Annotated in this window: 92 protein-coding genes and 5 pseudogenes (1 of these 97 running past the window's edge); 49 read left to right on the forward strand and 48 right to left on the reverse strand. The window is 62.3% G+C overall.

From position 1 onward, the window contains the following. Window positions 1-199: 199 nt before the first annotated feature. Window positions 200-829: a hypothetical protein gene (locus AB3X98_RS37140; protein ID WP_368605367.1), complete on the forward strand. Its 630-nt coding sequence runs from the start codon at window positions 200-202 to the stop codon at window positions 827-829. 227 nt (window positions 830-1056) lie between these two features. Next, a complete protein-coding gene (locus tag AB3X98_RS37145; RefSeq protein ID WP_368605366.1) occupies window positions 1057-2421 on the forward strand; it encodes a hypothetical protein in 1365 nt (454 codons plus the stop codon). A 126-nt stretch (window positions 2422-2547) separates the two neighbouring features. Here AB3X98_RS37145 and AB3X98_RS37150 read toward each other — a convergent pair whose 3' ends face one another. Further along, window positions 2548-3588 carry a DUF3800 domain-containing protein gene (locus tag AB3X98_RS37150; RefSeq protein WP_368605365.1) on the reverse strand — a complete coding sequence of 347 codons (1041 nt, stop codon included), beginning with the start codon at window positions 3586-3588 and terminating at the stop codon, window positions 2548-2550. Continuing rightward, entirely contained in the window at window positions 3585-5417 is a 1833-nt protein-coding gene (locus tag AB3X98_RS37155; protein WP_368605364.1) for a hypothetical protein, read from the reverse strand. Before AB3X98_RS37155 ends, AB3X98_RS37150 begins: the two co-directional genes overlap by 4 nt. A gap of 323 nt (window positions 5418-5740) precedes the next feature. On the opposite strand from AB3X98_RS37155, the gene AB3X98_RS37160 reads away from it, so the two are divergent. Then, window positions 5741-10144, forward strand: a complete 4404-nt coding sequence (locus AB3X98_RS37160; protein WP_368610406.1) for a hypothetical protein — start codon at window positions 5741-5743, stop codon at window positions 10142-10144. Window positions 10145-10645: 501 nt separating this feature from the next. On the opposite strand, the gene AB3X98_RS37165 is transcribed toward AB3X98_RS37160, so the two are convergent. The 9 genes and pseudogenes from AB3X98_RS37165 to AB3X98_RS37205 all read right to left on the reverse strand — a co-directional run bounded on the left by AB3X98_RS37165 (window position 10646) and on the right by AB3X98_RS37205 (window position 18635). Continuing rightward, window positions 10646-11083, reverse strand: a complete 438-nt coding sequence (locus AB3X98_RS37165) for a hypothetical protein (RefSeq protein WP_368605362.1) — start codon at window positions 11081-11083, stop codon at window positions 10646-10648. Window positions 11084-11158: 75 nt separating this feature from the next. Continuing rightward, the gene (locus AB3X98_RS37170) at window positions 11159-11395 is read right to left on the reverse strand and encodes a hypothetical protein (protein ID WP_368605361.1); all 237 of its coding nucleotides are present in this window, start codon (window positions 11393-11395) and stop codon (window positions 11159-11161) included. A gap of 98 nt (window positions 11396-11493) precedes the next feature. Further along, window positions 11494-11691 (reverse strand): DUF3562 domain-containing protein, encoded by a 198-nt coding sequence (locus AB3X98_RS37175; RefSeq protein WP_254334989.1) that lies wholly within the window; start codon window positions 11689-11691, stop codon window positions 11494-11496. Between the two features lie 590 nt (window positions 11692-12281). Next, window positions 12282-12737 (reverse strand): annotated as a pseudogene (locus tag AB3X98_RS37180) (phosphate ABC transporter substrate-binding protein PstS); the annotation flags it as partial. A gap of 543 nt (window positions 12738-13280) precedes the next feature. After that, window positions 13281-14021 (reverse strand): 3-ketoacyl-ACP reductase, encoded by a 741-nt coding sequence (locus tag AB3X98_RS37185; protein ID WP_254334987.1) that lies wholly within the window; start codon window positions 14019-14021, stop codon window positions 13281-13283. An 895-nt stretch (window positions 14022-14916) separates the two neighbouring features. Next, window positions 14917-15711: a helix-turn-helix transcriptional regulator gene (locus AB3X98_RS37190; protein ID WP_254334985.1), complete on the reverse strand. Its 795-nt coding sequence runs from the start codon at window positions 15709-15711 to the stop codon at window positions 14917-14919. A 724-nt stretch (window positions 15712-16435) separates the two neighbouring features. After that, window positions 16436-17671, reverse strand: coding sequence for a diguanylate cyclase (locus AB3X98_RS37195; protein WP_368605360.1), 1236 nt, complete (start codon window positions 17669-17671; stop codon window positions 16436-16438). 317 nt (window positions 17672-17988) lie between these two features. After that, complete coding sequence (locus AB3X98_RS37200; RefSeq protein WP_368605359.1) at window positions 17989-18336, reverse strand: hypothetical protein; 348 nt, start codon at window positions 18334-18336, stop codon at window positions 17989-17991. Window positions 18337-18479: 143 nt separating this feature from the next. After that, window positions 18480-18635 carry a hypothetical protein gene (locus tag AB3X98_RS37205; RefSeq protein ID WP_368605358.1) on the reverse strand — a complete coding sequence of 52 codons (156 nt, stop codon included), beginning with the start codon at window positions 18633-18635 and terminating at the stop codon, window positions 18480-18482. Window positions 18636-18927: 292 nt separating this feature from the next. Here AB3X98_RS37205 and AB3X98_RS37210 point away from each other — a divergent pair. The 3 genes and pseudogenes from AB3X98_RS37210 to AB3X98_RS37220 all read left to right on the forward strand — a co-directional run. Then, a protein-coding gene (locus tag AB3X98_RS37210; RefSeq protein ID WP_368605357.1) for an IS3 family transposase occupies window positions 18928-20138 on the forward strand; the annotation gives its coding sequence in 2 pieces (ribosomal slippage) (window positions 18928-19243 and window positions 19243-20138; 1212 coding nt in all). Between the two features lie 104 nt (window positions 20139-20242). Next, a pseudogene (locus AB3X98_RS37215) lies at window positions 20243-20868 on the forward strand (IS6 family transposase). 56 nt (window positions 20869-20924) lie between these two features. After that, a pseudogene (locus AB3X98_RS37220) lies at window positions 20925-21446 on the forward strand (NmrA/HSCARG family protein); the annotation flags it as partial. A gap of 89 nt (window positions 21447-21535) precedes the next feature. Here the strand turns inward: AB3X98_RS37220 and AB3X98_RS37225 are convergent. Then, window positions 21536-22738 carry a PucR family transcriptional regulator gene (locus tag AB3X98_RS37225; RefSeq protein WP_368605356.1) on the reverse strand — a complete coding sequence of 401 codons (1203 nt, stop codon included), beginning with the start codon at window positions 22736-22738 and terminating at the stop codon, window positions 21536-21538. A 230-nt stretch (window positions 22739-22968) separates the two neighbouring features. Here AB3X98_RS37225 and AB3X98_RS37230 point away from each other — a divergent pair, with 230 nt between their 5' ends. From AB3X98_RS37230 to AB3X98_RS37250, 5 genes are all read left to right on the forward strand, one after another. Continuing rightward, window positions 22969-23343: a YtcA family lipoprotein gene (locus tag AB3X98_RS37230; RefSeq protein ID WP_368605355.1), complete on the forward strand. Its 375-nt coding sequence runs from the start codon at window positions 22969-22971 to the stop codon at window positions 23341-23343. 185 nt (window positions 23344-23528) lie between these two features. Beyond that, window positions 23529-24587 (forward strand): multidrug transporter subunit MdtN, encoded by a 1059-nt coding sequence (gene mdtN, locus AB3X98_RS37235; RefSeq protein WP_368605354.1) that lies wholly within the window; start codon window positions 23529-23531, stop codon window positions 24585-24587. Continuing rightward, window positions 24584-26686 carry an FUSC family protein gene (locus tag AB3X98_RS37240; protein WP_368605353.1) on the forward strand — a complete coding sequence of 701 codons (2103 nt, stop codon included), beginning with the start codon at window positions 24584-24586 and terminating at the stop codon, window positions 26684-26686. The genes mdtN and AB3X98_RS37240 overlap by 4 nt, the downstream gene beginning before the upstream one ends. Then, the gene (locus tag AB3X98_RS37245; RefSeq protein WP_368605352.1) at window positions 26683-28170 is read left to right on the forward strand and encodes an MdtP family multidrug efflux transporter outer membrane subunit; all 1488 of its coding nucleotides are present in this window, start codon (window positions 26683-26685) and stop codon (window positions 28168-28170) included. Before AB3X98_RS37240 ends, AB3X98_RS37245 begins: the two co-directional genes overlap by 4 nt. Before the next feature lie 44 nt (window positions 28171-28214). Beyond that, window positions 28215-28718: a MarR family winged helix-turn-helix transcriptional regulator gene (locus AB3X98_RS37250; protein WP_368605351.1), complete on the forward strand. Its 504-nt coding sequence runs from the start codon at window positions 28215-28217 to the stop codon at window positions 28716-28718. A gap of 39 nt (window positions 28719-28757) precedes the next feature. On the opposite strand, the gene AB3X98_RS37255 is transcribed toward AB3X98_RS37250, so the two are convergent. From AB3X98_RS37255 to AB3X98_RS37290, 8 genes are all read right to left on the reverse strand, one after another. Continuing rightward, window positions 28758-29930: an FUSC family protein gene (locus AB3X98_RS37255; RefSeq protein ID WP_368605350.1), complete on the reverse strand. Its 1173-nt coding sequence runs from the start codon at window positions 29928-29930 to the stop codon at window positions 28758-28760. Between the two features lie 458 nt (window positions 29931-30388). Next, entirely contained in the window at window positions 30389-31564 is a 1176-nt protein-coding gene (locus tag AB3X98_RS37260; protein WP_254317383.1) for a porin, read from the reverse strand. 283 nt (window positions 31565-31847) lie between these two features. Beyond that, the gene (locus AB3X98_RS37265) at window positions 31848-33458 is read right to left on the reverse strand and encodes an APC family permease (protein WP_368605349.1); all 1611 of its coding nucleotides are present in this window, start codon (window positions 33456-33458) and stop codon (window positions 31848-31850) included. A gap of 193 nt (window positions 33459-33651) precedes the next feature. Continuing rightward, window positions 33652-34575: a LysR family transcriptional regulator gene (locus AB3X98_RS37270; RefSeq protein ID WP_368605348.1), complete on the reverse strand. Its 924-nt coding sequence runs from the start codon at window positions 34573-34575 to the stop codon at window positions 33652-33654. A 354-nt stretch (window positions 34576-34929) separates the two neighbouring features. Continuing rightward, window positions 34930-35322, reverse strand: coding sequence for a hypothetical protein (locus AB3X98_RS37275; RefSeq protein ID WP_368605347.1), 393 nt, complete (start codon window positions 35320-35322; stop codon window positions 34930-34932). 139 nt (window positions 35323-35461) lie between these two features. Further along, window positions 35462-36148 (reverse strand): response regulator transcription factor, encoded by a 687-nt coding sequence (locus tag AB3X98_RS37280; protein ID WP_254317387.1) that lies wholly within the window; start codon window positions 36146-36148, stop codon window positions 35462-35464. Between the two features lie 39 nt (window positions 36149-36187). Next, window positions 36188-37591: a sensor histidine kinase gene (locus AB3X98_RS37285; protein WP_368605346.1), complete on the reverse strand. Its 1404-nt coding sequence runs from the start codon at window positions 37589-37591 to the stop codon at window positions 36188-36190. 10 nt (window positions 37592-37601) lie between these two features. Then, entirely contained in the window at window positions 37602-38282 is a 681-nt protein-coding gene (locus AB3X98_RS37290; RefSeq protein ID WP_368605372.1) for a response regulator transcription factor, read from the reverse strand. Between the two features lie 495 nt (window positions 38283-38777). Between AB3X98_RS37290 and AB3X98_RS37295 the strand changes: the two genes are divergently transcribed. After that, entirely contained in the window at window positions 38778-39047 is a 270-nt protein-coding gene (locus AB3X98_RS37295) for a DUF4148 domain-containing protein (protein ID WP_368605345.1), read from the forward strand. Window positions 39048-39329: 282 nt separating this feature from the next. Next, entirely contained in the window at window positions 39330-40532 is a 1203-nt protein-coding gene (locus AB3X98_RS37300; protein WP_368605344.1) for a porin, read from the forward strand. A 174-nt stretch (window positions 40533-40706) separates the two neighbouring features. On the opposite strand, the gene AB3X98_RS37305 is transcribed toward AB3X98_RS37300, so the two are convergent. Continuing rightward, the gene (locus AB3X98_RS37305) at window positions 40707-42131 is read right to left on the reverse strand and encodes a PLP-dependent aminotransferase family protein (RefSeq protein ID WP_368605343.1); all 1425 of its coding nucleotides are present in this window, start codon (window positions 42129-42131) and stop codon (window positions 40707-40709) included. Between the two features lie 196 nt (window positions 42132-42327). On the opposite strand from AB3X98_RS37305, the gene AB3X98_RS37310 reads away from it, so the two are divergent. The 6 genes from AB3X98_RS37310 to moaD are packed head-to-tail and all read left to right on the forward strand — an operon-like array spanning window position 42328 to window position 49153. Continuing rightward, entirely contained in the window at window positions 42328-44718 is a 2391-nt protein-coding gene (locus AB3X98_RS37310) for an FdhF/YdeP family oxidoreductase (RefSeq protein ID WP_368605342.1), read from the forward strand. Between the two features lie 5 nt (window positions 44719-44723). Beyond that, the gene (locus AB3X98_RS37315) at window positions 44724-46118 is read left to right on the forward strand and encodes a cytochrome ubiquinol oxidase subunit I (protein ID WP_368605341.1); all 1395 of its coding nucleotides are present in this window, start codon (window positions 44724-44726) and stop codon (window positions 46116-46118) included. Window positions 46119-46162: 44 nt separating this feature from the next. Continuing rightward, window positions 46163-47149 (forward strand): cytochrome d ubiquinol oxidase subunit II, encoded by a 987-nt coding sequence (cydB, locus tag AB3X98_RS37320; RefSeq protein WP_368605340.1) that lies wholly within the window; start codon window positions 46163-46165, stop codon window positions 47147-47149. 27 nt (window positions 47150-47176) lie between these two features. Next, window positions 47177-48277, forward strand: coding sequence for a GTP 3',8-cyclase MoaA (moaA, locus tag AB3X98_RS37325; RefSeq protein ID WP_368605339.1), 1101 nt, complete (start codon window positions 47177-47179; stop codon window positions 48275-48277). Between the two features lie 42 nt (window positions 48278-48319). Continuing rightward, window positions 48320-48859, forward strand: coding sequence for a molybdenum cofactor biosynthesis protein MoaE (locus AB3X98_RS37330; protein WP_368605338.1), 540 nt, complete (start codon window positions 48320-48322; stop codon window positions 48857-48859). Between the two features lie 36 nt (window positions 48860-48895). After that, window positions 48896-49153 (forward strand): molybdopterin converting factor subunit 1, encoded by a 258-nt coding sequence (gene moaD / locus AB3X98_RS37335; RefSeq protein WP_368605337.1) that lies wholly within the window; start codon window positions 48896-48898, stop codon window positions 49151-49153. Window positions 49154-49166: 13 nt separating this feature from the next. Here moaD and AB3X98_RS37340 read toward each other — a convergent pair whose 3' ends face one another. The 3 genes from AB3X98_RS37340 to AB3X98_RS37350 form a co-directional block, all read right to left on the reverse strand. Further along, complete coding sequence (locus AB3X98_RS37340; protein ID WP_368605336.1) at window positions 49167-49913, reverse strand: molybdate ABC transporter permease subunit; 747 nt, start codon at window positions 49911-49913, stop codon at window positions 49167-49169. 53 nt (window positions 49914-49966) lie between these two features. Further along, complete coding sequence (locus AB3X98_RS37345; protein WP_368605335.1) at window positions 49967-50887, reverse strand: extracellular solute-binding protein; 921 nt, start codon at window positions 50885-50887, stop codon at window positions 49967-49969. A gap of 198 nt (window positions 50888-51085) precedes the next feature. Next, on the reverse strand, window positions 51086-52243 hold the full coding sequence (locus AB3X98_RS37350) for a D-alanyl-D-alanine carboxypeptidase family protein (protein ID WP_368605371.1): 1158 nt from the start codon (window positions 52241-52243) through the stop codon (window positions 51086-51088). A 384-nt stretch (window positions 52244-52627) separates the two neighbouring features. Between AB3X98_RS37350 and AB3X98_RS37355 the strand changes: the two are divergent. Next, window positions 52628-52862: pseudogene (locus AB3X98_RS37355) on the forward strand (cyclopropane-fatty-acyl-phospholipid synthase family protein); the annotation flags it as partial. 105 nt (window positions 52863-52967) lie between these two features. On the opposite strand, the gene AB3X98_RS37360 reads toward AB3X98_RS37355, so the two are convergent. Further along, window positions 52968-53702 (reverse strand): YoaK family protein, encoded by a 735-nt coding sequence (locus AB3X98_RS37360; protein ID WP_368605334.1) that lies wholly within the window; start codon window positions 53700-53702, stop codon window positions 52968-52970. Between the two features lie 709 nt (window positions 53703-54411). Here AB3X98_RS37360 and AB3X98_RS37365 point away from each other — a divergent pair. The 5 genes from AB3X98_RS37365 (at window position 54412) to AB3X98_RS37385 (ending at window position 61335) form a co-directional block, all read left to right on the forward strand. Then, window positions 54412-55416 (forward strand): FUSC family protein, encoded by a 1005-nt coding sequence (locus AB3X98_RS37365; protein ID WP_368605333.1) that lies wholly within the window; start codon window positions 54412-54414, stop codon window positions 55414-55416. Between the two features lie 396 nt (window positions 55417-55812). Beyond that, window positions 55813-57048 carry an MFS transporter gene (locus AB3X98_RS37370; protein WP_368605332.1) on the forward strand — a complete coding sequence of 412 codons (1236 nt, stop codon included), beginning with the start codon at window positions 55813-55815 and terminating at the stop codon, window positions 57046-57048. A 61-nt stretch (window positions 57049-57109) separates the two neighbouring features. Then, a complete protein-coding gene (locus AB3X98_RS37375) occupies window positions 57110-58036 on the forward strand; it encodes a LysR family transcriptional regulator (protein ID WP_302057739.1) in 927 nt (308 codons plus the stop codon). An 89-nt stretch (window positions 58037-58125) separates the two neighbouring features. Continuing rightward, window positions 58126-59655, forward strand: coding sequence for an amidase (locus AB3X98_RS37380; RefSeq protein WP_368605331.1), 1530 nt, complete (start codon window positions 58126-58128; stop codon window positions 59653-59655). A gap of 39 nt (window positions 59656-59694) precedes the next feature. Continuing rightward, window positions 59695-61335: a carboxylesterase/lipase family protein gene (locus tag AB3X98_RS37385; protein WP_368605330.1), complete on the forward strand. Its 1641-nt coding sequence runs from the start codon at window positions 59695-59697 to the stop codon at window positions 61333-61335. Between the two features lie 49 nt (window positions 61336-61384). On the opposite strand, the gene AB3X98_RS37390 is transcribed toward AB3X98_RS37385, so the two are convergent. The 4 genes from AB3X98_RS37390 to AB3X98_RS37405 form a co-directional block, all read right to left on the reverse strand. Continuing rightward, window positions 61385-61726 (reverse strand): hypothetical protein, encoded by a 342-nt coding sequence (locus AB3X98_RS37390; RefSeq protein WP_368605329.1) that lies wholly within the window; start codon window positions 61724-61726, stop codon window positions 61385-61387. 78 nt (window positions 61727-61804) lie between these two features. Further along, window positions 61805-63322: an efflux transporter outer membrane subunit gene (locus AB3X98_RS37395; RefSeq protein WP_368605328.1), complete on the reverse strand. Its 1518-nt coding sequence runs from the start codon at window positions 63320-63322 to the stop codon at window positions 61805-61807. Next, window positions 63319-64599 carry an efflux RND transporter periplasmic adaptor subunit gene (locus AB3X98_RS37400; RefSeq protein ID WP_368605327.1) on the reverse strand — a complete coding sequence of 427 codons (1281 nt, stop codon included), beginning with the start codon at window positions 64597-64599 and terminating at the stop codon, window positions 63319-63321. The genes AB3X98_RS37395 and AB3X98_RS37400 overlap by 4 nt, the downstream gene beginning before the upstream one ends. Next, a complete protein-coding gene (locus tag AB3X98_RS37405) occupies window positions 64596-67754 on the reverse strand; it encodes an efflux RND transporter permease subunit (RefSeq protein WP_368605326.1) in 3159 nt (1052 codons plus the stop codon). The genes AB3X98_RS37400 and AB3X98_RS37405 overlap by 4 nt, the downstream gene beginning before the upstream one ends. A 508-nt stretch (window positions 67755-68262) precedes the next feature. Here AB3X98_RS37405 and AB3X98_RS37410 point away from each other — a divergent pair. The 5 genes from AB3X98_RS37410 to fumC all read left to right on the forward strand — a co-directional run bounded on the left by AB3X98_RS37410 (window position 68263) and on the right by fumC (window position 74308). Further along, a complete protein-coding gene (locus AB3X98_RS37410; RefSeq protein WP_368605325.1) occupies window positions 68263-69915 on the forward strand; it encodes an NAD-dependent malic enzyme in 1653 nt (550 codons plus the stop codon). A gap of 73 nt (window positions 69916-69988) precedes the next feature. After that, window positions 69989-71323 (forward strand): NAD(P)/FAD-dependent oxidoreductase, encoded by a 1335-nt coding sequence (locus AB3X98_RS37415; protein WP_368605324.1) that lies wholly within the window; start codon window positions 69989-69991, stop codon window positions 71321-71323. 74 nt (window positions 71324-71397) lie between these two features. Beyond that, entirely contained in the window at window positions 71398-72342 is a 945-nt protein-coding gene (locus AB3X98_RS37420) for an AEC family transporter (protein WP_368605370.1), read from the forward strand. Window positions 72343-72394: 52 nt separating this feature from the next. After that, entirely contained in the window at window positions 72395-72532 is a 138-nt protein-coding gene (locus AB3X98_RS37425; RefSeq protein ID WP_368605323.1) for a hypothetical protein, read from the forward strand. A gap of 270 nt (window positions 72533-72802) precedes the next feature. Beyond that, window positions 72803-74308, forward strand: a complete 1506-nt coding sequence (gene fumC, locus AB3X98_RS37430; protein ID WP_368605322.1) for a class II fumarate hydratase — start codon at window positions 72803-72805, stop codon at window positions 74306-74308. On the opposite strand, the gene AB3X98_RS37435 is transcribed toward fumC, so the two are convergent. Both AB3X98_RS37435 and AB3X98_RS37440 read right to left on the reverse strand, forming a co-directional pair. Further along, window positions 74309-74416 carry a helix-turn-helix domain-containing protein gene (locus AB3X98_RS37435; RefSeq protein ID WP_368605321.1) on the reverse strand — a complete coding sequence of 36 codons (108 nt, stop codon included), beginning with the start codon at window positions 74414-74416 and terminating at the stop codon, window positions 74309-74311. Window positions 74417-74899: 483 nt separating this feature from the next. Continuing rightward, complete coding sequence (locus AB3X98_RS37440; RefSeq protein ID WP_254317415.1) at window positions 74900-75214, reverse strand: DUF4148 domain-containing protein; 315 nt, start codon at window positions 75212-75214, stop codon at window positions 74900-74902. 539 nt (window positions 75215-75753) lie between these two features. On the opposite strand from AB3X98_RS37440, the gene AB3X98_RS37445 reads away from it, so the two are divergent. Together AB3X98_RS37445 and AB3X98_RS37450 are read left to right on the forward strand one after the other, a co-directional pair. Beyond that, on the forward strand, window positions 75754-76506 hold the full coding sequence (locus AB3X98_RS37445) for a response regulator (RefSeq protein ID WP_254317416.1): 753 nt from the start codon (window positions 75754-75756) through the stop codon (window positions 76504-76506). 217 nt (window positions 76507-76723) lie between these two features. After that, window positions 76724-79165: a PAS domain S-box protein gene (locus AB3X98_RS37450; RefSeq protein ID WP_368610407.1), complete on the forward strand. Its 2442-nt coding sequence runs from the start codon at window positions 76724-76726 to the stop codon at window positions 79163-79165. An 18-nt stretch (window positions 79166-79183) separates the two neighbouring features. On the opposite strand, the gene AB3X98_RS37455 is transcribed toward AB3X98_RS37450, so the two are convergent. Beyond that, complete coding sequence (locus tag AB3X98_RS37455) at window positions 79184-79543, reverse strand: response regulator (protein WP_254317475.1); 360 nt, start codon at window positions 79541-79543, stop codon at window positions 79184-79186. A gap of 382 nt (window positions 79544-79925) precedes the next feature. Here AB3X98_RS37455 and AB3X98_RS37460 point away from each other — a divergent pair, with 382 nt between their 5' ends. The 4 genes from AB3X98_RS37460 to AB3X98_RS37475 all read left to right on the forward strand — a co-directional run bounded on the left by AB3X98_RS37460 (window position 79926) and on the right by AB3X98_RS37475 (window position 83582). Beyond that, window positions 79926-80261, forward strand: a complete 336-nt coding sequence (locus AB3X98_RS37460; protein ID WP_368605369.1) for a DUF4148 domain-containing protein — start codon at window positions 79926-79928, stop codon at window positions 80259-80261. A 272-nt stretch (window positions 80262-80533) separates the two neighbouring features. After that, window positions 80534-80941, forward strand: coding sequence for a CidA/LrgA family protein (locus AB3X98_RS37465; RefSeq protein ID WP_368605319.1), 408 nt, complete (start codon window positions 80534-80536; stop codon window positions 80939-80941). Continuing rightward, entirely contained in the window at window positions 80941-81675 is a 735-nt protein-coding gene (locus tag AB3X98_RS37470; protein WP_368605318.1) for an LrgB family protein, read from the forward strand. The genes AB3X98_RS37465 and AB3X98_RS37470 overlap by 1 nt, the downstream gene beginning before the upstream one ends. A 248-nt stretch (window positions 81676-81923) precedes the next feature. Then, on the forward strand, window positions 81924-83582 hold the full coding sequence (locus tag AB3X98_RS37475; RefSeq protein WP_368605317.1) for a peptidoglycan D,D-transpeptidase FtsI family protein: 1659 nt from the start codon (window positions 81924-81926) through the stop codon (window positions 83580-83582). Window positions 83583-83603: 21 nt separating this feature from the next. On the opposite strand, the gene thiM is transcribed toward AB3X98_RS37475, so the two are convergent. The 7 genes from thiM to AB3X98_RS37510 all read right to left on the reverse strand — a co-directional run bounded on the left by thiM (window position 83604) and on the right by AB3X98_RS37510 (window position 90149). Further along, window positions 83604-84389 carry a hydroxyethylthiazole kinase gene (gene thiM, locus AB3X98_RS37480; RefSeq protein WP_368605316.1) on the reverse strand — a complete coding sequence of 262 codons (786 nt, stop codon included), beginning with the start codon at window positions 84387-84389 and terminating at the stop codon, window positions 83604-83606. A gap of 71 nt (window positions 84390-84460) precedes the next feature. Further along, window positions 84461-84658 (reverse strand): rubredoxin, encoded by a 198-nt coding sequence (locus AB3X98_RS37485; RefSeq protein WP_254317423.1) that lies wholly within the window; start codon window positions 84656-84658, stop codon window positions 84461-84463. A 173-nt stretch (window positions 84659-84831) separates the two neighbouring features. Then, window positions 84832-85761 (reverse strand): NAD(P)-dependent oxidoreductase, encoded by a 930-nt coding sequence (locus AB3X98_RS37490; protein WP_368605315.1) that lies wholly within the window; start codon window positions 85759-85761, stop codon window positions 84832-84834. A gap of 214 nt (window positions 85762-85975) precedes the next feature. Then, a complete protein-coding gene (locus AB3X98_RS37495; RefSeq protein ID WP_254317425.1) occupies window positions 85976-87319 on the reverse strand; it encodes a chloride channel protein in 1344 nt (447 codons plus the stop codon). A 122-nt stretch (window positions 87320-87441) separates the two neighbouring features. Then, window positions 87442-88389 (reverse strand): cupin, encoded by a 948-nt coding sequence (locus AB3X98_RS37500; protein ID WP_368605314.1) that lies wholly within the window; start codon window positions 88387-88389, stop codon window positions 87442-87444. A 362-nt stretch (window positions 88390-88751) separates the two neighbouring features. After that, window positions 88752-89678: a LysR family transcriptional regulator gene (locus AB3X98_RS37505; protein WP_254317427.1), complete on the reverse strand. Its 927-nt coding sequence runs from the start codon at window positions 89676-89678 to the stop codon at window positions 88752-88754. 204 nt (window positions 89679-89882) lie between these two features. Next, window positions 89883-90149: a LysR family transcriptional regulator gene (locus AB3X98_RS37510; protein ID WP_368605313.1), complete on the reverse strand. Its 267-nt coding sequence runs from the start codon at window positions 90147-90149 to the stop codon at window positions 89883-89885. Window positions 90150-90630: 481 nt separating this feature from the next. Here AB3X98_RS37510 and AB3X98_RS37515 point away from each other — a divergent pair, with 481 nt between their 5' ends. Continuing rightward, window positions 90631-92169, forward strand: a complete 1539-nt coding sequence (locus tag AB3X98_RS37515; protein ID WP_368605312.1) for a methyl-accepting chemotaxis protein — start codon at window positions 90631-90633, stop codon at window positions 92167-92169. An 82-nt stretch (window positions 92170-92251) separates the two neighbouring features. Here AB3X98_RS37515 and AB3X98_RS37520 read toward each other — a convergent pair. Next, window positions 92252-92614 (reverse strand): annotated as a pseudogene (locus AB3X98_RS37520) (manganese transporter); the annotation flags it as partial. 89 nt (window positions 92615-92703) lie between these two features. On the opposite strand from AB3X98_RS37520, the gene AB3X98_RS37525 reads away from it, so the two are divergent. Beyond that, window positions 92704-92916 (forward strand): hypothetical protein, encoded by a 213-nt coding sequence (locus AB3X98_RS37525; protein WP_368605311.1) that lies wholly within the window; start codon window positions 92704-92706, stop codon window positions 92914-92916. 63 nt (window positions 92917-92979) lie between these two features. Here the strand turns inward: AB3X98_RS37525 and AB3X98_RS37530 are convergent, their stop codons facing one another. After that, entirely contained in the window at window positions 92980-93135 is a 156-nt protein-coding gene (locus tag AB3X98_RS37530; protein ID WP_368605310.1) for a hypothetical protein, read from the reverse strand. 410 nt (window positions 93136-93545) lie between these two features. Between AB3X98_RS37530 and AB3X98_RS37535 the strand changes: the two genes are divergently transcribed. The 7 genes from AB3X98_RS37535 (at window position 93546) to AB3X98_RS37565 (ending at window position 102187) form a co-directional block, all read left to right on the forward strand. Beyond that, window positions 93546-94967 carry a cytochrome ubiquinol oxidase subunit I gene (locus AB3X98_RS37535; RefSeq protein ID WP_368605309.1) on the forward strand — a complete coding sequence of 474 codons (1422 nt, stop codon included), beginning with the start codon at window positions 93546-93548 and terminating at the stop codon, window positions 94965-94967. A 13-nt stretch (window positions 94968-94980) separates the two neighbouring features. Next, window positions 94981-95970 (forward strand): cytochrome d ubiquinol oxidase subunit II, encoded by a 990-nt coding sequence (gene cydB / locus AB3X98_RS37540; protein WP_254317431.1) that lies wholly within the window; start codon window positions 94981-94983, stop codon window positions 95968-95970. A gap of 31 nt (window positions 95971-96001) precedes the next feature. Continuing rightward, window positions 96002-96745 carry a (Fe-S)-binding protein gene (locus tag AB3X98_RS37545; RefSeq protein WP_368605308.1) on the forward strand — a complete coding sequence of 248 codons (744 nt, stop codon included), beginning with the start codon at window positions 96002-96004 and terminating at the stop codon, window positions 96743-96745. Then, window positions 96742-98115 carry a lactate utilization protein B gene (locus AB3X98_RS37550; protein ID WP_254317433.1) on the forward strand — a complete coding sequence of 458 codons (1374 nt, stop codon included), beginning with the start codon at window positions 96742-96744 and terminating at the stop codon, window positions 98113-98115. The genes AB3X98_RS37545 and AB3X98_RS37550 overlap by 4 nt, the downstream gene beginning before the upstream one ends. Then, window positions 98112-98711: a lactate utilization protein C gene (locus AB3X98_RS37555; RefSeq protein WP_368605307.1), complete on the forward strand. Its 600-nt coding sequence runs from the start codon at window positions 98112-98114 to the stop codon at window positions 98709-98711. The genes AB3X98_RS37550 and AB3X98_RS37555 overlap by 4 nt, the downstream gene beginning before the upstream one ends. 13 nt (window positions 98712-98724) lie before the next feature. Continuing rightward, the gene (locus AB3X98_RS37560; RefSeq protein ID WP_368605306.1) at window positions 98725-100821 is read left to right on the forward strand and encodes an FUSC family protein; all 2097 of its coding nucleotides are present in this window, start codon (window positions 98725-98727) and stop codon (window positions 100819-100821) included. Between the two features lie 364 nt (window positions 100822-101185). Next, window positions 101186-102187 carry a LysR family transcriptional regulator gene (locus AB3X98_RS37565; RefSeq protein WP_368605305.1) on the forward strand — a complete coding sequence of 334 codons (1002 nt, stop codon included), beginning with the start codon at window positions 101186-101188 and terminating at the stop codon, window positions 102185-102187. Window positions 102188-102275: 88 nt separating this feature from the next. Here AB3X98_RS37565 and AB3X98_RS37570 read toward each other — a convergent pair whose 3' ends face one another. The 5 genes from AB3X98_RS37570 to AB3X98_RS37590 form a co-directional block, all read right to left on the reverse strand. Beyond that, window positions 102276-103043 carry a response regulator gene (locus AB3X98_RS37570; RefSeq protein ID WP_254334856.1) on the reverse strand — a complete coding sequence of 256 codons (768 nt, stop codon included), beginning with the start codon at window positions 103041-103043 and terminating at the stop codon, window positions 102276-102278. A 232-nt stretch (window positions 103044-103275) separates the two neighbouring features. Beyond that, the gene (locus AB3X98_RS37575) at window positions 103276-105642 is read right to left on the reverse strand and encodes an ATP-binding protein (protein WP_368605304.1); all 2367 of its coding nucleotides are present in this window, start codon (window positions 105640-105642) and stop codon (window positions 103276-103278) included. Between the two features lie 68 nt (window positions 105643-105710). After that, window positions 105711-106079, reverse strand: a complete 369-nt coding sequence (locus AB3X98_RS37580) for a response regulator (RefSeq protein ID WP_368605303.1) — start codon at window positions 106077-106079, stop codon at window positions 105711-105713. A 220-nt stretch (window positions 106080-106299) separates the two neighbouring features. Then, a complete protein-coding gene (locus AB3X98_RS37585) occupies window positions 106300-106527 on the reverse strand; it encodes a hypothetical protein (protein ID WP_368605302.1) in 228 nt (75 codons plus the stop codon). 136 nt (window positions 106528-106663) lie between these two features. Further along, on the reverse strand, window positions 106664-108841 hold the full coding sequence (locus AB3X98_RS37590; protein WP_368605301.1) for an FUSC family protein: 2178 nt from the start codon (window positions 108839-108841) through the stop codon (window positions 106664-106666). A gap of 339 nt (window positions 108842-109180) precedes the next feature. Between AB3X98_RS37590 and AB3X98_RS37595 the strand changes: the two genes are divergently transcribed. After that, a complete protein-coding gene (locus tag AB3X98_RS37595; RefSeq protein WP_254317442.1) occupies window positions 109181-110143 on the forward strand; it encodes a LysR family transcriptional regulator in 963 nt (320 codons plus the stop codon). A 35-nt stretch (window positions 110144-110178) separates the two neighbouring features. Here AB3X98_RS37595 and AB3X98_RS37600 read toward each other — a convergent pair whose 3' ends face one another. Next, complete coding sequence (locus tag AB3X98_RS37600; RefSeq protein ID WP_254317443.1) at window positions 110179-111099, reverse strand: LysR family transcriptional regulator; 921 nt, start codon at window positions 111097-111099, stop codon at window positions 110179-110181. 96 nt (window positions 111100-111195) lie between these two features. Here AB3X98_RS37600 and budA point away from each other — a divergent pair, with 96 nt between their 5' ends. The 3 genes from budA (at window position 111196) to AB3X98_RS37615 (ending at window position 114443) form a co-directional block, all read left to right on the forward strand. Further along, window positions 111196-111978: an acetolactate decarboxylase gene (gene budA / locus AB3X98_RS37605; protein WP_254317444.1), complete on the forward strand. Its 783-nt coding sequence runs from the start codon at window positions 111196-111198 to the stop codon at window positions 111976-111978. A 71-nt stretch (window positions 111979-112049) separates the two neighbouring features. Continuing rightward, window positions 112050-113735: an acetolactate synthase AlsS gene (alsS, locus tag AB3X98_RS37610; RefSeq protein ID WP_368605300.1), complete on the forward strand. Its 1686-nt coding sequence runs from the start codon at window positions 112050-112052 to the stop codon at window positions 113733-113735. Between the two features lie 90 nt (window positions 113736-113825). After that, window positions 113826-114443: an NAD(P)-dependent oxidoreductase gene (locus AB3X98_RS37615; protein ID WP_368605299.1), complete on the forward strand. Its 618-nt coding sequence runs from the start codon at window positions 113826-113828 to the stop codon at window positions 114441-114443. Window positions 114444-115084: 641 nt separating this feature from the next. Here the strand turns inward: AB3X98_RS37615 and AB3X98_RS37620 are convergent. Beyond that, window positions 115085-115343, reverse strand: partial view of a porin gene (locus AB3X98_RS37620; RefSeq protein ID WP_368605298.1) — the final stretch only. The gene runs 887 nt beyond the window's last position; the window shows 259 of its 1146 coding nt (coding positions 888-1146); its start codon lies off the right edge, out of view; the stop codon is at window positions 115085-115087.

Raw genomic sequence — 115343 nt, forward strand, 5'->3', positions numbered from 1 at the left:
ACCAGCGTCGTGTCCGGCTTCATGGCAGGCCCCGCAGCGGTTGCAGCAGTCTGCCAGCTTGCCAGCGCTCAAAAACACGACATCTGTAAATAGCCAGAACACGACATTAGGACGTAGCCCTCACATCCAAAAGGTTCGATAAATTATATTATGTAAAATGACGCTAGCAGTTGCGTGAAAAAATAGACCGAGGACCAAAATGACACCACTTACCCTCATTATGGGGCCGATCGACGATCGCCCACCATTGAGCAACCGTCGAACCATGCAGATCCTTGACACCAGCGTGTGGCTGACGATCAGTCCTGCTGGTGGCGACAACCCGGCGCCTGCGTTGCTAAGGCCCGGCGCCTTGATAACCGCTGCGCAGCTTGGACGAATTATCCCGGGTTTGGCGAAGGTCCAGTGGAAGCCGCTGTCCGCTGGTTTCGGCACGAAGATCGCCAACGAGTACGCTGCAGAGGTCGATGGCCTTCGGATGAATCTTGTTTTCGGGTTGCGAGATCTCTCCATTGAGCAGGACGTCGTTGATCGTCATCTAGAACGAGCCGCGCGCATGCTTTCCGCTGCCCTGCAAGCCGCGCCTGGAGATGACGTGGCCGAGAGTTGGGATGTGACGATTGACGACAAACGCTACACCGTCTGCGTGCGCGGGGATCGCAGCTGGTGGGCTGCGGAAGAACCGGATGACCCAGCCGACCCCGCTACTGCGAAGGTTGTACACGCTGAAACACCGCCGGCGGACGTCGAGGCCGCAGTGCGTGTCTGGGCAAAGCAATTGGGACACGGCTCCGACATCGTGATCCGTCGCGCTGGCGACGCCATTTAAGTCAGGGGCCTTGGAGGCCCTTCCCCGTCTAGACCACCTCGGAAGCATCGCATTGGCACTGGAAAGGCTCACGGTTCTTAGGGAGCTCGAGACGCTCTATTCGGGCGACGCGGGCGCAGCTCGTTGAAGACTACCGTGCTCTGCGCGAGGCATACACCGAGGCCTTCGCGGACATAGAGCCGCGCGCGCAAGTGGCCAGTTGACCGGAGCGTTGGGGGTGAGAGCGTGTGAAAATACGAACTGCGCGACAACAGAACCTCTTCGTTCTTCAGAACGACGTATACTTCGCGCGGGACGAACTGCTTTCCTCCACAGATAAAATGACCGAAACCACTCTTCGCGCGCGCGATGTGTTCACGCCCAATCGCACGCCATCGCACACGTTCGTAACCGATCACTTGACAGAGCGACGGGAGAAATTTGAGGACGCGGTCGAACGCGGATCCACACTTATCTCCATTTCCGGCCCGTCGAAGTCAGGGAAGACCGCATTCGTTGAAAATCTTGTGGGCAAGCAAAACCTGTTGGCGATCACCGGTGCAAACGTGAACCATCCCGACGATCTGTGGCGTCGCGTTTTCGATCTTCTCGGGGAAGCGGATAACCAAACCGTCAGTTCAGAAACCAACAACCAGAGTACGGTGACGGGTGGTGTAAAAGCGACCGGAAATCTTATGGTTGCAAAGGTGGAGGGTAGCGGCCTTTATGCCGACGCCACCGGCGGTAAGGAAACGGTTTCGGCAACCCATAAGCTTGACGCTCTGCAGCAGCTGATTCGCTTGCTATCTGGAACGGAATACGTCGTGTTCATCGACGACTTCCACTATATCTCGCGAGAAATCCAAGAAGAAGTTGCTCGTCAGATCAAGGAAGCCATCGCGAAGGACGTGAGAATCGTGTGCGCTTCGGTTCCCTATCATGCGGATGACGTATTGCGCGCAAACAGCGATCTTCGTGGTCGAGTGGTTGCGATCGACTTCGATTACTGGACTCGCGAAAACCTAGCAAAGATCGCCGAGTTGGGGTTCAGAGTGCTAAATCTGGCTCTTGATCCGCAGTCAATTGCGCTCATTGCCGACGAGGCTGCAGGCTCGCCTCAACTCATGCAGACGATGTGTCTTGAGGCGTGCTTCGAATCAAAAAACAAAGCCCGAGCCAGCGAACCTGTGACATTGCCAAATACGCGCGCATTCATAAATGCAGTCTGCTTTCGCACGGTAGCCACAGCCGACTACACCTCCTTGGTGGAAAAGCTGAAGGAAGGACCCAAGACGCGCGGCACGGAAAGAACGCAGCACCCATTGAAATTGGGCGGGACGGGGGACGTTTATCGAATCGTGCTGCTCGCGCTCAGCTCAGACCCACCCAATCTTACTTTCCGTTATCAGCAACTGCAGGACCGGATTCGCGCGATCTGCTCCGATTCGGTGCCAAGTGGCTCAAGTGTGATCGGCGCATGCGATCAAATCGCGACCATTGCAAACTCGGCCGAGGCAAACAGTATCATCGAGTGGGACGCCGATAACGATGTATTGGATATCCGAGATCCCTATCTGCTTTTCTATCTGCGTTGGTCGGATTCGGTGAGCTAAGGCGGTCGCCGCTTGCTGGCACAGTCACGCGGCTTCGATCGCGCGTCGGGTTATCGGGACGTCCCCCGTTTCTGTGGTCCAGTATCAAACTTGGGCGTCGGCGGACAATCGCTGACCCTACGGATGTCAGCGACCAAACCCCGGCGCCAGCATCGGGCGAGTGTACGCACTCATCATTCTGAGCAACTGCGAGATCGGTTGATTAACGTAGCCCGTCCGATCTAACGAAACCAGCGCAATCGGCGGCGCGTTATGTTCACGCTGAAGCATGTTGCAGCCGAGCGCTCGCGCGATACGCCCTGGTTGCTCAAACCCTCCACGAAGCAGCCGCCTCACGCCACCGGCGACAAGGTCGGCGACCTGAATGCCTGCGGAACAGTCGGAATCGACGAACTGGAAGTCTTCGTGGAGAATTTTTCCGAGATTTGTTCCCGAGTTAATCGATAGTCCGTATTCGCGCTGCAGGTATTCGGGCGCTTGACCATCTTCATACTCGAACCGTCGAAAGTAGCTGTAATCGGCGCCTTCGAGCATGATCATCGGGTCCTGGAGTGAGCGTGACTGCAGAAGGCCGGCCAGAATTTCCTTAAACGCTCGCTCGTATTTCGTTGGAGACTGCGCTTTGCGATCTACACGCCAACGAAACGCAGCTAGGGTACAAGGGTCCCGCTGCACGTAGTAGACCAGCGCCCTTGTTAGGATGGTGTGAAACAACCCCACCTGGCAAACGAGCTGTGTATAAAGCTGTAAAGGCAGCTTCTCAATTCCGTCGGCAAGCGCGGTGACCGCGGCGCGGCCCTCCTCGTACAGCATCCGCGGAGCGTTTTGACGAATTTTCTGCGCCTGCATGTTCCGGTGATGCTCTATTTGCCGGCCGCGATGAAGACCGACGTCGACTGCAACCGCGAAGGCCAATCCATCCAGACCGCGAAGTTGGTCGAGAAACGCTGCATAACCTTCGTCCGGGAGGTCGCGAAGCTTGGTTTCGGCCCCCGCCCCTGACTTCGTTCTGAGCGCGGTGACGAGACCCGCCACCTCTTCCAGCTGCCGGCCTGGAACAACATAGGCAGCAACCACGCAGAACGCATTCTTTCGGTTCGAGAGGACGAACGTGCCAGATTCATCCACGAAGATGTTCAAACCGGTCGATGCTTCAGGAAGGTTCACTGAAAGCCTTCGTCGGATTGCGTCAGCCACACGAGAAGTCGATCCTCTTTGTTGGCCTCGAGTTCGCCAAGAATCCGATTGAGCGTGTGCGCGCGCCGATCAAAATATTCGTTCGCACTCTTGAGCGTTGGCTGAAATTGCAACTCCACAAGAAATCCATCGAGCGCATACTTCAAATAGACTTCAAGGTTTGCACACAGCAGTCGGGCACTGCCTATCCGCCTCGCGCTATGAACAACGTCATTTCGAGCCTGGTAAATTCGACGAATATGCCATTTCAAGCGGTCCGAGTGGCTACTCAGTTTGCCTTTAAGTCGTCCCAAATTCGATAGCGCGTCAAGCAACTCCTTTGCCGCTGACCAGATGTAGGGGTGATCGGCGCAGGTAGCCAGAACAGCAGTGACGACAGGCTGTTTTTTTAAGAGCGAATACAGATCAACGAGCGTCATGTTTCCCAGAGCGATCGCAGCTTGTGTGTCTGGATCAACCAGTTGCGCGCCCAGTTCAATGAGCACGAGACGCAACGCATGCAGATGCTTGGGAAGGTACTCCAGGGTGACCACAGGAGCCAGCGCGTTTTCGACAGTGACGCCAATGTTGGTGCTATCAACATCGTTGGTCATGAACTCTAGAGCAGTCCACCAGTTGACGAGCTTGTTTTCGAGATTTGTCGTTTCGCTCCCGAGTCGGTAAAGCCGGAACGCCGAATAGATCCGATCCTGCGCGCCGGGTTCGACGTTTTCGTGACCGGCGAGCCGTTGGATCTGCCCCATGAAGCGCTCAAACTGCGCCGTGCTGACGGACGCGCGCGGATTAGGGATCGACTCCCCGGCAAGGTCAACCAACCCGGGAGCGCGGCGCGACGAGGTGGATACGAGAAACTTCTCAGACAGCTGTATCTGCCGACGTTCGTAGCTGTATCGCATTACGTCGAGCACCCGAGCGATGCGGTCCCGCGCGATTGCACCGGCCATGCGCGCTTCCGACGCCAGAACTGTCGTGGACGCAAACACTTTGCCGCCGCCTTCGGTGGCAAACCGGCGAGCGCCGCTCTTGGTTCCTTCGGGAAGGGCCGGCGCGGCGCTTGAGAAATTGATATCTGCGATCGTCTCCGGAAACTCTTCGGGCCGGGATACGCTTGCCAGCGTGAAGATCACCGTATAGTCTTGCGGCGGACGCTCGATGCGTGCGACAGTCCGGCGAAGCGCGAGGTTGAAATCGTACGGATGACCATTGGTCGGCTGCCACTGGCCAAGGTGTTGTTTGTGAAGCCAGAAGAGCGTTTCCAGCGTCCACCCCGTGTCAACGAGAACGCTCAGGAGCGCTCCGACGACGCTGCCGAGGGTCCTCAGCGCACTCGCGTCGTCATCGATGCTCGCTCCGTCCGGCTGCGTGACCAGGTCCCGCAACAATGCAATCGACCGGGTGATATATAGCGACTGGAGGTCGACCTGCAGTTCGCGACAGAAGGTATCGATCAGACGCCACGACAACGTGACCTGTCCAGAGCTTTCCGTCAGTTTTCCGGAGGGCTTGTCGAGTAGGTCAACCAAGTCTTTGGCTCGGCGAGCGAACTCGGATGGATGATTGATAACCGCATCGAATTTAAGAATCGAGCGCGCCTCCGCCGCAACTTGGAGCCGATGCCCTTCGCTCACCCCGTCGATGCAAACGCGTCGTAGTTCACGGATCGCGTTGCACGGGTTCATCGTCCGCAAGCGGAACGCGTCGAGTGACGCCTCGTGAACCAAGTTGTACCAGCATTCTGCAACGTAGCGCTGACGCCGAGTAAGGGCCGGTGCCGCGGACATCCGGGGATCAATGCGCATGGATTGCGTCGAGATGGGAAAACGCTTATTCTATAGGCTCTGTCGCGAAGCATCTGACGACAACCGAAAAAAGGGGCAAGGGTTCTGTCCGGTCTGGGCGCGTTCCCGCGGCAGTTCCCTCCCCGCCTATACGACGGCCCGCAACCTTGCGGGCCGTTTTTTTTGCCCGTCGCAAACGGATATCCATGTCCACGGCTTTTATGGCGAAGTTGCGCGACATTGCACGAAGAACGCTGCAGTTGCATTGGTTTTTCGCGATCTGCTTTGATGCAGGCATTACGAGTGTGCTCCAAAAATAAAAGGGCGGTATCGATATGGACTTCGTGGATCTCGATCGACATTTTGTCCCGCTGGCAAACGACAAAGACGCGACGCTCGAATGGGGTCCACACTGGGGCCGTAAGTACGGGGGATGGCTCGGCTGGCCCGAGCTATTGACGCGGCGCCGTGTTGTCCTTCTTGCTGAAGCGTTGAGTGGGAAAACGAGAGAACTTGAACATCGCGTAAAGTGCCTGAAGGGCGACGGCCGGGCAGCGTTCTTTGTCAGAATCGAAGACTTGGCCGACCGCGGATTCCTCGTAGCACTCGACGATGAGGATGTCGGGTTGTTTCGAGCGTGGAAGGCGTCCAGTTCTGGTGACGCGTGGTTTTTTCTGGACTCGGTCGATGAGGCACGCCTTAACGGCAAACGCTTCTCGTCCGCACTCGAAACCTTCCGGAAGGAGCTCGGTCGTGACAACCTGAACCGTGCGTTCGTCGTCGTCAGCTGTCGGGCTAGCGATTGGAGGGGAAAGTCCGATCGCGATGCGCTCCAAACGGAGTTGCCGTTTGAGGACGTCGAACACGCGACAGCCCCGATGGCGGACGCTGAGGAAGTCTTGCTCTCGCCACTGTTTAACGCGGAGAAACACCAAAGCCGCAACTCGCGACAGAAGGAACCACGGGTCAAGCCACGCGAGCTATCAGTGGTTCAACTCGCACCATTGAGTGGCGACCAGATGGCGCAAATGGCTGACGCCGCGGGCCTGGACGGCCAAGCATTCAGACGCGCCATTGAACTCGCGGGGCTTGAAACTATGGCCGAACGCCCCGGTGATCTCATCGACCTTATCGGCTACTGGGCTGCACACAAGGCGTTCGGATCCCTTCTCACCATGACCGAGGAGAGTATCCGCCGCAAGTTGCGGGAAGAGGACGTCTACCGGCCCGAGGCCGCGATCCTGAGCCCGGAAAAGGCAAGGCAAGGTGCAGAGCGCGTGGCGGCTGCGTTGGTCTTGGGTAAAACCTTTTCACTGAAAGCGCCGGGACAGGATGCCGATCCCGCTCTGTCGCCTGGAGCTATCGACGCGTCCAGCGTCCTAGTCGACTGGGATCAGAAATCCGTGAACGCCCTGCTGCGCACTGGATTGTTTGCGCCGAGCACCTACGGAAGGGTGAAATTCCACCACCGTTCGACGCAGGAATACCTCGCGGCTTGCTGGCTTCGGTCGTTGCTTGAGGAAAATTGCCCGCAGCACGAGATCCATCGACTTCTATTTGTAGAACCCTACGGTGTCAAGACCGTGGTGCCCACGCTGCTTGCCGTATGCGCATGGTTGTCCCACTGGATACCTTCGTTTCGCGACGAGCTGATCAACCGGGAACCGGTTGCGCTTATGGTGCATGGCGATCCGAAATCCTTGCCCATCGAAGTTCGGGGAGCGTTGCTGGACTCATACGCCAGCCTCGATGCGACCGGGCAACTTGACGCCGAGAACGTCGATTACCGGGCAGCGTGGATGTTCTCGGATCCACAACTCGCCGCTGATATCACACGAGCCTGGAACAAGAACGAGAGATCGAACTTTCGCTTGCATCTTCTGCAGATCATAGAAGAAGGGAGAGTCAAGCGCTGCGTTCCATTGGCAAGGAGAGTCGCGCTCGATCACGCACAGGATCAGTATCTCCGGCTGGTCGGTGCGCGTGCACTTGTAGCGTGCGAAGATGTTTCCGGGCTGCAGGCGCTGGCAAAGCAGGTCCGGTCTGAACCGGACCGCCTGAGCGCACGGCTCGCCCCCGAATTTGCACTTGCGCTGTATCCGCGCTACCTAAGTACTGCAGACCTGCTGCAGCTTATCGATCGCTCACGAGTTGCAAAACCGTTCTCGAGCGAAGGATTCGCATCGCACCTAGCCGAACTACACAATCGTGCTCCTACGCGCACCGCGCAGCTACAGCTGGTACAGGGGATAGCTGAACTTGTACTTCCGTCACTGAAGATTGACGAAGTCGACGATTCGAACAACCGGCACGCAGAGCTTTGCAGTGGAATCGCGAAACTCGCTTTGACGGAACTCGCTCAGTGCGAATCAGGCGAAATTCCGCACGGCGTATTGCGCCTTCTGATGGCTGTCGAACGTGCGCCGCGAGCCAGTGGAGACAGCGATGACATTGATGCACTCGCAAAATGGGTCCGCGCCGACAAGGCGCTCAATCGGCAGCTCATGTGGGCGGATGCCGGGACAACTCGCACAGGAAACATCAAGCAGACGTTGCCTGTGCGTGTGTTCCAGATCGGTCCTCACATGGGTCGAACACTGTGGGCAACCAATGTCACCGATGTCGAATGGTTAATCAAGGATGCGAGCCGGAAGGCGAACGAGCACGAACGGCGGATTGCATTCAGTGCCGTTTACTTGGCCCTGCTCGCCAACAACCAAGTCGAGAATTGCCCACTCGCCTTCGACGAGCTGCTGTCAAACGATCCTGCGCTGCAGAATGATTTCACCGAGTACACAACGCCGCGCAAGCCTGAAGAATGGGAGCTCACACACGCGGAGTTTGAAAGAAAGAGGGAGTTCGAAAACAGTGCAGCAAAGCAATCGTGGAGAAATTTACGCACAAGCTTGATTGCCTGCCCGGAGTTACTGGACAAGGAAGAGGCGCTATCGTCATGGAAGTCAGGCTTACACCGGCTCCACCACCTCACAAAGTGGGTACGGCTCACGGCGGCTCAAAGAGAAATGGAAGGGATGTCCTCGTGGCGTCTTCTGCGGACAGCTTTCAGCAACGAGGTTGCGGAGCACTACGCAAATGGAATGCGCCTGGTATGGAGGCGCATTAAACCGGAGCGCCCGCTAGTTAAGGTGGACGGAACGTACACGACCAAGCATGTAAGTGTTTTAGCGATTGATGCCTTGGAGCTTGAGAGCGCTGAGCCAGGCTGGCCCAGCAAGCTCACCGATGCAGAAGCGCGAATGGCAATCAGGCACGCGATCATGGCTGGATCGATCAAGGCAACGTGGGTCGACCAACTTCTCCACTCAAAAGGCACCGTAGTCCTACCGGAAATCGTTTCGGGGGCTCGACTTGAGTTTCGATCTGGGGGGCGTTATAGCGACATCCTGATGAACACTGCATACAGCGAAACCGCTGCTCGAAGCGCGGTCGCACGTGAGGTCTTTGTCCTTCTAAAAGCCAAAGATCCGGTGGATATGACCACACTGCAATATAGCCTACGGACTATCGGTCGATGTATTGGCGAACTCCCGCGCGAAGAACTACTCGCGTTGGTCAAAACGCGCGTTTCCCGACAGCTCGCTGCAGGCAACACAGACCGTGTCCTCGAGTATCTCAGCATCCAGTCGTTGCTCGACGGCGAGGGAGTCGCGAGATTCGCCCTCGCCCTGCTCATGCGTGGTCGATCTGAAACCGATGACGACTTCAGTGCCAGGGTGAAGTACTGGCTGGGCGCATTGTTCGATGGCTTCGGTCGCTCTGGATGTGCAATCGCCGCTCTGGACACCATGCCGATTGAAGCGTTGGCTCAATTTCTAAGACTCGCATACCGCCATGCACCCATTGCTGACCATCGCCCTACGAATGGCGGCACGCGGTCGAATCACGACCCCGCGGAAATGGCGCGCAGCACGTTGCTACAACACCTCATGAACAGACGTGGCGTTGATGCCTTTTCCGCCATCACGACGTTGGCGTGCGAGCCAGACTTCGTCGATTCGCGGCTCAGGTTTATGGAACTCGCGCACAGCAAAGCACAAACCGACGGTGACATCGTGCCATGGAGTGCGGATGAAATTGTTCGATTCACCCGGGGATATTCAGCTCCAGCCAAAAATGGCATGCAGCTCCTGAGGCTGACGATCGACCTGGTTGACGATATCACGGCATCGTTCAACAACGCGGATGCGTCGACTCGCGCCCTCCTCGCTCGTGCGGGTGACGAAGAGGAAGTCCAGCTTTGGCTTGCCGAGCGCTTACACGAACGAAGCCGTGGCCGCTATCATACGCACCGCGAAACCGAGGTCGCCGATCGAAATGAGCCCGACATCGTTGTTTCCTCCAGTTCCATCGACGTCCAAGTTGCTATCGAAATAAAGAACGGTAATATGGGCTGGACAGTCCCACAACTTGAGCGAGCGATCGCTCATCAGCTTGCTGAGGACTATCTTCGAACGAGAAACCGCCGCCACGGAATTCTTGTGATCAGCCTACACAAGCGCAGAACGTGGAGAGTGGGCGGAGAGGTCTGGGATTTTGCGCAGCTCATTGCACATCTTCAGTCCTTCGCAAAATCCATACGGTCAAACCGGACGGGAGCAGTCGAAGTACGGGTGAGAGGCGTGGACGCCTCCGAACCCCTCCTCGCCGAAACTCTCAAACTTCGATCCGTAAATAAGAGAACGCGTTCGGTTAGCAAGCGCAAGCGTTCGACGGTGCTAGCCGCTTAGATAGCAGCCGATCGTTGAAGGTGACGGCAACCTATTGACGTTTACCGCAGTCCGAGGTCAGGGAAAGGCTTCGACACGGCGGTGTCGTGAGCTGTTCGCGGCCCTGTGTCTAGTCAGAGAAATCCTCGATGTGAAAGTTATTAATATTAGGATCGCATATCAATCAAATATAATGAAAAGTTCGATCATTGTTTTTATGTAAAATTCGCTCGTGCGCGGAAGGAGGCGCGCACGCCCGGTGGTTCTGATCGACATGCTGACATCTCGGGCCGGTCGCGGGAGATCGCGTCACCTGCGGGAGTACCACCCGATCGGCGCTCACAAAACCCCCGCAGCCCGCCTAATCGGTGTGACCGTGACATCCCGCCGGGTGCTTCGCTTGCAGGCTCAGTTCGCGTGTCGCTGTGCACCGCATCGCAATCCGCCGCTCACATACCGAATACGGCCGCCGCATCGTCCAACAATAGAAGTAGCGCTGCGCTGCTCCCTCGCGCGGGCGCTTCAAACCACGGGACTTGTACCCTTGCGTCGATTCCACAACGTTTTATCGAAATCTTGCTCGCCGATCAGGGCACTCCATGCGATAGCCCAGCGCGCGGCTTGGACTGCGTTCGTCTCGTCGCATGCTGCGAGGCGCGCCATCGCACAACGTACGCGCTCGCGCATGTATCGTCTGCGTTCCTCGGCGACTGACGGAAAGGGAGTTCCGATGGTGTCGCCCGATTCCGCTGCAGGCATGGTGGCAATACGCTTCAGAGCCAGACTGCCGTCCGCCATAGCTGCACTCTCGGTCGCGAAATCTCTTTCGTTGTAAGCAATTACCTGGAATCCCCCGCCGCGCTCGCGAAGGACACTGATACCCCAGTGCCAGGCACCTTCTTGGGCGAAGACGTGAAGTGTGGCGGGTTTCCCTTCCATCACGCACTGCAGCCTGGACATGGCTACCCTCATGAAGTGCCAGTTCGGACGTTCGAGTTTACCGACTAAAATGCTGCGACGCAACATTAACGACACCTAGTCACCACGCGCACCGCTCTTTTTTGCCCGCGCGTCAGCTTTCCGGCAAAGGTCGCTCAGCAACCATCGTGCAACGGTTTCCGGGCGATCCATGCCATATGGCGAAAACTTGATTTCGCTATCGTAATAGACGACGCTGCCGCCCAAGACGCGAAAGCGGCCCTCGCGAACTATGCCGTCGATCGCGACTTGTACGTCTTTCGTCGCTTCATAGTCTGCGTTTGTACTTGTCATTTTTTGTGCACCGCAAGCAAAACCAGACGGTTGCCCGCAATCAACGGACAACTGCGAACACAGCAGAGATGACCGTACTTTACGTATCGTGCCATTAGTTAATGATTGGCCTTCGATGCGGCTCGCAAAGTGTCACGCACGCGCTTCGCAGCGAGTAGTGGCACATAATCGAGAATCTGCGCGTCCTTACGGAAGACCTGCAACGTCTCGGCGTACATCTGCGATACGACATCTTCTGAGGTCGCGGTCAGCACAGCGATTTCGTGAATCACTTCCTGCGAATCCTGGGTCTTCATGGGCACCCCACGCTGTACTCGGCGAGAATCCTCATTAGAGGGGAGTCGCAGACCTCTGACCAATTGATACGGTCAATCGCGAATCACCTGTTAGTTGACAGATTCGTGTCACCGACAAAGGCACCATAGAAGCGAGACTTGATCAAGGTCCGGAGAGAGTTCGAAAGTTGCGATTGGCGCCACGCCGCGTCGGATAACCGCCCAGGGTCGGATTTTGCCTTTTGCACGAGACACGCTCCCGAGGCGATCGTCGCCCCGAGTCGTGCAATGCGCTGTGGTTACCTGCTCCTGGACGCGTTTTTTTCGATATCGAAACTGCAAGCGCAACGATGCGTGGTCAGACAAACGCCTTTACGTACTCGCGAAGTTCGCTGGCCGCTCGATAGTCCGTCCGTGCGACGCCCCTCGGTCGCGCTGTCTCCCGCAGCCTTTTTCGAGCGGCAATAAAAAACCCGCCTTCCGGCGGGTAAGGTTGACTAGCGGATGCAGCGCGATTCTTGCACGGCGTCAGGAACTGTATGGCAGCGTATCGTGACTGGATTCTCCAACCAGACACAAGCGAAGACTGCGCATACAAGTCGCGCAATTTCTCAAGGCGCCACTGATTTACCGCTGGCATCTGTCACCTTGACTTTCCATTGAGCCTCGATTTCGCTCACGACCGACTGCGGCAGGGAGATGTAATCGAGGCTGTCAGCAGCCGGCGTGCCATTCTTGAAGGCCCAGTCGAAGAACTTGAGCGTTTCCTTGCCCTGGTCCGGCTTGTCCTGCGCCGTGTGCAGCAGCACGAATGTCGCGCCGACCACCGGCCATGCGTCCTTGCCCGGCTCGTTCGTGAGGATCTGGTAGAACGACTTCTTCCAGTCCGCGCCAGCGGCCGCTGCCTTGAACGTTTCGGTGTCCGGCTGAACAACGGCGCCCGACTCGTTCTTCATGGCAGTGTAGACCATGTGATTTTGCTTGGCGTACGCCCACTCGACGTAGCCGATCGCGCCCGGCAGACGCTGCACGAAGGCGGCGACGCCGTCGTTGCCCTTGCCGCCCGTAGCCGCCAATAAAGCAAGCTGGCCTGTGAAGACAAGGAGGTCCGACATTGATGTACGGCCTCCTCCTTGGGTCCCGTTCACCCCGACAAACGAGGTCCTGGGCTCACGTCGTCGTCGATGCCGTCAGCCAGAACCGAACCGAGGACGGGCTGTCGGCCTGAAAATAGCGGGCTGAAGCGCATGCGAAACCCTGTTGCCTGAAATGCCTAACGTCGCGTCCGGGGCCGTTGCCACCAGTCATCGTGATCAAGGTTGCGCAGGAGATCGGCTCGGCGCCGTTCACGACGGTAGTGCGCCATGACCGCAAACGTAGCGACGACAAGTACGATCGTGCCAACAGCCATTCCCAGCCAAGATTGATCCACGTCGGCCTCCACAGGTATGTCCGACCCCACCTCCTGCTACGGGTGGTACGCACCACGCAAAGCCTTGCCATAGGTGGGTGGGCGCTCAACTGCCAATTTCCGCGCCAAAAGGACGAATTCGCCCGATGGCCCTGACGCCAATTGCGAGTGCAAAGACCAATTGCTCATAGGGACATTGTTATCCCATGTGAAGGCCGCCGTTCAGCGAGAAGTCTGCTCCAGTTGCAAAGGCCGATTCGTCGCTCGCGAGCCACGAGACAATCGATGCAATCTCATTGGCTTCTCCAAGGCGCCCTACTGGAATGCTCCGGATAATGACATCCAGCACTTCTTGAGGTACGGCCCGAACCATCTCCGTCCCAATGTACCCTGGGGAAACCGTATTCACTGTGACACCCTTCGACGCGACTTCCTGAGCAAGCGCCATCGTGAAACCATGAATGCCAGCTTTCGCGGTTGAGTAGTTGGTCTGGCCGAACTGTCCTTTTTGTCCATTCACCGACGAGATGTTGACGATGCGCCCCCACCCTTTGCCGACCATCCCATCGATGACCTGCTTGGTCACATTGAAAAGGCTGGTGAGATTTGTGGCAATGACTTCGTTCCAATTCTCACGTGACATCTTGCGAAACACGCCGTCCCGCGTAATTCCCGCATTGTTCACCAGCACATCAATCTCACCAAGCTCCTTCTTTACCTTCGCGAAGGCGACCTCGGTCGATTCCCAGTCCGCGACGTTGCCCTCCGACGCGGTGAAGTTAAAACCGAGCGCTGCCTGCTCGGCCAGCCACCGCTCGCGCCGCGGCGAGTTCGGCCCACAGCCGGCCACAACGGTAAGCCCGTCGCTATGGAGCCGCTGGCATATTGCGGTTCCAATTCCACCCATTCCCCCGGTTACATAAGCAATTCGCTTTGCCATGCTGACGTTCCCCTGTGCGCAACGTTGATTAACTGAAAATGCCTTCGGGTATGATGACGATGAGTAAATTGTTGCTGCCTTCGTAAATCTCAGCTAGAGCTGTCGAACAATTTGCGAATTCCGTTGCGGTCCTAAGCGTACGACGGCGAGGCGAACAAAAAATCGCATGCGTAAAAGCTGCGAGTTTTACTTCGGCAAGTGCACATGTATCCGATTTTGCGAGACAGGACAAGGAGCGATGGCTTACCTAGTTGTACCAGGCGAATGACCGCGCTTTACAAATGCCCGAAGCACTTCAACTGCTCTGAGATTTCCCCGTTCCTCCAGCTTCCTGACGAGTGCACGCATGAATATTTTAGATTCTGCGCTTCCGTATGCGGATTCAAACTGGAGAAGGGTTTCCTTGACGGCCGCTTGCATGCTTTCTTCATGTTGCATGCTAGCAATGTGAGAAGCGCTTCGCGCCAGGTCCATTTCATGATCGGCAAGCCACTTCGCATCACCTGCCCTCCCGTTGCGGCGACCTGTTGCCATATCGATACCTCTCGCCTGATGCGAATTGACCGGCGGTTCTTCCGCGATACCCGAACAGGCGCGTCCGTGCTTCTAGTGATGACGGAGATACCCGTGCCCAGATAATCGAGAGCTAATTGATACGTAAAAGCTAGTGCATAGCCTTCGCCGTCATAGTGCGTAAGCAATGGCGTTGTCGGTTAATTCAGATTGTGCCGCAAGCCGCACGCAGCGCCTTGAATGAAACTGCTGTTCTAGTTTTGCACGCTGTTCGGGGAACAGGAAGAGGGAGCCACCGAAGCACTGTAACCTGCGATGCGCCGAGGGCCGAGTTACGCTATCCTGTTCACATGCGGGTCTCACGCGGAATCTTCATACCAGTTTAATTCCGGCCGACCGGTTCCTTGCTTATCTGCAGGCGAACGGCTTCGGGATTGGAGAGAAACGAAGGCGTGAGATCGAAGTACCGCCTAAAGGTCCGGCTCAAATGCGCCAGATCTGAGAATCCCGACGAATGTGCGATTTCGGTGAGCGTCACATCTGCGACAAACATTTCCGCAGCTTTGCACATCTTGACCCAAAGCAGATATTCGCGAATCGCAACACCCGTCTCTCGCGAAAAGAGATGTGCGAGGCGGCTCTCCGAAAGGCCGCAGATACCTGCCAATCGCCGCGGATCCGTGCGTACCGGCACGTGAGTGCGAAGCCAGGAGGCAACCGCGTCAACGCGGGCATCGGCTGATTGCGATCTTGCTGCCTCCGGAAACAGCGCGCTGAGCAGTCCCTGCGAGCCGGCACGCACCATTTCGCAGTCTTGTCGTTCATTGAGAGCCGCTGCGGCGGTTCGCATTACAAAATCATCCACCCTGTTCGATAGATCGACAACCCGCTTTTCTTTCAGCACTTGTTTGAGCAGGTACTGGCAAAGCTCGCTCGCCGAGTCCAGTTGGACGCTATACAGCCCGGCATCACGCGCCGTGATTGAGCGCCAGACATTGGGGGCGACCAGCAAGACGCGCCCGGTGTGGCTCTCATCCGTCGTATCGAGCCGCAGCGTGTTCCAGGTACCAACCACCACCACCATCGCGGGGCGGGACGTCGCCTTTGCCGTGATACCTGGTGCTGTGTAAATGATCCGATCCGCGAAGATCGAAAGGGAAACCATTGGATCAACCATAGACTGAATTCCTTTCGAAAGGATCAACCTCGCACCGGGACCGCACGGTGAGCGACCGTGATGGCCGCCAACCTATGTCATTGTCCCGCGATGGGGTAGGTCGATTTGAGCGCAGTACCGCAACCGTACCCTGAGTCAGTTATCGTCGAGCGAAGGCTTCAACTACATAACCAACTGTGCAAATGTAATTTGCCCAAAGCGGCTTACCAAAGCTTCGATTTGAATGATATGAGCGCCCATTTCAAAAAAAACGCGGCCCGAAAGCCGCGTAAAAACAGATGAAAAAAGACCGCTCCTTAGTCAAAAGGGGCGAGGCAAATTTTATCGCTGCGCCGAGCGGAATTTCAGGTCACAATCTGGAAAATTGCCTTTCACAAAATGACGGAAACTATGCGTTTGCGGTCGACCGGGACAACCGATTCGACTATCCAAGAGCATTGACGTATTCCTGTAGTGCAATCTACCGTTCGCCTGGGACTGTGTACCGCATTCGAGGCACTTACACGCTTCGACTCGGCGGCTGGCAAGTGTATGACGGCGGCGTTCTTATCAGGCGTCAGTGCTATGCCTGGAATGGAGTGGACCGGCACCCTTCTGATTATTTTAATGCCCCCGTCTGGTGCATCGTGCCGGACATGAATGACGTTACCCCAGCGAAGCTCAGCTCTGACAACCCATACCGCATTGTGCCCGCTTGCATAAAGCCGCCGCTCGTATCAACGTTTCATTCGTTCAGTTCGATCCCGTCGCTTGAACGGCACAAAATTTCCGCACGTCGCGGTTCCGGTGACGAACCGAAAGCATAGGTTGAGCGGCCAATGCGCTTTGCTATATACATCGCTGCATCAGCGACATCGAGCAGTTCCTCGACACTCTGCACGCGATCGGGGAATGTCGCTATTCCAACACTGACGCCCACGGGAAAACGGCCGCTGTACTCGCGCTCTCCTGCGGAACGCACGCAGCAGATCAGACGCCCCGCCAGCTCGCGAAGCTGGCTGTCATCGCCGCAATCCTCAACAAGCAATACAAATTCGTCGCCGCCGACCCTTGCAAGTACATCGGCCTCTCGCGTCGCACCGCGGAGCGCCTCAGCCAGCCGGCACAGCAATGAGTCGCCAGCACTGTGCCCCAATGCATCATTGACGTGCTTGAATCCGTCGATGTCCATGTACAGCAATGCAACCCGCGCCGGATCTGCGTGCTCCGTCAAGGCCGCGATGGCCGCAAGCAGCCGGCGACGGTTGGGAAGGCCTGTCAGGGGATCCTGTGCCGCCTGTCTGTCAAGTACATCTGACCACGCGCGAATCCTGGCGAAGGCTCGACGTTGCACGAACAGCGCATACAGCATCAGGGCGCAGACGAGCACAGCCGTGACGGCTAGCGCGGCCGTTTCCAGCTGGATTCTCTCGTGTGCGTCGCGCGTGGCCGAACGCCGCTTCTGGCGCCACACGTCGAGTAGCTGACCGAGATCCAGACGAAGCGAGTCCATGTAACGCCGGCCTTCGTCTGTCTGCACGAGCGCAATGGCGGCACCGCGTTGCCCCGTGCGCGCGAGTTCTACGGTTCGGGTGAGTTCCGCGACCTTTTCCGTCTTCACCTGCTCGATACGGCGAACGACCTCTACCGAGTCCGGATCAACGCCGGCGATCTGCTCAAGCCGCAGCAGCGCGCCATCGAGGTCGTTCATGCCTTGACGGTACGGATTCAGATAGCTTTCATTCCCTGTAAGCAGAAAGCCGCGTTGTCCAGTTTCAGCGCTCTCCAGATCGTGGAGGACCAGTGTCGCGGCTCCGAGAACCGCGAACGCTTCCTCGTCACGGAGATTGTCCTGAACAATGACGCGTGCTTCGTACAAAAACATTGCGGCGGCCAGCAGGAGACTGAAGACGATGCCGTAATAAAGCGCCACGAAACGGTTACGGTCGCCATTCGCCGAGCGGAACAGACGCACAGGCACAGAGGAATCCCGGTACGCAGGAGTGAACAATTGCGGAATGTTACATCAAGTCAGTGCTCGCTAAATTGTTCATATGCTGGACCGCGAACGTCGAATGTTCCCGTTACATTTGCGATGGATCGAGACGGTCATCGAAGGGGTGCCCAAGATCCTTAGTCCGGCATTCGACACTACGACTTCCTTGAAACCGCGGCACGGACATGTCGCCACGCCTCTGGAGATTGACCGCTTTCAGGACCGGGGCGAGCGAATTTCTGAGTCGTACGCCCTCGTCTATTCGCGGTGTTGCCCCGACTCGACAGGGCTACTCAGGTATTTCAGGACCGCTCCCGCAATATGCTGGGACGCCACCCCTGATCCGGACAATCTCCAAGTTTTTCCGTCGGGATTTGATAGAGCCTCATCGACAGCCAGATCCCTTGTAGATACGCCTCATAGAATTGTGTGTACTCGCCCTCATCGGAGATACCAACGGCGATCCGGAAGACACCGTTGTCCACCACTACGACATATGCCTGATCCGTAAGCGGTGCTCTGAAAGCGGAACATTGCGAAAAAAGCTTCCTTTCGGAACCCATTTTCTCAATGCCATAAACATCGTAGTAAGCGCCCACAGCATCCCTCAACTCGTCGAAACCAACTTCGGGATTCAACTGATCGAACAAAGTGACAAAGCACGATCAACCGCCTCGCCTGATTCTGCATGGTTTGGCACGCACCTGTGTGCGGGTATTATGTGCCTACGTGACCGAAACGACTTGTTCAGAGTGCACAAAATCGAGGTGTGCGCGGCGCCGGATGAAAGGACTCAGGCGCTGTCAAGCAGACAGAGCACCGCCTTGCCCGAGTCGGTCAGCGCAAAGCGCGCATTCACGACATCTACCAGCCCGGCACTCTGCAGCGCCAGGTAGTCTGGCGTGGCCGCCGTCGTTTCTACAGGCGCGGAGGCGAGCAGCAACAGCACGGCGATTTCATGCAGACTTAATGCGCGCCACAAGCGCGGAACTGCCGGGGCGTATGGGTTCGAAGCTTTCCTTTCTTGTTTCATGTTCAATGTGGGTACCTAACGTAAAGGTTGTGTCGCAGTAACGCGGGAGCGCTAGAATGCGTGTCTTGTGAAACGGCACTGATCCCACGAATGAAGAAGGCCCACCAACGCCGCTGGAGCGGCCCCCTGAATCGCCGGACACAGTCTCCCGCTTAAACTAACGGGTAGGCATAAGACTGTGTTTTTGACTAACACCAGGCAGGAAGTGATGGAAGTGTTGACGGGCCCCGAGCGTCGGCGGCGCTGGACGGCGGAGCAGAAGCTGGCGATGGTGCGGGAGAGCCTCGAGCCGGGGAAGTCGGTTTCGATGGTTGCGCGCCAGCACGGCGTGAATCCGAACCAGTTGTTCCACTGGCGCAAGCTGTACCAGGACGGGAGCCTGTCAGCGGTCAAGGCTGGCGAGGAGGTGGTTCCGGCGTCGGAGCTGGCCGATGCACTCAAGCAGATTCGTGAGCTGCAACGGATGCTCGGCAAGAAGACCATGGAGAACGAGATTCTCCGCGAAGCAGTCGAGTATGGCCGTGCAAAAAAATGGATAGCGCACTCGCCCTTGCTGCCGGAGGACGACCAGTGAAGCTGGTTTGTGAAGTTCTCGGCGTGTCGCGCTCGAACGTATCGGCAAGAATGTCGCGTCCGGCGACATGGCGCGATGGCCGTCAATCGAAGCAGACCGACGATGCGACCGTGCTCGAGGAAATCCGCCGTGTCGTCGGCGATTTGCCCAGCTATGGGTATCGACGGGTTTGGGGCACGTTGCGCAACGAACGCGTTGCGGCTGGGCTGGTGCCGTTCAATGCCAAGCGAGTCTATCGCGTCATGCGCGCACACGGGCTGCTGATGGAGCGTCGACCGATTCCACCCCGGCCGCAACGCCGGCACGACGGAAAGGTGGCTGTAGCGCGCAGCAATCAGCGTTGGTGCTCGGACGGCTTCGAGTTTCGCTGCGACAACGGCGAGCCGCTGCGCGTGACGTTCGCGCTGGACTGCTGCGACCGTGAAGCGATGAGCTGGGCGGCCACGACGGCGGGCCATAGCGGCGACATCGTGCGCGACGTGATGCTGGCTGCGGTGGAAAATCGCTTCGGCAATGCGCTGCATACGCCATCCGAAATCGAGTGGTTGAGCGACAACGGCTCGGGCTACACTGCCGACGACACGCGGAGATTTGCAGTGGGCATAGGCCTGAAGCCATTGACCACGCCGGTGTGCAGCCCGCAAAGTAACGGGATGGCCGAGAGCTTCGTAAAAACCATGAAGCGCGACTACGTCGCCTTCATGCCGAAGCCGGATGCAGAGACTGCTGCTCGCAACCTGGCCATCGCGTTCGAGCATTACAACGAGAAGCATCCCCATAGCGCGCTGAAATACCGCTCGCCCCGCGAGTTTCGGCGCTCGATAGATTCAGCAACCTCAGTGTGAGGCTGTGTCCGGGATTACAGGGTCAACTCCAGCCGCGAACGGCCCTTGCTCCAGCAATAGCGAAGGTTCCGAAGCGACTGCACTATCCGCTCGATGTTATTCTGATGTGCGTGCGCTGGTACGTGGCCTACGGGCTGAGCCTGCGAAATCTCGAAGAGATGATGGCTGAGCGTGGCATCGATGTTGATCATTCAACCGTGCACCGGTGGGCGATCAAGCTGCTGCCCGTTCTGGAAAATGCGTTCCGGCGTCGCAAGCGTGCAGTTGGCGGGAGTTGGCGCGTCGATGAGACGTATATCAAGGTCAAGGGACAGTGGAAGTACTTGTATCGAGCTGTGGCCAAGACGGAAGACACGATCGATTTCCTGCTGCGCGCCCATCGTTACAAAGCTGGGGCGAAGCGCTATTTCGAGAAGTCGATCGAGCAGAAAAGCCCGAGATAGTAACCATCCACAAGAGCGGAGCGAATCTCGCTGCGCTTGAGGCCAATCAACGCCAAGCGCGAGATACCGATCCAGATCCGCCAAAACAAGTATCTGAACAACATCCTCGAACAGGACCATCGCGCGATCAAGCGCCGAACTCAACGATGCTTGGGTTCAATAAATTTAGTTGTGCCCGCATCGTATTGGGCGGCATCGAAATCATGCACATGATTGTCAAGAGACAGATGAATGGTGACGGTGTTGATCAGACGCCTGCACAACAGTTTTATTCGCTCGTAGCATAAGTAGTCCGTATCATATTGGAATTGGCTACCTTCTCGGCCTTACCGCGACAGAACACATGCTGGAACAGATGGGCTTCGGCGCCACGATTCTGCGCCCGGCGTACTTCATCGAGAACGAACTGATGATCAAGGACGTTATCTTCAACCATGGCGTCTATCCGATGCCGATCGGGAGCATGGGGGTCGCCATGGTCGACGTCCGCGATATCGCCGAGGTGGCCGCCATCGAATTGATCCGTCGCGATCAGGCGCCGGGCGAGCTGCCGGTCGAGACCATCAATCTGGTCGGCCCCGATACGCTGACGGGTTCGAAGGCCGCCGCTATCTGGTCCGAAGTCCTCGGCCGCCCGATCATCTACGGCGGCGACGATCCGGGCGGCTTCGAGCAGAACATGGCGACCTTCATGCCGAAGTGGAGCGCCTATGAGATGCGCCTGATGGCCCAGCGCTATGTCAACGACGGCATGATCCCGGAAGTGGACGACGTTGCACGTCTGACGAGGGTCCTGGGCCGTCCACTGCACACCTATCGCGAGTTCTCGGCGGGGCTCGCCTGGCAGCAGAGCGCCACGGCCTGAGACCGCCACCGTCCGGTGAATGCAGAGTGCGAAGCCAGGCTGACGGGTGTGCTCTTCTTGAGCGCAACGCCCGCGATGCCCCCTCGCCGCTACTCGCGCCCGGCGCCGTGCGTGAGCTTCAGCGCGATATCGAGCCGCGCGACCCACTGCGCGTCGTCGAGCGACGCGTCGAGCATTTTTTCGATGCGTTCGAGCCGGTAATTGAGCGTGTTCAGATGAATGCCGAGTGCGTCCGCCGTGGGCCGGCGGCGTCTGCCGTTGGCATAGAACGCGTTCAGTGTCGCCAGCAGGTCCGTATCGGTTCCGATCTGCTCGACGAGCGAGACGAGATAGCGCATCACATCGCCAGCCGCGCGCACCGTTTCTTCGAGCGCGATGTCGGAGTATCGCGCGACCCGCGCTACGGTCGCGCCGCGCAGCGAGACTTCGACGGCGCGCATGGCCTCGTTGGCGGAGGCCGCCCATCCTGCTGCTCCTTCGTTCAACAAACCGATACCGATCGCACGAATGCGTTCTTCCGCGTTCGCAAGGCTTTGCGCGCAACGACTTGCTGCGAGATCGCTCTGGGCAGCCAGCTCTGCTCGCTGGCCTGGAAGCCAGAAGATCGCCCGCCCGCGATGCCACACGTGGACGATCGCCTCCCGCTCGACGCGGAAGTGGCGCGACACAGCGAGCGCATAGCGCTCGGATTCCCGCTCACGGATTTCGGACGTGAGTGTCCCGAACCCGGCGTCGAGCGCGATCGCCATTCGCGGCAGCGAAGCGTCGAGCCCCAGCGCGCTCATTGCCGTCGTGAAGCTCGCGTGGTCGTGGGGAGCATGAAAGATCACCGTATACAGCTGGTAAAGAATCGCATCGCGCCAATGCGCGCGGTGACGCTGCTCCTGAACGTACGCCTGCGCGAGGGTTTGCGCGACGCCTTCGAAGAATTCGAACAGGAACGGCGCCACCGTCATCGCCAGTTCGCGCGCAAGGTCCGCTTCTTCCGCGGCAACCTCGACACTGGCTTGCCAGATTTCACGCGCGCCGACCTGGGTGGCGCGCAGTAGCGCCTCCAGTGGCACGCTTTGGTGAACGCGTCGCCGGGCTGACTCCTCGATTTCGGCCATCACCGGTCCCGCGAGCTGCGTGCCCTTCAGGAGGAGCTGGAACCACAGACTCGCCAGTTGCTCGATTGACCGGAATATGTCGTCGCGGATCGCCGATGAAAGGGCCCGATACCCGTCCACCTTCATGAGCGAAGCGTACACGCGCTCGATGGGCACAGAAGGATCGTTCGCGAGGGTTGTCATTCCTTCGCGGAGTCGCTGGCTGATCTGCGGGGTCGTAGTGAACAAGGTGGGTTGTACCATGAGTCGTCAGTGCGCACGTCGCGCGGGCACCGAGATGAGGCAGTATGCCATTTCGTGAAATGACACATAGGGCCTGTGCCGTTTGACAATTTACCACGCGCCCCTGCCCACCTAGGATAAGCGGTCGGGACGAGACTCCCCCGCCGAGGTCGTTTTTTCGCTGTGCATCAATGCGCGGGCGCACGCCCGCAGCGCGGTGGAACGCCGGAAAGCTTGCCCGGCGGCTCGCCCTTCAACGCGTTTGCATCGCCTGCGATGCCTGTGATCGATTCATGACCTTTTCCACTGCAACACGGCTTGCCTGGCCGGCGTGCGCCTCGCTGTCATTGGGCGGCTGCGCGATTTCGCCTTCTCTACCGCTGTTAGGCGCTGCCTTTCCCGACTGGCTTTTCTGCATCGCGGGCGGCGTCGTGGCAACGGTCATCGTTCACCGCGTGCTTGGCCGCCGCGGCTTGCGCGGGGCGCTGTCGCCACTTGCCGGCACCTATCCGGCCCTGACTGCCATCTTCGCGACGGCGGCCTGGCTCATTTTCTTCGCCCACTGAAGATGCAATCGCCTATGACGTCTCGCGCCCGGACCTTTCGCAACGCCAGGGGCGCCGCAGCGGCAATCGTCCTCGGCGGCGCCGCTTCCGCGTTCGTGCTGTGGCGGCTCGACAGCATCCTGGGAAGCGTTTTCTCATCGCTCGCATCGACCGCTTTTTCTCTTCTTTGACTGCGCGTACCGCATATGACTGACAACGCTCGCGCACCGCGGCGCACGAAACGACTGCCCGCCGCGGTTATCGCCCTCATCGCCATCGTCCTGCTTTGCATCGTCGTCTGGCGCAAGGACCACGCGCCCAGCACGGACGACGCGTACGTTTACGCCGACACCATCAACGTGGTTCCCGAAGTCAGCGGACGGATCGTGGACCTTTCCGTTCGCGACAACCAGGCGGTCAGGAAAGGCGATCTGCTGTTTCGGATCGACCCGCGCCCCTATCAGGCCGCGCTGGATCAGGCGCGCGCGCGCCTGGTGGCACTCGACAAGCAGATCGGGCTGACGGAGCGCTCCGTCAACGCGCAGCAGTACAACGCCGAATCGGTGAAAGCCGCGGTCGAACGGGCGCGCGCCGTGGCTGCGCAGGCCGCCGATACGCTGCACCGGACCGAGCCTCTGCTCGATCACGGCTATGTTTCCGCGGAGGAGGTCGATCGCGCGCGCACGGCACAACGCTCGGCGCAGGCCGAACTCGACGCCGCGACGCTGCAGGCCCAGCAGGCCAGCGCCGCGGTGAGCGGCGTGGACGCGCTCGTCGCGCAGCGAGCCGAGGTCGAGGCGCAGATCGCGATTGCCGAGTTGAACGTCGAATTCACCGAAGTTCGCGCGCCGTTCGACGGGCGCGTCGTGTCGCTGCGCACGACGGTGGGCCAGTATGCGTCGCCGCTCAAGCCCATCTTCACGCTGATCGACACCGATCACTGGTACGTGGTCGCCAACTTCCGCGAAACGGACCTGAAAAACGTGCGCGCGGGCACGCCCGCCAACGTCTACCTGATGAGCGACACGAGCAAGCGCTTTTCCGGCGTCGTGGACTCGGTCAGCTACGGCGTACTGCCCGACGACGGCGGCCTGGTGCTCGAAGGGCTGCCGCGGGTCCAGCGCAGCATCAACTGGGTCCACGTTTCCCAGCGCTTCCCGGTGAAGATCGCCGTGCGCAATCCCGACCCCGCGCTGTTCCGCCTCGGCACGTCGGCCGTCGCTACGCTCGATCCCACTGGCACGACCGCCGGCGCGGCGCAATGAACACCGCCATGGACACCGCCGGCCAGTCCGGGACGGGTTTCGCGCGCCTCATCCGCGGTCTCGCGGACGAGGTTCGCGCCTACCCGGGACGCACCAACCTGATTCTGCGTTGCATGCTGGCCAGCGCGATCGTGATCACCGTCTCGATGGCGTTGCAGGTGCCGTTTCTCGCGCTCTCGCTCGTCGCCGTTTTTTTCGTGACACAGTCGAACGTGGTGATGACGCGGCTCATCGGCATCGTGTTCATGCTCGGGACGACGCTCGCCGTCGGCAGCATCATTCTCGTGCTCAAGCTGACGTACGATTTCCCGCTGCTGCGCATCCTGATTTCTACGGCCCTCTTCTTCGCAAGCGCGTACCTGATGCGCGTCGCGAAGATCGGCGCCGCATTCCTGCTCGTCGGCATCGTCGTCATCTACGTGCAGTCGTTCGTCGATTTGACCGATCAGGCCGAGGCGCTGGTTCGCATCTCGCTGTGGGTGTGGGTCGCCACCGTCTACGCCATCGCCGTCACGCTCGTGATCAACACGCTGTTCCTGCCCGCGGAACCCGTGCGCCAGCTCGAGGACGCGCTGCTCGGCCAACTGGCGGCGGTCGATGCCCGGCTCGCGGCGCTCGAACGCGGCGACACGTCAGCCGTCACTCCCGACGCGAGCCGGGTCGAGAACGCCGCACTGACCCTGCAGAAGCTGCTGCGCTTTTCGACTATGCGCGACCCCGCGTTCAGGCAGCGACAGACCTTTCATCTGGCGCGAGTGGCGACTGTCTCCCGGCTGTTCACGGCGGCAGCGAATCTGCCTGAAAGCACCGCGGGCCTCACGGGCAGCGTCGTGCCCGATCTGCGCGACGCTTGTGCGCGTCTCGCCAAATCCATCCGCACGGGAGAGCGCTTCGTCATCGCCAGCGCGGCTGTGCCCGTTTCCCCGGCCGCTGCGCTGCCTGGCTCGCTCTTCGAAATCGGCAACGCCCTGCGCGCCTTCGCCGACCGCTGCGCCGCGCCGGAGCCCGCCGAGTCGCCCGCCGAAAAGGAGCGGATGCTCGTGCCGGACGCTTTCTCCAATCCGGTCTATGCACAGTTCGCCCTGAAAACGTCGCTGGCGGCGTTGCTCGGCTACCTCTTTTACCGCGCGACCGACTGGCAGGGAATTCACACCGTCATGCTGACGGCGCTGATCGTGGCGCAGCCGAGCCTCGGCGCGACCGGCCGGCGCTCGATGCTGCGTATCGCCGGGGCAGCCGCGGGCAGCCTCATCGCGCTCGCAATGGTGATATGGGTGGTGCCGAACGTCGACGGCCTGACCGGCCTGCTGCTGATGTCGATGCCCGTCATCGCGCTCGGCGCGTGGCTGGCCGCCGGTTCGGAGCGCATCAGCTATGCGGGAACCCAGCTCATGTTCACGTTCGCGCTCGCCCTGCTCGAACAGTTCGGGCCGACCACCGATCTCACGGAAATCCGCGACCGCATGCTTGGCATTCTGCTCGGCGTGGCCATCTCCGCGGTCATTCATGCGTCACTGTGGCCGGAGGCCGAAGGCGAGGCGCTTCGCCAGCGTCTGGCGCGCCTGCTGCGCCGCCTGGCAGCACGCGTGCGGCAACCGCAGGAAGGCCCTCCCACCCCGCTCTGGGCCGAACTCGCCGATTGCGAGGCGATGGCCGCGCGCGTCGCACTCGAGCCCGGCTGGCAGTTTGGCGAAGCGCAACACGAGGCGTTCCAGGTACACATGCAGGCGGTGCTCGCGCAAACCCGCGAGATCCTGCTCGCGAGCGTCGCATTCGAAGCCGAGCGGCGTGCGCTGCCCGCGCTGCCACCCGAGGGCCCGCGCAACGCGACACGGTTCGCCGAAACGACTGCCGCCTCGCTGGAAGCCTACGCGGACGACCTGACCGCGCGGCCCGAGGCGGTACGCACGCCCACGCTCGCCCTGCCGTCGGCCGCCAAAGAACCGACCGCTACAGACGCGACATTGCCAGCAACCTCGGACGCGCAAGCGCGAGTCGTCGCGCGCGCCGCAAAACTGGCCGAGGAGGTTTCCACGCTACCCCACTGGGGCGTCGCCTTGACCGCCCCCGCCTTCCCTACCGAAGCATCGCAAGCATGACTGTATCCTCCGTTCACGTTGCGTCTCGCTGTCTGCGCTGGGGCGCGCGCGCCGCGCTCGCCTGTGCCCTGTCCGCTTGCGCACTGGTCCACGACGACAGCAAAGCCCCGGCGCCGGTCGAGGCGGATCAAATCCGTCTCGCCAGCGACATCCAGTTCGCGCAAGGCGACTGGCCCGCGGACACCTGGTGGAAAGCGTATGCGGACCCGCAACTGGACACGCTCGTCGAACGGGCGCTGGCCTCGTCGCCATCCATCCTGATTGCACGCACGCGCGTCTCCCAGGCAAAGTCGGATATCGATCTGGTGCGGGCGGGCACCAACCTCCAGGTCGCGGCGCTGGGCGCGATCGATCGCCAGCGCGTGTCATCCAACGGGTTTCTCGGCCCGTACTCGGGCGAGCAGCCGCTGATCGGCGCGACGGGGCCGTGGTACACGGAAGGCATCGTCGGTCTTGGCGCCAGTCTGAACGTCGACATCTGGGGCAAGCAACGCGCACAGGTGCAAGCCGCGATGGGCGTACGCAATGCGCGGCTCGCCGAACTGGCGGCCGTGCAGCTCGAACTGTCCACCGACGTGGCCCAGATTTATTACGGAATCCAGACGACCTACGAGCTGATCGATCTGCTCCAACGGCTCGAAGGCGAAGCGGCGTTCTCCGTCGAGGCTCACGCCGCCCGCGCAGGGCGCGGTCTCGAGCCGAAAACACAGACGGAACTCGCACGAGCGCAACTGCTGGCGACGCAGCGTCAGATCGTGGCGGCCCAGGCCCGCGTGAAGCAACTTCGCGAATCGCTGCGCGCGCTGCTCGGCGTAGGGCCCGACGATCTGCCGGAAATCCGGCCCGTGCCTTTGCCCCTGCCGCAGGCGACCTTGCCGCCCACGCTTTCGTATGAGCTGCTGGCCCGCCGGCCGGACCTCCAGGCCATGCGCTGGTACGTGCAGTCGTCGTTCAGCCGCATTGACGCGGCCAAGGCCGCGTTCTACCCGAGCTTCGACATCAAGGCGTTCTTTGGCGTCAATGCGCTGCATCTTTCCGACCTGTTCACACATGCGAGCCAGCAGATCAACCTGATTCCGGGCCTGTATTTGCCGATCTTCGAGGGCGGACGCCTCAATGCGAACCTCAGCGGCGCTCGCAACGCGAGCAACGCGCTGATCGAGCAGTACAACGAGACCGTGCTCGATGCGGTGCGCGACGTGGCTGTGACGGCGAGCAGGCTGCAGGATCTCGGCGACGAGACGAACTTGCAGACGCAGAAGATCGAGGCGGTGTCGTTCGCCGAAGCGAGTGCGCAGGCACAGTATCAACGCGGCGTCGCAAGCCGCCTTGCCGTAACGGACGCGCGCCAGGCAGTGCTGCTCGAACGCATCGCGCTGCTCGATATCAACGCACGGAGCCTGAGTCAGGACATCGCGCTCACGAAGTCCCTTGGTGGCGGCTACCGCTCTGGTTCGGCCAGCACTCTGTCCGGCCGCCCATGAGTGCGAGCAAGCAGACGATCGTGAACACGCACTCGAGCGTGGGCATGCCGGAAGCCGTGGCTCTCATGGAAGCCCCTTCAGAGGCTAACGATGTCCTCATGCTCCTGTTTCGGGTTCACAGGACTTTCAGCAGCGCGCTCACTGATGAGATCCAGGGCGCGCTTGGCGTTTCGGCCACGCAGGCGCGTGTCCTGCTCTGTCTGGCCGGCTCGGCCTCTATCACCTGTTCGGGCCTGGCCCGACGCCTTGGCTGGGATAGCAGCCATATCTCTCGCCTCGTTCCGGTGCTGCAAAAGCAGAATCTGATCGCGAGCCGGCGTTGCACGATCGACCGCCGGACGGTGTGGCTTTCGCTCACCGCCGCGGGCACGGCGATCGCGGAGCGCGTGCCCGCCGCCTTTAACGCCAGTGAGCAAGCCATCCTGAGCACGTTCGACGAACACGAACGCGAGTTGCTGCGCAGCCTGCTTTGCCGCGTCGCGTGCCAAGGCGAACCCGCCGTGCGCGACGGGGCGGACGGTGCATCCGCACACCTCGACGAGGCTTGAGCGCAGCGGCGGCGCGAACTTCAAGCCGAGCGTCCGCTGTTACTCACGAACCAGCGCGACGCCCACGCGTGCGGTCGTGGACGGCATGAGCAGCAAGGCTGCGGCGAGCGACACGAGGCATCCGGCAAAGACTTCCTCGATACGCAATTCGGCAAGCGGCACGATGGCGAAGCCAAGCTGGCCGTAAACGAGCCCCACGAGCATCGTGATGAAGAACACGCCGCGAGCGTATGCGTGAAAAATGTAATAGGCCCAGCCGAAAACCGATAGGGCCATGGCGGCCACAAGCACCCAGGCTTGGTGTCCGCATAGGGTAATGAGCAGCACGCTGACCACCGCGCCGCTCAGCGTGCCGGCAATGCGTTTCATGACCCGTGCGCGCGTTCCCTGATACGAAGTCGTCCCAAGAAAGACGACGAAAGTGCTTATGACCGCCCACATCGAACGGTCTTCGGAGAATTCGCCGCCCGCCAATATCGCGAGCAGGGCCGCGACGCTGGCGACGAGGGCCGGCCGCCACGCGAGCCGGCGGAGCCGGTGCGCGAGCACGGTGGAAAAGGGCCGCCGGGGCGGGCGCCCGGTCACGAGGAGGTCGGCGACATAATGGATGGTTACGCGGCCCCATGCCTTCGCAGCCACGAGGGTGTGGGGCAACGCGCACATGAACGACGGCGCCGGCGCACTGCCCCGCGCGACCGGAATGACGACGCGCCCGACGAATGCGACGATGAAAGGAGCCATCGCCATGGCAGTCAACATTGTCATCAGCCGCGTGTGTGAAGGATGCAGATACAGGCCGAGGTAGAACGACACGAGCGTGAGCATCGCTGCGCCCACCGCGCGAGCGCCGAGCGATTGGCACAAGATGCCCAGAAACACGACGAGCAGCGCCCCGGCGTCACGCAGCGCGGGCTGCGACGCGAGCGTGGCGGCACCGGCAAACGAGGCGCAGGTGCACACATAGAGAACAAGTATCGAGGTGAGCCAGCTCGACCAGCGCGCTTCGCGCAGAAATAAAGGCGCAATCATCGCGAACAACGCGCCAGGTACTGCAAGCGTCGGCGCTTCGTGATGGCGCAGCGCCCAGGACACGCCCACGCCTGCCGTGAGCAGACAAGCGAGCGTCGAGCGTGCGGCACCGCGCAGGCGCGCGAATTCGGGGTCCTCGACAAGTGCGCGTTGGAACGCGCGGGAGCAAGCGGCGGCGATCATGGTCGACGATATCCGTGCGTGTCGGCTCCGGGCTTGTGGCCGTGGGCCGATGTCCGGGCATAGCAGCCCGGCGTTGGCGTGGACACCTGATGCGCACGCCTTCCGGGATCTCCGGTCTGACGCACGCCCGGTGAGGCGTAGTCCCGGGCGCACCCAGTCTGCGTCGAGGTACGATGCAAGGCGGGCATTCCGGGTTTTCCGGATGATAGCCGATCAAAATTAAACCAATGTCGCGATCGACAAGATCGTGCACCAGGCGTGGCATCGACGCTCTACGCGCGAGGCGTTCGGACGAGCAAACGCGTCGCGGCCTCCCCTACTTTGGAGACAACGACAGCCAAGGGCTTTCGCAGCCGGCCCCTGTTTACACCGGGAGCCCGATAGTAATGGGCCGACGCGATTGCGCCGGCCCGAAACCTCAGACACGCAGTGCGTCAGAGGACATAAGACGCGTCGCGTTAGAACATCTTGCGCAGACCAATTGCCAGGCCCAGCTGGTTCGTGCGGCCAATATTGTTGGTCGCGTTGTTGTTGGCGTCTACACCGCCCGGATAGTCGGCAGAGAAGGCACCGGTGCCGCGTGCCCAGTCGGCAATCCCGTAAACTTCCGTGTGCTTCGAGAACGAGTACTCGGCAAGCACGGTGGCCGACTGGTTGTCGCCTCGCCCGAGGCCGCCATTGAGCAGAAGCGCATTGCGCGTCTGGCCGTAGTAGTACGCAAAGGTAAACAGCAGCGGCGCGGTAGCTTGCCAATTCGCACCGACATAATAGGTATCGTCGATCCGGTTACGGCTGAAGCCGTGCAGTGTCGGCGCGCCCGCTTGTTGCATGTTGTAGTCGGTCAAGCCAGTCTGATCCTGCCCGTGCAACCAGCCGGCCAGCAGGCGGATATCCTGGTTGAGCTGATACGCGCCGCTGACGTGATAGAACGTGGTCTTGCCGCCATTGATTGCGCTACCGATATTGTTGCCGACCGACGAACCTGTCGCGGACGTCGGGACGGAAACCTGGTGGAAGCCAACGTTGAGTTGGGCGGGACCGTACGCGTAGGTCAATTCCACGGCGTAGGTCGCGCCGAGACCGACCGAACCCGCCTGGTTGCCGAAGCCGTACAGCGCGTCGATCGACAGATTATCGAAGGTGCCCTTGTACTTGACCGAGTTGTTGACGGTAAGGTAATTCCCGATGCCGTTGTACATCCAGCTGTTTTGCCAGTAGTCACCCACGGTCAGCGGATCGAAGACGTCACCCAACGTATCGTAGGCGGGCGCATATTGCCTGCCGAAGGTCAGCGCGCCCCACTTGTTGCTCGACAGCCCCACGTAGGCCTGCCGGCTGAACAGCGTGTTGTTCTCGTGGAGTTGTCCATTGAATGCCTCGAAGCCGTTTTCAAGCCGGAAGACAGCAGAAAGGCCGTCCCCCAGGTCTTCGGAGCCCTTCAAACCCCAGCGGCTGTGGGTTTCCGGGCCGGAGGTCATCGAGACCTGATCCTTGCCGCCAACACCGGCATTCGTCTGATACCGAATGGCGTTATCGACCAGCCCGTACAACGTAACCGAACTCTGTGCGAACGCCGATGTTGCTGCAACAGCGAACAGTGCACCCACAGCACTGGAAATTGCGACCTTCTTCATTTCTACCCCAAGCGTGATTAATTCTTTACCACTCGATCAATTCTGTTCGAGCCAACGCAATAAAACCGTTGACGCGATACTAGGTCGCCGCAATTTTGACGCATAGCGTTCGGGAGGCATTGTTGCGTGTTTGCCAGGCGCGGTGCATACGCGATACGGCATGCAAGTCCCTGATTGATAGAGCTGTTTTTTGATTGCTACATTCTGGGAAAAGCTCTTTTCCGAACTTGCGACTAGTCCCGGCGATCCGGGAGGCGCTTTCAAACGCCCCCCTCGCCCACACTTAACCAGACACGCGATCCGCAACCTTTGCGCGCGCGCCGAGGCTGCTTTCGTGTTCACGCTCGTCGAGGTACTCGGTACGGTAGCCCGCGCGTACGCCCCAGTAGTAAAAGACCAGCGAGCAAACGATCACAGCGAGCATGTCCCAACCGTAGGGCAGTATGCCGAGGCCGCCGAAATCCTTGCTGCCGATCTCGGACAGAATCGCCATGACCGGCAGGTAGGCTATGAGCCACCACGCCGCCTTGAGGTCGCGGCCCCAGCCGTTAAAGCCCGACTTGGCCTGAAAATAGAAGTACACGGGTAGCGCCACGATCATCAGGAGAATGATCTCCCCGGTCAGCGGCCACTTCGCCCAATAGAGAACGAGCGATGCGCAGACGAACGCGAACGGCGCGATCACGTTCATGAACGGCAAGCGCAACGGACGAGCGAGATCGTGGGCTGCACGCCGCAGCGCCATCAGGCTGATCGGTCCGGTCAGAAAGGAGACGACGGTCGCGACCGAAATCACCGCGGACAGCGTTCCCCAGCCGCGGAAGAAGAACAGAAAAATAAACGACACCGACAGGTTGAACCACATGGCCTGACGCGGCACGCCGTAGAACGGGTGCACATTGCCGAACATCTTCGGCATGGTGTTGTTGCGCTCCATTGCGTAAATCATGCGTGCCGTCGTCGCCATGTAGGTCGTGCCGGTACCGCTCGGGCTCACGAACGCATCGACGTACAGCAGGACTGCCAACCAGTTCAGGTTCAGCGCGATCGCCAGTTCCGCGAAGGGGGACGCGAAGTTGAAGTGACTCCAGCCCTTCGCGACGTCGGCGGGATTGACGGCGCCGATATAAGCGACTTGCAGCAACACATAAATGACCAGCGCAAGCAGAATCGAACCGACCACGGCGAAAGGCACGCTTTTGGCCGGATCGCGCGCCTCACCCGCCAGGTTGATCGGGCTCTGGAAACCGTTGAAGCTGAATACGATGCCGCTCGTCGCGACCGCCGTGAACACCGCCGGCCAGCCAAATGGCGCGAAGCTGCCGGCCGCGCCGAAGTTCTCCTTGTGGAAGCCCGTCAGCATCAAGCCGAGGATCGTGGCGCCCGGCACGAGGAACTTGAAGACCGTGATCGCTGAATTGGCGCGCGCGAACACCTTCACACCCCAATAGTTCAACATGAAGTAGATGACGACGAGCAACGCCGAGAGAAAGACACCGGTCGGTGTCAACGATCCATCGACCAATAACCGGTGCGCCCAGTCATAGGGCCACGTGCTCATGTACTGGATCGACGCTTCAGCCTCGACCGGAATTACGGATACCATCGCAATCCAGTTGGCCCACGCACTAACGAAACCGACGAGCGCGCCGTGCGAATAGCGTGCGTACCGCACCGTGCCGCCTGACTCGGGAAACATTGCGCCAAGCTCGGCGTACGTCAACGCGATGGCGAGAATCACGACCGCACCGATGATCCACGCACAAATGGCCGCCGGCCCCGCGATTTTCGCTGCCTTCCATGCGCCGAACAGCCAGCCCGACCCGATGATCGAGCCCAAACCAGTGAACATCAGCGCAACTGGCCCGATGTTCCGTCGAATAGAACTTTTCACTTCTTTCCCTGATATTTACAGATCCTCAACGGGAGAATCCAGATAAAAGCGGTGAGGCTAAGCAGCCAAAAAAACCGCATTAACCCCACGTTCCGAATAAGTTCCTTTCGGGTCGGGCTGTATATCAGGGCAAAAGAAGACGGGTTATGTCGCAGTCAGGTCACCGCCTGATGCGATGTGCGAATCCACGTGGTCAGGCAACCGCACGCAACGCAACGGTTTTGTTGGGCGTCCGATATTGGCTCACCGTGAAATCGATGAAGCTGCGGACCTTTCTCGACAGGTTGGTGCGCCCCGAGTAGAGCATCGAAATCTCGCGCGGGCCCCCATTTACATCGAACTGCTCGAGCACGCGTACAAGCGTGCCGTGCGCGAGATCATTGGCGACAAGCGGAGCGGGCAGCAGTGCGATGCCAATGTGATTCAGCGCGGCCACGCGCACCATCGAGCTGCTCGACGCGCTAACGCCTCGCCCAGTGCACACGCGATAGACGCCGTTCGCGTTGGATAACTCCCACGTGCGCGACGAGCCGTCGGACACGGCGAGCAGGCTATGCCCGCCAAGCGCCGAGGGATCGCGCGGCGTATCGTGCCGTGCGAGATACGTCGGCGACGCGACGACCACGTCCTCAATGTTCGTCAGGCGCCGGCTCACCAGTGTTGCGCTGGCATACCGCCGGCCGTCGGAAAAGCAGACGTCGTAGCCCCCTTCGACCATGTCGATGTGCGTGTCGAACGTCGTGACGTCGAAGTCGATGCGGGGGTGCAACGTGCGATAGGCGGCGAGCAGCTCCCCGAGGCCCGACACGGCGAACGTCATTGGCGCCGCGATCCGCAGCGTGCCGCTCGGGTCGCGCGTGGTCTCCATCAGGTTCGACTCCATTTCATCGAGCTTGTCGATGATCTCGCGGCAGCCCTCCAGATAGTCCTTGCCGATTTCCGTCAGCGAGAGGCTCCGTGTGGTGCGGTTCAACAGCCGTATGTTCAGATGCGCTTCCAGCATGCCGATGCTGCGCGTGACTGCAGCTGCCGACATGCCCAACTGCCTGGCGGCCAGATGAAAGCCGCCGAGGTCCACCACGCGCGTGAATACCCGCATCGCTTGTAACTGATTCATGTTCTCTTAGACAGAAGGTGTGCTCGACATGGTGAATCATGGACGACCGAGACTAAATCCATCCTGCCAGGCCGATTAATTCTTCTTTAAGTTCGCATCGCATTCGTGAACGTTTGCGGAGTCGTTTCCCATCCAACAGGCATTTCCCGAACCTTGCCGGCAAAAAAAGCGCGAGCCAGGCTCGCGCAAAAGGGATAATGATGAACAAGTGCAGCGCCGACAGGGCGTCCATTCCATTAACGCATTGCGACGGCACGAGCAGTATAGGTATGTCGACGATGGCTCGGTTGGCTCACTCTGCAATTCACTCGTTTGTTTAACAAAATAATTCCGGTCCGGCAAGCTGCATCAATTTCAGTTAGGCAGCATCGCCAGGCGCTCTGCGCTCTGCGCTTCCTTCACCGCCTTCGCTGTGCTGGACAGCACCTCAGTGAGCTTTTCGAGGTTCTCTTGTGGAATCGCAAAGCCGGCCCAGCCGATACCGGTGTGCCGGAGCATCAGTACGACGCCGTCAAATAGCGGGCTCGTCTCCGCGTGCCAGCACGGGTCCATCTCGATCAGGTACTGGTGCGAGTGCGCGGGTTTCCTCGGAACCTCCGGACGCATCGACGCGCGAAGCATCGCGAGATGCTCGATCACGGCGTCGACATCGCTGCTCTCCAGCATGGCGGTTCCGCCTTCTATTCGGATGCACACTGCAGGCGTGCCGTATTCGTTCACCAGTTCGATGCTCATCGGGCGGGTCATGTCCCTGTTCCTTTCACTTTCACGATCAGGAAATTATGGCGCGCGTGCTGGCGCGGAACGTTGCGAGCCGATTGCCGGACCATGAAATTTTATTCATGTTCGACGTCGGCGAGCGGCCGCGCGGAACGATGCGCCGGCGCTAGCGACGCGCCGTGCTGAGCTGATAGCCGTAGCGGTTAACGGTTTGGACGTGGACGTCGGGCAGGTGCTGCGTGAGCTTGCGCCGCAGTCGCGAGACGACCAGATTGACGTTCGACGGGTCGACATCACCCGTCTCGGGCCACGCGTAGCGGGTCAACTGATCACGCGGGACGGGGGCGTTGAACTGGCGCATCAGGCATTCGAGCAACAGGTACTCGCGCCGGGTCACGGCGAGCCGCCGCTCGCCATCGACGAGCTCGCGCGTCAGCGGATCGAGCAGCAACGGCGCCGCGGCGGGCTGAACATTCGCGGCGCGCGAGAGCGCCGTGCGACGCAGCGCCTGCATCCGCTCGTGCAATTCGATGAACGAATAGGGCTGGCAGAAGCAGGCATCAGCGCCCGCACGCAGCACCCGAGCGCGGTCCTGCGCCGCCGCCAGCCCTAGCAACACGATGATCGCTGCGCCGCGACCCACCGCCGACAGCTCGCCGAGGGAGCCGAGCAGCGCCGCGTACCGCGCCGGGTCAAACGTCATCGTGACAATCGCGTCGTACGCCTCATGGCGTGCGAGAAAGATGCTGTCGCGCAGGTCGTCGGCGCGTTGGAGGCTATACGCGCTTTCCTGGAGCGCCTTGAAAAGCCACGTGGATTCGGGATGCGAAGGCGCGGCGAAGAGAACTCGCATTCGGTTGGACCTGCAGTCCTGCAATCAGTATCGATTTGATCAGGCAAGCGTGCGTGACCAGCATTCGATCGTCACACGCGTGCCCGGCTTCTCGTCGTCGATGCGCATCGTAAAGTCGTGTACGCGGATCACCGCCGACACGATGCTGAGCCCGAGCCCGGAGCCTGTAAGGTGGCTCGTCCGCTCGCTGCGGTAGAAACGCTGCAGCACTGCTTCACGCTCTTCCGCGGGGATGCCGGCGCCATTGTCGACGATGTCGATGCGCGGCCCTGCCGTCGTCTGGGCCAGCGTGATCGACACCGAGCCGCCATCGTGCGTGAACTTGATCGCGTTGTCGATCAGATTGCTGAGCATCTCGAACAGCAGGGCACGGTCGCCATGTACCGGCTCTGTGCCGCCAGCGTTCACGGTGAGGTTGATCGCGCGGGTTTCCGCAAGCGGCTCGTAGAGCTCGCCGACCTCGCGCACAAGCGCCGCGAGCTCGACCTCGCCGAAGCCGCCGCGCCGCTGCAGCGTGCCGATCTCGGAGATCCGCAGCATCGCGCGGAAGCGGTCGAGCAACGCATCCGTTTCGGTGCGCGCGCGCCGCACGAGGTGGTGGATCGCTGCGTCGTCCACGCGGCTCGTGCGCTCCGCGATGTGCGAGAGGAGCGTCCGGACATGGGCGAGCGGCGTGCGCAAGTCGTGCGCGATGCCGTCGCACGCCCCTTTCACTTCATTCATCAGCCGCTCGACGTCGTCGAGCATGCGATTGACGAGGTGCGCGAGCATATCCAGCTCGTCGCGCCCGCCGACCGGCAGGCGCTGCCCCAGGTCGCCCTGCGCGATGCGCTGCGTGACGCGCCGGATCTCCCTCGCGCGCCGCATCTGCCGCATGCTCAGCGCGAGGCCGCCCGCGACGCCCGACGCGAGGCACAGTATCCCGCCCGCGACGAGCGCGTTGATGATGGTCTTGCGGATGTGCAGGATATGCGTGAGGTCGCGCGCGATGACGAGTGTTTTACCGTCCTTGCGCCGTTCGACCATCGCACGCACGACCGGCGACGGTCCGCTGCCCTCGATCTGCATCGAATGTTGCAGCGTTACGCCCGTGCGGTCGGCCCGTACACCGGACGGCATCGCAAGCACGTCGCCCGCGAGGTGGGACCCATCGGGCGCAAAGAGACCGTAGTAGTTGGAATGCATCCGCTCGCGTTCTATCCGGCGGTAGATCGCGTTGTTCAATTCGGAGTCGGGCAGCGAATCGAAGTAGATCAACTGCCAATCCATGACGACGTCGGTTTCGCGCTCCATCTCCGCCGTCACGGTCCAGCCGATGTAGCTGAGCAGCAGCGCGACTGAGCACGAAAAGACCACAGCATAGGTCGTCAGCAGCCGGAAGGTCGCCGAATGCCAGCGCCCCCTTACGCCGACCGGCGGCGTCGAAGTAGAAATTTCTGTCAACGTGTTGCGCTCACGCGAGCATGATGTAGCCGGCACCGCGCACCGTCTGGAGCAGTGGGGGAGCGCCGGGCGGATCGACCTTCTTGCGCAGTCTGCCCATGTGCACGTCGATGAGATTGGTGCCCGGATCGAAGTGATACCCCCAGACCGCCTCGAACAGCATCGTGCGTGTGATCGTCTGTCCGGCGTGGCGCATCATGAATTCGAGCACGCGATACTCGGTGGGCAAGAGCGCGATCTCTTCGCCATTACGTTGGGCCTTGCGCGAGATCAGATCGAGTTCGAGCGGCCCCACGCGCAACGTCGTTTCGGATTGGGTTGCGGGCGCCTGGCGGCGGCGCAGCAGCACTTCGAGGCGTGCGGCCATTTCCTCGGGGTCGAACGGCTTCGTCAGATAATCGTCGCCGCCCGCGCGCAGGCCGCGGACGCGTTCGTCGACGTCGCCGAGCGCGCTCAGCATCAGGACCGGCGTCTGGACGCCGATGCTGCGCATCGTGGTCACGATGGTCAGGCCGTCAACGCCCGGCAGCATGCGGTCGAGCGTAATCACGTCGTACTCGTCGCTGATCGCGCGCGCAACCCCGTCGCGGCCGTTCGCGGCCCAATCGACCGTGAAACCGCGGCTTTTCAATTCGCCAACGATTTCATTCGCGGTGATTTCATCGTCTTCGATCGTGAGTACACGTGCCATGATCGGGTCGGACGCCACGGTGTACGGCACCACCTGGCGCGGCAAGTTATCGGAAGGGGGACATGATGCCATATTCGGTGCTTGCGTTCATCCCGTAAGGGCTGGTTCAAAAAAGGGAGCGCGAATATCGAGCATTGCCCCACGCGGACTACCCGGTCAGACGACAAAAACCCAAAACCGGTTTCATTAAAAAAAATTTAGAGTGCGAGCCGCGGCCCGAGTCCTCGTGCCAAGCCTCCCCTTTTTAAACACTTTTTCACCTTCATGCCGGGCCTTCGATACGTCGCACAAAATATCATCGTGGCTGTCATGCCGGGATCAGCGGCCAGCCCGATTACGTGAAGAGGACGCTTTGCGCCAACTCCCGTTAGCGTGCGGTAACCGCGAAGTGCTGCTGTCCGCCTGACACGACATTCGGTCTTTCAGCTTCGCCGCATTCGCGAACGCATTCGCCTTGCGAACTTTGAACCTCGCAACCACATACAGGGAGTACTAGTGAAAAAGCTTACTCGTTCGACAATGCCCGTCGTGATCGCACTCGCCGCCTTGTTCAGTGCTGCGGGCGCTCACGCGCAGACCGTTCAGGATAGCCAGACCCACGCCGCTGCCCCAACGCAACACGCGCTGACGCGGCGGGACGTCGAACACCAGCTCGTCAAGGCCGAGCAGGACGGCTCACTCGCGAGTGCGGACTCGATCTACTACGGCACCTACTGGGGCTGGGTGAATCCTGTCGAGACGCAAAGTCTGGTTGCCGTACAGTAAATGGCAGCAGGCATCGAACCTCACCAGTGAGGACTGCGGCGTTGCACTTCGACAACGCCGCGTGCACGTGGCCGCCTCTGCGGCCACATTCGAGCAGCGTTGGTACGCTGAGCGGGCTCTCCAGCCCATGACTTTTTTATGACGAACGACGTGAATGCCGGCACGTCACTCTTTCAGTTTTCGGCGCCTTCGGCCTTTCTCCGCTTCCTATACTCCGCCCTTCCTGAAGCGCAGCGGTTTCTTTGCGCAGAACGGAATCGGGTCTAATAACGGAGAAACTTGATGAAGTACAGGAATATAGCCGTCATCGCCGTATCGATGGTGGTCGCCAGCGCCGCACATGCGCAAAGCAGCGTTACATTGTTCGGGTTGATCGACACGAGTGTTGCCTACAGCAGCAGCGCGCGCACCAACGCCGCGAACCCTGCCGCAGGCGGCGGCACGCAATGGCAGATGTTTGCCGGAAGCGTCTATACACCGCGCTGGGGTCTGCGCGGCAGCGAGGATCTCGGCGGCGGGCTGAGCGCGGTCTTCTGGCTGGAAAACGGCTTCAATTCGGCGAACGGAACGTTCAGGAACGGCGGCGACCTCTTCGGCCGCCAGGCATGGGTTGGTCTGAGCGCAAGGCAATACGGTACGCTGACGCTCGGCCGCCAGTATGACTTCATGGTCAGCTACCTTGCGCCGCTGAGTGCGACGGGCTCGGGTTTCGCGGGCAATCTCGCTGAGCACCCGTATGACAATGACAACCTCAACAACGACCTGCGCCTCAACAACTCCGTGAAGTTCAGCAGCGTCGAGTTCAACGGGCTGAAGTTCGGCGCGATGTACGCGTTTTCGAACCAGGCTGGCGAGGTTTCGAACAACAACGCCTACAGTGCCGGCCTGAGCTACGCGCTCGGGCCGCTGAACCTCGCGGCGGCGTACATGCAGATCAACCGCAACACGAATGCCCAGAATGCGAACGGCGCAGTCAGCACGGGCGATGGCGATGCGTTGACGATAGGCGGCCTGCAGCGGATTTACGGCCTGGGCGCGCACTACGCGTTCGGCAAGTCGACCGTTGGCCTTCTCTGGACGCATTCGTCGACCGAGAGCGTTTCGAGCCTCTGGTTCGGCGGCAGCACGAGCAACGGCGCGCTGCCTGGGCCGTCGAACGGCGCGGGCAACGACATCAAGTTCGACAACTTCGAGGTCAACGGACGCTACTTCGTGCGCCCCGACTTCAGCCTCGGCGCGTCGTATATGTACACGACGGCCTCGTTCACGTCGTCGAACGGCAACGCCCATCCGCACTGGAACCAGGTCACGGCTCAGGCGGATTATCTGTTCTCGCAGCGTACTGATGTGTACCTCGAGGGGGTCTATCAGCGCGTGGGCGGTGGCAATGGCATCTCGGCGTTCGACGCTGGCGTGTATACGCTGACACCGGCTACGGGCAACCAGCAGGTCGTTGTAGCCGTCGGCCTCAAGCACCGCTTCTGAACGCACGCATCGTTGCGGTTTGGGGGTGCTGCGATGCCAGGCGTCGCGGCATTGCAAGGAACGGGTTGCGCGGCCATCGCGCAATCCGTTTCCCTCTCGCGCTACGCTCGCCGCATTCGGATGCTATTCCTCACGATCGCCCCAAAGTTACGGCAATGCTCGCCGCAACCGCCTTCAACGCGCACATGCCGTCGCCAGCTTGCCGACGGTTATGACCGCCTGCTCGATTTCGCTCGACCACGGACTGCTGTAGTTCAGGCGGATGAAATTCCGATAGCTGTCCGAAACTGAAAACATATAGCCGGGACCGATCGTGATACGTTTTTCCAGCGCAAGCTGATAGAGTCTCATCGAATCGACTTTGGAAGGCAGCTCGACCCACAGCACATAGCCGCCTGCCGGGCTCGAAATGCGCGTGCCGGCCGGAAAAAACCGCATGACCATCGCTCTCATCAGGTTGGCCTGCTGCGCATATTGCTTGCGCACGCGCCGCAGGTGATGCTCATAGCCGTCACGCTCGAGAAACTCCGCGATCGCCAGTTGCGGAATCACCGGGGTCGCCAACGTATTGAGGAACTTCAGCTTTTCTACCTGATCGCGGTAGCGGCCAGGCAGCGCCCAGCCGATGCGGTACGCCGATGTGAGGCTTTTCGAAAACGAAGCGCAGTGCAGCACCATGCCCTTTTTGTCGTACGATTTAAGCGTGCTCGGATGCGATTCGCCGTAATAGAGCTCGTTATAGACGCCGTTTTCGATAAGCGGCACATCCGCACCCGACAGCAATTCCACTAGCGCGCGCTTGCGCTCGTCGGGCATCTTGAAGCCGAGCGGATTCTGGAAATTCGGCATTGCCATGCAGGCCGCGATCGGTTGTTCCCGGATGATTGCCGCGAGCTCGTCGATGTCGATGCCGTACTCCGGGTTCGTCGCGACCTCGATCGCCTTCATGCCGGCTCGCTCGATGGCGTGCAGCATGGCATAGAACGTCGGCGACTCGACCGCAACGACATCGCCCGGCTTCGCGACGGCCTGCAGGCACAGATTGATCGCCTCCGTTGCACCCACGGTCACGATGATTTCGTGCGGATCGACCGCCATGCCGTTCTCGAGGTAGCGCCGGGCGATCTGCCGCAAGAGTTCCGGGCTGCCCGGCGGCAAAGCGTTCGTTACGCCCCATAGCGCCTTGTTGCGACCTACGGCTGCCGCATAGCGATTGAGCTTGTCAAAAGGAAAGAGCTCGGGATCGGGATAAGGCGAGCCGAGCGGAATGGCGTCGTCGATGGCGATCGAGCGCAGCGTCGAAAGCACGAGCCGGCTCACGTCGACGGACGCCGACACGGCAATGGGCCGTGTCGGGCGCAACTCATCGGCGTGGCGATCGCCCTCGGCCACGCGCAGGCTCACGAAGTAGCCCGACTGTGGGCGGCTCTCCAGCAAGCCCCGGCTTTCCAGCAGCACGTACGCGCGAATCACCGTCGTAATACTGATGCGATGCTGCTGACTCGCTTGCCGCACCGATGGCACACGATCCCCCGGCCGATATACACCCTTGCGTATCAGATTTTCGATGTCGTCGGCGAGTTGCTCATAAAGATTCACTTCTTTACTCCTCGATCCGCGCGCGTGTTTCACTTGAAATGTTCCGGCGCGCGCGCAACTGTACTCTAGCAAGCCGGTGGAATCTGTGTGCCTCGATGCAGTGCTTCTGCTCTTAAGCTTGGGCCATCCAATCGCAGTGCGCGGCATTGGCCAGAAAACGCTGGGCGGCCTGCGCGAAGTCTACGGAACGAAAGTCATGGACCAGACAAAGCCAAAGGGCAAAATCGAGGCGTATCACCACCCCGCCGCCGGGTGGGGTGCGTTGAAGTACGTTGCCGTCAATCTGATCAAGGAGCGCGTTGCGGGCGGCAACTACCGCACCCTGTTCAAGCAGAACCAACCGGACGGTTTCGACTGCCCTGGCTGTGCGTGGCCCGACCGCCAGCACGCTTCGACCTTCGAATTCTGCGAGAACGGCGTGAAGGCCGTAGCCGCCGAAGCCACGACCAAACGCGTCACGCCGTCGTTCTTCGAAGAGCACACGGTCGAATCGTTGATGAAGCAGACCGACTACGAGCTCGAGCAGCACGGCAGGCTGACCGACCCGATGGTGTACGACGCCGTCACGGACCGCTACCGGCCCATCGCCTGGAACGACGCTTTCGCACTCGTCGCGAAGCATCTAAACCAGCTCGACTCGCCCGACGAAGCGGCGTTCTACACTTCGGGTCGTGCGAGCAACGAAGCCGCGTTCCTCTATCAGTTATTCGTGCGCATGTATGGCACGAATAACTTTCCCGACTGCTCGAACATGTGCCACGAGGCGACGAGCCGCGGCCTCCCTGCAACGGTTGGCATTGGCAAGGGCACGGTCACGCTCGACGACTTCGAACTGGCCGACACCATCATCATCTTCGGGCAGAACCCCGCAACGAACCACCCGCGCATGCTCGGCGAACTGCGAGAAGCATCGCGCCGCGGCGCCACCATCGTGTCGGTCAATCCCCTGCGGGAGCGCGGCCTGGAGCGCTTCACGAGCCCCCAGCATCCAGTCGAAATGCTGACATTCAGCAGCACGAAGATTGCCTCGATGTTCATCCAGCCGAAGCTCGGCGGCGACTTCGCCTTGATCAAGGGCGTCGCCAAGCATCTCATCGAACTCGACGACAAAGCGATCGAGAACGGCGCGCAACGGTTGCTCGACCTCGACTTCATCAACCAGCACACCCTCGGCTTCGACGCCTTCGCCGACGACCTGCGCAACGAAAGCTGGCCGCTGCTCGAAGCGGAGTCCGGCGTCGCGCGCGAAGATATTGAGGGCCTGACGCGTACCTATGCGAACGGCGAGCGGGTGATTGCCACCTGGGGCATGGGCATCACGCAGCACAAGCATTCGGTGCAGACCGTGCATATGCTCTCCAACCTCCTCATGATGCGCGGAAACATCGGCCGCGCGGGGGCCGGTCTGTGTCCCGTGCGCGGCCATTCGAATGTGCAGGGCAACCGTACCGTCGGTATCGAGGAGAAGCCTGCGCAGGCATTCCTCGACCGGCTCGGCGAGGTCTTCGACTTCGAACCGCCGCGCGAGCATGGCCTCGATGTCGTCGAGACGGTCGAGCACATGCTGGAAGGCAAAGTGAAAGTGTTCATAGGTCTCGGCGGCAACTTCGCCATGGCGACGCCGGACACCCCGCGCACTTTCGACGCGCTGCGCTCGTGCAAGCTCACTGTGCACGTCACGACGAAGCTCAACCGCAGCCATCTTGTCCACGGCACGGACGCACTGATTCTTCCGACGCTGGGCCGCACCGAAATCGACGTGCAAAACGGTATCGCCCAGGGCATCACCGTCGAGGACTCGATGAGCATGGTGCATATCTCGTACGGCATGAACAAGCCCGCTTCGCCGAACCTGATGTCAGAGACGGCCATCGTCGCGAACATCGCGCACGCGACGCTCGGCGACCGCAAGGTAGACTGGCTCGCCTATGCCGGCGACTACGCGAAGATTCGTGACGCCATCGAGCAGGTTATCGACGGGTTCCACCAGTACAACGAGCGCATCCAGAAACCAGGCGGCTTCCATCTGCGCGTCGCCTCGCGCGAGCGCGACTGGAAGACCGAAAGCGGCAAGGCGAACTTCATCGTACACGCCGTGCAGCAGGACACGCCGATCGCCCGCGCAAGAGCGCTGCACGGCGAACGCCTGATGACGCTCATGACGACGCGCTCGCATGACCAGTACAACACCACCATCTATGCGCTCGACGACCGCTATCGAGGCGTGTTCGGCCAGCGCCGCGTCGTGTTCATCAACCCGGCCGACATCGCCATGCTCGGCATGCGCAACGGCGACTGGGTCGACATGACCACGGTCTGGGACGACGGCATCGAACGCCGCGCGAATTGCTTCCGGCTCGTCGAGTACGACATCCCGCGCGGCTGCATCGGCGCCTACTACCCCGAGACGAACCCGCTCGTACCGCTCGCGAGCGTGGGCGACATCTGCAACACGCCGACCTCGAAGTCGATTCCGGTGTTGCTGCACCGTTCGGCCGAACCGCCGGTCCTGCCAGCTTTTGATTCCTCTTGCCGGGCAGTGCCGCTCCCATTCGGGCCGCACAGCGGCTCTCAACTTCCCAGGTGATGACCATGTCTGTCGAAGCCCTTGATCTGGCGCGCGGCCAGTTTGCGATGACCGCGATCTTCCACATACTCTGGCCGATTCTCACGATCAGCCTGTCCGCTTTTCTGCTCGTTGTCGAGATACTCTGGGTCAAGACCAGCGATGTCGTCTGGTACCGCCACGCGCGGTTCTGGAGCAAGCTTCTGTTGCTCAATTTCGCCGTCGGCGTCGTGAGCGGGATCCCCATGGAGTTCCAGTTCGGCACCAACTGGGGGCCGTTTTCGGAATACACCGGTCAGTTCTTCGGCAACATTCTCGGCTTTGAAGGCGCGATGGCCTTCATGCTCGAAGCCGGCTTCGTCGGCATCATGATGCTGGGATGGGAGCGTGTTCCCAAGGGCGTTCACCTGTTCGCCACGGCGATGGTCGCACTCGGCTCTTCGCTGTCCGCGTTCTGGATCATGGTCGCGAACTCATGGCTGCAAACGCCGAGCGGCGTCGCCGAAGTCAACGGCAAGCTTGTCGTCACCGACTACGTGAAAGCGATCTTCAGCCCGGACATGCCGTGGGGCACCTCGCACATGTGGTTTGCCGCGCTCGAAACCGGCCTTGTGGTGGTGGCGGGCATCTCGGCGTACTACCTGCTCAAGCGCCGCGATCCGGCCTTCTTCGTGCGCTCCTTCAAGCTCGCGCTGCTGCTTCTCGCGTTCGTGGCTCCCGTGCAGATCTGGCTGGGCGACTCCAGCGGCGTGGATGTCTTTGCCACGCAACCGGCCAAGGGTGCAGCGATCGAAGGCCACTGGGAAACCAACGCACCGGGCACCGGTGCAAGCTGGTCGCTCCTCGCGTGGCCCGACGCCGCCCAGCAACGCAACGACTGGTCGCTCGAAGTGCCAGGCCTGCTAAGCCTCCTCGGCACGCACAGCCTGCACGGCCAGATCAAGGGCCTGAGGGACATTCCCGTGGCCGAGCAGCCGCCGATGATTCCTCTGCTCTACTACGGGTTCCGGGTCATGGCCGGTGTGGGTTTCCTGTTCATGGTGCTCGCCTTCTGGACGCTTTACGCGCTGCGCAAGTCACGTGGCCGCCTTGAGGCGCTGCTGGCGCGACGCAAGCTGCTGCTCGCGTGGGTATTGGCGATCCCGCTGCCGTACATTGCGGTCGAGTGCGGCTGGATCGTGCGCGAAGTGGGCCGCCAGCCGTGGCTCGTCTATGGCCTGTTGCGCACGAGCCAGTCCGCCTCCGCGATTCCGGCCGGCGCCATCTCGGGCAGCATGATCATGTTCGCTGCTTTCTACGTCATCCTCATAACGTCGTTCTTCGTCTTCGCTCGCCGCTGGCTGCGCCGCGGCCCCGACCTCGGCCTGATGCCGCCGGCCGAGCCTGCCCGCCAGAGCGCCGCGCACGCCGTCGACTACTGAGCGACGACGCATCCGCCGCTTCGCATTCACCACAGGAAGTCATCATGCCTCCCTCAACAACTCAAGACCTGCTAAGCCATGCGTGGTTCGGGCTCATCGGCCTGATGCTCGTGCTCTACGTCGTCACGGACGGCTTCGACCTCGGCGTGGGCGTGCTCACCCTACTGCGCCGCCGCGAAAGCGACCGCGACCTGATGATCCAGTCCATTGGCCATGTGTGGGACGCCAACGAGACCTGGCTTGTCGCGCTCGGCGGCGCGCTCTTCGGGGCGTTCCCCGAGGCCTACGCGATGATTCTTTCGGACCTCTACGTTCCGGTGATGCTGCTGATCGCGAGCTTCATCATGCGCGGCGCGGCGATCGAGTTTCGTCATGCCGCACACTCCAGCAAGACCGTGTGGGACCGCGTGTTCGGCATCGGCAGCCTGCTCGCGGCGATATCGCAAGGCATCGTGCTCGGCAAGATACTGACCGGCTTCGTGCCCGGCGCCACGAACCTCGGCTTCGTGGCGGTCACGGCGATCGGCGTCGTGTCCGGCTACTGCCTGCTCGGCGCGACCTGGCTCGTAAAGAAGACGACGGGTGCAATCGAAACGTCGGCGCGCCGCTATGCCGTTGTCTCTGTGTTCACGACCGTGGCGGCCGCGCTGGTGGTGTCGTTCGCCACGTTGAAGCTAAGCCCGGTGGGCGTGACGCGCTGGCAGGAAACCGGCGTGTTCCACCTGCTGATCGCGCTGGGCGTGCTGGCCGCACTCGCGTTTCTCTACGTGCTCTACGCGATTCACATGCGCGGAGAGCATGGCCCATTCGTCGGCGCCACGATCCTGTTCGTGGTCTCTTTCGCGGGCCTCGCGATCAGCCTGTTCCCCTACATCGTGCCCGGTCAGCTCACCGTCGCCGCTGCGGCATCGGACAGCACGACGCTCACCTTCATGCTATGTGGGATTGGCATCGTGTTCCCGATCATGGTCGGCTATAACCTGTACCAATACCATCTGTTCCGCGGGAAGGTCGTGCCGGTCAAGCACTAGTCATCTGCCCGCTAATGTGAAGAGATCATGAACGCCATCGCCGAGCCACTCATCGCCGCCGGACCGTCGTCGGACGGACTGCCCCGCATCGCTGCGCCGGCCTTCGACAGGCTCGGACGTCCCCTGCGAGATCTGCGCCTGTCCGTCATCGATCAATGCAATTTCCGTTGCACCTACTGCATGCCTCGTCACGTGTTCGACGCGGACTACCCCTTTCTGCGGGCATCAGAGCGCCTTTCCTTCGATCAAATGGTCAAGCTCGCACGGGCATTCGCGTCTCTTGGCGTCGAGAAAATCCGCATCACCGGCGGCGAACCGTTGCTGCGGCGCGGACTCGAAGCGCTCATCGAGCGCCTCGCGCGCCTCACGGCAGCGAGCGGCAAGCCCATGGACATCGCAATGACGACAAACGGCTCGCTGCTCGCCAGCAGGGCACGCGCTCTGCGCGATGCGGGCCTCGGCCGCGTCACGGTCAGCCTCGATGCTGTCGATCAAGGGGTATTCCGGCACATGAGCGACGTCGATCTGCCCGTGACGCGCATCCTCGACGGCATAGAGCAGGCGCAAGCCGTGGGCCTCGCTCCCGTCAAGGTGAACGCGGTGATCCAGCGGGACGTCAATGACAGCCAGATCCTTCCGCTCGTGCGTCTGTTCAGGAACACGAGTGTCGCCGTACGCTTCATCGAGTACATGGACGTCGGCGGTGCTTTCGACTGGTCTAACGCGACAGTGCTCAAGGCGCGGGAGATACGAGCCATCGTGGAGTCCGAATTTCCTCTCGTGCCGCTCGCGGCCGAACGGGAAGGGGCGACCGCCGTCAAGTATCGGCATGCGAGCGGCAGCGGCGAAGTCGGATTCATCTCGAGCATCTCGGCGCCTTTTTGCGGCGCGTGCTCCCGTGCGCGCGTATCCGCCGACGGTCAACTCTATACCTGCCTCTTCGCCATGCACGGAACGGACCTCAATCCCTGGCTCGGCGACGCCGTGACCGTCGAGCAGTTGGCCGAATCCATTCGCGCAAGCTGGAACGCCCGTGATGACCGGTACTCGGAACTGCGCTGGATGCGGCGCAAATCGGCCACCGGCAAAGTGTGGCCGACAGTGCGCATGTCGCTCGTAGGCGGCTGAACGTTGCCACGCGCTTCACGACCCGCTACAGGAGGAAGGATTATGACGCCTGTCAGACCCTCGCAGGGCGCCCTGCCCGACATCCCGTCTCACTCCGAGAACACGCAGCCCCGCATCGGCATAGCAGCCGGCTTCGAAGTACGTATCCAGCATCAGCCGATCGATATTCAGGCGGAGATTGCACCGATCATGCGCAACCCGAACGTGGGGGCCGTGGTCAATTTCGTCGGGGTCGTCCGCAATAGCGGTGATTCCGACGACGTCGTCGCGCTCGAACTCGAGCAGTATCCCGGCATGACCGAGCACTCGCTATGGGGCATAGTCGAAGAAGCCAATGCACGATGGAAGGTCGATGCCATCAAGGTCGTTCACCGGGTCGGCCGCGTCGCCCTCGGCAATGCCGTCGTATGCGTGGTTGTCGCCGCGCCGCATCGCGCTTGCGCATTCGGAGCGTGCGAGTTCGTGATGGACTTTCTGAAAACGCACGCACCGCTGTGGAAAAAAGAAGTCAGCCGTGACGGCACATCCGAATGGGTAGAAGCCAGAGCACATGACGAACAAGCCATGCTGCGCTGGGGCTGAGGCTCCCGCGCCGCCGGCGACAACCGGAACCCAATCATGAGACTCACCATCAAGTATTTTGCGAGCATCCGGGAACAGCTCGGCATGCAGCAGGAAGTCGTCGATGTCGACGCGCCGCAGTTCACGATCGACGCGCTGCGGGCGCGGCTGGCCTCGCGCAACGCCCGGATGGCCGCAGCCTTACCCGAAGGCCGCCGGGTACGTACAGCCGTCAACCACGAAATGGTCGCCGGCTCATTTGTCGTGCGCGAGGACAGCGAGATCGCATTTTTTCCACCGGTGACCGGCGGGTAAAGCAGCGCTCGATTCACCGCTGCTGCTGCGTCCTCACTCGCTGAAGAACACACGTCACGACAAAGGGAAACGGCAGCATCAGCAACAGCAATATCCACGTCAGGACGTATACGGCCTGGATTCCACTATCTTGCAGGTCAACGAACAGCTCGACTGGGATACCCTGCGGAAAGTATGAGAAAACCGCAACGATTCCAAATTCGCCGACGATACGAACCCATGCCAACAACACAGCGGTCACGATGGCCCGCGAGGAAAGTGGCAACGTCACGCTGAAGAACGTCGTCAAAGGCGGTGCGCCCAGATCGTACGCCGCTTCTTCGAATTCGGGCGCCACGTTCTCAAAAGCCGTCCGTGCCGAAGTCACGTACCAGGCAAGGCCGCCATAGACCTGTGCAAGCACAAATGAACTGGCATTATTGTTCAGTGAGACGCCAATCTCTGCGAAAAGCCGTCCGAGCGGTCCATAGGGACCATATGCTGAGACGAGCAGGATGCCCATGGCGAGCGATGGGATGAGCATCGAGTAGAAAACCAGAATGTCGACGTATCGCGTGAGCCGCGATTGGCTGCGTGCCAACCAGATCGACAGTGGCGTACCGACGATCACGATCACGATGATCGCCCAGACGCTCAACCGGAGCGACACGCCAACGGCCCGCCAGTCGCCGTAAGCCGCGTGAAGATCGTTGAACTGCGTCTCGCCGACGAGGCAGACGAGCGGGAGAGCCAGCAGCGCCAATGCGGGCGTCAGGCTCAACCATCCCGCGCGAGCCATCTTCGATCGAACAGGTTTCATTCCGCGATTGGGCCTTACTTGTTCAGGGCGCTGCCCTTTGGTGCGTCGTACCCTTTCTGATGGAAGATTGCTTGCCCCGCAGGACTCAGCATGAAGTCGATGAATGCTTGCGCGAGTTGGGGATGCGGCGCGTTGTTGAGCACGGCAGCGTAAAAGACCAGCGGTTGCGGGGAGAGTGTGCGCGGAGCACTGGCCGTGCCGGCGAGCTTGAACGAAACCGTGTCGTACCACCGGCGGGCGTCAGCGGGATTGCTGAGGTTGATCTCGTCCGGAAGTGCAATGTAGGGGAGCTTCGCGGAAATCACCGCGCTCCGATAGCCGGAAGAGGCATCGACTTGCCCCGCCTCCAGCCTCGAGAGCAACCCCCCTTCCGCAAAGACTTGCTGCGGATTCTCCGTGGCGCCTAGAATTCTCCGGGCAAGACCAGGCTGTCCGTAGTACCTTTCCGCCAGTTCCACAGTGAAGATGATGTTCTGCCCTTGGGGATCGAACTGCGGATCCGTTCGACCAAAGCGCAAACCCGGAGATTGGAGCACCCCCCACCACGGCGAGCCATGCCCCGCCCTCGCCGCTTCCATCTGCTTCGCAAACGGGCTTTTCGGATTGAAAGCGATCACCATGCCCGTGCTGGCGACGGGAAGCGCGCGATCGACCAGGTTCGCTGCCTCGAGGATCTCGATCGGACCTGACGTGATCGAGACGAACACGTCGGCAACCTGCTTTCTCGACGCCAGCAGCCGAGCCATGCCGTAAGCGCCTTCACCTTGGCCCTCGTAATCGACGCCGTTCCTATTTGCAAAGGCCGGCCCGAGCGCTTCGTCCATCACCACGCCCATCGAGCCGGCATATGCGACACGTATCGCTTCATGCGCGCGTGCTACCGGCGCTGTCGCCAACATGGCCACGCATATAAGGCCAGAAATGCGCCATTTCACTCTATGTCTCCCGATATCGGCGCAAGCAGTCCGGCACGTCCGCGCCCCGCCGTCGTTGCGCATCAAGAGCGATCGCGCAGGCCGCAATTGCCGAGCTTTCCGTTCGCGCCTGAAGAGCCGTCTTCAACTCGAAAGATAGCATGCAGACCGCCTCCCAGATTCTGTCCATAATGGCACTTGCGAATCAGCCGTCGCCGCTTACGTCTTCGAACCGACCCGAAGCAGCGCCGAATCCCAAAGCCGGCTTGCGAGTCCCGCCTGCGGCACGGCTTCGAGCGCGACCAACGGCGCCTGCGCAAGCACCTTGCCATCGTCGATAAGCGCGACGCTGCCGACACGCTGTCCAGCGGCGAGCGGCGCGATCAAGGGCGTACTCAGGGTGACACGCGAAACGATTTTGCTGCCCGTGCCCATCGGCACCGTTGCTGCAAGATCACCTGAAACACCGACCGTTACGGACAGGCTCGTCCCCTCGTAGACACGCGCCGTTTGTACGGCCTGTCCCGGCTGCCATGGCCGTACCTGCGTGAACGCGTGATAGGCGAAGTCGAGCAGTTTCATGCTGTCACGCACGCGGTCAGCCCCGCTGGGGTCTCCCATCACGACGATAATCACGCGCCTCGTCGCACCGGCGGCGCCGGGCTCGGTGCGGTTCGCGCTCGCAATGAGGCAATAGCCAGCGGCTTGCGTGTGCCCGGTTTTGAGGCCGTCCACCGTCGGATCGAGCCACAGCAGACGATTGCGATTAGGCTGCCGGATGTTGTCGTAGGTGAACGTCTTGACAGAGAAAATCGGGTAGTACTCCGGAAAATCGGAAATCAGACGCGCCGCCAGCCGCGCGAGATCGTCGGCTGTCGAATAGTGGTCCGGTTCCGGCATGCCGTTGACGTCCGCGTAATGCGTGTGGACCATGCCGATCCATTGTGCCTCTGCGTTCATCATCTCGACGAACTGCGCCTGGCTGCCGCCGACCAGTTCGGCGAGCGCAATGGCTGCGTCGTTACCCGATTGGACGATTAACCCATAGAGGAGGTCCTGCACGGTAACCGGCTTGTTCGGCGAAATGAACATGCGCGACTGGTCGGAGCCCACTGCGCGAACCGCATCGCTGGGGAGCACCGTCTGATTCAAGGCAATCTTCTTCGACTGCAGCGCCCGAAATGTCAAGTAGGCAGTCATGAGCTTCGTGAGCGACGCCGGCTCCATTCGCGCATCGGCATTGGCCGAGGCAAGCACCTGGCCATCGCTCTCGTCCATGATGACCCACGAGCGCGCGAGCACGTTCGGCGGGGCGACCTGCGCGAACGAAGTGACACTTGTGACCGAGAGAACGACTGCGGGCAACGTGCGGCGCAACACGCGTGTTTGCAAAGATAACCCGGTGAGGCGCGACAGCCGCGCGTGGAGTGGGGACGGACGCATGATTTCGAATCGGGAATAGCAGTTGAAGTGACGGAGTGCGGTTGGATGCTGGGTACAACGCGGAATATCGAAGTGCTGCGAGTCACGATCGGAATTCGGCGAGCTCTCGCCCGTGTGTGACAGAAAGCCACAGCGTCAACGTCACTATAGATAGGTTGACGTCCGGCCAGAACGGCGCCAACGAAAAATCAGCTTTGCGCAAGGGGGACAGCGTCACTGGCGACCCGCCACTACGCTGTGAACAAATCGCATCCTGCCCTCCCGAATTACCCACCAACCGGCGAGTATCGACGAAAGCCAAAACAACGAGGACCTCCTGGCGACGAAGACCTCGCCCCTGCGCAGTTGAAGAAGAACGACCACACCCTCGCTCAAGGAAGACCAGACGCTGCTCGACATCGGCTGCGGCTGGGGCGCGCTCGTGCTGCGCGCGGCGCAGAAGTTCGGCGCGCGCTGCGTGGGCGTGACGCTCTCGCAGAACCAGTTCGATCTCGCCACCGCACGCGTGAAGGCGGCAGGCCTCGAAGACCGCATCGAGATCCGCCTGCAGGACTAGGTCCAGGCGCCCCGGTACGGTCACGGCGCGCTAACTGCCACTACGGATCGATTTTAAAAAAATGCGCCATGATCGACGCCTTGCCTGCTGTCGCACGTCCGACTATCGCACTCGCGTATATTGGAACAGGCAAGGCACGCCGTAACCGAGCAGTACCAAAGCTGCGAGGATGACTATCCGCTCCCCGATATACGGATAGATGACCGCCGCTGTCAGGCCGCCCAGGCAAAAAGCCCCTACCGTAGCAACGCGAAGGAGCAAGTCCTGGAGCTCGCCGCCCTCCTGGCACAAACTTCCGCGCTTGCATAACTGTGCGATGATCACGCCCACCCCCACGCCGATATCGGTCGATGTACCGGACACGTGCGTAGTGCGCAACCGTGCATGCGAAACGCGGGCGGCCATCGCATTTTGCAGCCCCATCAGGAAGCTCAGGCCATAAACCATTATGTCGGCCCGATGCGTGCTCGCGAGGTGGTCCGCGCCATCGAGCGCCACGAGCAATAACGCCTCGGCCACCAGGATGGCTATGCATGCGCGGGCACGCCGATGCGATCCGACCAGTTCGAGCATCAGTGCGGCGAACGTCGCGCCGGCAACGAACAGCAGCACGATCGTCAGGTAGCGCACTCCGTGCCCAGCATCACCGCCGCCGAATTGGTCGGCCAGCGACGTGACGTTGCCGGTCATATTGGCCGAAAAGACACCGGCGATCATGAAGCCCATGACGTTGAGCGCACCGGCCACACCGGCAAGCGCGCTTGCGAGGCCCACCTCCACGAATAGCGCGTGGCGAGTATGAGCGTCATTCGGCGTCGCAGTGAAGGGATTGTTCATGAAACGGCTTGTAAAAGCTTCAGCCAGAAATGCTATCGGAGTTGTTGCACGCTCTAGCGCAGCGGGGGTTGTACCGTGGGAAATCCGCCCCCTACGCTCACCATGTTGCAGCCATGTCGATCGACAATAGAATACCCGGCGCGGTAAAGGAGAATTGCGCTAATCGATCGACCTGCTTTTCACTCATTGCATGCCACACGCGCGGAAATTCAGCAACGGGAACAAGGGACCGTTTCAGTTGCAACTTATCCAGCCGGAAACTGAAACCCTCGAGTAACCGCCGGTTGTTGAAATGCACCCGACTGCAGTCGAGACACGGAGAATCCGCGCCATGCCCACGCGCGGCGTGCATGGGCTGTTTGATCGTCGTTGCGGGACCGCCTTCGAATGGTCGGCACGTCCAATGCCGCCATCCCTTTCAGCCTCACCGCGGTATATGTCGAAGCCACCGGCAGGCATTGCGATCGAGGGCGGCGAGATGCAGACAAGCTCACAATTTGGGAGCGTGGGCACATGAAACAGCGCAAAACGCAACTTCACGATTGCGTTTCCAGCGTAAACCTCGACCGTCGTTTCGGCGCCCGTCGCGCTACCCGCGTCACGTGCTGGCACGCGGCAGGGCACCGAATCCGTTTGCAAGGTACCGTTGCAGCGACCGTATCAACGGACGCCTGGCGGCACTCCCATCGCTACAGAAATTCGTCGGGAAATGCTGAGTCGCTTGATTAACTGGAATATGTTGTTGCGCGCAGCCGCGTTGCTCGTGCCGATCTTTATCGTCGAGTGGGTGACGGGTGACACCAAGTGGTTGAGCGTACCGGTCGTCACTGTGTCTGCGTTTGTGGCGGTAGAGCGCGGACGTCTGGCGCCGCTTGGTGCCGTGCTCTACGCGCTCGCGATTGGCGTGGCCTTCGTCGCCGTGACCGCCTCTTATGGCACACCCGCCGCGTATATCGGCGTCTCTGTGCTGCTTGCGGCCGCATGTGCGAGCTTGCTCGCCGGTGGCAGCGAGATGCGCTGGACCGGCTTTTTTGCGTTTATTCCCGTCATGTACTTCGGCTGCGAAACGGCGCGCGGGGCGCATGGCCATGCGTATCTGAACGCCGGCATAGAGGCCATGCCCTACGCGCTGGCCGCAACGCTGCCCGTCATTGTCGCCTCGATCGTCAGCTACGCCACGCAGGGTGAACCACGCTCCGAGCGCGGCTGGCTGGCGCTAAGGCTGATCAGCGAGCCGCCTTCACCGGGGCTGCGTGAGGCGATCGTTGCCGGGGTGCTCGCGGTGGGATTGGCATCGGCCCTGGCCGCTTTGCATCCGATGCCCTATCAGGAGTGGTTCGTCTGGTCAGCCTTCAGCGTTGTGACAGGTGATTGGAAATCGGCACGCTCAAAGTGGCGTGACCGCCTGGCGGGCACCATTGTCGGTGTGCCGGCGGGCGTGCTGGTGGCGATGCTTTTGCCGCATAGCCACGCGCTCGCCAATGCGGTCGAGATCGCGATCGCGCTGGAGCTCGTTGCTTTCCACCGCTACGTGGTGGCGTTCGGTGTGCGGTGTGCGATGCATGGGGCCGCGATCGTCATTTCGGGCCACACCTGGCTCTGCGCGGACGCACGCCTCATCGATGTGGCGCTCGGCAGCACCATCGGAATTCTGTTCGTACTCGCCGCGCATGAGGGAGCGCGTTCCCTGCGGCGCAACAATATTGCGGTGTGACGGCACAATTCAGCCCCCTCGTTCATCACGGCCTTGTCTTGTGCTTCGTCGTGGCCGCGATCTGCGTCACCGCAAGATTCTTTGCGATTTTGGCAGTGCACGCGCCGCCCAACGTCAGACCGAAATCGAATACTCCAAAAGCCCCTCCTTCATGTACGTCCAGCCCGAGTGATGGTGCGCGTTCGTTCGATATTAGACAGAACGCTGCACGCCAGGACCATCTGTCGATCCCGCTTCTCCGATGAGCTTTCGCGAACGAAGGCATCTGAATATGTCACTTGTCGGCGTATTTGCGGCTACTTAGGATCAGTCCGACTAGCCGCGGCGGGAGGGCTCGGCGCGGCCGACGCGGGCCCGGTTCTTTCTCCGGCTTTTCTCTATCGGCAGATGCTCACCATGATCGACCCCAATAAAAGCAGGCGCGCCAGCCTCGCGGTATTTGCGCTGCTCTATCTCGGCTACGGCATCTCTTACATCGACCGTTCGGCGATCGCGTTGTCGCTCGTCGCCATCGGCAACGAACTCCACCTCGGTGCGGCCGCGCTCGGCTTCGTCATGAGCACGTTCTACATCAGCTACGCCGCCATGCAGATTCCCGGCGGATGGATCGCCGACCGCTGGGGCAGCAAAAAGGTCATCGTCGTATCGGTCGCGTTCTGGTCGCTGTTCACGTTGATGACGGGTCTTGCGTGGTCACTCGCCTCGCTGATCGCGATCCGCTTCATTTTCGGTCTCGGCGAAGGCGGTTTTCCCGGCGCGGCGGTCAAGGGCGTCACCGAATCGTGCGCGCGCGAGGATCGCCCGAAGATGTCCGCGCTCCTGATGTCGTCGAACTATGTCGGCAGCTTCATCGCGCCGCTCGCCATCGCGCCTCTCATCTTGTGTCTCGGCTGGCGTCATGCGTTTTTTGTCGCAGGCGGCGTCGGTCTCGTGTTTGCGCTCTTCTATCTGTTCGCGGTGAAGGACACACCTCAGAAGCGCGATTCGGCTGGCCGTTCCACAACCATCGACGGCGCGGCGACGCGCGCGCTACTTAGAACGCCGCTCATGTGGAAGATTCTGCTCACATGGTTTGGCATGGGCATCGTCAACAAAGGACTCGATGCGTGGATGCCCGCGTATCTCCTGACCGAACGTCATCTCGATCTAAAAGCGGTCAGCATGCTCACGCCGCTGCCGTTCGTCGCTGCGAGCGTATCGACGGCTCTCGGCGGCTGGATTCTCACGCGCTGGTTCGACGGCCGGGAGAAGTGGCTGATGGCCGCGTGCTGCGCGCTTTCCGGCGTGTTCCTCTACGAGATGTACACGGCCCAAACGGTCACGGGCGTGATCGCATATCAATCGATCGTCTACTTCTTCAAGTCGTTCGTATTCGCCGGCGTGTTCGCGCTGCCGACCAAATTTCTGCCGCAAAAGCTCATCGGCACGGGCGCGGGCATGGTCAACTTCGGTGGACAGATCGCGGGATTCGTCGCGCCGGCGGCCATTGGCCTGCTCGTCTCGACGACAGGCAACTACAACGCCGTGTTCGGCTTCCTGATCGTGGCGACAGTGCTCGCGTTCATCACCAGTCTGTCGATCCGCCTGTCGCCCGAAGCCGAGGCACACCTCGGCGCCGCCGAAGAGGCCTGATCGCTTCGCCAGGCATGCAGGCGCTATGATGGAGCATTCCGCGTCTTTCCATCCATCCCTCATGAGCGCCCGCATTCTTCAGGAAGCCGCCGTCCGCTATTTCCTCGAAGTCGTCAACACCGGTTCCATCGTTGATGCCGCCCGTCGGCTGAACGTCGTGCCGTCCGCCGTGAGCCGGCAGATCACGCGGCTAGAAGGCGAACTCGGCACGCCGCTTTTTATGCGGCAATCGCGTGGCATGGTGCCAAGCAAGGCGGGCGAAATACTCGCCACATACGCGCGCCGATCGCAGCTCGACGCTGAACAGATTTCGCTGGAAATCGATGCGCTTCGCGGCGCAGCCGAACGCACGATCCGCATCGCCTGCACGGAAGGTTTCGCGGGCACCTTCCTGCCGCGCGCGATGGCGGATTTCCGTCGCACTGTCGCGCCGGCATCATTCGAAGTCGTCGTCGATACAGCCGCCGGCGTCACACAGCGCGTGCGCGAGGCGCAAGCCGATATCGGCCTCACGTTCAGCTTTGGACCTGAGAAGGACATTCACATCGCGTTTTCGGCGCCTTCGCCCGTATTCGCAATCGTCGCGTCGTCTCATCCGCTGGCGCAGTGTTCGCAGGTGTCGTTTCGCGAGTTGCTGGCGTATCCTCTCGCGTTGCCGGGCATTCATTCGACCCTGCACAAGCTGATCGACATCTATTGCAGCCGGGAGGGCGTTGCGTGCAAGAGCGTGCTCAGCAGCGCAACGCTCGAAACGCTCATCGGCTTCACACTCGCAAGCGACGCCGTGACATTCAGCGGCGAGCTCTTCGTGCGCCGGCGTCTCGCGTCCGGAGAGCTTGTTGCGTTGCCCGTTCCTGAACTCGCAACGAGCGAACGCGCCATCGAAATACAAACCCTTGCGCGGCGCGCGCTGCCGCCGCTTCTGCAATCGTTCATCGAGCGCCTGAGCGACGAACTGACGTGGCCCGCTCGCGTTGATAAAAAGTGAAATCACCGTTCGATAAACGTCGCTGGTAGCCGTTTTTCTCGTCGTCTACATTGAGCGCATTCTTGCACTACCGCTCAAAGGACTGCCCGATGGACGACCGTTTCGAACTCACCCGCCACAGTGCCGTCGCGCTCCGTGCGCTGTTGCAGGCGCGCGAAATCTCCGCCGTCGAATTACTCGAGGCCTGCATCGCGCGAATCGATGCACTCAATCCGTTTGTCAACGCCATCACGGCGACCAGCTTTGAACGCGCGCGCATCGAAGCCCGCGCGGCCGACGCCGCGCTCGCACGCGACGACGCCGTAGGTCCCCTGCACGGCTTGCCCATCGGCATCAAGGATCTCGAAGAGACCGAAGGCATTCTGACCACGTATGGCTCGCCGCTCTATCGCGCAAACGTGCCTGCGCACGACAACACGCTGGTGCGCCGCCTGCGCGCAGCGGGTGCGATCGTCGTCGGCAAGACCAACGTGCCGGAAATGGGCGCGGGTGCGAACAGCTTCAATCCCGTGTGGGGTGCGACGGGCAACCCGTTCGATCCGCGCCTGAATGCGGGCGGCTCGTCGGGTGGCTCAGCCGCCGCTCTCGCGCTCGATATGGTGCCGCTTGCCAGCGGTTCCGACACAGGCGGCTCGCTGCGCATTCCAGCGGCGAAGTGCGGCGTGGTCGGACTGCGCACCTCGCCGGGACTCGTGCCGAGCGATCGCAAGCCGCTCGGCTGGACGCCGATTGCCGTGGTTGGGCCGATGGGGCGCAACGTCGAAGACACATGGCTGCAACTCGCGGCGACGGTCGGCCAGTCGGGCAGCGACCCTCTCGGCTACTCCTTCGCCATGAATCCGACGATGGACGACCGTGCGCCCACGGACTTGTCGAAGCTACGCGCCGGTTACACAGAGGATTTCGGCGTCTGCGAAGTGGATGACGATATCCGCGCCGTATTCCGCCGCAAAATCGACTTTCTGCGCAAGGAGGTGGCGGTTTGCGAGCCGATCGAAGTGGACTTCGGTGACGCACATCGCTGCTTCGACGTACTGCGCGCGGAAGCCTTTGTCGCGGGCCTGCAAAAGGCCTATGAGACCGATCCCGGCTCGCTCGGGCCAAATCCGCGCGCGAACTATGAGATGGGCATTGGCCTGGGTCTCGCGGATTGCGTGCGCGCGCATGGCGACCAGACGGGCTTGTTCCGACGCTTCCAGACGCTGTTCGACCGCTACGACGTGATTCTCTCTCCAACGACGCCTGTCTCGCCGTTTCCGTGGGCGCAGCCATATCTGAAGTCGGTGAACGGCGTCGCGCTGGAGAACTACTATCGCTGGCTGTCACTCACCTATGTCGTGACGCTCGCGACCAATCCGGCGTTGTCGCTGCCGTGCGGCGTCGATCATCGCGGCATGCCGTTCGGACTTCAGATGATCGGCGCGTTCCGTGGTGATCTCGCACTGCTCGATGTGGCGCGCGCGTTCGAAACGCTCTTCGCGTCGTCCGACGAAATGCGCCGCCCCATTCCCGATGCCACGAAGCTGCTGGCAGCGAAGGTGGACCTGAAGTCCATCGTCACGCACCCGCCGTTGCTTGATGCCGTGTCGTCTTCCAACGCTTTGCATTCCGCCGTCTGACTTTCACCTTTTGCCATTGGTGAATGTCAACCGACTTAAATGATGGAGAAGAAAAAAATGATCGGACGAAGAGCCTTCCTGGCCGGCGCTTTCGGCGTGGCGGTAACGCAACTGAATGTGCGCGCTTTCGCTCAGGTAAATGAAAAATTGTCCACGGACTTCGTGTCAGTGAATGCCCCTGATGGGGCGGTGCGGGGCGTGGCCTATCCGAATTACAACGTCTTCAAGGGGATTCCGTTCGCCCAGCCTCCGGTGGGCGCACTTCGGTTTCGCCAGGCGGTGCCTATGCCGCGAAGTTCAGGGGTTCGGTCAGCCTCCAGTTTTGGGCCCGCTCCTATGCAGGAGAGGCGATCGCTCCCCGGAACAAGGCTGCCCATGCTTGGCGATGCGAAATGCAGCGAAGACTGTCTTTATCTCAACGTATGGGCACCGCGAGAAGCTGGGCCGCACCCTGTTTTCGTTTGGATTTACGGGGGTGGGAACACCTTTGGCGCAACGAGTCAAGCCATCTACGACGGCAGTGCTTTCGCAAGAGATGGCGTTGTTTGCGTGACGATCGGGTATCGCATTGGCGCTTTTGGTTTTCTGGAGCTCGGGGAGATTCTTGGAGGTGAATACCAGGGCAGCGGAAACAACCCTCTTCACGACCAGATTCTTGGCTTGCAGTGGGTTCGGAACAATATCGCCGCCTTTGGTGGCGACCCTGACCGAGTGACCGTTGCGGGTGAATCGGCCGGAGCAAAAAATGTCTCTGCTCTTCTGAGCATTCCGGCGGCTCGCGGACTATTCCAATCGGCAATCGTGCAGAGCGGTGGCGGTCATACCGTCCACAATCTGGATGAGGCTCACGGTGTCGCGGATCTGTTCATGGGCGAGTTTGCGAAAGCGGGCCTCAGGCGTGAAGATCTGTTGCGCGTCGGGTCCGACGACTTGCTTAAAGTTCAAACCGCCACGGTGGCCGCCTATCCGCGCGCCTTTGCGTTCCGCTCTGTGGTCGACGGCAAGACGATGCTGCAAAGACCGATTGACTCTGTGACGGCAGGTTATGGGAAAGATGTCCGTTTGCTGATAGGCACCAATCGCGACGAGAGCGTTCTGTTTTTTCCGCAGGACCTGGTAGAAAGTCATAACAGCGACCCGAAGGCAGATCGACCGATCAGTTCAAAGGAACTCGCCAATATCAAGCTGGATACCCTATCCCTCATTGCCGACAAATACGCGCATGCGTTCCCGGCACTCTCTCCGTTTGAACGCCGCGTCCGTCTTGTTACAGCAGAAGAATACTGGATTCCGACAGTCCGTCTTGCTGAGGCGCATGCCGCTTCAGGAGGAGAGACCTATGCTTTCCGATTCGAAAGGCCGATCGCCGAAGGCCGCTATGCGGGACTGGTTCCGCATACCAGTGAGTTGCCGCTGGTCTGGGACAACTTTCAGGATCCGGCTTTCCGCGATTTGTTTTACAGGGGGGCGTCGGCGCCTGAGGCCTTCGCCAAACAGGTTCATTCGGCTTGGGTTTCGTTCATAAAAGGTTCCCCTCCCGCGGCCGAGGGGCTGCCAACATGGCAACGCTACGAAACGACGGGCTCCGAGTCGCGGCGGACGATGCTCCTACAGGATCAGCCGGTGATGGTTTCCGATCCTTCGTCAAATGAGCGGCAAATTTGGAACGGCGTCATGTGACCCGGTGCGCTTCGAGTTCGAACGCGACCTGCACGCGGCTACGCTTGTATCAACCCGGAGAAGAAGCCATGTCAGCAGACAAGCCAGGGCTCGGGTCTCGCGGATTGCATGCGCGCATGGCGAACAGGCGCGTTTGTTTCGCCGCTTCCAGATCCCGATAGCGCTTGCTATCCGTTACAGACCGTCGCGCTTCATTGGCGAGGTCCAGCAGCGTCGCACCGTAATCGAGGAAGGCCCAGCCATTGGCGGACAAACTAAGCCGCGGCCTTTCTCGTATGAACAGATCGATACCCAACTCGTCTTCAGGCTGTTTTATGCGCGCGGCCAGATTGAAGGCATCCGGTGCAATCGTTGCGCGGCAGCCTGGATGCTGCCATCCTGCGCGGATCATTGTGTGATTTCCGGTACGGGGACGCGCATCCCGGCCGCTTTCCGGCCGTTGCCGCCGTGTCGCGTCAAGCCTGAGCCACTACTCTGCTGGCATCGACGCCAGTGCGTGCGACGAGTGCAGCGCGAGCGGCGAAAACGGGACGGTCTGCTGCGGCGTCGGCAGCGCCGCCGCCGTCCAGCCGCCCCCCAACGCGCCGACCAGGTCGACAGCCGCCTGCAGCCGCCTTGCATGCACCTTCGCCGCCGACAACTCCGCGTTGAGCGCCGCGACCTGCGCCACGGTCACGTTCAGATAGTTGTCGAGGCCGCTCGTGTATAGCTCCATCGCGATCGTCTGGACCTTCACCGCCGCGGTGACCGCGTCGCGTTGTTGTCCGTACTCCGTCGCGAGCTTGTCGGTGAGTGCAAGCTCATCCTCGACCTGCCGGAATGCATCCAGCACGGTCGCACGATAGTTGTCGGCGGCCTGGTGCACGGTGGACCAGCTTTGCTGAAGCTCTGCCCGGCGCAGGCCGCCCTCGAACAGCGGCAACATCGCCGAAGCGCCTACCGACCACAGACTCTCCGGCAGCGCCGCGAGCGCAAGCCCGTTGTCCTCGAAGCCGAAGCTGGCGGCCAGATCGATATTGGGGTAGAACGCGGCACGCGCCACGCCCACCGCTGCATTGGCGGCAGCCATCCTGCGCTCCGCCGCCGCGATGTCCGGGCGCCGCTGCAGCAGTGCAGAGGGCACGCCAACCGGAACGACCGGCATGCTCAGATGCGCAAGCCCCTCGGGCGCCAAGGTGAACGTCGACGGATTGACGCCCGCCAGCACCGCGATCGCATGCTCGAGCACGGCGCGCTGCGCCTCGATCTCCGTATCGGCTGCCTGCGCGGCGGCCAGCTGGTTGCGCGCCCGCTCAACGTCGAGGCCCGGACTGATCTGCCGGTCGTAGCGCAGCGAAGTGAGCTTGAGGGCCTCGTTGTACGACCGGACTGTGTTCGTATAGATCACGTGCTGCTCGTCCAGACCTCGCAGCTTCACGTAGTCGTCCGCCAGTTCCATTTCGAGGCTAAGCCGCGCCGAGGCGACCATGGCCGCGGCAGCCTGGGCGTTGGCCTTCGCATAGTTCGTCCGGTTACGGATCTCGCCCCACAGGTCAGGCTCCCAGGTCGCGGCCGCGCCATATCCCAGTGAAGACTCTTCGAGCGGCGATCCGGAACTGGCACTGTGAAAGAGTGCGTGCTTCGACAAGCCGTTGTCCGTCGCGAACGCCTGCGCGCTCAACTGGGGGAACAGTTGCGAACGGGCCTCGGCCACGACGTCGCGCGCCTGCGTATACGTTTCCTGCTCGGCGCGCAGTGTCGGATTCGAAGCATCCAGCTCGCGTTCCAGGGTGTCGAGTTGCGGGTCCTTGAAAACTTCCCACCAGGGGCCGCGCGAGAGCTGATCGCCGGGCCGCGCGAGCACGAACGGTCCGGTCCCTTGGTAGCTGTCGGGCAGCACCGTTTTGGGCGGCTTGTAGGTCGGCGCGAGACTGCATGCGGCGAGGGGCGCGAGGAGCGCCAGCAGTACGCCAGCCCGGCGCAGTGCGATCTTGATTGGAGATTTCATTTTGGATTGTTCCCCGCATTGTCGGCATGCGCTTGCACTGGCGCCTGCGGTTGCCCCTGGGGGGTTCCAGCCGCATTGCCCGGCCCGATGCCCGGCACGCCGCTCACGATGCGCACCTGCTGACCTTCGAGTATCCCGGCGGACGGACTGACGATCACGCGATCGTCGGGCTTGAGGCCCGACACGACCTGCACGTCCTGACCGAGGTTGAGTCCGAGCTTCACGTTCTGGAGATGGACCCTGTCGTGCGAATCGACGAGCGCGACCTGCATGCCCTGATCGCGGAACAGCAACGCCTGCTCAGGAATGACGAGGACGTTCTTGTCCGAGGGAACCTCGAAGTGCACCGTTGCATAGGTGCCTGGCCACAGCAGATGCTCGGGATTCTGTGCGACCAGTTCGGCCACCACGGTTCTCGTCTGTGGATCGAATGCGTTGGCGGTGGTCACGAGCTGTGCATCGAATACGCGCCCCGGATACTGCGGCACCGTAAACGTGGCGTGGAGCCCCGCGTTCAGCATCGCTGCATAATCCTGTGGTACCGAAACGAAGATGCGCATGGCGTGCACGTCGGCCACCGAATACAGTTCGGCCGCCGCGCCGTGCGAACTGACATCGCCCCCCGCGGGACTCACGTAGTTGCCGATGTCGGTATTGCGCGCGGTCACGATGCCGTCGAAGGGCGCTACGATGCGCTCGAACTTCGTCAGCGCGAGGTCGCGCTGCACCTCGTCCTGGGCGGCTTGTACCTGCGCCTTCTTCGCGGCGGCATCGGCCACCTTGATGTCGACATCCTCCTGCGACACGGCTTCGGTACCGGAAAGTGCCTTCCAGCGCGTGGCGGTGACGTCGGCGAGCACGCTGTTCGTCTTCGCGACCGCCAGCTTCGCGAGCGCGGCCTGGTATTGCGCATCGACGGTCGGCGCATCGATCGCGGCGAGCAACGTGCCGGCCTTCACGAACGCCCCGTAATCCACGTACCACTTGTGCACGTAGCCCGATACCTGCGCATAGATCGGCGCGGTGTACCACGCCTTGACGTTGCCCGGCAGCGTAACCAAACGCGTCGCCGGCCCCGCGGCCGGGGAGGTCACCTGAACGGGGGCAATGGCGTCCTGGTCAGCGACGTTCTGCAGATCTGCCACGTTGTCGTGGCGTTCGACGATCCCGTGGATCACCAGCCCTCCCAGTATCAAGGCGGCGACCGCCGCGATCAGCTTGGGTCGGGTACGGCTCGGAGCCTGGGCCTCCAGCTCTACCTCGCGATGTACGTTCATTGATGAGACTCCGTGGCTTTCTTGTTGCTGCGATGCATGATGGCAAAGACGCAGGGAACAAATAGCAAAGTGGCAAACGTGGCGACCAGCAAGCCGCCGATTACGGCCCTGCCGAGCGGGGCGTTCTGCGAATTACTGAAGGACATGGGCAGCATGCCGATGATCATTGCGAGCGCCGTCATGATGACCGGACGGATCCGCGCGTAGCCCGCTTCGATCGCGGCCGCGACGGCGTTGCCGTGCGCCGCCAGACGTTCGCGGGCGAACGAGACGACGAGGATCGAGTTGGCGGTGGCGGTGCCCATGCACATGATGGCGCCGGTGAGCGCCGGAACCGAAAGGTGCGTGTGCGTGAGGAACAGACTCCATACGATGCCGGCGAGCGCGCCCGGGAGCGCCGTAATGATGATGAACGGGTCGAGCCACGACTGGAAATTAACGACAATCACCAGGTAGACCAGCAGCACCGATACCACCAGCCCGCCTATCAGCTCGATGTAGGCGCTCATCATGGTCGTTGCCTGTCCACGCACGTGGACGCTTGCGCCATGCGGCAGTTGAGGCGCCATCTCGTGAATGGCCTGCTGAACGTCGTCGTACACGGCGCCCAGATCGCGTCGCTGATTGCTGACGTAGATATCCACCACCGGAAGAATGTTGTAGTGCGACACCAGCAGCGGCGTGCCCGTCTGTGTGATGCGCCCAAGCGCGCCCAGCAGTTCCATGCGTTTGCCGCTCGGTGCGCCAGTCCCCTCGTCGATCGGAATCGTCTCGAGGTCGTTCATCGAGGTGAGCTGGTCCTGAGGCGTCTGCATGTTGACGAGGTGCGAAACGCCGCTCGTCGTGTCCAGCCAATAGGTCGGCGCGGTCTGGCCGCTGCCCGAGAGCGTCGCGAGCGCATTGTTCGCAACATCGGACTCCGAAAGGCTCATGCCCGAGGCAAAAGAGCGGTCAGCGGCGACGAGCAGAGTCGGTTCGTTGAATGCCTGCTGGATGCGCACGTCCGCGGTCCCCGGAACCTTCCTGAGGCGCGCCGCGAGCTGTTGTGCAAACGCCATATTGGCCGCTTGCCCCCGGCCCGAGATCTGCACGTCGATGGGCGCGGGCAGTCCAAAGTTCAGGATCTTCGCCGTGATGTCCCCGGGCAAGAACGAGAATTCGGTGCTCGGGAACAGCTTCGGCAGTTCGCGGCGCAGCTTGAAGCGGTAATCGTCGACGGGCGACGCATCGTTCTTCAGACCAATTTCAATGTCGCAGTCCTGCGGCCCGATGGTGCCGTCCGCGCTGTAGGCTTCGTTGATGCCGCTCGCCGGCAGGCCGCAATTATCGACCAGGTTCGTCACCTGGCCCGGCAGGATCTGACGGATCGCCTGGTTCACGAGCACTGCGTTACGGCTTGCGTCTTCCAGACGCGTGCCGATCGGCGCGCGCATGTGCATCGCGATCTCGCCGGATTTGATGCCGGGAAAGAAGTCACGCCCGAGGAAGGCGATCAGGCTCATCGAGGCGACGGTACACGCGACGAATACCAGCACGAAACGGCGCCGATGGTGCACGGCGCTCGTGAGGACCACCCGGTACCGCTCGCGGAACCTCGTGAAACGACGCTCGAAGCCCCGCTGGAACCGCTTGAAGAACCCGGGATTGCCGTGGTCGCCGCCGTGCCCCTGTACCTGGCCGCGAAGCAGCCACGCAGCCATGGTGGGCACGAGCGTACGCGAGAGGATGAACGAAGCGATCATTGCGTAGATGATGGCTTCCGCAAGCGGACGGAAGAGGTAGCCTGAGATGCCGCCGAGCTGGAACATCGGCAGCCAGACAATGCAGATGCAAAGTGTGGCCACCAGTGTGGGCACCACGATCTGGTTCGCCGCCGCGATGATGCCAGGTTCGAGTTCCGCACCGGACTCAAGGTGCGAGTCGATGTTCTCGATCATGACGGTGGCATCGTCGACGAGAATGCCCACCGCGAGCGCCAGACCGCCTAGTGTCATCACGTTGATGGTCTGCCCGGTCAGGTGCAGCATGATCACGGAGCAGAGGATCGCCAGCGGAATGGAGGTCGCCACGATGATCGTGGAGCGCCAGCTGCCGAGAAATAGCAGCACCGTCATGCCCGTAAGGACGGCGGCCGTCAACATTTCCTGCACGACCTCACGAATCGAGTCGCTCACGAAGCCCGATGCGTCGTTCAGCGGCGTGATCTTCACGCCGGGCGGCAGCGTCCGCTCGATGGCGGGCAGCGCCTTCTTGACGCCGGCCACCACCGCTAGCGTCGAAGCATTGCCGCTCTTCAGGATTTCGATGAGCACCGACTGCTTGCCCTTGACGAGCACGGCGTTCATCTGCGGCGAGGGACCGCGGTGGACATAGGCGACATCATGCAGGTAGACCGTGGCGCCATTGACGGTCTTGATGGGCAGGTTGTTGAACGTCGATACCGCAACCGGCGTGGAGTTGGTCTCCACCATGAAATCGAGCGCGCCGATCTTCTGGTCACCCGCCGGCAGCACGACGTTCTCGTGGCTCAGCGCCGCGGCTACGTCCGCGGCGGAAAGGCCATGCGCGAGCAGCTCCGCCTGATTGAGATCGACCTCCACGTACAGCGGCGCACCGCCATACGGGCTCGGGATTGACGTGCCGGGCACCGACACCAGCGCGGGCCGGATCAGGTTCGATGCCATGTCGTAGACCTGGGCGGCAGTCATGTTCGACGCCGACACCTGCAGATCGAGCACCGGCACGGATGAGGCACTGTACGACAGGACCTGCGGCGGCGTAATGCCCGCGGGCATCTGCTTGAGCACGGTTTGTGAGATCGAGGCCACCTGCGCCTGCGCCGCGTCGATGTCGGTGCCGGGCTGGAAGAAGATCTTCACGACGGCGCGCCCATAGAGCGACTGACTCTCAATGTGTTCGATATTGTCGACTGTGGCGGTCAGCGCGCGTTCGTAGTAGTACGCGACGCGCCCGGACATGTCTTGCGGCATCAGCCCGGTATAGGTCCACACGACTGCGACAACGGGAATACGGATGGCAGGAAAGATATCTGTGGGTGTCTTGCTGATTGCCGATAGCCCCCCGAGGATGATAAGTATGCTCATCACCACGAAGGTCAATGGACGGCGCAGCGCAACGAGGACAATGGCGTTCATGAATGGGTGTCCGCAACGTCTGGTTCAGTCAGTTCGAATGTCTAGCGTGATACAGCGAGGCGTTGAAAGATACCGCCGATGCCAATCCCGATGAGAAAACTAAATGAAATTTCACGAGCATTGGGCCTTCCTTGGCGATGGGGGGGAACGTGGAGTATTTTGTCCGACGGTTAGCAAACCATTTCAACGCGGCGCGTAAGCGGTTACAGTCGTAACGATTGCGAAGAGGTCTCCCCGTTTTTGTCACCGGATCAAGCCGGGCACGAGTCTTTCAGCGTATTTCGCATTCCTTTGTAAATTAAAATTCATTTGCCAGGGGCATTTCTTTATCTATGACTTCACGCAGGTTTCATTTGTAAATCGGGAGATATGGACAACCCTGCCTCAGGGGAACAAGAATGAGTCCCGAAAGCAGGCAACCACCAACCGGACATTGCCTGGGGCGTTACAACCGCGCGCTTGCGGGCGGCTGCCGCCGATGTCATGTGAAAAAACTGTGGAGCATGTTATGAGCACGAGTAACACACGGACCGCACGTCAAATCCTTCGAGATCCCCGCAGCAACCGGGGCACGTCCTTTAGCGAAGAGGAGCGCCGCCGCTTTGGGCTCGAGGGGCTGCTGCCCCCCACGGTGCTGCCGCTGGACCGGCAAGTCGCGCGAGTCAAGGCCGAAGTCGCAGCACTGGACAACGACCTTCAGAAGTACCTCTTGCTGTCCGATCTGCAGGCCCGCAACGAAACGTTGTTCTATGCGACGGTCATGTCCGATCCCGCCCAGTTCATGCCGATCGTCTACACCCCGACCGTGGGCGAGGCGTGTCAGAAGTTTGACCATATCTTCCGTGCGACGCGAGGCGTGTACCTTCCGATCACGGCTCGCGGCCGCGTCGACGAACTCCTCGCCAACTGGCCGGTCGAAGACGTTCGCTTCATCGTGGTGACGGATGGCGAGCGCATTCTGGGACTGGGCGACCTGGGCGTCGGCGGCATGGGGATTCCGATCGGAAAGCTCGCGCTCTATACCGCCTGCGCGGGTGTCCCACCGGAAGTCTGCCTGCCGGTCATGATCGACGTCGGGACGAACAACCAGGCCCTGCTGGACGACCCCCTGTATCTCGGCCTGCGCCGTGAGCGCGTACGCGGCGAAGAATACGACGCCTTCCTGGCGGAATTCGTCGAAGCGGTCCAGGCGCGCTTTCCGAAGTGCTGCATTCAGTGGGAAGACTTCGCGAACTTCAACGCGGTCGCGCTGCTTGCCCGTTACCGGGACCGCATCTGCACGTACAACGACGACATTCAAGGCACAGCCGCGATCGCCCTCGCCGGCATCTATGGCGGCCTGCGCATCACCGGTCAAAAACTCTCGGAACAGCGCTTCCTCTTCCTCGGCGCAGGCGCCGCGGCAACCGGCATCGCGGGCCTGATCACGCAGGCCATGATGCAGGAGGGGCTGTCGCGCGAAGAAGCGCTGCAACGCACCGCGCTGTTCGACGCGAACGGCCTGCTGGTGAGTTCGCGCGACGATCTGGCCGACTTCCAGCGCCCCTTCGCACTCGACCACTCACCGGTCGACCGCTTCGTCGACGCGATCCGGGCATTGCGCCCGACGGGCATCATCGGCGTGAGCACCGTCCCGCACCTGTTCGACAAGGACGTGATCGAAGCCATGAGCGCGCTCAACGAGCGGCCCATCATCTTCCCCTACTCGAACCCGACCTCGCGTTCCGAATGCACGGCCGAGGAGGCTTATCGCTGGTCCGATGGCCGTGCGATTTTCGCGAGCGGCAGTCCGTTCGCGCCCGTCACGTTCAACGGCCGCACCTTCGTCCCGGGGCAAGGCAACAATGTGTATATCTTCCCCGCACTGGGCATGGCGATCTACGCGACCGAGGCCACCCGCGTGACCGATGAAATGTTCATCGTTGCCGCGCAGGCAGTAGCCGAACAGGTATCCGCCTCCGACCTGGAGAAGGGATTGATCTATCCGCCGCAGCAATCGATTCTCGAAGCTTCGCTGCATGTCGCCACCCGTGTGGCGAACTTCATCCATGACCATGGCTTTGCCCGTGCGCCGCGCCCCGCCGACATGGCCGCTCACATTCGCGCATGCGCATATCGTGCGGATTATCGGAGCATCGGGGACCTCAGCGCCGCCGCATGACCGCGTCTCGAACTGCGCCGCCCGGCGCAGTTTGGCGCACCGACATCGAACCCATGGAAAGGCAGGTGCCTGAATGCATCGCATCGTAATCATAGGCGGCGGGGCCGGAGGCCTCGAGCTGGCGACCCGTCTGAGCAACCGCTTCGGCCTGCGCAAGCGTCAACGCGAGGGCAATGTTTGCATCACGCTGGTCGACCGCCACCCCGCCCATGTCTGGAAGCCCCTGCTGCACAAGGTGGCGGCGGGCAGCATGAGCCCGGCCTCCCACGAGCTTTCCTATGCCGCCCAGGCTCGCTGGCACGGATTCGATTTCCATCAGGGCGAGCTGGTCGGGCTCTCGCGTTCGTCAAAGCAGGTGATGCTCGGCGCCGTGCATGACGATCAGGGTGTCGAGTTGTTGCCGCAGCGCGCGCTCGACTACGACACGCTGGTCGTCGCGATCGGCAGCACGACTCAGTACTTCGGCGTGGAGGGCGCGGCCAGTCATGCGATCGCGCTCGACTCGGTCGCCCAGGCCGAGCGCTTTCGCAGGCGCTTCATCGAAGCGTGCAGACGGGCCGGCGGGGCCGCGCCGGCCTGCGGCAGTGAGAACGGCGCCCTCGCGCCGCGCATGCAGGTCGTCATCGTCGGGGCTGGGGCAACGGGCGTCGAACTGTCGGCGGAGCTGCGCGACGCCGCCTGCGAATTGTCGCAATATGGACTTCACGATCTCGACCCGACCCACGACGTGGGAATCGTCGTCATCGAGGCGGGGCCGCGCATCCTGCCAGCGCTTCCCGAGCGCGTGGCGCGCGCAACGGCTGAACGTCTCGACCAGCTGGGCGTGACGTTGATGGTGGGAGAGTCCGTCGCGCAGGTGCTCCCCGGCAGTGTCCTCACGGGCAGCGGCCAGCGGATACGCGCGGACTTGACGGTCTGGTCCGCGGGCGTGACGGCGCCCCCGGTGCTTTCCCTGCTCGACGGCTTGAACGTCAATCGGCGCGGCCAACTGGTCGTGCGCGACACGCTCCAGTCCGAAACCGACGACGACGTCTTCGCGCTCGGCGACTGCGCAGCCTGCGAATGGCCGGGAAAAAGCGGCGGCGTGCCGCCGCGCGCGCAAGCCGCGCATCAGCAGGCCGCCTTTCTGGTCGAAGCGCTCACATGCCGGGTCGAGGGCAAGACGCTGCCACAGTTCAAGTATCGCGACTTTGGGTCTCTGGTTTCGCTTAGCCGGTTCGGCGCGGTCGGAAACCTCGTGGCGGGCAGCGGTGAGGGCATGTATGTCGCCGGCTGGGTTGCGCGCGGTTTGTACGCGTCGCTCGAGCGTATGCACGTCGCGGCGTTGTACGGCATCCGGCGCATGGCGCTCGACACCGTGGCGAACTGGCTGCGCCGGTCGACGAGCCCTCGCATCAAGCTGCATTGAAGCGACGACGCGGCGCCCCCGCGCGCGGCGCGGCCGTAGTCTGTGCCGAAAGTAAACGTAAAGGTAACCTCAAAGTGGCTTCTGCAGCGCATATCCTTTTGCCCATCTTCGCCCTGATCGCGGCGGGCTTCGTCGCCCGCCGGTTGGGTTGGTTCGGCCCCGCGGCGGCGTCGGAGCTCAACCGGTTCGTCGTTCATCTGGCGTTTCCCGCGTTGCTGTTCTCCGCCATGGCTCGCACGTCATGGCACGATCTCGACCAGCCCGCACTGGCCACGACATTTGCCCTGTCATGCGCCGCGGTGTTTGCCGCCGTGCTCGTGTGGCGCATGATCTCGGGCCGCCGCCTGGCCGATGCCAGCATCGACGCCATCGCTGCGTCCTATCCAAACGCAGGCTTTATAGGCTTCCCGCTGTGCCTGCTTGCGTTCGGGCCCGCGAGCCTCACGGCGGCCACCATCGTCAATATCCTGGTCGCAACGGTCCTCTTCGGCGTCACCTGCGTGCTGATGGAGTTCGGCCTGCAAGAGGAGGCAAACCGCCTCAAGATGGTACTCAAGGTGGTCAGAGGGCTTGCGCGCAACCCAATGATCGTTGCCCCGCTTGCGGGAGCCTTGGTGTCCGGACTGAAGCTGAAACTCCCCGGAGCGGCCGGCTCGTTCCTGAGCCTGCTTGGCGGCGCCGCAACCCCGGCCGCGCTTGTGGGGCTCGGAATGTTCCTTGCCGAAAAACGCAGTCCGGCGCGCGGCACGGCGCGCGATAGCGTGCTGCTAATGCTCGCGAAGCTGCTGATGCAGCCACTGGTCGCCTGGTGGTTCGCGTTTCGCGTTTTTGCGCTGCCTGCCTCGCTGGGCCAGATCGTCGTGATGCTGGCCGCACTGCCGACTGGCACCGGGCCTTACATGCTGGCCGAGCACTACAAGCGCGATGCATCGCTGACCTCGCGCATCATTCTGCTCTCCACCGCGGTTTCCTTGGTCTCGCTTTCGGTTTTGCTGACCTGTCTTCATGGCGCGCATTGACAGGGAGTTCGCACGCCGAAGGCAAAGCTCGATTCACTGGATTGCATTTGAAATGGGTGACGGACAGCGTTGGACTCCGCTCGCTAATTGCGCGAACCCGCGTTACATCAAGACCGAACGCGGCGCGGGCTACGTCTTTATCGCGCAGGTGGACAAGCTGCCCGCCCTGGTCGAGTGGGAAAAGCGCTGACCGGCAGCTCGCTCGCCGCATCGCCTGAGTTTCACATGCAATACGGGTTCGCAGGATGGGTTTCAGTCGCAATTGATTAGCCGGAAGCTGAAACCGTCGAATAATCGCCGGTTGTTGAAATATCCCCATCGGACGCGGTCCGACGCAACGAATCCGCCACAGGCGCGCAGGCTGCGTGCATGGGCCGAAGGATCGCCGTTGCGGCACTGCCTTCGAAATGTGGGCTTTCCCAGCCGGACATCCTTTCAACGACCAGGCCAAATTACGAACATGAACCGAAGAGAAATGATGCAGTCGACGCTGCTCGCCTCGCTCGCCCTGACGAGCGGTGCCGCACTTGCCCAGCGCTCCGGCGAAGGAGCCGCCGGGTCGGCCAACGCCTTCCGGCAGGAAACGGACAGCCTGGGTGTCGTCAACGTTCCGGCGGACAAGCTTTGGGGCGCGCAGACGCAACGCTCCCTGGAGCACTTCAGCATCGGCGGGGATCTGATGCCGCGCGAAATGATCGCCACGTACGCACTCGTCAAGAAGGCGGCCGCCAACGTGAATTTCGCGCAAGGGCGCCTCGGCGCCGAGCAGCAGGACCTGATTGTCAAGGTATGCGACGAGATCCTCGCCGGCCAGCACCAGGACATGTTTCCGCTGCACGTGTGGATGACCGGCAGCGGCACCCAGTTCAACATGAACGTCAACGAGGTGATCTCGAACCGCTGCTGCCAGATCGCGGGCACGCCGCTCGGCAGCAAGACGCCCGTGCATCCTAATGACCATGTGAACATGTCGCAGTCGTCCAACGACTCGTTCCCCACCGCCATGTACATGGCAGCCGCGATCAACGTCAAGCAGCGCCTGACGCCCGCCGTGGCGAACCTGCGCGATTCCATCGGCGCGAAGGCGAAGGACTGGATGGACATCGTCAAGATCGGCCGCACCCACATGCAGGACGCGACGCCCATCACGCTTGGTCAGGAGTGGTCCGGCTACGAGGGCATGCTGACCGACAACCTCGAACGGCTCGACGATGCGCTCAAGGGCGTCTACCGACTTGCCCTCGGTGGGACGGCGGTGGGCACCGGCCTGAACGCAACGCCGCAGTTCGCGGCCGCGGTTGCCGCGGAAATTGCGCGTCTCACGAACCTGCCGTTCGTGACCGCCCCCAACAAGTTCACCGTGCAGGGCGCCCACGATGCGCTCGTTCACCTCTCGGGTACGATGCGCACGCTGGCCGTGTCGCTCTACAAGATCGCCAACGACATCCGGCTGATGTCGTGCGGCCCCCGTGCCGGCTTTGCGGAACTGATCATTCCGGAAAACGAGCCGGGCTCATCGATCATGCCCGGCAAGGTCAATCCCACGCAGGCGGAAGCGCTCGCCATGGTGGCCGCGCATGTAATGGGCAGCGATGTTTCCGCAGGAATCGGCGGCGCAAGCGGCTACCTGGAAATGAACGTGTACAAGCCGCTCATCATTTTCGACATCACGCACTCGATCACGATCATGACGGACTCGTGCACGAACTTCCGCAAGTTTCTCGTGGAAGGCACAAAGCCGAACCTGAAGAAGATCAAGGAGTACGTGGACCGCTCCCTGATGCTCGTCACCGCCCTCTCGCCGGTCATTGGTTACGACAAGGCTTCGAAGATCGCGCATTACGCCTATGACAACGACCTCACGCTCAAGGAAGCGGCGCTCAAGCTCGGCTACGTCCAGGAAGCCGAGTTCGATCGGATCGTGGACCCGCGCAAGATGGTCCAACCATACGTTGCCCACAGCTAATCACCCGGACACACGCCCTTCCCCGTGCTCACGGGTTTCCGCCTCTCTCTCCGTTTGAACGTCGTGTCCGTAGTGTTTCAGCCGAAGAATTCTAGATTCCGACAGCACGTCTTGCTGAGCCGCATGCCGATTCAGGAGGCAAGACCTATGCTTTCCGATTCGAGAGGCCGATCGCCGAAGGCCATTATGCGGGACTCAACGAATCGCTTCATGAGTCCCCGATCCCAATCTGAAGCAAACGCTCTCTATGGAACGGTGGGCTCACGTATGAGCGCAGCCTCGGGGCCGCGCTGGGGTTGCCGGGTAGTGACTCGGCACCGGCCCGCTTAACGGTGGTCGCCGTACCGCGTGCGATAGCTGCCCGTACCCGTCCGGCGTCGGAAAAAGCGCCCGGACCGCGAAGGCCCGGGCGAAGCCATCGGAGGGGGCCAATGGCGGAGGTATTCGAATGGAAGCTGGCCCACTGCCGGACATTGCCGCGCTAGCGAGCCAGTTCTTTAAACAAGAACGCGCTGGGGTGGTGCGCGCTCAGCCTGCCATGCTCAGGCCAGACACTTTTGACATCCTGCCCGTGCGTCCGGGATCAATGCATCAATGATGGCTGTACGTCGAGTTGAAGTCGGTCTTCGACACTGCGGAGCGTCCTGCGTCAGACGAACCACTCACAGCACCACCGTACCCGCCATTTGCGGCGGTTTGCTGCTCAGCAACCTTGGCTTCAGCTGCTTGAATTTGCACGGGATACGTCGTGTTGTCACCGTCGCCGACGTGATAGCCAGCCTTCTCGAGCTGGACCAGCTCCGCGCGTACCTGCGCCCGGGTGATGGGCTGGTTCGATTGAGCGAATACAGCAACCGGAGCAACGAGGGCAGCGGCAACGACAACAGCTTGAATAAGGGACTTCATGTTACTTACCTCAGACTTTGTTCAGTTCTGCTACGAACAGCCCTGTTCGTAAACCAGTGACTACAGTCTAATTAAGTAGCTGCCGAAGATTAAGGCGCACCTCCGAAGGGGACTTTTCCGGAAGGAGAGGAAAGCCCCGGTACAGTTTTGGCTGATCCGAACGTTATTGGGCGATGAAGCTCTCAAGAGTTAGAGCCCCCACCAAACCCCGGGGCGGTTCACGGCAATCGCCGGTCCCCCGAGGAGGCCATCATCAATTGCTGTTTAAGGTGCGTTGCAGCGTCGACTCAGAATGACATCCGTAATAGGTGACGGATGCATTTGCGCACCGCTCGCCGATTGCGCGATCCACGCAATGCGGATAACGTTGGCGACGGTGTTGATGCTGATTCCGCACAACCGTTAAAATCCGCGTACAGTCAAATCAGCAGGCTGACCTTCCTTACGCAACGTTGTCTGAACGATCGGCAACGCGAACCGGCAACCGCCGATCGCATGGGCTAACCCGCCAGGCATTCACTGTCTCGAGCTTTTCAGTCATGGTCGACGTCACCTTGCCTCACATCCTCATCGTCGATGACGATCCCGCCATTCGCGACGTCACGACCGAGTACCTCGGACAGAACGACTTCCGCGTCTCCGCGGCGGCGAACGGGACGGAAATGGCGGTCACGCTCAGGAACGGTGCTGTCGATCTGATCATTCTGGATTTGCGCATGCCGGGCGAAGACGGTATGAAAATCGCCAGCCGCATTCGTGAACAATCAACGCTCCCCATTTTGATTCTTTCGGGCCGAAAGGAAGAGGCAGACCGTGTGATGGCGCTGGAGCTGGGTGCGGACGACTACATGACCAAGCCGTTCAGTTGCCGCGAACTGTTGGCGCGCGTTCGCGCCCTTCTGCGCCGATCGAAGACCGCCCAGGTTGCCACCGGGCGGCAGGCCAATGCGCGAGGCTACCGTTTCGCCGGTTGGGAACTGAACATCAACACACGACGCCTGCTCTCCCCAGCCGGCGAACCGGTGGGCTTGACCAACGGCGAGTTTTCGCTGCTCGCCGCGTTTCTCGCTTCGCCCGGCATGGTCCTGACGCGAGATCAACTGCTCGAATCGAGCCGGCTTTACGACGAGGTCTACGACCGCGCAATCGATGTGCAAATTCTGCGGCTGCGCCGAAAAATCGAGGAAGACCCGTCGAACCCTCGTTACATCAAGACCGAACGCGGCGCGGGCTACGTCTTTACCGCGCAGGTGGACAAGCTGCCCGCCCAGGTCGAGTGGGAAAAACGCTGACCCGCAGCTTTCTCGCCGCATCGCCTGAGTTTCACATGCAATACCGGTTCGCAGGAATGTTTCCGCCGGAATACGACACTGCCCCCTCTACGTCGGATGACTCGAAGCAATACGAGGTGGCCCGCGTTTGTCTGACCGTTTCTAACTGAACACCAAAGCCTCGATGAGCACCGAAAGAATCAGGCGCCGGTTTGCGTGGCCGCACCGGTACAGGCTATTGGCGGCGGGCGGATGCCTGATCGTGGTCCTTTTGTGGATCGGCGCCGTCACGGAAAGCCTTCGATCGCGCCAACTGGTGCTCCAGTCCAACGGCAGGGAACTGTCCAGCCTCGCAAGCGCACTGGCGGAGCAAACCGCCCGCTCCTTGCAGGGCGTCGAATTCATTCTTCGGCGCACCTCCGGCTGGGCGCTCGACGCAAAGATCGCACAGGACTCCCAGGAGGCGGCGAACCGCTTTCTTCGCGAGGAAATGGCCGGCGTACCCCAAGTCAGGCAACTCGACATCGTCGATGCCACTGGCCGGCGGATAGCAACGACCCTCCCCGGCAGCCCCGCCGCCAACGTTTCACAGCGGGCTTACTTCAGGGCCGTGCAGCGCGCATCGGGCAACGCGCTGGTGGTGAGCGAGCCGCTCGTCAGCATAGTCGACGGTCGGCCCACGTTTGCGATGGCCAGCCGTCTGGAGGACGAACATGGCCGATTCGCGGGCGCCGTGGTCGCGCTGATCGAGAACGGCTACTTTCGCGACTTTTACAGGCGGGTCGATTCGGACGAAGGCACCGGCATCACGCTACTGCGCGAGGACGGCGCACCGGTCGTGTCGTCCGAAAGCAGAAAGGAAGCAGGCGGGCTTGGGCGGCCAGTACTCTCCGCCCGCAAGCAGGTGCCCGGATTCCAGCTGGCGGTCGACGTCACCCGAGACGAGGCACTGGTGCTTCAGACATGGCGCGTATCCACGATCTACGATTTCATGGCCACCGGTGCATTGTCGCTCCTCGTGGTGGGACTCGGCATCGCGCTCATGAGGCGGCTGCAGCAACTCGGACGCTTCACGCACCGGCTCCAGTCGAGCCAGCAACGCTGGAGGGCCGTGTTCGACAACGCACCGGCGGGAATCATGCTGTTGCGGCGTCGCGGGCGATACCTCGCCACCAACCCCGCTTTTCAACGCATGGTCGGCTACTCTTCGGCGGAACTCAAGAACCTGTCGGCGACCGACATCACGCACCCCGAGGATGTCGAGCTTACCCGGCAACATTTCGAACGGCTGCTGCAAGGCGGCTTGCAGAGCGTTCGCTTCGAAAAGCGCTACCAGCACCGCGACGGATACACCGTCTGGGCCGACGTGCGCCTCGCGCTGGTGACTGTGTCGGAGGAGGCGTCGAGCAAGGATCCGGCACGCCAGGAAGATGTCATCGTGGCGACCGTGGAGGATGTCACCCAGCGCCGCGAAGACGAACAGGCGCGCCGTCTGCTCGAAAGCCAGCTGAGGCAGTCGCAGAAGCTGGAGGCGTTGGGCACCTTCGCCGGCGGCATTGCCCATGACTTCAACAACATCCTCGGCGCGATCGTCGGCTATGGCGAACTCGCGCTCCAGGCCCTCGCGGACGAGACACCGCAGCAGCGCTATGTCGCGCAGGTTCTCAAATCGGCGGACCGCGCGCGCGCGCTGGTCGAGCGCATTCTCACCTTCAGCCGCAGCGGACTGACGACCCGGCAGCCCGTACACGTTCAGCCCGTCGTCCATGACGCGATCGAAGCGATGAAGGTGCGCCTTCCTGCCGGCATCCGGCTGGAAGTCGAACTGAACGCACCGGAGGCCCGCATCGAAGGCGATCCGGCGCATATCGACCAGTTGGTGATGAACCTTTGCGCGAATGCGGTCCACGCGATGCCGGCCGGCGGAACGCTCAAGGTAGTCCTGGACACGCTGGATCTGGGCGCCGCGCGCTCGCTTTCGCACATTGCCGTGGAAGCGGGGCATTTCGTGCGGCTCGCCGTATCCGATAGCGGCGTTGGCATGGCGCCCGACCTCCTCGAACGCATCTTCAACCCCTTCTTCACGACGCGCAAGGCAGGCGAGGGAACGGGGTTGGGACTCGCGCTCGTGGACGGAATCGTTCGCGAATACGGCGGAGGAATCGACGTAACGACGACGGTTGGCGCAGGAAGCCGATTCGAGCTTCTGCTACCGACAACCGATTCGCTCGCCAGTCAACCGCGTGAGGACGACAAGGGCTGCCCTTACGGTGAAGGGCAGGCAATCCTGCTCGTCGACGATGAGGAAGCGCTCGTGAGAATCGGCGAAGAGCGCCTCGCGGAACTGGGCTATGAACCTGCAGGCTTCGTCTCCAGCAACGCGGCGTGGCAGGCTTTTCGGGCCGACCCTCAACGCTTCGACGCGGTCGTTACGGACCAGACCATGCCCGGGGTGACCGGCGTCGAACTCGCGCGGATGATACGCTCGCTTCGCGCAGACATACCCATCATCCTTGTCAGCGGATTCAGCAGCCCCGCGCTCGAAGCGCAGGCGCGCGAGGCAGGCGTCAATGTGCAATTGCGCAAGCCGTTGCCCAGGGCGGAGCTGGCGCGCACGCTGAAGCACCTGCTGCCCGACCTGCCGCCCCCCACCCCACCGGAGGTGTCCACGGCGCGCTGAACGCCGCGCGGCGGCCGCTCAGCGCGATTCGCGCGCCCCTGCGGTCAACGCCGCAGCGGCTTGCAGCAAGACTTCGCGCTTGAACGGCTTGGCCAGCGCCTGCTCCACGCCCAACCGGCGGGCAAGCATCGACGTGGCGTGAACCTGTGTCGGAAAATAGCCAGAGATCGCGATTACGGGTACCGAAGGAAAGCAACGCCGAACGCAAGCGATTCGCTTCGCATCCATCGCCTTTGGCTGATTGATATCGACCACCGCAAGATCGACCGGACCCGGACGAAAGTCGGGCAGGCCGGCGCTTGTCGCCTCCACGACGTCGTAGCCCGCGTCTCGCAACGTGAGCGAGAGCAGCGCCCGCATCGACACGTCGTCCTCCATCACCAGGACCCTCTTTCGATCTTCCACCATCGACCTTTACTGTTGTCACACATTGGCAGTGCGGATTCCCATCACCCACATGTCATCTCAACAGATGCCTGTTTCGGAGATCTTTCGTCAGACTGCCCCCTGGTTTCAAATGCAACAGGCGTGAGATCCGCTACGACTCAGGATCGCTCGCGGCGCAGGGCGATATTCCAACGGTTTCCTTATTAACCGGAAGCCGGGCCCATGGAGCATCCGGGTCCATAGCGCGGATACGCAATTCCATTCCTTGTCGAAAAAATTCCTTTGCGGCATGGGGGTTAAACATCCAGAGCGATCTCCCTACACTCGGGCTGTCGAATCTGGACATCAATCGCCAGCCACATTTACGGAGTCAATCGTTGTGAAATCGCTTACCCGCGCCATGGCGCTCGCCACGCTCATCTTCCCGATCGTTTCATTCGCGCAATCGAACGGCCCAATCACCCGCGCGCAAGTGCGCGCTGAACTCGTGCAACTCGAGAGCACCGGATGGCGCCCTGGCGCAGGCTCGGATCCGCACTACCCAGACGACATTCAGGCTGCCGAAGCAAAGGTCGCAAAAATGAACAGTGCGGCAAGCGGATACGGTGGAAGCGCCAGCGGGACGTCGAGCGCCGGGCAGGCGCAAACAGGGCAAATGCACGATGTCGAAGTGTCGTCGTACTCTCCCCCGATCTACCTACACCATTGAGCCCTGCGTGGCAGGCCCCGGTAGCGCGGAGAGGGTCCCGCCAGGCGCTATTAAGTGGCGGGACGAGCAAGCCCGGCGGCGGGTCGCGCTTCAGCGGCGGCGGCGCTATGGCCGCTTGCGGCAACGCTTCCGGATCCGTCAAGCCCCTTTGCGCAAAGGTCAATTCGACGGTCCGGCTTTCGGATGACTTCGTCGCGCCATACGTTGGAGCTTGCAATCCGGAAATCCACGAGCAATGCCATTTCCGCTACCTTGAACGGAAGAGCCCACTCATGCCATTCGCACTGACCATCCTGGTCGGAACGCAACTCATAGCCGAAGTGCTGCGACGTGTTCTGCATTTGCCCTTGCCGGGCCCGGTAATCGGCATGTTCCTCCTCGCACTCGCGCTCATCGGCCCGGCGCGCCGGTGGCTGGCCCCCACCGCGGGCAAGCCATCCGCCCTCGAGCAAACGGCGACGACATTGATTTCGAATATGGGGCTGCTGTTCGTGCCGGCGGGAGTTGGCATCGTCGCGGAGCTGGGCGTGCTGCGACGCGAATGGTTTCCGATCGTGGCGGGACTCATTGTCTCGACGGTGCTTGGGCTCGTCGTGACGGGAGTCGTCATGCACCGGATCATGCGCCGCTCGGAAATGCGCGAGCTGAGCACCGCCGGCAGTCAGGAGGAGGCCAACTGATGTTCCGCAACCTATGGACCCCGCTCGCCCTGACGCCGCTGCTGTGGCTGACGCCGCTGCTGTGGCTGACGCTGACGCTGGCCGCCTACGCGATCGGCCTCCTCGTTCAGCGCGTATGCCGGAAATCGCCGCTCGCCAATCCAGTCCTGATTGCGATCGCCATTGTTGTCGCGATACTCGAATCGACGAACACTCACTACGAGGCGTACTTTGCCGGCGCCCAGTTCATCAACTTCCTCCTCGGCCCGGCAACGGTGGCGCTCGCGATCCCCCTTGCACTCAATCTGGCTCATATCCGCCGCAGCCTCCATGGCCTCGGCCTCGCCTTGCTCGCCGGATCGCTCACGTCGACGGTGAGCGGCGTCGCCATCGTATGGTTCCTCGGCGGCGGCCGGGAGGTGGCGCTTTCGATGGCGCCCAAGTCCGTCACGACGCCCATCGCGATGGCCCTCGCCCAGGAAGTGGGCGGCGTGCCCGCGCTCACGGCTGCCCTCGCTATCGCAGGCGGCATCGTTGCCGCCGTGATCGGCGGCACGGTGCTGCGCTGGTTCCGCGTTGACGACTGGCGTTCGCACGGTCTCGCCGCCGGCGTCGCGGGCAGCGGCGTCGCCGCTGCTCAGGTTGCGCCGCTGAGCGGGCTCGCCGCCGCCTTTGCGGCCATCGGCATCGGCCTCAATGGTCTCGTCACCGCACTCGTCGTGCCGCTCCTCGTCATGCTTTGGCCGATGAAGTGACATTCATTCGTTATCCATATCAGTAGGACGGGCTGGCCACATTTCGCAAAGCTGATTTCCCGCATCGGCCATTGCGCCCCACGCGTTGCGCCAGTAATTTCGCATCCACGCCCGGGCTTCGCACCGGGCGGGCGTATTGCCCAATGCACGCCCAACTGGCCTACCGATCACGCATGCCCCGCCACCTCCCCTTTGATCAAAGCCCGGTGCTCAATCGCACCACCCACCGCGGACGCTCTACGATTGTGATGGCGCTCATCACTGTGGCGTTTGCAGCCTGCATCGTGCGCGCGTTCTGGATTCAGGTCGCCGCCAATGGCTTCTATCGCCGGCAGGGAGACTCGCGCGTCGATCACGTGATCGACGTGCCCGCGCAGCGCGGGCGCATCCTGGACCGTAACGGCGCTGTTCTGGCGGCGAGCGTACCCGTCAAGGCAATCTGGATCGACGCAACGGCAGTGCCCGACGACCTGCCGCCCGGCAAGCTTGCAACGCTTGCCCGCCTGCTGGACCTCGCACCGCAGCGGATCAACGCAGCCATCGACCATGACCGTTCATTCTTTTACCTGAAGCACGACGTTCCGTTGAGCGTCGCCGATCAGGTCGAGTCGCTGCGCATTCCTGGCATCCATGCGAGCCCCGAATACCAACGCGTTTATCCGGAAGGCGAGGTCACGGCGCAGGACGTGGGTTTCACAGGACTCTCCGGCAACGGAGAAGACGGCATCGAACTCGCGGCCGATGCCACGCTGCGCGCCGAGGATGGGCAAAAGCTGGTCGTGCGCGACCGCGTGGGTCACGTCGTGATGGATCTCGGCGATATCACGCCGGTGCGTCCGGGAACGGATATCCGCCTCGCACTAAATAGCCACATCCAGAGTGCCACGTGGTTGGCCTTGCGCGATGCGGTCACGCAAAGCGGTGCCGAAAACGCTTCGGCCGTGGTGGTGGACGGCAAGACCGGCGAGATCCTCGCGCTCGCAAATTACCCGAGCTACGACCCCAACGACCGGACCGCACTGCGCGGCGCGGCGCTGCGCAATCGCGCCGTGACCGACGTCTTCGAACCGGGGTCCATCATGAAACCGTTCACGGTATCGCTTGCGCTCGATTTGCAGCGCGTGAGCCCGGATTCGCTCGTGCAGACCAATCGCAGCTTGCTGCTCGACGGCGCAACGATCACCGATGATGCGAACTTCGGCACGCTCACGGTTGCCGGAGTGATCCAGAAGTCGAGCAACATCGGCGCCACGAAGATCTCGCTGACGATGAAGTCCGAGGAAATCTGGGGCATGTACGACTCGCTGGGCCTCGGTCATCGTCCGGCGCTGGGATTCCCCGGTGCCGCCCCCGGAATCGTGAGGCCATGGCGGCACTGGCGGCGCATTGAGCAGGCGACCATGTCGTACGGCTACGGGCTTTCCGTCTCGCTGGTCCAACTGGCCCAGGCCTATACGGTCTTCGTCGATGACGGCACCATGATGCCGCTCTCGATATACAAGCGTTCAGGCCTGTTGCCCGCCGGCACGCGTGTTTTCACGCAGCGCACGGCCGACGAGATGCGCGCCATGCTGGAGAGCGTCGTCGCGAAGGGGGGCACCGCCCCGCAGGCACAGGTGCCGGGCTACAGTGTCGGCGGCAAGACGGGCACGGCGTACACCGCCACTGCCCATGGCTACGACCACAGCGCCTACCGCGCGTCGTTCGTCGGGATTCTTCCCATTCGAGAGCCCCGGCTCATCATCGCCGTGTCGGTCAACAAGCCGAAGGGCGCGCGGCACTTTGGCGGCGACGTATCGGGCCCGGTGTTCGCGCGCATCGCGCAGATAGCGGTCCAGGTGCTCGGTCTCGCGCCCGACAAGCCAGTGAGCCAGGTCATGAAAGACGGGAAACGTCAGGACACGTAGCCGCAAGCGCGCGCCGCACACTCAGGCTGCGTGAGGGTCGAGTTCGGAGAGCGCGTCGAGAAAGGCCACGCCAAAGCTGCCGGTGCCGCGCACCCCAGCCGCACGCTCTGCCGCAACGGCATAGATCGCGTGAGCCGCGCTCGCGGCCTGGATGGCGGCAGGTGTCACGGGAAGCAGCGCGGCGATCAGCGCACCGAGGCTACAACCCGCGCCGGTGACACGGGCAAGTCGAGCGTCGCCACCACCGATCGCAACCACTTCGCTGCCATCCGTCACGTAGTCGGTTTCGCCGCTGACCGCGACGACCGCGCAGGTCTGCTGCGCGAGCCGCTGGATGTAAGGCAGCGCGTCGATGGAGCGGGCTTGCGTCTCCACGCCTTTGCCCGGCGCCTCGCCGCCCGCGAGGGAAATGAGCTCGCTCGCGTTGCCCCGAATAACCGCTGGCTTGTACGTCAACAGCGAGCGTATCGTCTCGTCGTACGCGGCGCTGCCCGCGCCAACGGCAACAGGATCGAGCACCCAGGGTGTGCCTGCTCCATGGGCCGAGCATGCCGCGGCGCGCAGCGCATCCGGCCCGTCGCTCACGAGCGCGGCACCGTTTATCCATAGCGCACGGGCGCCGGCCGCAAAGCACGCAGGCCAGTCGAGCGCGGCGCCGATGGCCGGCGCCGCGCCGACCGCGAGGAGCACATTGGCACTCAGACTGGCCGCAATGTAGTTGGTGAGGCCGTAAACAAATGGCTTCTCACGCCTTAAAGCCGCCAGCGCATCTCGCACGGGCGTGTCGTTCCAGGCAATAGTCTTCACGGTTCCTAAGTCTCTTCGAGCGGCTATGTCATGCCGCCTTTTTCGTTCCCGGGGCCGGTTGTCCCCAAGGGCTACAGGCGCACCATTTCAAAATCGCGCTTGCCGACACGGCACAATGGGCAGACCCAGTCCTCCGGCACATCTTCCCAGGCCGTTTGCGCGGCAATGCCGTCTTCGGGCACGCCCTCCGCTTCGTTGTAGATCCAGCCGCAAATGATGCACACCCACAGCCGCGCGGCCGGCGGGTGCGCCGGGCTTCTCGTATTCATGATCTTGCAAATTCGTTGAAAGCATCAGTGCCGTGCTGTTGGCTGCCACACGCCCCTCACCCGCGTTCGCGGGCGGTGCTGCGGGCGGCAGGCCGCACGGCGCCGCCCAGCCGTCGCGGGTGCGAGTCGCGCGGTAGTCGCGCGGTAGCCACGCCACAACGCGCGACGTCGGCTCAGAGGCCGGCGCTGAACGCAGCCAGCTTACCGAGCGCCGACCAGTCGAGCGCGTCCCAGCCGCGCGCCGAAACCGCGACGAGGCGATCACGCACGACGCTCGCCACGGGCATCGGTGCCCCGACCTTTTCGGCATGGCTCAGCGCGAGGCGCAAATCCTTGACTGCGAGGGGCACGGTCATGCCCGGCGGGGAATACCGCTCATCGACGATCTTTCCGCCATAAGCCTTGTGCACCTTGCCGTCGAACAGCGACTCGGTCAGCACCTCAAAGGCCGCTTTTTGATCGATGCCCGCCTTGCGAAGAAACGCGAGCACCTCGCCCATGCTCTGCATCGTGGCTGCGGTTAGTACATTGCCTGCGAGCTTGAACGCGTTCGCAAGCCCCGGTTGCTCGCCCAGCGGAAAGACGCGCTGGCCGAGCCGTTCGAGCACCGGCATGCAACGCGCGAGCGTTGCGCCTTCACCAGCGGCGAGCACATAGAGCCTGCGCGCCCTGGCGAGATCCGGGTTCCCCAGAACCGGGGCCGACACGTATCCCTGACCGTGCTCGCGATGCAGGTCGATAAGCGCGCCCGCCGCGTCGGGGCTGATCGTGCTCATCGAAATGTGCACGGCTCCCTTGGCGAGCACCGTCGAGAGATGCGCCCCAACTTCCTTCGCCGCATCGTCGTCGGGCACCATGCTGATGACCACGTCGCATGCAGCGAGCGCTGCCCAGTCGTCAGTCGCCACAGCATTGCCGCTCACCGCCGCCTCGGCGCATGCCCGGTCGCGGTCGAACACCACCACGGACAAGCCGTCCTCGATCAGATTTCCGGCGAACGCCGCACCCATCCTCCCCGCGCCCACCACGCCCACCGTGGCCGGTACGCTCGCTGCGGACTCGACGTTTCCGTTCTGGGAATCCTGCTTTGAAACCATAACCATTTCATACTCCAAATCAAATTAATGGCAGCTTGTCCCGCCGGATTCGCCTTGAGCTCCACCGTCCGCTCGCGCGAATGTGAGCCGCATTGTGCCGCTATGGATTACATGTTGTCGAAGGCAGGCCGCGTCCGAAAGCCCGGCCCGACAAGACTGTTTTGCAGGCATGGGAGGACCGGCGCCCCCCTGAGCGAATGCGCAATATGCGCCGCGCTGCTCATTCGTTGTGAAGCGCAGGCACCTTTTCGAGCGCGGGCTTCGCGCTCACACGCTGGCTCTTCGACGTCGGACTCGCGCTCCCGGCCAGCGCCTTCGACATCAGTCTGAATGTCGATACCGAGCCCGCGATGCACAAGAGCATCGGAACCAGCGCATCTTGATTCACGCGAGTGAACTCGAGCATGAGCACGACTGCCGTAAGCGGCATTTGCATGGAGGCGGCGAGAAAGGCGCTCGCTCCGACCATGGCGAAACTGCCCGCGGAGGTTCCCGGCCAGAGCATGTTCCACAGGCCGCCCAGCACAATGGCAAGCAACGCGCCATTCGCGAGCCCCGGCGTTAGAAGGCCGCCCTCGGCGCCCGCGCGCAGACTCGACGCTTCGATTGCCACTTTCAGCACGAGCAGCGTGGCTGCCAGTCCGATGGTGAGATGGCTGTCGAACGCGAGGCCTGCCGGGCCCTTTCCATTGCCCGCCAACTGCGGGTAGTAGATGACGAGAACACCGATCACCGCGAAATTGAGCACCGAAAGAGCAGGCAAACGCCAGTCCTTCGGCGCGTGGGCACGCGCAGCGCTCGTGAGCCGGACGAAGCCCCACGCCGCCGCCCCGAACACCGGCCCTGCCATCGTGGACCACACGACGAGCGGCGCTCCCAGCGTCAGTTGCGCAACGCTGTACTGCTGTTCGTTGCCGAGCCCGACCCATGCCGTGACCGCGGCCAGCGAAGAAGTCACGATGGCCGGCACCGCGAGCCGCCATTCGAAACTACCCAGCAGTACTTCGAGCACAAAGAGCGCTCCGCCCAATGGCACGTTGTAGACCGCTGCGAGCCCGGCGCCCGCTCCGCATGCCACAAGAACGCGCTGATCCGCGAGCGACAGCCCCGCTTGCCGCGCGAGCCAGCCTCCCCACAGCGCGCCGATCTCTCGCGGTGCGACTTCCCGCCCGAGAGGCGAGCCCAATGCGACCGTCACGATCTGCAGCAAGGCATGCACGATGGTGCTCAGAACCGGCATGCGAGGAGCGCCGGCAGTCAGCGCCTGCTTGATGCTGACCAGTGGGCGTCCCCAGCGATAGAGTGCCCACCAGCCGAAACCGGCCACGAGGCCGCAGAGCACGAGCGCCTCGAAGCGTCGCGCAGGCGACGCGTCAGTGACACCGCTTAGAAAGGATTCCTCACTTACTATTCGACAGAGGCTATAGGCATATGCCAGATGCTGGATTTCATGAAGCAAGAGCGCCAGCATCATGCCACCGAGCCCGGCGCCTACGCCGGTGAGCGCGCTAGCCACAACAAACTTCACATAGCCGCGCAGCGCGTTACTGGAACCTGAAGTCATCACTGCAATGCATCGGAACGATGGAATCGCACGAGCCACGCAAGGCGGGCGCGCCGCGCAACCGCTGCTCGCGCGGCTGCTTTCAACGGCGCGCCGAACATCTCGTCCGCTTGCGTCACGCCTTAGCGCGCAAAGCGAATGTCGAGCGAGCGCAGGTAGGTCTGCAGACCGGCATCCTGAAGCGGAATGACGTAGGCGGCTTCGTCCGACTCGTTGAAGTGCGCATGCCAGTACCCCGGAGGCGTGACGAATGCCATCCCCGGCTTCCAGTCAACGCGTACCGGATCGATGATGTTGCCTTCCTCGTCGACTTCCGTGCCAACCAGCGTGTAGACACCAGGCTTGCAATCCGGAATGAAGTCGAGTGCGATCGACTGATGGCGGTGCGGCTTTTGCATGGATTGCGGCGCAACCGCGCCGAACATGGCCCACATCGAGTGCGTAACCGTGCGCGTCTGCGGAAAATTCGCGTTCCCGAGCAGCACGCTGATGCGGTTGCGCTGGCTTGCGCCGGGGGCTGCCGCGACCTTGTCGAGTTCAGCCTTTGCGCGCGCGGCCGGATAGAGCGTGGGCGCGAAGCGTTGGCGCGACACGCGGGTTCCCAGGTAGCTGAGCAGCGGGCCATCGTTGACGTTGTAGATGCGCGCCGTGGCATCCGCGGCCAGCACAGCCTCGTCACCGCCGGGCAGCGCGAAGAAGTCGCCGGTGCCAAAGCTGAACGCCGAGTCGCCCTGCGAGACCGTGCCACTGCCTTCCAGCACATAAAAGACCTGCGACGTGGCGTTCGGATTGACCGAAAGCTTCTCGTCCGCTTCGATACGCAGGAAATTCGCCAGCAGGCCGGGGCCCGTTGCCGGGTAATCAACGCCCAGTGCCTTCGAGAGATCGAGCGGCACGATACGCGTCGAGCCGCTGTCGTAGAGTTCCGAGAGGAACGAATGATATGGCACGCGCGAGATCAGCTTCGCGCCGATCGGGTTGGCCGAGCTGGTGTATTCGAAGTATTGGGCGTCACGCGTTGCGGCCTCGTCATCGAGACGAACGGTAGAAACTGCGGTTTTGTCGAGCATGGTAGGCACCCTAAGTAACGTTGAACTACGGTTCGGGACACAGTGCGCCGCGTCCGGTGTGCGACAGAAGAACGCAGCGTCAACGTCACTATAGGAAGGTTGCCGGCCGGCCAGAACCGCGGCGAAGGAAAATCAGCTTTGCGCAGAGGGGATAAGGCCACGGGTGAGCCGGCGTTACGCCTTGTCAAGATCGGCGGCGGCTATCAGGCTCAGCAGATCGGGGGGGACTGCAGGTCTTCGCCCAGGGATGGCGTCGCGCGAGCAAGTCGCGAAGACGCATGTGACGACGTCCATTCAACGCTGCCGCGTCCTTCGGTGCACCGCCGATGCAAAGAACCAACGACCGAGCGTGGCGGCGGGGCTCAATGCTCCCAGTAGCTTTCCTTGCTGAATAACTCCGCATAGAAGTCGATGAAGGCGCGAACCTTCGTCGACACTGTCTTCTTGGGCGGATAGACAGCCCAGATAGCGGGCACTGCGGGCGTGGGTTGGACCTCCCATTCCGGCAGCAATCTCACCAGTTGCCCGGCTTGCACCGCCTCGCCGATTGCCCAGGTTGGCAGCAGGGCGACGCCGCAGCCGGCGACGGCGAGGTCGAGCAGCGAGTCCGTGTCGTCTGCGCGGATTCGGCCATCGATGCGAACTGCGATTTGACTGGCGTCGGGTCCGGCGGACCGGTCGACGAAGATCCAGCGGTCGTCCGCGGCTAGCGGAAAGCGCAACGTCACGTGCGTCGACAGCTCCTCGGGAGAAGCCGGCGCGCCATACCGCGCCACGTACTGCGGACTCGCGCAGACGACGCGGCGGTGCTGCGCCAGCCGGCGCGCCATGAGCTGCGAGTCGGGCAATGCGCCGATCCGGATCGCCAGATCGATGCCTGAGTCAATGATCTTGACGACGTCGTCGGTCATCACGGCGTCGACGTCGATCTTGGGGAAACGCTCCATGAACTCGGGCAGATGACGAATGACATGGCGCCTGCCGAACGCAGCAGGCATGGTCACACGCAAGAGGCCGCGCGGCGAGCTGTTCAAGGCCGCCGTGACCGCCCGTGCCTCATCGAGGCTCTTCAACACCTGCAGCGCCTGCTCGTAGAACACACGGCCGCCCTCGGTCAGGACCAGGCCGCGTGTGGACCGGTTGAAGAGCGCGACCGCCAGATCCTGTTCGAGGTCGGTGATGCAACGGGAAACGGTGGAGGTTTTGACACCGAGCTTCGCGGCAGCCTGACTCAGGCTGCCCAGTTCGGCTGCGTAGCGAAACGCCCGCATCGCGGAAAAATAGTCCATCAGATCGGCGTCCAGAAAACGGGGCGCACCGGGGCAGGCGTAACGCAGCTACCGTCTTGAACGAGCGATAGCGGCCTACCGACGGTGCCTTGCGAGCCGAGTGTACGACTCCGCGCACGCCGAAGCTATCCCTTTTTTGCAAAGCTGATTTTCTCCGAAGGCAGATCTGCCCGGTCAGCTACGCAGGCTCGACTTCCATCCCTATCACCGCGCACGGTCTGAAACAGCGCGACGCGCCTCGCCGACGGCCCGAAAGGCAATATTCACTCGTTCTCTGAACATGGCGCCACTGTCGGTCAGTTCGACGCCCCGCGCGGAACGATAGAAGAGGACGATACCCAGATCACTCTCGAGGTTGGCGATGTAGCGGGAGACCGTGGAAGCCTCGATGGACAGCCACTGTGCAGCGAGATTGAAGCTGCCCAGCTCGGAAACCAGCAGAAAGGCTCGAACCGCTGCATAGTAGTTCATCTCATGCGTCCTCCAAGCTCGCATTGCTTCCGCTACGGCGACAACTATCCGCCTTATCGGCGCAAACCCGGCGGCCAACACCTGGCGCCAAGGCTATGCTGTCACCCGTGGGCCGGACGCGCATACACCTCCTGCCGCAAAACTCCTTTTTTGCTGCGGGCGTTCCGCGGCCGGCCAACGCTGGAAACGCGAGTACACATCGGCGAATGAAGCAAAGAGCACAAAGTCACGCGAGCAAGTAGCCCATTTCGTCGAAAACTCCCTTGCAATTAGCGCCATTAACGCCGACCGACCTGAGCCGAAATCCGAAATACGTCACGCAGATGCGATTCATCTTCGCGGCAAGCGTCATCGCACCACGCGTCGTGCATGAATGCCCCATCAACGTGTGCGCTCCTTTCGTGGTGCACGCCGACGTAAGGCCGGGGACCGCGCCATAAGCCCCGCCAATTCACTCGCGAACTCAAACAGGTGATGAAGCATGAAGCTCAAGATTGGTGCACGACTAATGGCCACATTCGGTGTGGTTCTGGCTTTTCTGTTCGCGATTTGCGTGACAGCCACCGTGCAGATGGCGCGCATGAGCGCAACGACGCAAACCATCGTCAACATTCGCGCCCAAGAACTCAAACTGGTGAACTCGATTCGAGAAGCGACGCTCAAACGGACGGTCTTGCTTTACACAGCGCTCGACGAACCCACACCTGAAGCTCAACAAGCGGCCCTCGAACAGGCGCAGGAAATTGGCGATCAGCTCCCCCCGATCTATCAAGCCATCCCTAGTCTGCTCACGACGGCCGCCGGCCACGCTAGCTTTGACCGCCTGATGCAGGCGCGTGAGCTTTATCGGGAAGCAACGAAGCCCGTGTTTGCCCAATTGGCGGCGCACGATCTTGTGGCGGCGCGCGCGGCGCTCGCGAAGGCAAGGTCGCTGCGAGTCGCCTTTTTGCAGCAGCAAGATGAGTTTCTGAATTTGGCCCAGGGCTTGATGGACAGCGCCGCGAAAAGCACCAGCGACGCGTATGACATGGCGCGCGCCATCCTGTGGGGCGCGGCCGCACTCGCGTTCGTCGTTGCATTGGTACTGTGCACGGCGGTGACGCGTTCTATCGTTCGCCCCCTGCAGCGGGTGGTCGACGGTGCGCATGCCTTGGCGCTGGGTGACCTGCGTATCCAGATAGACGTGAAAAGCAACGACGAACTCGGCGACCTGGGCCAGTCGGTGAACAGTGCAGTCAGCAAGCTGGCGACGCTCGTCGGCGGAGTCAAGCAAGCAGGCTTGTCCATCGCGGCCGCCACCGGGCAGGTAGCAGCAGGAAACACCGACTTGTCGCAGCGTACGGAAGAGCAAGCGGCCTCGCTCGAGGAAACGGCATCGAGTATGGAAGAGCTGACCGCGACGGTCCGGCAGAACGAGGACAATGCTCACCAGGCCAGCGCGCTGACAAGCAGCGCATCGGCGGTCGCAGAGCGCGGCGGAGAAGAGGTTGGCCGCGTGGTCGAGACCATGCGCGAGATCTCCGACAGTTCCGACAAGGTCGCCGATATCGTCAGCGTGATCGAGGGCATCGCGTTTCAGACCAACATCCTCGCGCTCAATGCAGCAGTCGAGGCAGCCAGGGCGGGCGAGCAGGGTCGCGGCTTTGCCGTGGTGGCCGGCGAGGTCCGCACGCTCGCGCAACGCAGCGCGACGGCCGCTCGCGAGGTCAAGCAACTCATCAGCGCATCGGTGGAGCGCGTGGGTGTCGGTTCGCAACTGGTTGAGAAAGCCGGCAACACGATCCAGGAAGTCGTTCAGTCCGTCAAACGGGTGACGGCCATCATGAGCGAAATCTCGGCGGCGTCGCACGAGCAAAGCACGGGCATTGAACAGGTCAACCAGGCTGTCAGCCAGATGGATCAGGTGACGCAACAGAACGCAGCGCTCGTTGAAGAGGCCGCTGCGGCCGCGCAATCGATGGCTGAACAGGCCCAGGCACTGCGCGACTCCGTGGAGGTGTTCAAGCTCGACGGTCGCTAGTGCGCGAGGCCGTCATGGGTTGCGATAGCGTGATATCGGCGCGTTCGCAACATGGGGAAGGCGTGCGCCTGCCCTATTCCCTTCAGTGAATGGCCATCTGCACGACCTTCACGATGACAAGCCCAACCGCGACGATGAGGTGGGTGCGCAGCACGCCCGTCCATACGCGCGTCGACAACGTCATGTGCTGCGGCGGCGGCAACTGGTCGAGCGGCGCCATACGCCACGTGTCGCGCAACGCCTTGATGGCCGGCTTGTTCAGCGGCAACGCATCATTGGTGACAGCCTTACCGCGCGCCTTGCGCGAGATTTCCACCGCGGCATATACGGCCACCGCAAGACCGCATCCGCCCACGAGAATCTTGACGATCGCCGCACCGTTGATATCCGGATACACGGTAGCCGCCGTCAGGACGATCGACAGAACGACGAGGACGGCAATGATGTCCAGTCAGCGATATGGAGTCGACAGCTACGACGACTGGAGGGCATCAAGGCGAGCCCGCTCAGTGTCGACTGGATGCCGACGGCGATATGGACAACCTTGACGCGACGGGCAAACTTTTTTCAGATGATTTGCAGCGCGAAATAAAACGGCACTTTCACCTCGTCGACGAAGATTTCACAGGGAAGCGCCGGGTTTTTCTCGACAACGCTGGTGGCGGGATTCCTGATCCGAACCACAATAGCGCCCGCCTTGGCAATGAGGCCGTGGCGGGACTGCGCACGGTCGTTACTTTCCGATGATGTTGACGCCCTGGGGCCGGGCCTTGCACCGATACGGGGCTGGAGACGCGGACTGACAACGATTCAGACGCCATCGAGCAATTGGAGTAGCGCCTTGCCCGAGTCGCTCAGCGCAAAGCGCGTATCCACGATATCCACCAGCCCGGCGTTCTGTAGCGCGAAATAGTCGGGCGTGCCTGCCCTTGCCTCGACAGGCGCAGAGGCGAGCAGTAGCAGCACGGCGATTTCGTGCAGACTCAGCGCCCGCCGCAGACGCGGCGCGGCGTGGGAGCGCGGCTTTGGGGTTTTCCCTTCACTTTTCATAGACATTCAGCGTGTACGGCCGACGGTTTGCAGTGGCTTCGTCGGTCAATGCCCGTGAATAATAGGTCTGCGTTGTTTCGCATGCGTTGCAAGGGTCGGGTTCTCCGTTACGCCTGTAACCTGCGTCTGCCATTGCGCCGCCTGACAGCTGGCCCACACACTGCAAAGGGCGTCCGCGTGCGCGAGGCGGCTCCGCGCCACGTTGACTACGACCGTGGTTTGCTACACCAGCAGTTACGGATGTAATGCGCTAGCGCCGAATCGCAACCGGCCAGCAATACGCGAGACCCAAACTCCAGCCAACCCCACCTGACTGGAGCAAGCACGTGGAAGCCTCTGCACTCCTGCTATCGCGGATACAGTTCGCCGCGACGGTTTCGTTTCACATCATCTTTCCGTCCTTCACCATCGGCCTCGCCGCCTGGTTGTCCGTGCTCGAAGCCATGCGCCTCGCGACCGGCAACCCGGTCTACCGGCGCGTGTTCGAGTTCTGGTTGAAGATTTTCGGCGTCGCGTTCGGCATGGGCGTTGTTTCCGGCATCGTCATGGCGTTCCAGTTCGGCACCAACTGGAGCGAGTTGTCGCGTGCAAGCGGTCCGATTCAGGGCCCGCTACTCAGCTACGAATCCTTTACGGCGTTCGCACTCGAGGCCACGTTTTTCGGCGTCATGCTGTTCGGACGCAACCGCGTCAAGCCGTGGTTCTATCTGATGTCGTGCATGCTCGTCGCACTCGGAACCACGCTCTCGGCGTTCTGGATCCTCGTCAATAACTCGTGGATGCAGCATCCGGTGGGCTATGTCGTGCAGAACGGGGTCTACGTGCCCACCGACTGGGCCGCCATCGTCTTCAACAGCGTCGTCTGGGTTCGCTTTCCGCATATGCTGCTCGCGGCCTATCTCACCACGGCGTTCTGCGTCGCGGCCGTCGGCGCCTGGTTCCTGCTCAAGGATACGAGCCGCGTGGAGGCCACCGTCATGTTCCGCATGGCACTTGGGCTTGCCGCCGTGCTCGTGCCGCTGCAGATCCTCTTCGGCCACCTAACGGGCGACTACATCCATGACGACCAGCCCGTGAAGTTCGCGGCCGTCGAAGGCCGCTGGGTCGACGAACAGCCGGCTGCCGAAGTGATCTTCGCGGTGCCCGACGTCAAGGCCGAACGCAATCGCTACGAATGGAAGATTCCGGTGCTGGGCAGTCTCATCGCCTCCAGCACGCTCGATTCCCGCGAAGTCGGCCTCAAGGACTTCCCCCTCGCCGATCGCCCGCCGATCCTCGTTCCCTTCTTCGCATTCCGGATCATGGTGGGTTGCGGGATGCTGATGCTGGCCCTCGCCTGGATCGGCACCTATATGGCGCGGCGCGGCAAGCTGGAGGAACGCAAGTGGCTCCTGTGGCCAGTCGCCCTTAGCTTCCCGCTTGGCTTCGCCGCCGTCCTCACCGGCTGGTTCACCGCTGAAGTCGGCCGGCAACCCTGGACGGTCTGGGGCGTGCTTCGCACTGCGGACGCGATGACGCCCGGACTCTCGGCTCACTTCGCCCTAGCGTCGCTCATCATGTACGTGGCCGTCTACGGCTTCATCTTCTGCTTCGGCGTCCACTACATCCTGCGCATTATTCGCGGCGGCGTTTTCAGCGGCAAGGTGCTCACCGTCTGGAACGGGCACGTCATTCCGCAGACGTACGAGCCGCGCTTGCAGACGAGCACCGTGCACGCCTCGTCGCGCACCTCGTCGTCCAACCACTGATCAGGAGAAAATCATGCTTGACTGGTTCTGGCTGGTCGAACTCGCCTTCGCCCTCGCCGCCTACATCGTGCTCGACGGCTTCGACCTCGGCGTCGGGATTCTCAGCGGCTTCGCCGCAAGCGCCGCGCGGCGCGACCAGATGGTCGCCTCCATCTCGCCCGTCTGGGACGGCAACGGGACCTGGCTCGTGATCGCGGGCACCATTCTGTTCGGGGCGTTCCCGGCGATCTATTCGATCGCGCTCCCGGCGCTCTATGCACCGCTCTCGGCCATGCTGGCCGGCCTCATCATGCGCGGCGTTGCGATCGAATTCCGCCACAAGGCGCACGGTTCGCGCTGGGTGTGGAACCTGCTGTTGTTCGCAGGTTCGCTGCTCGCCGCGTTCGCGCAGGGCGTCGCGCTCGGCGCCTACGCCAGGGGCGTGCCTGTCGAGAACATGCACTACGCCGGCAACGGCTTCGAGTGGGCCACGGCGTTCCCGTTGTGGTGCGGTCTCGGCGCAGTGCTCTGCTATGGCCTCCTCGGGGCCGGCTGGCTGGTGCTCAAGGGCGAGAGCGACCTGCGCCAGTTTGGCTGTTCGGCTCTGAACCGCCTGACGCCGATGACGGTCCTTGTTCTCGCGGCGATGTTCGCCGCCACGCTCTTCGACCATCACGTGATCGAAGCACGCTGGCAGCTTCACCCGGCGCTTTTCGTTCTTCCGTTGCTGAGCCTTGCCACGCTGATCGGCCTGCCACTCGCCGCGCGCCGCGGTGAGGGACGCACGCCCTTCGTCCTCGCGGCGCTCAGTTGCGCGCTGCTCCTCGTTACGCTGGCGGCGTCCTATCTGCCTTACGTCGTTCCGTTCGATCTCACGATCGACCAGGCGGCCGCACCGGCCTCCAGCCAGACCTTCATGTTCTGGGGCGGCGGTCTCTTCGTCCTGCCCATCATCGTCGCCTACACCTACGTGGCGTACGCGGTATTCCGCGGCCGCGTGTCCAGCGACCATGCCTATCACTGAATCGACCATCTTGTTTGAGGAGACTGCTGCCATGAAGGTCGCCCTGTTCATTCCGTGCTTCATCGACTCATTTTTCCCCGATGTCGGCGTTTCCACGCTCGAGCTGCTCGAGCGCCTCGGCTGCGACGTCGACTATCCGCTCGATCAGACCTGCTGCGGTCAGCCCATGGGCAATAGCGGCTGCGAGAAACAAGCCGCCGCCACCGAAAACCTCTTCGTGCGCAACTTCACCGGCTACGACTACATCGTCGCGCCGAGCGGTAGCTGCGTGCACCACGTCCGCGACAACCTCACGGCGGCCGATCAGACCAGCGACGCGCAAAAGGTACGCCGCAACACCTACGAACTCGTCGAGTTCATCCACGACGTTCTGCAGGTGCGCGAATTCCCCTGGGCCGAATTTCCGCACAAGGTGGGGCTGCACAACAGCTGCGGCACGCTGCGCAGCCTGAAGACGGCGAGCATGTCGGAAATCGCGGGGCCGTTCTTCTCGAAGCCGATGACGCTCCTGAACGGCGTCAAAGGCATCGAGTTCATCAAGCCGGACCGGCCCGACGAATGCTGCGGTTTCGGCGGCACGTTCTGTGTCTCGGAGGCGCCCGTGTCGGCCCGCATGGGCGCGGACAAGGTGCGCGATCACAAGCGCAACGGCGCCGAGTACATCGTCTCGGCCGACTCCTCGTGCCTGATGCACCAGAAGGGCTGCGCGGACCGCCTCGGACTCGGCCTGAAGTTTATCCATATCGCCCAGATCCTGAACGGAGCACGAGCATGAAACGCGTCGATCATGTGGGTTTTTCGAAGAAGTTCATCGCGGACGAAAAGCACATCGAATTCCACGACAAGCGCCTGTGGGGCTTGCGCAGTGCCCGCGACATCGAAGTCCACGGTATTCCCGAGTGGGAGGAAATGCGTTCGCTCGCCTCCGCGATCAAGGAGCACACGCTCACGCATCTGCCCGACTACCTCGAGCAGTTCGAGCGCAACGCCACCGCCAATGGCGTGACGGTTCACTGGGCGAAGGATGCCGAGGAGCACAATCGCATCGTGTACGAGATCCTGAGCGGCCGTAACGCCCGGGTTCTCGTGAAGAGCAAATCGATGCTGACCGAAGAGTGCGAGATGCGCCCGTATCTCGAGGAGCGCGGCATCACCGTCGTGGAAACCGACCTCGGAGAGCAGATCCAGCAGCTCGACGACGAAATGCCTTCGCACATCGTCGTACCGGCCGTCCACAAGCTCGCGACGGACGTCGCAAAGATCTTCGCCGACAAGCTAGGCACGGATCCGAACGAAACCGACATTCCGAAGCTCGCCGAAGCCCAGCGCAACGCCACACGCCCGCTCTTCCTGAACGCGGACGCAGGCATGACCGGCTGCAATTTCGCCGTGGCCGAAACCGGCGGCATCACGGTCTGCACGAACGAGGGCAACGCCGACCTGAGCGCGAACGTGCCGTCGCTGCATATCGCCTCCATCGGTATCGAGAAGCTCATTCCGAAGCTGGAGCACCTGGGCCTCTTTATCCGGATGCTGTCGCGCAACGCGCTAGGCTCGCCCATCACCCAGTACACCTCGCATTTCCGTGGGCCGCGCGAGGGCGGCGAAATGCACTTCGTGCTCGTCGACAACGGCCGTTCCGAACGCCTCGCGATGGACGACTTCTGGTACTCGCTCAAGTGCATCCGGTGCGGCGCGTGCATGAACACCTGCCCGGTGTATCGGCGCAGCAGCGGCTTGAGCTACGGCGGCGTGTACTCCGGTCCGATCGGCGCCATCATCAACCCGACTTACGACCTCAAGAAGTACAGCTCACTGCCATTCGCATCCACCATGAACGGCAGCTGCACCAACGTCTGTCCTGTGAAGATCAACATTCACGAACAGATCTACAAGTGGCGGCAGATCATCGCCGAAAAGCACGAGCTCCCATTCGTCAAGCAGGAAGCGATGAAGGTCGCGGGCCAGGTGCTGTCCCACCCCAAGCTCTACCGCGCCGCCGTCAAAACCGCCAACAAGGCCGTTTCAACGCTGCCGCGCGTCGTTCTTTACAACCCGCTCAACGAATGGGGCAAGCAACGCGAGGTGCCCGAAGCGCCGACCGAAACCTTCCGTGACTGGTACCTGAAGAGGAACAAGAAATGAGCAGCCGTGACCTGATTCTCTCCCGTCTTCGCGAAGTGGCGCCCGCGCCGCGTCCACTGCCGGAAGTGCCGTTGTTCGACCAGCATCTGCCGCCCACGCTCGAGACGTTCAAGAAGTCGCTCGCGCGCCTTGGCGGCACCTGGTGCGATGCACCCGCCAGCGGCGATCTCGAAGCCCTGATCCGTTCGCGCTTCCCGCAGGCGCGCGTGGTCTGCTCGGCCGTGCCGGAAGTCGAGGGCACCCGCCGAATCGAGGACGTCGAGCGTCCACACGATCTCGAAGATGTGGACGTGGGCATCGTCCGTCCCGCCTTCGCGGTCGCGGAGACTGGCTCGATCTGGCTGAGCGAGCACGAGTATCGCGTCAATGCGCTCGGCTATCTCTCGCAGCATCTCGTGGCGCTCGTCGATCCGTCCGATATCGTCGACAACCTCCATCACGCCTATCACCGCCGGGAGTTCTTCGAGGCGCGCTACGCGTGCCTCATGAGCGGCCCATCCGCGACGGCGGATATCGAGGGCGTGCTGATCCGCGGGGCACAGGGCATCCGGTCGCTGACCGTGATTGCCGTGCCTCGTGTGAACGCGGCGCGATAACCGGACCGGCAAAATGCAACTCTTCGCGAGCGGCCGCGACCAACTGCTGCGTTTCTGGCACCACGGCCGCCACCAGCTACCCATGGCGGACGCCTTGCGGGGCGGCGTGATCTGCGTCGCGCCCGCCGTGCTGGCCGTCACGCTGCACATGCCGCTGCTGTGCTGGTCCGCGATCGCCGCGTTCTGGACGTGCCTCGCAGACGAACCTGGCCGGCCCGGCTTTGAACGCCATTGCAAGGGGCTCGTGTTCGGCGTGGCCGGAGCGCTCGCGTCGGCCTGCGCGATCGCGGCGCATTCGCTCCCTGTCCTGTCGATTGCCGTGGTCGGCGCGGTCGCCTACGCGGGCGCGTCCGTGCGTGCGCGAGGTCCGGCGTCGGGCCTGCGCGGCCTGCTTACCGCAACGGCCTGTTCAGTATCCGCTTGTTTCCCGGCGCATGGCATCGACGCCGCTACTCGCTACGCCGGCTTCTATCTGGTCGGCAGCGTATGGGCGACGCTCGCGGGCGGCAGCCTTTGGCAGGCCGGCCGCACGAAGCGCGCGCAGCAGGCAACGCTCGCGTATCTTCATGCGATGTCTTTGCTCGTCAACCGCCTCGGATATGCAGCCCAGGGCAACCGGGCGCGCCTCGAACAAGGGCGCGCCGAGCTGCGCACGAAGCTCGATGCGATGACGGCGGCCATCGCAAATTGCTGCGGCGAAGCGCCTTCGGCGTGCACGCGGTGGGTCGACGACGCGGAGCAGGCGATAGCCCTGCTCGCGGGCCTGGAAACGTTGCTCGCCGGCGGCCACGATGCCGCCCGGCGTGAAGCAGCCAGCCTCCTCGCGCCCGGCTACGTCCAGCTCGCCTTGCAGATCGACGCGAGTGCGGCACACTTGCGGGACGGTCCTGGCGCATTGCCGAGCGTCGTCGAGCAGCGCCTGGCGCGCGTGCAACAAACCTTGCGTGCCTGTGAGCCGGCCTGGCTGTCGACCCACGGGCCCGGCGAGGGATTGACATGGCTGCGGGCCAATCTCGATCTCCTCGAGCGCCTCGCCGTTCTGCTCGCTCGCGACGTGCGCATGCATGCTGCGCGGGTAGTCGCAGCAGGCGCACGCGGGGCGCCGCCCGAGCGTCCACGCCCAGGCCGTTTGACCGCGCGGATCGCGGAACTCGCCGCCCGCAATGCGTACGCCCGGTACGCTGCGCGCCTGTCCGTTGCAGCCATGCTCGCGGTTACCTTCGCACGCCTCTCGGGCCTGCAACAGGGTTACTGGCTGGCGCTCACCACGATGTTCATCCTTCAGCCCACGCTTTCGCAAACGGTGAAGGTGTCCGGGCTGCGCATCGGCGGGACGCTGCTGGGCGCAGTGCTGGCCACGGCGCTTTCGTTTCCGGTTCACGACCCGCTGCTGCTCGCGCTCGTTGTGCTCCCGCTCGCCACCGGAACGTTGGCGGCGCGCGCAGTGAGCTACTTCTCATACATCCTGTTCCTGACCTCGCACTTCATCCTGGTCGCGCATCTCGGCACGCCCGCCGGGGCGCCCTGGGCTCTGGCTATCGCGCGGGCCGAGCTCAGCGTGGCGGGTGTGCTCGTCGGCTTCGTCGTCAGCCTCTTCGCTTGGCCCGATCGCGAGCGCCATCGGCTCGGCAGCAGCGCGGCGCGCGCGCTGGAGGGCACGGCCGCGTATCTCGACGCGGTTGCGCGCCGTCTCGCCCAGCCCGTGCCGCGCGGGGGCGAAACGCTCGGAAAGCTGCGGCGACGCGCGTGCCTCGATATCGACACGCTCGAAGCCACGATCGGCGCCACGCGATTCGAGTCGCTGGTCGTGGATCAACAGGTTGCGTGCGCCAGTGTGCTGATGCAGCGTCTGAGAACGCTGGTCGGCGCGCTGTGCCCGCTCGAATATGTCGATGCGATGCTCGATGACACGGAACGCGCACGGCTCTCCGGACTCGCCCAGAGGGCGCACGCGTGGCTCACGCACGATGCCTGCTCCGGCGACCTTCTCCAGCACCCGAGGGAGGACTCGGGACCTGAGGCATCGTCATGCCACGCGCGCGAGATCGAACGCGAAGTCAGCGAAAGCGCGTGTGTCGCGCACCTGCTGCGCTCCCGCGTGCTGCGCTGAGGCTAGCGATCCTTGGCTTTCCGGCTATGCGTGCGACCCATCCGGACGCAGCCCATACCAGGACCGTTCACAGGGCACGGTGACCCTCAGTGGTCTGATCGACGGCGGCCTCGCCTACGTGGACGATTTCGGAGGCAGCCGGGGGCACGCGCTCGCTGCAGGCGAAATCGGGCGATATCAACGTCAACCGCCCGTCTCTCTCGCCTGAAGCCAGATTTCAATTGCAACATCGCCGCGGCGGCGCGAAACAACGCAGTAATGGCGCACTCGCACAATCCCTGGCACTTCGCGGCGATTCACAGGGCGAGCCGGCACTGCGCCGGGGCCGAACGCGCCGCCAACCTCCAGCCTTCGGATACGGTTTATGAACCTCTTGCAGAACATGCGGACATTCGTGCGCGTCGTGGACACGGGCAGCTTCACGGCGGCGGCGGATTCGCTTGAGTCGAGCGCGGCGTCGACATCGAGAGCAGTCAGCGAACTGGAGCAACACCTCAAAGTCCGGCTGCTGACGCGCTCCACGCGCCGCATCGCATTGACCGATGCGGGGCGCACCTACCTCGACCACTGCCGGGAGATCGTACGCGCAGTCGACGAAGCCGAGCAGGAGGTCTCCGAGGCAGGCAGTCTCGCCCGCGGCATGTTGCGCGTCCATAGCTTCGCGAGCTTCGGACAGCACTACATCGTTCCCGCCATCCACGCGTATCGCCGCCTGTACCCCGAAGTGAGGATCGATCTGCAGCTCTCGCAAACCTTGCCCGATCTGTTCGACGGCACCTGCGACACGTCGATTCTCGCGGTCTCCGGCCTGCCGGACTCGGAAATCGTCATGCACCGGCTGGGTTCCAGCTGCAGCATCCTTTGCGCGTCGCCACGGTATCTGAACGCGCACGGCACGCCCCTGCATCCCGGCGACCTGATCGACCATGACTGCCTCGCCCTCAGCACACCCACGTTCTCGTCCCGCGAATGGGTGCTCGAAAAGGCGGCCAGCGGCAAAACCGAAAACATCGCGATCAACAGCGTATTTCGCATCAATATCGCCGAGTCGCTGGCAGCGGCAATCCGCGCGCACATGGGCATCGGCCCGTTGCCCGTCTACTCGGCCCTCGCCGGCTTGCGCGCAGGCACACTCGTGCGCGTGCTGCCCGAATACACGCTGGAGAGCAAGGACATCTGCGCGCTCTTTCCGTCGCGCCGATACGTCGACGCAAGAACGCGGACATGGTTGGACTACATGCGCGGGTATCTTCCCTCTGCGCTCGCACGCGATCAAGCAGTGCTCGCGAGCCTCAGCAACCATCGCGACTCGCAGCCGGCACGCCCAGCTTTCACGCCCGAACACGGCGCACTCGCGATGTCCTAAGCCGACCACGAGGAAGCGGCCTCTCTGACCGGCGAATGAAGCGCGCCGGGCGTGACGAAAGCCTCGCCACGGACCAGGTGCGCCGCGCTCAAATCTCCACCGCGCCGCCGTCATCCCAGGTGGCGGCCTTGCTCAGCCTTTCCACCGCGACGGAGAAAACATAGCCCGCGCCCCGTTCGGTCTTGATGTATTTGGGCCGCGACGCGTTCTCCTCGATCTTGCGGCGCAGGCGCAGAATCTGCACGTCGATCGAACGGTCGTAGACGTCGTCGTACAGCCGGCTCGCTTCGAGCAACTGTTCGCGCGTCAGCACGCGGCCCGGCGAAGCTAGAAGAGCACTGAGAAGCGAGAACTCGCCGTTGGTGAGCGGCACGTTCTCGCCCGCAGGCGAGGTGAGCTTGCGCGTGCCGAGGTTGAGCTCCCAGCCCGAGAAGCGGTATGCGCGCGCGTCGAGCTGACGCCCGCTCGCGGCAACCGCGGCTGCCGAGCGGCGCAGCAGTGCGCGCACGCGCGCGAGCAGCTCGCGGGAACTGAAAGGCTTGGTCAGGTAGTCGTCGGCGCCGAGTTCCAGCGCCATCACGCGGTCCGCTTCGTCGCGACGGCCCGACACCACGATGATGGGCAACGTGGACTGTTCGCGAATCTTGCGTGCGATTTCGATGCCATCCTCGCCCGGCAGGCGCAGATCTAGCACCACGAGATCGATCGCATGCGCTTTCAGCGCCTCGGCCATTTGCTTGCCGTTGGCCGCGACGCTCACGCGCATTTCGTTTTCGCGCAGATAGGCGGCGATGAGATCGCGCACCGCCTCATCGTCGTCGACGACAAGTACGTGAGGAAGATTGATCTCGTTCATAACGTAACGCGCAAGTCTTCGGTTAACCGGGCAAATTATAGCGGCATCGGGACGCACGGCGACCGGCCTCCCGGCACGCAATACGTCTGATGATTGCTCCCGCTTTCGCGCAATGTCCCGATGCCTCGAGGGCAATGCGGATGATTAGTGGTTCTTATCAGGCCAGAATCCCGCTTTCCACCACGGCACCCACGCGGCACCCGGGCGACACGCAAATGACCGAGGTCCCCGCTCAGCGCGACGACTCGCGTGTCAGGGCGTTGCGAATCGCCTCGGTCAGGCCGGCGCGCAACACCGGTTTCTTGAGCACCGCGCGTACGCCGAGCGAGCGCGACTCTTCCTCGACGAGGTGGGTGCCGTAACCGCTCATGAGCAGGACCGGCAAGTCGGTGCGCACCGCGCGGATTTGCCGGATCAGGTCGACGCCGGTCATTTCCGGCATCGCATGGTCCGTCAGCACGAGATCGAAGCGCTGCGGATCGGCGAGGAACGCCTCCAGCGCCTCGCTCGGCGAAGAAAATCCGAGCGGCTCGTAGCCGAGTTCGGCCAGCAGATCCTCGCACAGCTCCACCAGCGCACGTTCGTCGTCCACCAGCAGCACCGTTTCCCCGTTTCCGCGATGCGCCTCGATGGCGGGCGCCGGTGGCGCGGCCGGCCGCTGCGCCGACACGGGCAGATAGATGTTGAATTGCGTGCCGCTCCCGAGCTCGCTGCGCACTTCGATCGCGCCGCCATACTCCTTGACGATGCCGTCCACGAGCGAAAGCCCGAGACCTGTTCCGCCTATGGTCTTGCGGGTCGTGAAGAACGGATCGAACATCCGCTCCTCGACCTCCGGGCTGATGCCCGCTCCAGAATCCGCGACCCCAATGCACACGTAGTCGCCAGGCTGGAGCGTGCCCGAATGCAGCGCGCGGGCTTCACCAATAGCGACTTCGCGCGCCGACACGGTGATCGACCCCCGCCCCTCCAGCGCGTGACGCGCGTTGCTGCACAGATTCATCACCACCTGATGGAGGTGCGTAGGATCTCCCAGCACATAGGCCTGCGGCGCATCGAGCCGGAGAGCGACCTGCACCTCGGGCGGCAGGCTCGCCTTGAAGAGATCCACGGTCTCGACGAGGACCGGCTCCACATGCACCGGCAGCCGCGCCGTCATGCCGCTGCGGCTGAACGCGAGAATCCGCTCGACCAGCAGGCTAGCGCGCATGCCCGCGTTGAGCACCTGCTGGGCGTCGCGCCGCAGCGGCGAGTCTGCGCCGAGCGCGCGGAAGACGCGCTCGCCGTAGCCCAGAATCGCGCTGAGTATGTTGTTGAAATCGTGTGCGATGCCGCCTGCGAACGTGCCGAGCGCCTCGAGCTTCTGCGATTGGCGCAGTTGCGCCTCGAGTCTCAGGCGTTCGGCCTCGGCCTCGCGGCGCGCACTCACGTCGTCGATCACGGCGACCAGCGTCCCGCCCAGCGCGCCGGTTTCTGACAGCCGCGAGATGGTGATTTCCGTCCAGATCACCCGGCCGTCCCTGTGGAGATAGCGCTTCTCGAACTTGACAGTGGAGCGCTCACCGCGCTCGAGCTCCGCGACTTTCGCGCGCGTGAGCTCGATGTCGTCGGGATGCGTGATATCGGAGGGGGCCAGTTGATGCAGTTCATCCAGCGAATACCCAACCATGCGCTTGAAAGCGGGATTCGCGACCATGTAAGGCTGATGGGGCAACAGCATCACGATCCCCACCGGTGCCTCGTCGAACACGGCGCGCCAACGCTGCTCGCCGGCCCGCAGTTCGCGGTTGGCCAGTGCCTGACGGCGAACCTGACGCACCATCACATACAGCAGCACGAGAACGAATGACGAGATTGCCAGCGTGCGCGCAAGTGTCGCCCAGGTGTTGCGGCGCCACTCGCGCAGGATATCCGCGCGCGGACGGCCTACATCGATGGTCAGCGGATAGCCCGGCACCGCGGATTGCGCGGTCTCGAAGTCGTTCAACGCCTCTTGCCCAAAGGAAGCGCTCACCGCGCAGCGAAAGCCTTTTGCGGCGTCCTTGCCTGCCACCGTGATAATCAGGTGTTCGTCGCGCGCTATGCCCGCAAGCCGGGCGAGCAGCGCGGCGCAGTCGATGTTGGCCACGATCGGGACGACGCCCCGCCCGTTCTTTGCGGCGAGGCGAAGGAGCAGAGGGAATGTCGCCTCGCCGGCAGGCGGCGAGGCGGCGGCCTGCGCAGTCGACGGCCAGCACGAGCGTTCCCATGCGGCGCCTGCGTGCGCCTCGTCGACGATGTCGTGCTCGAACCCGCAGCCACCAGCTGCGAGCGAGCGAATTTGCGGAATGCGCGCGCGTGCCCGCTGCTCGAAGGCCGCGAACGCGTCATTGGCGGTCGAACCGGGCCTCAAGTCGGCCTCGTGCTGCAGTGTCGCCGGGATACGGTCGATCGTGCTGCCGATCTGGTCCGCCAGCAGGCGCGCGACGAGTTCCACCGTGCGCTGGCCCGCGGCAAGGCTGGTTTGCCGGTCCTGGCGAACGTTGTAGAAGGCGGCCACGCAGACGAGCGCGACAAGCAGCAGGCCGCCCGCGACGGTCGTGCGGTGACGGCTGTGCATCGGCCAGCCGTCGTATGCACCGTCGGGTCCGCCGGGGTCCGGCGTGAACGGAGTTCGCGCAGCAGGCTTCACTGGACGGGTTCGCCCATGAGTTGTCTTACATTGGCGACGAGCGCGTCGCAGTCGAGCGGCTTCGCAAGCACCCGGTCGGCGCCCAGTTGCCGCGCGACGGAGGCCGCTGTGGCCGCATTGAACCTGAAACGGCCCGAGATGGCAATAATCCGCGCATCGGGATGACGCGTGCGCAAGGCGCGCAGGCTTTCCGCGCCGTCGGTCTTGGGCTCGCCAAGGTCGACCACCAGCAGCCGCGCTGGCGCGCCCGCATGGGGCCCCGCGAGCGACGCCGTCGCCGCGAAGCCTGCATCGTGCAGCGTCGCGAGGATCAGATCGCGCATCACCGGATCGTCCTCGATAACAAGAATTTCGTCCGCGCTCACAGTTTTCCCTTGCCTCGCCGCCACGCGCACCTAGCGCAGGCTGGCAACACGATGCTAGATGAGCGCGGTTAGCCGCCGGTTTCGGGCCGCACACTGCAAGATTACAACCGAAACATTCTCCCGCCGAGCCTCGCGCGCAGCGGCCGCGCATGGCGACGCACCGGGGGAATGCCCCGGTGCCGCGCCATCATGCGGTGTCGACTGCACGACCTCAAGCCGCTCAGCTGCCGAAGTAGATATTGCAGAACGACACGGGACCGACGCATTCGTCCTTCTTCGGGGCCTGCTGTTCCGGCGCGGCGCGGCCCGCCGACTGCGCCACCGATTGTGCGCCGTTGTTCGACGCGGCCTGGGCGCTCGCGGCGGCGGCCTGAGGCTGGTTGCCCTGAGCGTGAGCGGCGGCGGCGCAGAGGGACAGTGAGAGTACGAGGTATTTCAGGGATTTCATGACTGGACTCCAGACAAGCAGCAAAACGTGCTGCAACGGGGAAAACTATAAGACGTCGCGGCGTCCTAATTAAGTGAGCACTACGGAAAGGATTCTTTCGCATGCGTCGCACATGTCGCATGTGGCGCATATGGCGTCAGCACCGGTTGCCGGCCTCACGGTGAAACGGCGCGTCCGGGTCGAGCAGCGCACTGCGCATCAGGTAGAGGTCGGCCGAAAGCTGCTGTAGCGCGGCCTGGCGCGGCCCTTGCGCGGCCGTTTGCAACTCGTCCGCCACCTGGTCCAGTGCGCGGCTCGCTGCGCGCACGGCCAGCGCTGTGCGTCGTGCATCGGGGCGTTCGAAGACGTCCGCGGCCCGCCGGCCGGCCTGTTCGACCCAAAGCAACCAGCGGGGCCGGTCCGATGGGCGCAGGGGGACCAGCGTTACGAGGTCCCTGCGCAGATCCAGCAACGCCTGCCCCACTTCGAGCGTGGCTAGAAGCCAGTGCCGGGCTTCGTCGTAGCGCCGCGTGCCCGGCGTCAGAAGCAAGCGCAACTGAGACGAGAGATCGTGAGTGCGCGAACGAAAGCGCGCATCTGCCCCGTCCAGCCGGGTTTTCCATGCGAACGCCACTTCGCGGCGCAGATCGCGCTGGATGCGGCTCACGACCCACGGCGCCTGAAACGGAAACACGATCATCACCACGATCACGCCGACGAAGAGTGCGGCGACAGCGGCGAGCCCGTTGTTGAGCAGTGCGTCCGGCGCGTAGCCCATCAGGTTGTCCGGGCCGGCGAAGACCAGGAAGAACACGCCCAGCCCGATGCCGTAACCCGACGTGGCCGGCCGGCTCGCGAGGAATGCGCTGCCTGCGACGATCGGCAGGAGCGCCACGCAGAGCAGTGGAAAACCATCGATGGCGGGGTAGACAAAACAGACATAGAGGTAGCCGAGCGCCACGGCCGCCGCGGCGCCCAACGTAATCTGCAATGCAAGCTTTGCGGGGCGCGGAGCGGCCGAAGTCAGACCCGCGACGATCGCAGCCGCGATCACAGCGAATCCGCCGCTCGGCCATGCCGTGAACAGCCAGAACGCACCAGCGGCGCCCACGGTCAGCGCGTTGCGCACGAAAGTGAGCGCGACCACGTAGGAGCTGGTCCGCACAGACGTGGCGGCAGCGCGCGGCGAGGGCCCCGGGCCCGCGCCCGTGGCGCCCGCATCGAGGTAGTCGAGCAGATTGCGCAGAAGCCGGCGCAGCGCTTCGCGCGCGGTCCGCGCCTCCACGGCCGAAGAGCTCGGCCCACGACCAGCTGCCGCCGCCACTTCCTGCGCAACGGGGGCGAGCGAGGCGGCAAGACGCGCCAACGCCGTTACGGACTGCGGATCGGGTGCGTCGTGGGAAAAACCATCACGCAACCGGTCGATCAGATCCGCCGCCTGCAGCAGCGACGGCCGCACCCCCTCTATCAGCGCAGCCGCGCCCGTGCTCTCGAGTCGTTCGATCTGCTGCTGCAGCATGTGCAGCCGTGAACAGATCGCTGCATATTCGCTGTCGACCGTGGCGAGCCGCTGGCTGCGCAAGCGCAGGTTCGGGTCTTCGTATGAGGCGAACGTCCGCGCGGCTTCGAACCCCGCGATGCTGCCCGCGAGCCGCGCGAAGCGCTGCTGGAACACGGTATCGTCGCAACGGCCCGCAAGCACGTCCGCGCACAGTTCGAGAATCGCACTGCGGCGCTGGCGCTGGCCGTGCATCAGCGCGGTGCTCGCACGAACCGGGAACACGAGCGCGCTGATCGCCGCCGAACTGAGAATGCCGATGGTCACTTCCGCCGCGCGCGTGAGCGACGCGATGAACAACGCATAGGGATGCGTGACCACTGGTATGCCGACAAGCACCGCCGTATATCCGGCGAGAACGAACGCGTACCAGCGAAAATGCCGGAAGCGCACGGCGAGTGCGGTGCACGTGGCGGTCCACAGCGTCAGCACCGTCAGATACAGTTCGGGCTGCTGAGGAAACAGCGCACCGAAGACCACGGCGGCCGCCGCGCCCGCCGCTGTGCCGAGCACGCGGTAGAAACTCTTGGCGAGCACCATGCCCGTCACTGGCTGCATGAGCACGAACACAGTCACCATCGCCACGCGCGGTGCCGGCAGTTCGAGCGCCATCGCCACGCCCAACGCGATGAGCGCCGCACACGTGGTCTTGAAGAGATGCAGCCAGATCAGGCCGTCGCGGGCGGCGAAATCGGCCATGGCGCGGCGCAGACGCGTCGAAAAGAACTGGTTTGGGGCGCGGGGCGCTTGCGATTCGGAGACCGGTCGGAAAGTCACGATTGTATTCAGGGGCGTCGCCTGGCGCCGGGCAAGCCGCGCGCCTCGACTCTCGATGCGCCCGGTTCGCGTCGGCACAGGGGGATGGAGCCGAACGCACGCCCCGTCTCTCGCGCGGCGTGCACTGGCAACAGAGAATCGGCCGCCACCGTTGCAGCGCGATTTCGGGGGCCAGGAGCTTTCGTTACAGTTGAAACAACGGAGGAGCAATGCCTCGGTCGGCGCGCGCGGCCGAACTTCGTTTCATTTGAAACGCGCCGCATGCGGCGCTGAAACGGCCTCGAAACTGCAGCCCTGGAGAATCCGCACACTGACAAACTCACGATTGCACACCGTCGCATGAACACCTTCCACAACATGCAGATCCTGGTCCGTGTGCTCGATACGGGCAGTTTCACCTCCGCCGCGGCGTCGCTCGACGTGAGTCTCGGTACCGCGTCGCGGGCAGTCAGCGAACTGGAGGAGCATCTGCGCACGCGCCTGCTGCACCGATCCACGCGCCGCATCTCCCCGACGCCCGAAGGACTGGCCTACGCCGAACATTGCCGAAGGATCCTGGCCGACGTGGTGCGGGCCGAAGACGACACCTTACGCGCCGCCGACCACCCGAGCGGACTCCTGCGCGTGCACAGCTTCGCGAGCCTCGGACATAGGCACATCATGCCTGCGCTCCAGGCCTACCGGGCACGCTATCCCAATGTGCAAGTGGAACTGAGCCTCTCGCAGACGCTCGCAAATCTCTTCGACGGCACCTGCGATACATCGGTCGTCGCTTTTTCGCCGCCACCGGACGCCAACCTCGCGTCGCACCGCCTGGGCTGGTCGCACAGCATACTTTGCGCCTCACCTGACTACCTCGCCGCGCACGGCGTCCCGCAATCGCCGGACGATCTGAGGTTGCACGACTGCCTGACGCTTCGTACCACGACTTCGTCTTCGCAACCGTGGCGACTTGAAGGTCCCGACCGGGTGCCCGTTACGCTCGCGGTCGACAGCGTGGTCAGCATTAATATTGCCGAATCGCTTGCAACGGCTGTGCGCGAGAGTATGGGTATCGCGCCGCTGCCCGCCTACGCCGCACTCGACGAGTTGCGCGACGGCACGCTCGTGCGCGTGCTGCCCCAGTACACCATCGATACGCGCGAAGTCTGCCTGCTTTATCCGTCGCGCCGGTTTGTCGATGCGCGCACACGATCGTGGATCAATTTCATTTGCCACTGGCTCCCCCCTCGTCTCGAGAAAGACGATTCGGCATTGATCGAACTCGCATCGGACACCGAAGCAACAGGCATCGCGGCCTGAACGGAACCATCGATACAGCCCCAGTCCCTTCCCCCTCACGCAAGCAGCAACGAAGCGCCGCCCCGGTGCCGCACGCCCGCGCACTTCGCCGCATCCACGAAATCGCGCACCACCTTCGAGTGGTCGTCGTAACGGTAAGCGAGCAGTACGCGGGCCGTGGGCTGCGTACCCTTGATCTCATGGTACGTCACGCCTTGGTGATGGAGATCGCGAATCGAATTCGGCACGATGGTCACGCCGAATCCCGCCGCAACCATGCTCACGGCCGACGCCACCTGCGTGGATTGCTCGCCCAGCTGCGGACTGAAACCGCAGTGCTGACAGGCGGCGATCACGTCGTCGTACAGCAACGGCGCGATGGCGCGCGGGAACATGATCAGACGCTCCTGCGCAAGCGCATCGAGCGGCACGCTGTCCTCGTGCGCCAGCGCGTGCCGCGCAGGCAGAACGATCAGCATGTTCTCGTCGAGTAGGGGCTCGAGCTTCACGAGTTCCGTTGTCTGCACGGTCTGGCGAATGATGGCGACGTCGATGCGCTTCTCGGCGAGGTCTTCCATCAGCGCCGAAATATTGCTCTCCGACGGCGAAATCGACACCTGTGGGTGCGTTTGCCGGAAGGACGCCATGACATCCGGGATGACCGGATGAAATACGATCGAGCTGGCCAGGCCAACCCGTATGCACCCGCTCTGCCCTCGCGCCGCACTCAGTGTGCGGCACTTCGCCTGCTCCACGAGTTCGAGGATACGCACGGCGTCTTCGTAAAGCACGCATCCCGCGTCCGTGAGTTCGACGCCCCGCGTGAGGCGCCGAAAGAGTGGCGCACCCATTTCCCGTTCCAGCTTGTGAATCTGCTGGCTGATCGGCGGCTGCGCCATGCCGAGACGCTCTGCTGCACGCGTGAAGTGCCGCTCTTCCGCAACGGCGACGAAGTACTTCAGATGGCGAAACTCCATATCGAACTCATATCAAAAACGACTGTTCGCAATATTAGACGCCACAGCGCCTGGGAAACATACTTTCTCCATCGCAACACTCTTTCAGGAAACCGCATGATCAACCCGAATCCATGCTCGTGTGTCAGCGACATCGCACGATCATTCACACGTTTTGTGCGCGACGGCCAAACGGAAAGCGAGTTGTACCAGACCTCGCTGATGAGCGCCCTCATCGACGGCGTGTATGACGGCGACATGACGATCGAAGAACTGCTCAAGCATGGCGACTTCGGCCTCGGCACTTTCAACGAACTCGACGGCGAACTCGTCGCATTCGACAGCGAGGTGCACCAGTTGCGCGAAGACGGCAGCGCCCGCGCGGTCAGCCCCGATCAGAAAACCCCGTTCGCCGTCGTAACCCACTTCCGTCCGACGATGTTCGGCTCGCTGAACGAGCCGCGCACGAAGCACGAGGTTCAGGCCGTCATCGATGAGCTGATCGGCTCGCCCAACGTCTTTTGCGCGTTCCGCATCGACGGTCAGTTTTCGCGTGTCGAAACGCGCACGGTGCCGCGCCAGACCCTGCCGTACCGTCCGATGCTCCAGGCGATCGAGCGTCAGCCCATCTTTGCGTTCGAGGAAACCTCCGGCACGCTCGTCGGCTTCCGCTGCCCCGAATACGTCCAGGGCATCAACGTTGCCGGCTTTCACGTTCATTTCATCACCGACGACCGCAAAGGCGGCGGCCACGTGCTGGACTACCGCCTGATCGAAGGCAAGGTCGAGGTGGCGCGCATCTCGAGATTGCGCATCGATTTGCCCAGGACGGACCACTTCGAGCGCGCCACGCTGCACTCCGAGGACATGGCAAGCGCCATCGAAGCAGCGGAAGGCTAAACGCCGAACACGAGAATCGCGCATCGGCACCGGTGGCGCGACCCGATTCAACATCTGATATGGATAGCATTATGCTCAGGAAAACTAATCAAGCAAACCAGACATGGACTTGCGGCGCCGACCTCGTCGTCGCCAACCTCGAAGCCCGAGGCGTCCAGCACGTCTTCGGCATTCCCGGCGCGAAGATCGACCGCGTGTTCGACTCGCTCGTCGACTCGACGATTGAGACCGTCGTAGTCCGCCACGAAGCGAACGCTGCGTTCATGGCAGCGGCCGTCGGCCGCCTGACGGGACAGCCGGGCGTCGCGCTCGTCACCTCGGGCCCCGGCTGCTCGAACCTGGCCACGGGCCTCGCCACGGCCACCTCCGAAGGCGACGCCATGGTCGCGATCGGCGGCGGCGTGAAGCTCGACGACCGCCTGAAGCAGGTTCATCAGACCATGGACACGGTGGCGATGTTCAAGCCCATCACGCGCTACGCCGCGGAAGTGGTCACCGGCTCGACGATCTCCGAGGTGATGAGCAACGCGTTCCGCGCCGCAGAGGGGTCCCGCCCGGGCGCTTCGTTCGTCAGCCTTCCGATGGACATCGTCAATGCGCCGACGCAAGGCGACGTGCTGACCGAATACGTGCCGCCGGCGCTTGGCGCCGCGGCCCCCGAAGCGCTCAGCGAGGCCGCCGGGCTGATCCGCAACGCACGCAATCCCGTGCTGCTGGTCGGTCTGCTGGCGAGCCGCCCCGAGAACGCCGAGGCGATCCGCGAGTTCGTGACCCGTACCAACATCCCGGTAGTGGGCACGTATCAGTCCGCAGGCACCATCGACGCTGAAAATTTCAGCCGCTTCGCGGGACGCGTCGGCCTCTGGAACAACCAGCCGGGCGACGTGCTGCTCGAACAGGCCGACGTGATCGTGACTGTCGGGTACAGCCCCGTCGAGTACGATCCGCCACTCTGGAACAAGGACGCGAGCCGCCCGCTCATCCATGTGGACGTGCAACCCGCCGACACCGACCGCTATTACCGGCCTGCGGTAGAGCTTATCGGCGACATCGCGAAAACGATGACGCAACTCGCCGCGGAAGTCCCGTCGCGCACGACCTCGCCGCAGTTCGAGAGCGTGCTGACGACGCTGGCCGGCGCGCGTCTCGCGCTTGCACAAAAGGCAGCCACGCTCGGCGGCAGCCCCGTGCACCCGCTTCGCATCGTCAAGGAGTTGCAGGACGTGGTGGGCCCCGACACGACGATGTGCGTCGACATGGGCAGCTTTCATATCTGGATCGCGCGTTACCTCTATAGCTTCCGTGCGCGCCAGCTTCTCATCTCGAACGGCCAGCAGACGATGGGCGTCGCCCTGCCGTGGGCCATTGCCGCTTCGCTCGTGCGCCCCGGCCAGAAAGTGATCTCGGTGTCCGGCGACGGCAGCTTCATGCAGTCGAGCATGGAGCTCGAAACGGCGGTGCGCCTGAAGAGCAACATCGTCCACGTCATCTGGGTCGACAACATGTACAACATGGTCGAGATCCAGGAAGTGAAAAAGTACAAGCGCCGCTCCGGCGTGGAGTTCGGTCCGATCGACTTCAAGGCCTATGCCGAATCGTTCGGTGCCAAGGGCTTCGCGGTCGAATCCGCCGATTCGCTTCGCGCGACGCTGCGCGCTGCCATGCAGGTGGAAGGTCCCGCCGTGGTCGCGATTCCCGTGGACTACTCAGACAACCCGAAGCTCATGGAGCCGCTGCGTACGGACTACCTGATCTGAGCGCTAACGTGACAACGGCCGGCCTGCGAGAGCGCGCCGGCCGTTGCTGATTATTCAAGTTGAAGCAGCGCTGTGAGCGCAATGAGAAGCATGAGTACAACATATGCCGCATCGTCCGCCCCTGCCGCGGTGGCAACGGCGGGTAAAACGCGTGTAGGCGTGGTCTGGCTCGGAAGCATGGGGGCGGCCATTGCCGGGAATCTTGCCAGCGCGGGATTCGCGACGGTCTTGCTCGACCGTGACCTGCGCAAGGCCGAGCGAGCCGCGCGAGGCGACGCAGTCGCGACGAACGACTGGCAAGACCTCGCCGACTGCGAATTCGTCATCACGATGCTGCCTGGCGACGGCGCGGTCCTCGACGTCGCCCTCCAGCTCTCGAACGTGCTGCCAACCTACGCGGTCCACGTGTCGATGAGCACGGTCGGTGGGGAAACGGCGCGTGAACTCGCCGATCTGCATCACGCGCTCGGTCAGCAATATGTGTCGGCGCCGGTGCTTGGCAATCTGCGGCTCGCGTCTTCGCGCGATCTTCTCGTGCTCGCCGCCGCCGACAGCGAAACGCTGGAGCGCTGCATGCCGCTCCTCGAGTGCCTCGGCCGGCACGTCGTCGTCATCAGCGAGCACGCCGAAGAAGCAAACCGCATCCAGCTCGTCATCGATCACACTCCTGAGGTGGCCGGAGTGGAGACCGGGCACGCCATCGTTTGATGACCTAAGGGGTGTCGCATTGGGCTCGCTCACTTGAACGAAGCGTCCAGTGGAACTGGTCGCTTCGTTCGGTATCCCGAGACTGGCACCACCGAGCGCGACAACCCGGACACATGAAATCCTGAATTCGCTCATTACCGCGATGAGTCGACTCCCCGACCCCCAGGAGGTAGTGGGTGACATCGAAATCGGGGTGGCTTTGCAACAGCCTGCAGGACACGCAAAGCTGAGCTCTATCGATCGCCCATGCCGGGTAAGTGCGTCGCGTGAGATCGAAGACGGCGGTGCGGTCAATACCGGATCGGCTGGCAGGGCCTCGCGTTCGATGGCGTACAGCGGCCTCGGCGACGTCAAGCCCCGCTCGATCCGGTCAAGGAAGTCATTTGAAATAACCCGGCCATTGCTTGTGGCATGCGGCAACATCCGTAGCAAGTTGTCGATCCACTGCCGATGCGGCTTTAGCTCATCAGCATCCAGTTGGAACAACTTTACCTCGCGGGACGCGAGACCACTACGAAAAGGGATCGCTGTCCGGAATGCGAAGCGAATCGACGCGACTTCGACGTGCACGCGCCGTACGCAACAGTAGCTTGTTATGCATCATGCCGCACGCCTGGACGTGCGGCACGTTCCATGACACCTTAGAACTGGTGACGCATTCCGATACGAGCGATAAACTGGTTGGCCGTCGTAGCCGGCGAGTCTGCCCCAGTAATGAAAGCTGTATTGAGCGGCGCGGCCACTGCACTACCACCCGCCGTATGCTGGTACATGCCCTGGATGTACACGTCGGTGCGCACAGACAGATTGTAGTCAGCCATCAGGCCGAACTGATGCCACTTCGGCGTCGAATCGCCGGCGGTACTTTGGAAGTGACCGAGGGTGTAGTTATACATCGCG

Origin of the sequence: Paraburkholderia sp. BR14312 (assembly GCF_040948675.1) — a bacterium.
GTDB lineage: Bacteria > Pseudomonadota > Gammaproteobacteria > Burkholderiales > Burkholderiaceae > Paraburkholderia > Paraburkholderia nodosa_A.

Excerpts from the sequence above, each read along its gene's own strand:
- AB3X98_RS37140 (WP_368605367.1), top strand. The coding sequence starts at position 200 with ATGACACCACTTACCCTCATTATGGGGCCGATCGACGATCGCCCACCA.
- AB3X98_RS37155 (WP_368605364.1), bottom strand. The coding sequence starts at position 5,417 with ATGCGCATTGATCCCCGGATGTCCGCGGCACCGGCCCTTACTCGGCGT.
- AB3X98_RS37165 (WP_368605362.1), bottom strand. The coding sequence starts at position 11,083 with ATGTCCAGGCTGCAGTGCGTGATGGAAGGGAAACCCGCCACACTTCAC.
- AB3X98_RS37170 (WP_368605361.1), bottom strand. The coding sequence starts at position 11,395 with ATGACAAGTACAAACGCAGACTATGAAGCGACGAAAGACGTACAAGTC.
- AB3X98_RS37175 (WP_254334989.1), bottom strand. The coding sequence starts at position 11,691 with ATGAAGACCCAGGATTCGCAGGAAGTGATTCACGAAATCGCTGTGCTG.
- AB3X98_RS37185 (WP_254334987.1), bottom strand. The coding sequence starts at position 14,021 with ATGGCAAAGCGAATTGCTTATGTAACCGGGGGAATGGGTGGAATTGGA.
- AB3X98_RS37190 (WP_254334985.1), bottom strand. The coding sequence starts at position 15,711 with ATGGTTGATCCAATGGTTTCCCTTTCGATCTTCGCGGATCGGATCATT.
- AB3X98_RS37225 (WP_368605356.1), bottom strand. The coding sequence starts at position 22,738 with ATGACAACCCTCGCGAACGATCCTTCTGTGCCCATCGAGCGCGTGTAC.
- AB3X98_RS37230 (WP_368605355.1), top strand. The coding sequence starts at position 22,969 with ATGCGCGGGCGCACGCCCGCAGCGCGGTGGAACGCCGGAAAGCTTGCC.
- mdtN (WP_368605354.1), top strand. The coding sequence starts at position 23,529 with ATGACTGACAACGCTCGCGCACCGCGGCGCACGAAACGACTGCCCGCC.
- AB3X98_RS37240 (WP_368605353.1), top strand. The coding sequence starts at position 24,584 with ATGAACACCGCCATGGACACCGCCGGCCAGTCCGGGACGGGTTTCGCG.
- AB3X98_RS37245 (WP_368605352.1), top strand. The coding sequence starts at position 26,683 with ATGACTGTATCCTCCGTTCACGTTGCGTCTCGCTGTCTGCGCTGGGGC.
- AB3X98_RS37250 (WP_368605351.1), top strand. The coding sequence starts at position 28,215 with ATGCCGGAAGCCGTGGCTCTCATGGAAGCCCCTTCAGAGGCTAACGAT.
- AB3X98_RS37255 (WP_368605350.1), bottom strand. The coding sequence starts at position 29,930 with ATGATCGCCGCCGCTTGCTCCCGCGCGTTCCAACGCGCACTTGTCGAG.
- AB3X98_RS37260 (WP_254317383.1), bottom strand. The coding sequence starts at position 31,564 with ATGAAGAAGGTCGCAATTTCCAGTGCTGTGGGTGCACTGTTCGCTGTT.
- AB3X98_RS37270 (WP_368605348.1), bottom strand. The coding sequence starts at position 34,575 with ATGAATCAGTTACAAGCGATGCGGGTATTCACGCGCGTGGTGGACCTC.
- AB3X98_RS37275 (WP_368605347.1), bottom strand. The coding sequence starts at position 35,322 with ATGACCCGCCCGATGAGCATCGAACTGGTGAACGAATACGGCACGCCT.
- AB3X98_RS37280 (WP_254317387.1), bottom strand. The coding sequence starts at position 36,148 with ATGCGAGTTCTCTTCGCCGCGCCTTCGCATCCCGAATCCACGTGGCTT.
- AB3X98_RS37290 (WP_368605372.1), bottom strand. The coding sequence starts at position 38,282 with ATGGCACGTGTACTCACGATCGAAGACGATGAAATCACCGCGAATGAA.
- AB3X98_RS37300 (WP_368605344.1), top strand. The coding sequence starts at position 39,330 with ATGAAGTACAGGAATATAGCCGTCATCGCCGTATCGATGGTGGTCGCC.
- AB3X98_RS37310 (WP_368605342.1), top strand. The coding sequence starts at position 42,328 with ATGGACCAGACAAAGCCAAAGGGCAAAATCGAGGCGTATCACCACCCC.
- AB3X98_RS37315 (WP_368605341.1), top strand. The coding sequence starts at position 44,724 with ATGTCTGTCGAAGCCCTTGATCTGGCGCGCGGCCAGTTTGCGATGACC.
- cydB (WP_368605340.1), top strand. The coding sequence starts at position 46,163 with ATGCCTCCCTCAACAACTCAAGACCTGCTAAGCCATGCGTGGTTCGGG.
- moaA (WP_368605339.1), top strand. The coding sequence starts at position 47,177 with ATGAACGCCATCGCCGAGCCACTCATCGCCGCCGGACCGTCGTCGGAC.
- AB3X98_RS37330 (WP_368605338.1), top strand. The coding sequence starts at position 48,320 with ATGACGCCTGTCAGACCCTCGCAGGGCGCCCTGCCCGACATCCCGTCT.
- moaD (WP_368605337.1), top strand. The coding sequence starts at position 48,896 with ATGAGACTCACCATCAAGTATTTTGCGAGCATCCGGGAACAGCTCGGC.
- AB3X98_RS37360 (WP_368605334.1), bottom strand. The coding sequence starts at position 53,702 with ATGAACAATCCCTTCACTGCGACGCCGAATGACGCTCATACTCGCCAC.
- AB3X98_RS37365 (WP_368605333.1), top strand. The coding sequence starts at position 54,412 with ATGCTGAGTCGCTTGATTAACTGGAATATGTTGTTGCGCGCAGCCGCG.
- AB3X98_RS37370 (WP_368605332.1), top strand. The coding sequence starts at position 55,813 with ATGATCGACCCCAATAAAAGCAGGCGCGCCAGCCTCGCGGTATTTGCG.
- AB3X98_RS37375 (WP_302057739.1), top strand. The coding sequence starts at position 57,110 with ATGAGCGCCCGCATTCTTCAGGAAGCCGCCGTCCGCTATTTCCTCGAA.
- AB3X98_RS37380 (WP_368605331.1), top strand. The coding sequence starts at position 58,126 with ATGGACGACCGTTTCGAACTCACCCGCCACAGTGCCGTCGCGCTCCGT.
- AB3X98_RS37385 (WP_368605330.1), top strand. The coding sequence starts at position 59,695 with ATGATGGAGAAGAAAAAAATGATCGGACGAAGAGCCTTCCTGGCCGGC.
- AB3X98_RS37390 (WP_368605329.1), bottom strand. The coding sequence starts at position 61,726 with ATGATCCGCGCAGGATGGCAGCATCCAGGCTGCCGCGCAACGATTGCA.
- AB3X98_RS37395 (WP_368605328.1), bottom strand. The coding sequence starts at position 63,322 with ATGAAATCTCCAATCAAGATCGCACTGCGCCGGGCTGGCGTACTGCTG.
- AB3X98_RS37400 (WP_368605327.1), bottom strand. The coding sequence starts at position 64,599 with ATGAACGTACATCGCGAGGTAGAGCTGGAGGCCCAGGCTCCGAGCCGT.
- AB3X98_RS37405 (WP_368605326.1), bottom strand. The coding sequence starts at position 67,754 with ATGAACGCCATTGTCCTCGTTGCGCTGCGCCGTCCATTGACCTTCGTG.
- AB3X98_RS37410 (WP_368605325.1), top strand. The coding sequence starts at position 68,263 with ATGAGCACGAGTAACACACGGACCGCACGTCAAATCCTTCGAGATCCC.
- AB3X98_RS37415 (WP_368605324.1), top strand. The coding sequence starts at position 69,989 with ATGCATCGCATCGTAATCATAGGCGGCGGGGCCGGAGGCCTCGAGCTG.
- AB3X98_RS37425 (WP_368605323.1), top strand. The coding sequence starts at position 72,395 with ATGGGTGACGGACAGCGTTGGACTCCGCTCGCTAATTGCGCGAACCCG.
- fumC (WP_368605322.1), top strand. The coding sequence starts at position 72,803 with ATGAACCGAAGAGAAATGATGCAGTCGACGCTGCTCGCCTCGCTCGCC.
- AB3X98_RS37440 (WP_254317415.1), bottom strand. The coding sequence starts at position 75,214 with ATGAAGTCCCTTATTCAAGCTGTTGTCGTTGCCGCTGCCCTCGTTGCT.
- AB3X98_RS37445 (WP_254317416.1), top strand. The coding sequence starts at position 75,754 with ATGGTCGACGTCACCTTGCCTCACATCCTCATCGTCGATGACGATCCC.
- AB3X98_RS37455 (WP_254317475.1), bottom strand. The coding sequence starts at position 79,543 with ATGGAGGACGACGTGTCGATGCGGGCGCTGCTCTCGCTCACGTTGCGA.
- AB3X98_RS37465 (WP_368605319.1), top strand. The coding sequence starts at position 80,534 with ATGCCATTCGCACTGACCATCCTGGTCGGAACGCAACTCATAGCCGAA.
- AB3X98_RS37470 (WP_368605318.1), top strand. The coding sequence starts at position 80,941 with ATGTTCCGCAACCTATGGACCCCGCTCGCCCTGACGCCGCTGCTGTGG.
- AB3X98_RS37475 (WP_368605317.1), top strand. The coding sequence starts at position 81,924 with ATGGCGCTCATCACTGTGGCGTTTGCAGCCTGCATCGTGCGCGCGTTC.
- AB3X98_RS37485 (WP_254317423.1), bottom strand. The coding sequence starts at position 84,658 with ATGAATACGAGAAGCCCGGCGCACCCGCCGGCCGCGCGGCTGTGGGTG.
- AB3X98_RS37490 (WP_368605315.1), bottom strand. The coding sequence starts at position 85,761 with ATGGTTATGGTTTCAAAGCAGGATTCCCAGAACGGAAACGTCGAGTCC.
- AB3X98_RS37495 (WP_254317425.1), bottom strand. The coding sequence starts at position 87,319 with ATGACTTCAGGTTCCAGTAACGCGCTGCGCGGCTATGTGAAGTTTGTT.
- AB3X98_RS37500 (WP_368605314.1), bottom strand. The coding sequence starts at position 88,389 with ATGCTCGACAAAACCGCAGTTTCTACCGTTCGTCTCGATGACGAGGCC.
- AB3X98_RS37505 (WP_254317427.1), bottom strand. The coding sequence starts at position 89,678 with ATGGACTATTTTTCCGCGATGCGGGCGTTTCGCTACGCAGCCGAACTG.
- AB3X98_RS37510 (WP_368605313.1), bottom strand. The coding sequence starts at position 90,149 with ATGAACTACTATGCAGCGGTTCGAGCCTTTCTGCTGGTTTCCGAGCTG.
- AB3X98_RS37515 (WP_368605312.1), top strand. The coding sequence starts at position 90,631 with ATGAAGCTCAAGATTGGTGCACGACTAATGGCCACATTCGGTGTGGTT.
- AB3X98_RS37525 (WP_368605311.1), top strand. The coding sequence starts at position 92,704 with ATGGACAACCTTGACGCGACGGGCAAACTTTTTTCAGATGATTTGCAG.
- cydB (WP_254317431.1), top strand. The coding sequence starts at position 94,981 with ATGCTTGACTGGTTCTGGCTGGTCGAACTCGCCTTCGCCCTCGCCGCC.
- AB3X98_RS37545 (WP_368605308.1), top strand. The coding sequence starts at position 96,002 with ATGAAGGTCGCCCTGTTCATTCCGTGCTTCATCGACTCATTTTTCCCC.
- AB3X98_RS37550 (WP_254317433.1), top strand. The coding sequence starts at position 96,742 with ATGAAACGCGTCGATCATGTGGGTTTTTCGAAGAAGTTCATCGCGGAC.
- AB3X98_RS37555 (WP_368605307.1), top strand. The coding sequence starts at position 98,112 with ATGAGCAGCCGTGACCTGATTCTCTCCCGTCTTCGCGAAGTGGCGCCC.
- AB3X98_RS37560 (WP_368605306.1), top strand. The coding sequence starts at position 98,725 with ATGCAACTCTTCGCGAGCGGCCGCGACCAACTGCTGCGTTTCTGGCAC.
- AB3X98_RS37565 (WP_368605305.1), top strand. The coding sequence starts at position 101,186 with ATGAACCTCTTGCAGAACATGCGGACATTCGTGCGCGTCGTGGACACG.
- AB3X98_RS37570 (WP_254334856.1), bottom strand. The coding sequence starts at position 103,043 with ATGAACGAGATCAATCTTCCTCACGTACTTGTCGTCGACGACGATGAG.
- AB3X98_RS37575 (WP_368605304.1), bottom strand. The coding sequence starts at position 105,642 with ATGCACAGCCGTCACCGCACGACCGTCGCGGGCGGCCTGCTGCTTGTC.
- AB3X98_RS37585 (WP_368605302.1), bottom strand. The coding sequence starts at position 106,527 with ATGAAATCCCTGAAATACCTCGTACTCTCACTGTCCCTCTGCGCCGCC.
- AB3X98_RS37595 (WP_254317442.1), top strand. The coding sequence starts at position 109,181 with ATGAACACCTTCCACAACATGCAGATCCTGGTCCGTGTGCTCGATACG.
- AB3X98_RS37600 (WP_254317443.1), bottom strand. The coding sequence starts at position 111,099 with ATGGAGTTTCGCCATCTGAAGTACTTCGTCGCCGTTGCGGAAGAGCGG.
- budA (WP_254317444.1), top strand. The coding sequence starts at position 111,196 with ATGATCAACCCGAATCCATGCTCGTGTGTCAGCGACATCGCACGATCA.
- alsS (WP_368605300.1), top strand. The coding sequence starts at position 112,050 with ATGCTCAGGAAAACTAATCAAGCAAACCAGACATGGACTTGCGGCGCC.
- AB3X98_RS37615 (WP_368605299.1), top strand. The coding sequence starts at position 113,826 with ATGAGTACAACATATGCCGCATCGTCCGCCCCTGCCGCGGTGGCAACG.